This window comes from Vitreoscilla massiliensis (genome assembly GCF_001457815.1).
Classification (GTDB): domain Bacteria; phylum Pseudomonadota; class Gammaproteobacteria; order Burkholderiales; family Neisseriaceae; genus Vitreoscilla; species Vitreoscilla massiliensis.
This window is the reverse complement of record NZ_LN898218.1, coordinates 170,736-286,078: the sequence shown is the minus strand read 5'-3', so window position 1 is coordinate 286,078 and position 115,343 is coordinate 170,736. Positions and strand designations below refer to the sequence as shown.

The 115,343-nt window shown below is 45.8% G+C and carries 111 protein-coding genes, 1 tRNA gene and 3 pseudogenes (2 of these 115 cut by a window edge); 71 read left to right on the top strand and 44 right to left on the bottom strand.

The genetic code is table 11. The annotated features are described in order from the left end of the window. Window positions 1-854: the 5' portion of a 50S ribosomal protein L3 N(5)-glutamine methyltransferase gene (gene prmB, locus BN3003_RS05430; protein ID WP_058355659.1), read on the bottom strand. It extends 49 nt beyond the left edge of the window; 854 of the gene's 903 nt are visible here — the first part of the coding sequence; the start codon lies at window positions 852-854; its stop codon lies off the left edge, out of view. Between the two features lie 452 nt (window positions 855-1,306). Between prmB and recG the strand changes: the two genes are divergently transcribed. Next, window positions 1,307-3,337: an ATP-dependent DNA helicase RecG gene (gene recG / locus BN3003_RS05425; protein ID WP_058355638.1), complete on the top strand. Its 2,031-nt coding sequence runs from the start codon at window positions 1,307-1,309 to the stop codon at window positions 3,335-3,337. Window positions 3,338-3,383: 46 nt separating this feature from the next. Here the strand turns inward: recG and BN3003_RS05420 are convergent, their stop codons facing one another. After that, entirely contained in the window at window positions 3,384-3,593 is a 210-nt protein-coding gene (locus BN3003_RS05420) for a hypothetical protein (protein WP_058355637.1), read from the bottom strand. Window positions 3,594-3,875: 282 nt separating this feature from the next. On the opposite strand from BN3003_RS05420, the gene rarD reads away from it, so the two are divergent. Continuing rightward, on the top strand, window positions 3,876-4,802 hold the full coding sequence (rarD, locus tag BN3003_RS05415; RefSeq protein ID WP_058355636.1) for an EamA family transporter RarD: 927 nt from the start codon (window positions 3,876-3,878) through the stop codon (window positions 4,800-4,802). Between the two features lie 277 nt (window positions 4,803-5,079). Here the strand turns inward: rarD and BN3003_RS05410 are convergent, their stop codons facing one another. The 23 genes from BN3003_RS05410 to BN3003_RS05305 form a co-directional block, all read right to left on the bottom strand. Then, window positions 5,080-5,478: a hypothetical protein gene (locus BN3003_RS05410; RefSeq protein ID WP_058355635.1), complete on the bottom strand. Its 399-nt coding sequence runs from the start codon at window positions 5,476-5,478 to the stop codon at window positions 5,080-5,082. Continuing rightward, entirely contained in the window at window positions 5,460-5,867 is a 408-nt protein-coding gene (locus BN3003_RS05405; protein ID WP_058355634.1) for a hypothetical protein, read from the bottom strand. The genes BN3003_RS05410 and BN3003_RS05405 overlap by 19 nt, the downstream gene beginning before the upstream one ends. 41 nt (window positions 5,868-5,908) lie before the next feature. Then, window positions 5,909-6,874 (bottom strand): SPFH domain-containing protein, encoded by a 966-nt coding sequence (locus BN3003_RS05400; protein ID WP_058355633.1) that lies wholly within the window; start codon window positions 6,872-6,874, stop codon window positions 5,909-5,911. After that, entirely contained in the window at window positions 6,871-7,311 is a 441-nt protein-coding gene (locus BN3003_RS05395; RefSeq protein WP_058355632.1) for an NfeD family protein, read from the bottom strand. The genes BN3003_RS05400 and BN3003_RS05395 overlap by 4 nt, the downstream gene beginning before the upstream one ends. 350 nt (window positions 7,312-7,661) lie before the next feature. Continuing rightward, on the bottom strand, window positions 7,662-8,618 hold the full coding sequence (locus tag BN3003_RS05390) for an IS110 family transposase (RefSeq protein WP_058355631.1): 957 nt from the start codon (window positions 8,616-8,618) through the stop codon (window positions 7,662-7,664). Window positions 8,619-9,093: 475 nt separating this feature from the next. After that, the gene (locus BN3003_RS05380) at window positions 9,094-10,263 is read right to left on the bottom strand and encodes a zonular occludens toxin domain-containing protein (protein WP_058355629.1); all 1,170 of its coding nucleotides are present in this window, start codon (window positions 10,261-10,263) and stop codon (window positions 9,094-9,096) included. Beyond that, the gene (locus BN3003_RS05375) at window positions 10,260-10,553 is read right to left on the bottom strand and encodes a DUF2523 family protein (RefSeq protein WP_058355628.1); all 294 of its coding nucleotides are present in this window, start codon (window positions 10,551-10,553) and stop codon (window positions 10,260-10,262) included. Before BN3003_RS05375 ends, BN3003_RS05380 begins: the two co-directional genes overlap by 4 nt. Further along, window positions 10,553-12,094: an IgG-binding virulence factor TspB family protein gene (locus tag BN3003_RS05370; protein ID WP_058355627.1), complete on the bottom strand. Its 1,542-nt coding sequence runs from the start codon at window positions 12,092-12,094 to the stop codon at window positions 10,553-10,555. Before BN3003_RS05370 ends, BN3003_RS05375 begins: the two co-directional genes overlap by 1 nt. A 111-nt stretch (window positions 12,095-12,205) precedes the next feature. Further along, window positions 12,206-12,481, bottom strand: a complete 276-nt coding sequence (locus tag BN3003_RS05365; RefSeq protein WP_058355626.1) for a TrbC/VirB2 family protein — start codon at window positions 12,479-12,481, stop codon at window positions 12,206-12,208. 15 nt (window positions 12,482-12,496) lie between these two features. Then, a complete protein-coding gene (locus BN3003_RS05360; protein WP_058355625.1) occupies window positions 12,497-12,697 on the bottom strand; it encodes a major capsid protein in 201 nt (66 codons plus the stop codon). 48 nt (window positions 12,698-12,745) lie between these two features. Then, on the bottom strand, window positions 12,746-12,925 hold the full coding sequence (locus tag BN3003_RS05355) for a hypothetical protein (protein ID WP_058355624.1): 180 nt from the start codon (window positions 12,923-12,925) through the stop codon (window positions 12,746-12,748). Next, window positions 12,922-13,269 (bottom strand): hypothetical protein, encoded by a 348-nt coding sequence (locus BN3003_RS05350; RefSeq protein ID WP_147645353.1) that lies wholly within the window; start codon window positions 13,267-13,269, stop codon window positions 12,922-12,924. Before BN3003_RS05350 ends, BN3003_RS05355 begins: the two co-directional genes overlap by 4 nt. Window positions 13,270-13,280: 11 nt before the next feature. Then, window positions 13,281-14,288: a rolling circle replication-associated protein gene (locus tag BN3003_RS05345; RefSeq protein ID WP_147645351.1), complete on the bottom strand. Its 1,008-nt coding sequence runs from the start codon at window positions 14,286-14,288 to the stop codon at window positions 13,281-13,283. After that, a complete protein-coding gene (locus BN3003_RS05340; protein ID WP_058355621.1) occupies window positions 14,281-14,589 on the bottom strand; it encodes a hypothetical protein in 309 nt (102 codons plus the stop codon). Before BN3003_RS05340 ends, BN3003_RS05345 begins: the two co-directional genes overlap by 8 nt. Beyond that, the gene (locus BN3003_RS18790; protein WP_159061404.1) at window positions 14,586-14,753 is read right to left on the bottom strand and encodes a hypothetical protein; all 168 of its coding nucleotides are present in this window, start codon (window positions 14,751-14,753) and stop codon (window positions 14,586-14,588) included. Before BN3003_RS18790 ends, BN3003_RS05340 begins: the two co-directional genes overlap by 4 nt. Then, entirely contained in the window at window positions 14,750-14,935 is a 186-nt protein-coding gene (locus BN3003_RS18785; protein ID WP_147645349.1) for a hypothetical protein, read from the bottom strand. The genes BN3003_RS18790 and BN3003_RS18785 overlap by 4 nt, the downstream gene beginning before the upstream one ends. A 376-nt stretch (window positions 14,936-15,311) precedes the next feature. Continuing rightward, window positions 15,312-16,253 (bottom strand): MetQ/NlpA family ABC transporter substrate-binding protein, encoded by a 942-nt coding sequence (locus BN3003_RS05335; protein WP_058355620.1) that lies wholly within the window; start codon window positions 16,251-16,253, stop codon window positions 15,312-15,314. 129 nt (window positions 16,254-16,382) lie between these two features. Then, a complete protein-coding gene (locus tag BN3003_RS05330) occupies window positions 16,383-17,309 on the bottom strand; it encodes a MetQ/NlpA family ABC transporter substrate-binding protein (RefSeq protein ID WP_058355619.1) in 927 nt (308 codons plus the stop codon). Between the two features lie 23 nt (window positions 17,310-17,332). Continuing rightward, window positions 17,333-18,004 (bottom strand): methionine ABC transporter permease, encoded by a 672-nt coding sequence (locus BN3003_RS05325; RefSeq protein ID WP_058355618.1) that lies wholly within the window; start codon window positions 18,002-18,004, stop codon window positions 17,333-17,335. A gap of 1 nt (window position 18,005) precedes the next feature. Continuing rightward, window positions 18,006-18,743: a methionine ABC transporter ATP-binding protein gene (locus BN3003_RS05320; RefSeq protein ID WP_058355617.1), complete on the bottom strand. Its 738-nt coding sequence runs from the start codon at window positions 18,741-18,743 to the stop codon at window positions 18,006-18,008. A gap of 244 nt (window positions 18,744-18,987) precedes the next feature. Beyond that, entirely contained in the window at window positions 18,988-19,749 is a 762-nt protein-coding gene (locus BN3003_RS05315; protein ID WP_058355616.1) for an endonuclease/exonuclease/phosphatase family protein, read from the bottom strand. After that, entirely contained in the window at window positions 19,746-20,204 is a 459-nt protein-coding gene (gene nudB, locus BN3003_RS05310) for a dihydroneopterin triphosphate diphosphatase (RefSeq protein WP_058355615.1), read from the bottom strand. The genes BN3003_RS05315 and nudB overlap by 4 nt, the downstream gene beginning before the upstream one ends. Beyond that, a complete protein-coding gene (locus BN3003_RS05305; protein ID WP_058355614.1) occupies window positions 20,201-21,715 on the bottom strand; it encodes a mechanosensitive ion channel family protein in 1,515 nt (504 codons plus the stop codon). Before BN3003_RS05305 ends, nudB begins: the two co-directional genes overlap by 4 nt. Window positions 21,716-21,998: 283 nt before the next feature. Between BN3003_RS05305 and rpsF the strand changes: the two genes are divergently transcribed. From rpsF to BN3003_RS05255, 10 genes are all read left to right on the top strand, one after another. Next, window positions 21,999-22,382, top strand: coding sequence for a 30S ribosomal protein S6 (rpsF, locus tag BN3003_RS05300; RefSeq protein ID WP_058355613.1), 384 nt, complete (start codon window positions 21,999-22,001; stop codon window positions 22,380-22,382). Further along, complete coding sequence (gene priB, locus BN3003_RS05295; RefSeq protein ID WP_058355612.1) at window positions 22,383-22,694, top strand: primosomal replication protein N; 312 nt, start codon at window positions 22,383-22,385, stop codon at window positions 22,692-22,694. Further along, complete coding sequence (rpsR, locus tag BN3003_RS05290) at window positions 22,684-22,914, top strand: 30S ribosomal protein S18 (RefSeq protein ID WP_058355611.1); 231 nt, start codon at window positions 22,684-22,686, stop codon at window positions 22,912-22,914. The genes priB and rpsR overlap by 11 nt, the downstream gene beginning before the upstream one ends. Before the next feature lie 14 nt (window positions 22,915-22,928). Then, window positions 22,929-23,381, top strand: coding sequence for a 50S ribosomal protein L9 (gene rplI / locus BN3003_RS05285; RefSeq protein WP_058355610.1), 453 nt, complete (start codon window positions 22,929-22,931; stop codon window positions 23,379-23,381). 109 nt (window positions 23,382-23,490) lie between these two features. Further along, a complete protein-coding gene (gene mltB, locus BN3003_RS05280; RefSeq protein WP_058355609.1) occupies window positions 23,491-24,558 on the top strand; it encodes a lytic murein transglycosylase B in 1,068 nt (355 codons plus the stop codon). A gap of 3 nt (window positions 24,559-24,561) precedes the next feature. Further along, complete coding sequence (gene dnaX, locus BN3003_RS05275; RefSeq protein ID WP_058355608.1) at window positions 24,562-26,547, top strand: DNA polymerase III subunit gamma/tau; 1,986 nt, start codon at window positions 24,562-24,564, stop codon at window positions 26,545-26,547. A 17-nt stretch (window positions 26,548-26,564) separates the two neighbouring features. Then, the gene (locus tag BN3003_RS05270) at window positions 26,565-26,906 is read left to right on the top strand and encodes a YbaB/EbfC family nucleoid-associated protein (protein ID WP_058355607.1); all 342 of its coding nucleotides are present in this window, start codon (window positions 26,565-26,567) and stop codon (window positions 26,904-26,906) included. Continuing rightward, window positions 26,906-27,517 carry a recombination mediator RecR gene (gene recR / locus BN3003_RS05265; RefSeq protein ID WP_058355606.1) on the top strand — a complete coding sequence of 204 codons (612 nt, stop codon included), beginning with the start codon at window positions 26,906-26,908 and terminating at the stop codon, window positions 27,515-27,517. The genes BN3003_RS05270 and recR overlap by 1 nt, the downstream gene beginning before the upstream one ends. Beyond that, on the top strand, window positions 27,518-27,718 hold the full coding sequence (locus BN3003_RS05260; protein ID WP_058355605.1) for a DUF2788 domain-containing protein: 201 nt from the start codon (window positions 27,518-27,520) through the stop codon (window positions 27,716-27,718). A gap of 89 nt (window positions 27,719-27,807) precedes the next feature. Then, a tRNA-Ser gene (locus BN3003_RS05255) sits at window positions 27,808-27,900 on the top strand. A gap of 175 nt (window positions 27,901-28,075) precedes the next feature. Here BN3003_RS05255 and BN3003_RS05250 read toward each other — a convergent pair. Next, window positions 28,076-28,435, bottom strand: coding sequence for a helix-turn-helix domain-containing protein (locus tag BN3003_RS05250; RefSeq protein WP_058355604.1), 360 nt, complete (start codon window positions 28,433-28,435; stop codon window positions 28,076-28,078). A gap of 113 nt (window positions 28,436-28,548) precedes the next feature. Between BN3003_RS05250 and BN3003_RS05245 the strand changes: the two genes are divergently transcribed. The 4 genes from BN3003_RS05245 (at window position 28,549) to BN3003_RS05230 (ending at window position 30,716) form a co-directional block, all read left to right on the top strand. Further along, window positions 28,549-28,860, top strand: coding sequence for a hypothetical protein (locus tag BN3003_RS05245; RefSeq protein WP_058355603.1), 312 nt, complete (start codon window positions 28,549-28,551; stop codon window positions 28,858-28,860). Between the two features lie 35 nt (window positions 28,861-28,895). Next, window positions 28,896-29,405 (top strand): TM2 domain-containing protein, encoded by a 510-nt coding sequence (locus BN3003_RS05240; protein ID WP_058355602.1) that lies wholly within the window; start codon window positions 28,896-28,898, stop codon window positions 29,403-29,405. Between the two features lie 78 nt (window positions 29,406-29,483). Next, a complete protein-coding gene (locus BN3003_RS05235; protein WP_058355601.1) occupies window positions 29,484-30,023 on the top strand; it encodes a hypothetical protein in 540 nt (179 codons plus the stop codon). Between the two features lie 15 nt (window positions 30,024-30,038). Beyond that, entirely contained in the window at window positions 30,039-30,716 is a 678-nt protein-coding gene (locus tag BN3003_RS05230) for a hypothetical protein (RefSeq protein ID WP_058355600.1), read from the top strand. Between the two features lie 145 nt (window positions 30,717-30,861). Here BN3003_RS05230 and BN3003_RS05225 read toward each other — a convergent pair whose 3' ends face one another. The 6 genes from BN3003_RS05225 to BN3003_RS05200 form a co-directional block, all read right to left on the bottom strand. After that, window positions 30,862-31,296, bottom strand: a complete 435-nt coding sequence (locus tag BN3003_RS05225; protein WP_058355599.1) for a DUF1281 family ferredoxin-like fold protein — start codon at window positions 31,294-31,296, stop codon at window positions 30,862-30,864. After that, on the bottom strand, window positions 31,293-32,186 hold the full coding sequence (locus tag BN3003_RS05220; RefSeq protein WP_058355598.1) for a recombination directionality factor: 894 nt from the start codon (window positions 32,184-32,186) through the stop codon (window positions 31,293-31,295). The genes BN3003_RS05225 and BN3003_RS05220 overlap by 4 nt, the downstream gene beginning before the upstream one ends. A 159-nt stretch (window positions 32,187-32,345) precedes the next feature. Continuing rightward, window positions 32,346-33,356, bottom strand: a complete 1,011-nt coding sequence (locus BN3003_RS05215; protein ID WP_058355597.1) for a YqaJ viral recombinase family nuclease — start codon at window positions 33,354-33,356, stop codon at window positions 32,346-32,348. 98 nt (window positions 33,357-33,454) lie between these two features. Further along, window positions 33,455-34,468 carry a DUF932 domain-containing protein gene (locus tag BN3003_RS05210; RefSeq protein ID WP_058355596.1) on the bottom strand — a complete coding sequence of 338 codons (1,014 nt, stop codon included), beginning with the start codon at window positions 34,466-34,468 and terminating at the stop codon, window positions 33,455-33,457. A gap of 88 nt (window positions 34,469-34,556) precedes the next feature. Beyond that, window positions 34,557-34,925, bottom strand: a complete 369-nt coding sequence (locus BN3003_RS05205; protein WP_058355595.1) for a hypothetical protein — start codon at window positions 34,923-34,925, stop codon at window positions 34,557-34,559. 232 nt (window positions 34,926-35,157) lie between these two features. Next, window positions 35,158-37,452 carry a hypothetical protein gene (locus BN3003_RS05200; protein WP_058355594.1) on the bottom strand — a complete coding sequence of 765 codons (2,295 nt, stop codon included), beginning with the start codon at window positions 37,450-37,452 and terminating at the stop codon, window positions 35,158-35,160. 594 nt (window positions 37,453-38,046) lie between these two features. Here BN3003_RS05200 and BN3003_RS05190 point away from each other — a divergent pair. Then, the gene (locus tag BN3003_RS05190; protein ID WP_082625560.1) at window positions 38,047-38,538 is read left to right on the top strand and encodes a DUF3987 domain-containing protein; all 492 of its coding nucleotides are present in this window, start codon (window positions 38,047-38,049) and stop codon (window positions 38,536-38,538) included. Here the strand turns inward: BN3003_RS05190 and BN3003_RS19295 are convergent. After that, window positions 38,511-38,729, bottom strand: coding sequence for an integrase core domain-containing protein (locus BN3003_RS19295; RefSeq protein ID WP_159061402.1), 219 nt, complete (start codon window positions 38,727-38,729; stop codon window positions 38,511-38,513). The two genes, BN3003_RS05190 and BN3003_RS19295, sit on opposite strands and share 28 nt — an antisense overlap. 48 nt (window positions 38,730-38,777) lie before the next feature. Between BN3003_RS19295 and BN3003_RS18620 the strand changes: the two genes are divergently transcribed. Then, a complete protein-coding gene (locus tag BN3003_RS18620) occupies window positions 38,778-39,182 on the top strand; it encodes a serine acetyltransferase (RefSeq protein ID WP_199822553.1) in 405 nt (134 codons plus the stop codon). Window positions 39,183-39,227: 45 nt separating this feature from the next. On the opposite strand, the pseudogene BN3003_RS05180 reads toward BN3003_RS18620, so the two are convergent. The 3 genes and pseudogenes from BN3003_RS05180 to BN3003_RS05165 form a co-directional block, all read right to left on the bottom strand. Next, a pseudogene (locus tag BN3003_RS05180) lies at window positions 39,228-40,369 on the bottom strand (IS3 family transposase). Window positions 40,370-40,428: 59 nt separating this feature from the next. Continuing rightward, the gene (locus BN3003_RS05170) at window positions 40,429-40,713 is read right to left on the bottom strand and encodes an Arm DNA-binding domain-containing protein (RefSeq protein WP_058355589.1); all 285 of its coding nucleotides are present in this window, start codon (window positions 40,711-40,713) and stop codon (window positions 40,429-40,431) included. A gap of 358 nt (window positions 40,714-41,071) precedes the next feature. Beyond that, window positions 41,072-41,770: a hypothetical protein gene (locus BN3003_RS05165; RefSeq protein ID WP_058355588.1), complete on the bottom strand. Its 699-nt coding sequence runs from the start codon at window positions 41,768-41,770 to the stop codon at window positions 41,072-41,074. 166 nt (window positions 41,771-41,936) lie between these two features. Here BN3003_RS05165 and BN3003_RS05160 point away from each other — a divergent pair, with 166 nt between their 5' ends. From BN3003_RS05160 to BN3003_RS05105, 12 genes are all read left to right on the top strand, one after another. Beyond that, the gene (locus tag BN3003_RS05160) at window positions 41,937-43,376 is read left to right on the top strand and encodes a hypothetical protein (protein WP_147645347.1); all 1,440 of its coding nucleotides are present in this window, start codon (window positions 41,937-41,939) and stop codon (window positions 43,374-43,376) included. Continuing rightward, window positions 43,339-44,544 (top strand): hypothetical protein, encoded by a 1,206-nt coding sequence (locus tag BN3003_RS05155; protein ID WP_058355586.1) that lies wholly within the window; start codon window positions 43,339-43,341, stop codon window positions 44,542-44,544. The genes BN3003_RS05160 and BN3003_RS05155 overlap by 38 nt, the downstream gene beginning before the upstream one ends. A 102-nt stretch (window positions 44,545-44,646) precedes the next feature. Next, entirely contained in the window at window positions 44,647-44,892 is a 246-nt protein-coding gene (locus BN3003_RS18345; protein ID WP_082625556.1) for a helix-turn-helix transcriptional regulator, read from the top strand. 465 nt (window positions 44,893-45,357) lie between these two features. Continuing rightward, on the top strand, window positions 45,358-45,978 hold the full coding sequence (locus BN3003_RS05150) for a YagK/YfjJ domain-containing protein (RefSeq protein WP_058355585.1): 621 nt from the start codon (window positions 45,358-45,360) through the stop codon (window positions 45,976-45,978). A gap of 119 nt (window positions 45,979-46,097) precedes the next feature. Next, complete coding sequence (locus BN3003_RS18780) at window positions 46,098-46,241, top strand: hypothetical protein (protein WP_159061400.1); 144 nt, start codon at window positions 46,098-46,100, stop codon at window positions 46,239-46,241. 278 nt (window positions 46,242-46,519) lie between these two features. Next, window positions 46,520-47,185, top strand: a complete 666-nt coding sequence (locus BN3003_RS05140) for a hypothetical protein (RefSeq protein ID WP_147645345.1) — start codon at window positions 46,520-46,522, stop codon at window positions 47,183-47,185. Window positions 47,186-47,255: 70 nt separating this feature from the next. After that, on the top strand, window positions 47,256-47,435 hold the full coding sequence (locus BN3003_RS05135; protein WP_058355582.1) for a hypothetical protein: 180 nt from the start codon (window positions 47,256-47,258) through the stop codon (window positions 47,433-47,435). Window positions 47,436-47,489: 54 nt separating this feature from the next. Beyond that, window positions 47,490-47,768, top strand: coding sequence for an IS3 family transposase (locus BN3003_RS05130; RefSeq protein WP_058355568.1), 279 nt, complete (start codon window positions 47,490-47,492; stop codon window positions 47,766-47,768). 59 nt (window positions 47,769-47,827) lie between these two features. After that, entirely contained in the window at window positions 47,828-48,184 is a 357-nt protein-coding gene (locus BN3003_RS05125) for an IS3 family transposase (RefSeq protein WP_058355569.1), read from the top strand. Window positions 48,185-48,206: 22 nt separating this feature from the next. Further along, window positions 48,207-49,345, top strand: a protein-coding gene (locus BN3003_RS05115; RefSeq protein ID WP_407701090.1) for an IS3 family transposase whose coding sequence is annotated in 2 segments (ribosomal slippage) — window positions 48,207-48,444 and window positions 48,444-49,345 — 1,140 coding nt in all. Because the reading frame shifts where the segments join, the coding sequence is not laid out codon by codon here. 10 nt (window positions 49,346-49,355) lie between these two features. Next, window positions 49,356-49,817 carry a hypothetical protein gene (locus tag BN3003_RS05110; protein ID WP_147645343.1) on the top strand — a complete coding sequence of 154 codons (462 nt, stop codon included), beginning with the start codon at window positions 49,356-49,358 and terminating at the stop codon, window positions 49,815-49,817. Beyond that, window positions 49,798-50,253, top strand: a complete 456-nt coding sequence (locus BN3003_RS05105; protein ID WP_058355580.1) for a hypothetical protein — start codon at window positions 49,798-49,800, stop codon at window positions 50,251-50,253. The genes BN3003_RS05110 and BN3003_RS05105 overlap by 20 nt, the downstream gene beginning before the upstream one ends. Before the next feature lie 31 nt (window positions 50,254-50,284). Here BN3003_RS05105 and BN3003_RS05100 read toward each other — a convergent pair whose 3' ends face one another. Next, on the bottom strand, window positions 50,285-50,494 hold the full coding sequence (locus tag BN3003_RS05100; protein WP_058355579.1) for a helix-turn-helix domain-containing protein: 210 nt from the start codon (window positions 50,492-50,494) through the stop codon (window positions 50,285-50,287). Window positions 50,495-50,616: 122 nt separating this feature from the next. On the opposite strand from BN3003_RS05100, the gene BN3003_RS18970 reads away from it, so the two are divergent. The 8 genes and pseudogenes from BN3003_RS18970 to BN3003_RS19070 all read left to right on the top strand — a co-directional run. After that, window positions 50,617-51,078, top strand: a complete 462-nt coding sequence (locus BN3003_RS18970) for a hypothetical protein (RefSeq protein WP_187119850.1) — start codon at window positions 50,617-50,619, stop codon at window positions 51,076-51,078. Window positions 51,079-51,182: 104 nt separating this feature from the next. Continuing rightward, on the top strand, window positions 51,183-51,377 hold the full coding sequence (gene mads1, locus BN3003_RS05090) for a methylation-associated defense system helix-turn-helix domain-containing protein MAD1 (RefSeq protein WP_058355578.1): 195 nt from the start codon (window positions 51,183-51,185) through the stop codon (window positions 51,375-51,377). A gap of 2 nt (window positions 51,378-51,379) precedes the next feature. After that, window positions 51,380-54,061 carry a hypothetical protein gene (locus tag BN3003_RS05085; RefSeq protein ID WP_058355577.1) on the top strand — a complete coding sequence of 894 codons (2,682 nt, stop codon included), beginning with the start codon at window positions 51,380-51,382 and terminating at the stop codon, window positions 54,059-54,061. Window positions 54,062-54,078: 17 nt separating this feature from the next. Continuing rightward, window positions 54,079-55,077, top strand: a complete 999-nt coding sequence (locus tag BN3003_RS05080) for a hypothetical protein (RefSeq protein WP_058355576.1) — start codon at window positions 54,079-54,081, stop codon at window positions 55,075-55,077. A gap of 39 nt (window positions 55,078-55,116) precedes the next feature. After that, window positions 55,117-58,383 carry an SAM-dependent methyltransferase gene (locus tag BN3003_RS05075; RefSeq protein ID WP_058355575.1) on the top strand — a complete coding sequence of 1,089 codons (3,267 nt, stop codon included), beginning with the start codon at window positions 55,117-55,119 and terminating at the stop codon, window positions 58,381-58,383. After that, window positions 58,380-58,886, top strand: coding sequence for a hypothetical protein (locus BN3003_RS05070; RefSeq protein WP_058355574.1), 507 nt, complete (start codon window positions 58,380-58,382; stop codon window positions 58,884-58,886). Before BN3003_RS05075 ends, BN3003_RS05070 begins: the two co-directional genes overlap by 4 nt. Before the next feature lie 11 nt (window positions 58,887-58,897). Beyond that, the gene (locus BN3003_RS05065; protein ID WP_058355657.1) at window positions 58,898-61,621 is read left to right on the top strand and encodes a DEAD/DEAH box helicase; all 2,724 of its coding nucleotides are present in this window, start codon (window positions 58,898-58,900) and stop codon (window positions 61,619-61,621) included. Between the two features lie 163 nt (window positions 61,622-61,784). Continuing rightward, window positions 61,785-63,383: pseudogene (locus tag BN3003_RS19070) on the top strand (HsdM family class I SAM-dependent methyltransferase); the annotation flags it as partial. Window positions 63,384-63,520: 137 nt separating this feature from the next. Here the strand turns inward: BN3003_RS19070 and BN3003_RS05055 are convergent. Further along, a pseudogene (locus BN3003_RS05055) lies at window positions 63,521-64,581 on the bottom strand (IS5 family transposase); the annotation flags it as partial. A gap of 63 nt (window positions 64,582-64,644) precedes the next feature. Beyond that, entirely contained in the window at window positions 64,645-65,145 is a 501-nt protein-coding gene (locus tag BN3003_RS05050) for an NAD(P)/FAD-dependent oxidoreductase (protein ID WP_058355572.1), read from the bottom strand. A 240-nt stretch (window positions 65,146-65,385) separates the two neighbouring features. On the opposite strand from BN3003_RS05050, the gene BN3003_RS05045 reads away from it, so the two are divergent. The 15 genes from BN3003_RS05045 to BN3003_RS04970 all read left to right on the top strand — a co-directional run bounded on the left by BN3003_RS05045 (window position 65,386) and on the right by BN3003_RS04970 (window position 91,683). Beyond that, entirely contained in the window at window positions 65,386-65,754 is a 369-nt protein-coding gene (locus tag BN3003_RS05045) for a hypothetical protein (protein ID WP_058355571.1), read from the top strand. Between the two features lie 78 nt (window positions 65,755-65,832). After that, window positions 65,833-66,756 carry a DUF932 domain-containing protein gene (locus tag BN3003_RS05040; RefSeq protein ID WP_058355570.1) on the top strand — a complete coding sequence of 308 codons (924 nt, stop codon included), beginning with the start codon at window positions 65,833-65,835 and terminating at the stop codon, window positions 66,754-66,756. A 62-nt stretch (window positions 66,757-66,818) separates the two neighbouring features. Then, window positions 66,819-67,097 (top strand): IS3 family transposase, encoded by a 279-nt coding sequence (locus tag BN3003_RS05035; RefSeq protein WP_058355568.1) that lies wholly within the window; start codon window positions 66,819-66,821, stop codon window positions 67,095-67,097. A gap of 59 nt (window positions 67,098-67,156) precedes the next feature. Next, entirely contained in the window at window positions 67,157-67,513 is a 357-nt protein-coding gene (locus tag BN3003_RS05030) for an IS3 family transposase (protein WP_058355569.1), read from the top strand. A gap of 22 nt (window positions 67,514-67,535) precedes the next feature. Further along, window positions 67,536-68,674 (top strand): IS3 family transposase gene (locus BN3003_RS05020; RefSeq protein WP_407701090.1). Its coding sequence is split into 2 segments (ribosomal slippage): window positions 67,536-67,773 and window positions 67,773-68,674, totalling 1,140 coding nucleotides; the frame shifts between segments, so codons are not numbered across the junction. Window positions 68,675-68,878: 204 nt separating this feature from the next. Further along, a complete protein-coding gene (locus tag BN3003_RS05015; protein WP_082625554.1) occupies window positions 68,879-69,949 on the top strand; it encodes a YqaJ viral recombinase family nuclease in 1,071 nt (356 codons plus the stop codon). Between the two features lie 217 nt (window positions 69,950-70,166). Beyond that, the gene (locus BN3003_RS05010; RefSeq protein ID WP_058355565.1) at window positions 70,167-70,640 is read left to right on the top strand and encodes an antirestriction protein; all 474 of its coding nucleotides are present in this window, start codon (window positions 70,167-70,169) and stop codon (window positions 70,638-70,640) included. Between the two features lie 139 nt (window positions 70,641-70,779). Then, on the top strand, window positions 70,780-71,667 hold the full coding sequence (locus tag BN3003_RS05005; protein WP_058355564.1) for a recombination directionality factor: 888 nt from the start codon (window positions 70,780-70,782) through the stop codon (window positions 71,665-71,667). After that, window positions 71,664-72,098, top strand: coding sequence for a DUF1281 family ferredoxin-like fold protein (locus BN3003_RS05000; protein WP_058355563.1), 435 nt, complete (start codon window positions 71,664-71,666; stop codon window positions 72,096-72,098). Before BN3003_RS05005 ends, BN3003_RS05000 begins: the two co-directional genes overlap by 4 nt. Window positions 72,099-72,658: 560 nt before the next feature. After that, complete coding sequence (locus tag BN3003_RS04995; protein ID WP_159061398.1) at window positions 72,659-76,030, top strand: autotransporter outer membrane beta-barrel domain-containing protein; 3,372 nt, start codon at window positions 72,659-72,661, stop codon at window positions 76,028-76,030. 147 nt (window positions 76,031-76,177) lie between these two features. Further along, window positions 76,178-84,898 (top strand): autotransporter outer membrane beta-barrel domain-containing protein, encoded by an 8,721-nt coding sequence (locus tag BN3003_RS04990; protein WP_058355561.1) that lies wholly within the window; start codon window positions 76,178-76,180, stop codon window positions 84,896-84,898. 230 nt (window positions 84,899-85,128) lie between these two features. Beyond that, complete coding sequence (locus BN3003_RS04985) at window positions 85,129-86,268, top strand: LuxE/PaaK family acyltransferase (protein WP_058355560.1); 1,140 nt, start codon at window positions 85,129-85,131, stop codon at window positions 86,266-86,268. A gap of 46 nt (window positions 86,269-86,314) precedes the next feature. After that, a complete protein-coding gene (locus BN3003_RS04980) occupies window positions 86,315-88,846 on the top strand; it encodes an acyl-CoA reductase (RefSeq protein WP_058355559.1) in 2,532 nt (843 codons plus the stop codon). A 10-nt stretch (window positions 88,847-88,856) separates the two neighbouring features. Next, window positions 88,857-90,146: a phenylacetate--CoA ligase family protein gene (locus BN3003_RS04975; RefSeq protein ID WP_147645339.1), complete on the top strand. Its 1,290-nt coding sequence runs from the start codon at window positions 88,857-88,859 to the stop codon at window positions 90,144-90,146. A 10-nt stretch (window positions 90,147-90,156) separates the two neighbouring features. Beyond that, window positions 90,157-91,683 (top strand): GNAT family N-acetyltransferase, encoded by a 1,527-nt coding sequence (locus tag BN3003_RS04970; protein ID WP_058355557.1) that lies wholly within the window; start codon window positions 90,157-90,159, stop codon window positions 91,681-91,683. 7 nt (window positions 91,684-91,690) lie between these two features. Here the strand turns inward: BN3003_RS04970 and BN3003_RS04965 are convergent, their stop codons facing one another. The 4 genes from BN3003_RS04965 to BN3003_RS04950 form a co-directional block, all read right to left on the bottom strand. Next, window positions 91,691-92,044, bottom strand: coding sequence for an STAS domain-containing protein (locus BN3003_RS04965; RefSeq protein WP_058355556.1), 354 nt, complete (start codon window positions 92,042-92,044; stop codon window positions 91,691-91,693). Beyond that, window positions 92,041-94,296: a SpoIIE family protein phosphatase gene (locus BN3003_RS04960; RefSeq protein ID WP_159061396.1), complete on the bottom strand. Its 2,256-nt coding sequence runs from the start codon at window positions 94,294-94,296 to the stop codon at window positions 92,041-92,043. The genes BN3003_RS04965 and BN3003_RS04960 overlap by 4 nt, the downstream gene beginning before the upstream one ends. Before the next feature lie 619 nt (window positions 94,297-94,915). Next, window positions 94,916-96,124: a tyrosine-type recombinase/integrase gene (locus BN3003_RS04955; RefSeq protein ID WP_058355554.1), complete on the bottom strand. Its 1,209-nt coding sequence runs from the start codon at window positions 96,122-96,124 to the stop codon at window positions 94,916-94,918. A 690-nt stretch (window positions 96,125-96,814) separates the two neighbouring features. Then, window positions 96,815-97,594 (bottom strand): IclR family transcriptional regulator, encoded by a 780-nt coding sequence (locus BN3003_RS04950; RefSeq protein ID WP_199822552.1) that lies wholly within the window; start codon window positions 97,592-97,594, stop codon window positions 96,815-96,817. 175 nt (window positions 97,595-97,769) lie between these two features. Between BN3003_RS04950 and BN3003_RS04945 the strand changes: the two genes are divergently transcribed. From BN3003_RS04945 to BN3003_RS04880, 14 genes are all read left to right on the top strand, one after another. After that, window positions 97,770-98,162 (top strand): non-heme iron oxygenase ferredoxin subunit, encoded by a 393-nt coding sequence (locus BN3003_RS04945; RefSeq protein ID WP_234333026.1) that lies wholly within the window; start codon window positions 97,770-97,772, stop codon window positions 98,160-98,162. A gap of 38 nt (window positions 98,163-98,200) precedes the next feature. Next, entirely contained in the window at window positions 98,201-98,500 is a 300-nt protein-coding gene (locus BN3003_RS04940; protein WP_058355552.1) for a recombinase-like helix-turn-helix domain-containing protein, read from the top strand. Between the two features lie 31 nt (window positions 98,501-98,531). Next, window positions 98,532-99,617 (top strand): aromatic ring-hydroxylating dioxygenase subunit alpha, encoded by a 1,086-nt coding sequence (locus BN3003_RS04935; RefSeq protein ID WP_058355551.1) that lies wholly within the window; start codon window positions 98,532-98,534, stop codon window positions 99,615-99,617. Beyond that, the gene (locus BN3003_RS04930) at window positions 99,610-100,374 is read left to right on the top strand and encodes an SDR family oxidoreductase (protein ID WP_058355550.1); all 765 of its coding nucleotides are present in this window, start codon (window positions 99,610-99,612) and stop codon (window positions 100,372-100,374) included. Before BN3003_RS04935 ends, BN3003_RS04930 begins: the two co-directional genes overlap by 8 nt. Window positions 100,375-100,383: 9 nt before the next feature. Then, window positions 100,384-101,334: a VOC family protein gene (locus BN3003_RS04925; RefSeq protein ID WP_058355549.1), complete on the top strand. Its 951-nt coding sequence runs from the start codon at window positions 100,384-100,386 to the stop codon at window positions 101,332-101,334. Further along, complete coding sequence (locus BN3003_RS04920; RefSeq protein ID WP_058355548.1) at window positions 101,327-102,541, top strand: NAD(P)/FAD-dependent oxidoreductase; 1,215 nt, start codon at window positions 101,327-101,329, stop codon at window positions 102,539-102,541. The genes BN3003_RS04925 and BN3003_RS04920 overlap by 8 nt, the downstream gene beginning before the upstream one ends. A gap of 49 nt (window positions 102,542-102,590) precedes the next feature. Then, window positions 102,591-103,835 (top strand): MFS transporter, encoded by a 1,245-nt coding sequence (locus tag BN3003_RS04915; protein WP_058355547.1) that lies wholly within the window; start codon window positions 102,591-102,593, stop codon window positions 103,833-103,835. 21 nt (window positions 103,836-103,856) lie between these two features. Continuing rightward, a complete protein-coding gene (locus BN3003_RS04910; protein WP_058355546.1) occupies window positions 103,857-104,414 on the top strand; it encodes a cupin domain-containing protein in 558 nt (185 codons plus the stop codon). A gap of 9 nt (window positions 104,415-104,423) precedes the next feature. After that, window positions 104,424-105,251: an alpha/beta fold hydrolase gene (locus BN3003_RS04905; RefSeq protein WP_058355545.1), complete on the top strand. Its 828-nt coding sequence runs from the start codon at window positions 104,424-104,426 to the stop codon at window positions 105,249-105,251. An 11-nt stretch (window positions 105,252-105,262) separates the two neighbouring features. After that, window positions 105,263-106,057: an SDR family oxidoreductase gene (locus tag BN3003_RS04900; RefSeq protein ID WP_058355544.1), complete on the top strand. Its 795-nt coding sequence runs from the start codon at window positions 105,263-105,265 to the stop codon at window positions 106,055-106,057. Between the two features lie 9 nt (window positions 106,058-106,066). Further along, window positions 106,067-106,858: an aspartate dehydrogenase gene (locus BN3003_RS04895; protein WP_058355543.1), complete on the top strand. Its 792-nt coding sequence runs from the start codon at window positions 106,067-106,069 to the stop codon at window positions 106,856-106,858. Window positions 106,859-106,877: 19 nt separating this feature from the next. Continuing rightward, on the top strand, window positions 106,878-108,344 hold the full coding sequence (locus BN3003_RS04890; protein ID WP_058355542.1) for an aldehyde dehydrogenase: 1,467 nt from the start codon (window positions 106,878-106,880) through the stop codon (window positions 108,342-108,344). A 44-nt stretch (window positions 108,345-108,388) separates the two neighbouring features. Beyond that, a complete protein-coding gene (locus tag BN3003_RS04885) occupies window positions 108,389-110,029 on the top strand; it encodes a thiamine pyrophosphate-binding protein (protein ID WP_058355541.1) in 1,641 nt (546 codons plus the stop codon). 121 nt (window positions 110,030-110,150) lie between these two features. Continuing rightward, entirely contained in the window at window positions 110,151-111,257 is a 1,107-nt protein-coding gene (locus BN3003_RS04880) for a porin (RefSeq protein ID WP_082625551.1), read from the top strand. A gap of 350 nt (window positions 111,258-111,607) precedes the next feature. Here the strand turns inward: BN3003_RS04880 and BN3003_RS04875 are convergent, their stop codons facing one another. After that, window positions 111,608-112,510 (bottom strand): LysR family transcriptional regulator, encoded by a 903-nt coding sequence (locus BN3003_RS04875; RefSeq protein ID WP_159061395.1) that lies wholly within the window; start codon window positions 112,508-112,510, stop codon window positions 111,608-111,610. Window positions 112,511-112,654: 144 nt separating this feature from the next. Between BN3003_RS04875 and BN3003_RS04870 the strand changes: the two genes are divergently transcribed. The 4 genes in view from BN3003_RS04870 to BN3003_RS04855 are tightly spaced (at most 51 nt apart) and all read left to right on the top strand, a layout consistent with a single transcriptional unit that may run on beyond the window. After that, entirely contained in the window at window positions 112,655-113,425 is a 771-nt protein-coding gene (locus BN3003_RS04870; protein ID WP_058355538.1) for a 5-oxoprolinase subunit PxpA, read from the top strand. A gap of 9 nt (window positions 113,426-113,434) precedes the next feature. Next, window positions 113,435-113,677, top strand: coding sequence for an acetyl-CoA carboxylase (locus BN3003_RS04865; protein WP_058355537.1), 243 nt, complete (start codon window positions 113,435-113,437; stop codon window positions 113,675-113,677). 10 nt (window positions 113,678-113,687) lie between these two features. Further along, window positions 113,688-115,058, top strand: a complete 1,371-nt coding sequence (locus BN3003_RS04860) for an acetyl-CoA carboxylase biotin carboxylase subunit (protein ID WP_407701089.1) — start codon at window positions 113,688-113,690, stop codon at window positions 115,056-115,058. A gap of 51 nt (window positions 115,059-115,109) precedes the next feature. Next, a protein-coding gene (locus BN3003_RS04855) for a 5-oxoprolinase subunit B family protein (RefSeq protein WP_058305609.1) crosses the window boundary here: on the top strand, window positions 115,110-115,343 show its 5' end (the start). It continues 636 nt past the right edge of the window; only the first 234 of its 870 coding nucleotides appear in the window; its start codon is at window positions 115,110-115,112; the stop codon falls past the right edge of the window.

Below are 115,343 nucleotides of genomic sequence, written 5' to 3'. Positions count from 1 at the left end.
CCGTCGCCGCCGCTGGTTTCCATCCACATGAATGGCAATTCTGGATATGCCGCTTCCAAAACATCACGGTTGTGGCCGATTTCTACCAATAACACGCCGCGCGGATTGAGGTATTTGGCGGCCTGTAACAAGATGTCTCGAGTGGCATCAAGGCCATCATTGCCAGAGCCCAAAGCCATTTCAGGTTCGTGCAAATATTCTTCTGGCAAAGCTTCCACACTTTCGGCATCGACGTACGGTGGATTGGAAATGATCAAGTCGTAAGTTTGTTCTATGCCTTCAAACAAATCGGTATGGATGAGTTGTATGCGCTCGTCCAAACCATAACGCTCGACATTGATGGCGGCCACTTCCAACGCATCCAAGCTCAAATCGACGGCATCGATTTGTGCGGCAGGATAGTGGTGCGCCATTTGTATGGCCAAACAGCCGCTGCCAGTGCACAAATCCAAGGCGTTGTTCACCAGTTCAGGGAATTCTATCCACGGCGTTAAAGGCTCGCCGAGCAATTCATAGATGAACGAGCGTGGAATCAACACACGTTCGTCGACGTAAAAATCAAATTCGCCTTGGAAGGCTTCATTGGTGAGATAGGCCAAGGGTTTGCGGGTGTCTATGCGTTCGTGCACCAAGGCCAAGATGGCATCGATTTCTTCTGGCAACAATTTTGCGTCGTAAAACGTGTCCAAAGTGTCCATGGGCAATTGCAAACAATGCAAAACCAAATAAGCAGCTTCGTCAAAAGCATTGTCATTGCCATGGCCGTAAAATAATTCGGCGGCGTTAAACTGGCTGACGGTATAGCGGAAAACATCGCGGAGGGTGGTTAAATGCTGGGCAGCAGAGGTGTACATGGCGTGCCAATTCAAAACGGTAAAAATGGCAGACATTATAGCTTAAGCGGCCTGTAAGTAGGTATTTAGAGTGTTTGTATGGTTTGGTTTCAATTGAAATGATATCCATAGCGGATTTTATGCAATTTTTGGCATTTTTTTTTGAGTTATCGCAATAGATATGACATTAAAATAATGTATACTCATTTGCATAAAAATTGAATATCAATCGCATCGCACAGATGCTTGGTTTGCGGGGCTTACGCTGGCAGCCACTTAAGGGAAGCAAAAAGCGTCTTAGCAATAAGGCGCTTTTTTATGTCTGCGAGTTTACAGGCCGCTGTGTTCTCATGCCGCTCAAACTGGCATCCTTATCCCCATCATCATATAATTGACGTTCATTTCACAGTCGCCGCGTCAGCGCCAACACATGCATATCTTCAATCTTCATTTGTCCAAAGGTGTCGCCCAGTATGAATTTAATTGATTTGGGTGTGACCGACAAAGTGCAAGCCAAATTGGCAAAATTGCACATCCACAATCTTTGGGATGCGGTCTTACACCTGCCGCTGCGCTATGAAGACGAAACCCACATCACCATGATAGACGATGCCCAGTTAGGTGTGCCTGTGCAAGTGGAAGGTGAGGTATTGTTACAAGAAGTGCAATTCAAACCGCGCAAACAATTGGTGGTGAAACTGCAAGACGATGCCGGCAGTGTGTTGATGTTGCGCTTTATCCATTTTTACCCCAGCCAACAGCAGCAATTGAGCAAGGGCAAGCGCGTGCGCGCCGTTGGTGAAATCAAGCAAGGCTATTATGGCGATGAGATGATACATCCGAAAATCCGTGCCGCCGATAACCATGCTCTGTCCGAAACACTGACACCGGTTTATCCCACTGTCAGTGGAGTGACCCAACCGATGTTGCGCAAAATCATCCATGCGGCTTTAAGCAAAGCCGATTTGAGCGATACTCTGCCTGATTCATTGTTGCAATCGCTGCGCTTGCCCAGTTTTGCCGACAGCGTGCGCTTATTGCATGACCCAACGCCAGAATACACACCGCAACAATTGCACGATGGTCAATTACCTGCGTGGCAACGCTTGAAATTCGATGAGTTGCTGGCGCAACAATTGTCGATGAAATTGGCTTACGACCAGCGCCGCAGTGGCAGCGCGCCGAAATTGCAAGGCGATGGTGCTTGGTGCGCACGCTTATTGGCCGCGCTGCCATTTCAATTAACGGCGGCACAGCAAAAAGTGCTGGCCGAAATCAAACACGATATGTTGCAAACCTATCCGATGCACCGTTTGTTACAAGGTGATGTGGGCAGTGGCAAAACCATTGTATCTGCTTTGGCGGCATTGAATGCCATCGAAGCTGGAGCACAAGTGGCGGTGATGGCACCAACCGAAATCTTGGCCGAACAGCATTTTCAAAAATTCACTCAGTGGCTAGAGCCCATGGGCATAGAAGTGGCGTGGCTCGCGGGCAGCACGCGCAAAAAAGCCAAAGATGCTGCCAAAGCCGGTTTGGCCGATGGCAGCATCCGCATTGCCGTCGGCACACATGCCTTGTTCCAAGACGATGTGGTGTTTGCCGATTTGGGCTTGGTCATCGTCGATGAGCAACACCGTTTTGGCGTTGGCCAGCGTTTGGCTTTGAAAAACAAAGGCCGCGAAGTGCACCAATTGATGATGTCGGCCACACCGATACCGCGCACCTTGGCCATGAGTTTTTTTGCCGATTTGGATGTGTCGGTGATAGAAGAATTGCCACCGAACCGCACTCCCATCAAAACCAAGTTAATCCATTCCGGCAGACGCGACGACATCGAGGCGTTTGTGCGTCATACCGTGCAACAAGGTCAGCAAGTGTATTGGGTGTGTCCGTTGATTGAGGAAAGTGAAACCTTGCAATTGCAAACGGCGGTGGACACGCATCTGCAGTTACAGGCCGCCTTTCCTGAGTATTCAGTCGGTTTGGTGCATGGGCGTTTGAAGGCGGCCGAAAAGGCCAGCGAAATGCAAAAATTCATCCACAATGAGCACCACATATTGGTGGCAACCACTGTGATCGAGGTGGGCGTAGATGTGCCCAATGCCAGTTTGATGGTGATAGAACACGCCGAGCGCATGGGTTTGGCACAGCTGCACCAATTGCGGGGTCGGGTGGGGCGCGGTCAAGCGGCCAGTGTGTGTGTGTTGATGTTTACCGAGCCTTTGAGCGAATTGGCCAAGGCGCGTTTGAAAGTGATATACGAACACACCGATGGTTTTGAAATTGCCAGACAAGACTTGAATATCCGTGGACCAGGTGAATTTTTGGGCGCCAAACAAAGCGGCATACCCTTATTGCGTTTTGCCAATTTGGAAGAAGACGTGCATTTGCTTGAGCAAGCACGAGATGTGGCACAGTGGTTGATAGCGGAAAACAGTGCGGTGGTGGATGTGCATTTACAGCGTTGGTTGGGCAGCCGAGAAGCCTATTTGGGGGTATAAGCGCTCGGCATTTGTGACAATAGGGAAATGATGAAAAAGCGAGGAATCACGCCGCCGCAGCAGCAGTATCGGGCAAAGTCGTTACGGCCATCATGAAAGCATTCAAAAACAACACGCGTTCTTCGGCTTCCAAAGCCATGATCAATTCCAAGCAGTGTTTTTTATTGTGTTCGGATAAGCGCGCAATCAGTTGAGCAATTTTCTCATGCAAGCTGATTTCTTGTTGCTTTCCTTTAATCAGTTGTAATGTGCTCATGATGGCTTCCTCGAAAATGTGTTGGTTTTTCTAGAGTGATGCAAGCTCTATGCCAATAAAATAAAGTAAACAGTTAAATTGTTGTCTTAGAGTGTAAAACCCACATGTCATTAATGCTGTTGTGTCAGTGTCTGTAATCGAGTTGGATTTCTAAATACTCAAACTGAGGTAAAAAATTAACATTGTGCGTTGCAAAATGCAGAATTTACCAGTAATCAAAGACTTGGGCCAAGTGAGTAAGATATAATCGAACTTTTCATTTTTCCGCTTGGGTTGGGTGTCATGCTGGTGTCGCGCCGTGGTATCGCAGCAGTTTTGTTGTCGAATGTGTTATTTGGTGTGCTGTATTTGTACAGCCATTTTATGCAGCCCATGGTGGGCAGCGATGTGTTTGCGTGGCGCATGGTGGCCATGTTGGTGGCGCTCAGTGCCATGATGAGCATGGGCGGCGGCTGGGCGGCTTTGCGCGAATTTGTAGGGCGCATCAACCAACAACCATGGCAATGGCTGTTATTTATCGGTTCAACCTTGGTGGTGGCTGGCAATTTTTGGGTGTTTATGTGGGCGCCGGTCAATGGCTATGGCATCGATGTGGCGGTAGGCTATTTTTTGCTGCCATTGACCACTTTGCTGATGGGCATGGTGGTGTTTGGTGAACGCTTGAACAAATGGCAAAAATGGGCGGTGGCGTTTGCCAGCGTTGGCGTGATGCACGAAATGTGGGCGGCGGAATCGCTGTCATGGATTACCTTGTTCTGCTGTTTGTCGTACCCGTTTTATTTTGGCATACGCCGCCATTTGCAAGTGCCGGCTTTGGTAGGCTTGTGGTTGGACTTGCTGTTGATTGCGCCATTTGCCTTGGCTTATTTATTGTTGTTCTCGGACAGCTTGGCTATGGTGGCGTCGCAATGGCAATTCACGCCGCTGATCATCAGTTTGGGCGTGTTCAGCGCCTTGGCCATGTTCTGGGTGATGTACGGTGCGCGCACTTTGCCGCTGACTTTGTTCAGCATGTTGACGTATGGCGAACCGATTTTGCTGTTTATTGTGGCCATCGTGTTTTTGGATGCGCCATTGACAGCCAGCGCGATGATTACCTATGGTTTGGTGTGGATAGGTTTGATGTTGATGATGTGGGACGGCTTTTTGCAAATGCGCCAACAGCATGAAGACAAAAGCGCCACCGAAGTGGAAAGCACGGTTTCATAAGACTTAAGCGGCCTGTAAGGTATCGGTTGCATGAGCTGTGATACAAAACCTGTTACTTGGCGTAACAGGTTTTTGTGCATTGAAGCGGCCTGTAGATGGTAATGGCCATGTTGGTGCGGCGATGCGCAATGTGGCAATGATGGCTGAGCATGAATGGTGTATTGCAAACCATCACCGTGGCGTGTTTTCTAAGCCATCAATAGGGGTTTACAGGCCGCTTTGTATGAAGCAGGGCAAAGCCATGCTTGCGTTGCGACACGATAAGCGGCCTGTAAGATTAGGCTTGTGGATGCGGGTGTTGGTGGCGGTTCATCAGTTTGGCTGCCAAGATCCACAGCGTTACCGACAACACCGCCATGCTGCCCATGCTGCCACCCGGCCACGGCATGTGGGTGTGCAACAGCCAAAACAACAGCGCATAACCTGACCACACCAAACCCACGCTGCGCAGCGTAATCCAACGGTTGTTGTTCATGCCGCAAAAACTGCTGCCAAACCAAAACAAATGCCACAATTCGCTGTCGATTTGCCAAGCGCTGGGCAAGGTTTTGGCCAACAATAAGGCAATCATGGTAGCGACGGCCGAGGCCAAAACTGGCACGATTTGGCGCTGGTGAATGGCGTAATACGTGCCAAGACACACGCACAGGCCGAGAATTATTGCCACTGTAAACATGTGTGTACCCCCAATAAGATGACGCAGGCAATAAATGCTTGCATGCCCAAACGGCCGCCCAAGCCAGTGAGCAAACGGTTGCTGGCCAAATACACCACGCTGGCTAAAATACAGGCCGCGATGCTCAAGCCCCAGCCGCTGATGAATGCGTCTAGCGAGATAAACACGCCGACATACACCGCGTCCAGCAGTAAAAAACGGCTGATGTGAATTTTGTTCAGGTATTTGGCAGGAATGGCCGCCCACAATAAGGCGCTGAATACCGCTGCCATCACCCCATGTAAGGGCGTGTAAGCGGCCAGTAAGCGCACAGTAGAAAACGACAGGCAAATCAAAACAGCGAGCAATAAAAACTGCCGCAGCGGCAGTTGGTAGTGGTAAATCTTCATGATGTGATGCGGGCTTCCTAAGAAGCCCTGTTGTACTTATATTATGGTTTCAGGACGCCTTGATTGGCTTTATTGCCTTGCACGATGTGCATACCGGCGCTGACAAGAGAGCCGATGTCGGCCACGTTGGCAGGCATGATCAAGGTATTGCTTTCTTTGGCCAGTTTACCAAATTGTTCCACATACTGTTCGGCAACTTTCAAATTCACCGCTTCCATGCCACCGGGTTGGCGCACCGCACCGGCAATCAAATTGATGGATTCGGCCGTGGCCTTGGCCACCAATAACAAGGCTTGCGCCTCACCTTCAGCGCGGTTGATTTGCGCCACTTTTTCACCATTGGACTCGTTCACCGCCGCTTGGGCATCGCCCTCAGATTTTTTGATTTCGGCTTGGCGCTGACCATCGGCCAAGTTGATTTGCTCGATTTTGCGGCCTTCCGATTCGGCAATGCGCGCGCGTTTTTCACGTTCGGCAGTGATTTGCTGCTGCATAGAGCGCAAGATTTCTTGTGGTGGCACCAAGTCTTTGATTTCGTAACGCAATACTTTCACGCCCCATGACACCGCCGCTTCGTCCAAAGCCGCTACCACGGTGCGGTTGATGTCGTCCCGCTCTTCAAACGTCTTGTCCAATTCCATGCGACCGATGACCGAGCGCAAAGTGGTTTGCGCCAATTGGGTAATCGCCAAAATGTAATTGCTGCTGCCATAAGACGCCAATTGCGGGTCGGTCACTTGAAAATACAACACGCCATCGACGGTAAGTTGGGTATTGTCACGGGTGATACACACTTGGCTGGGCACATCCAAAGGGATTTCTTTGAGCGAGTGGCGGTAGGCGAGTTTGTCCATCACCGGCACCAAAAAACGCAAACCGGGTTCCAACACATTGTGAAACTGACCCCAACGTTCCACCACATAGGCTTCTTGTTGTGGCACCACTTTAAAGCTTTTTAGGCCTAGGAAAATGATGCCGACGGCGAGTATGGTCAGAAAATAAGTCATGCGCTCTCCTCAGATGTGGGTATGAATAAAGTGGAACGGATGTGCAAAACATTGCCTTGGCGGCCGCTGATGTAAGCGGTTTGACCGATGGCGATGTCGTCGCTGTCTTGTAATTGAGCTTGCCAAACCGCGCCACGGTAATGCACTTGGTAAACATTGTCATGTAAGTGTTGCTCGACTTTGACCACTTGATTCAAGTCCAAAGGCTGGTTCACTTGAACATTGGCGCGTGAGCGGCGTTTTTGGTAGCGGCGCGCCATGAAGATGCCACCGAAACACAACACGCCCAATAAGGCCAAGTTGAATTCCATGCCGGTGCCAAACAGCCATTCGGTCAGGCCGACGGTGGCTAGCGCGGTGGCGATGACCAATAAATAGAATGTGCCGACAAACATTTCCAGAACCACCAGTATGACTGCAGCAATTAACCAGTACACAGCTATCCTTTCCTATGTGACGACATCGTGGGCTCATTGTCGCATAAAATGCGTTATCTGTATGGATAACTTACAGTATTGGGAGTGGTCAATATGGTGAAGTGGTCAATATGGTGAATGAATACAAAAGATACTGTATTGATAAAGTCAACATTATTATTAAAATTCGTTGGTTTTTGTAGTCAATATTGCAGAAATTGTTAGGTTTCTATGCCTACGGCGTGTCTCACTTGCGACGCCGCAAGGGCAGGCAGTTGAAAAGCCAACTACCTACCCTTGGGCTGAGTGTTTTTTGATTGGTAAAGTGTCAAGGGTGAAATGCACGGCTTTGCCGCCCTTGACACTTAATTTCACGATTGTTGGTTTAGGATGGTTTTTGGGTCAAACTGATTACCTGTTTTCAGAACTGTGAAGCAGTAAACCAAGAGCTTGCGCATCATTGCACAAATAATCTGCTTGTTGGTCTTTCCCTTGTCTTTCAGACGTCTGATAAACGGTTGGTAAACGGCCATACGGAACGCTACAACGGCTGGCATGTACAGTGCTGAACGTATGTACTTGTCGCCCATCTTTGAGATTGCCAAATGCCTTGTTGATTTATTGCCTGATTGTTTGATGATGGGATTGAGGCCGACATACTTTGTGGCTTGTTTGGCGGTTTTGAATTGCTTGTCTGCAAACAGTGTGAGTATGTGCGGTATTGTGCCGTCGCTGATGGCTGTGATGGATTTTAGAAGCTTTGCCTGTTGATTCAAATCACCATCAGACTTGATGCGTGACTGGATGACTTTCTCTATGACTTTGATTTCTGCTTTGGTGTTTTTAATACTGGTTTCAATGTAGGGCTTTACTGAATGATGTGCGACTAGGGAACGATTGGTATGAGATGTGAGCAAGTCTTTCAAACCATCCAAGTAGCGTGTAAGGGCTTTTAATTCTCTCTCAGATGGTGAGGCCGGTTTATACAAATCTGGTTGATTTCTTTGGCAGTAGATCGCAATGCTTTTTGCGTCTTGTTTGTCTGTTTTGACGTTTTGTAATTCACTGGTAACGAATGCTTTAATGCGTAGAGGATTGACTACAGAAATCTTGTGGCCAGTATCGTGCAGATAGTCGGCGATGGCTTCACTGTATGACCCAGTGGCCTCACAACAGGCGTAAACCTTGTTTGCTGTATGTTTTTCTAACCAGTTTGTCAGCTTGATGAAACCGTCTTGATTGTTTTCGAATGTACGGTGCAGGTATTTTGTATCGTGCATTAAACAACAATCAATCTTTGCCTTGGCAATGTCTAAACCTAAATACATGAGACTCCCCTTATATGCAAGCTAGCTTACTATCATTGCCGCTTTTGATACTGTTCAGATTTTTTAGACAATAGAAAGCCCCAGTTACCAATCTTTTGTGCAAACTCTAGGTTTAGCGGCTAGTGCGGTATATCTGGGGCTGGTACTGCTTAACTTAATAAAAACCGTTTCTATCGAAACGCCTTGTTAAGAACCAAAATGATTCCAAACAACAATAGACAACCTACAATATAACCCTCAAAGAAAAAGAAAGTTACCGATATTGTAAGCAATACAAGAATATCAATAATCAACTCACCCCTACTAACACCAGTAAAAATAGTATTAAATTTAAACGGTAATATCGAAATAGATATCAAATAAATTGCAATAATTCCAACAAAAATATTTATAAAATTACTAACGTAACCAGTTTTTATAATAATAAAAACTAAAAACAACAACCAAATAAGACTTTTGAAAATAGTTTTAAGCATCACTGAGCATCAAGTTTTACAGATGGCCTCATTGTGTCTTTTGTAGTGCTGTCAGTCAATGACAGTACATTGGCATTGTTTTGTTGCTGCGCTTGTTGCTGGCCTTGCTGTATTGGCGGTGTTGGGTCGCGGTACGGGTCAAACGGTAAACCTTCCTTTGCCCACTTCTTACAGAACACATCGGAAACATTTACGACCGTACCTTGTTGGCTGTAAGCAGTGCATTTGCCTTTGCTTATCATGACCCCTTTAACCTGCTCGAATGTCTTGGGCTGGCGTATGCCGTCGTAGAGTGGTTTAGATTCAGGTTTCTCAGGAATCGTGGGTACGAAGTCGGTAGGCTTTAAAGATTGTCCAGCTTGAGGGGTATCATTATTTGCACCACTCGATGTTGTGGCCATGTTTGGTTGGGTAGCATTTGGTAATACGTCGCTTGCCATTTGCACATCGAGTTCTGTTTGTGGTGCTACGCTAATCGCTTGTTCAGGTTCATTTTTGCCTGAGAAGCGGTAAATAATGAATGCGATGGATATGATGCAACCGAGCAGAACGTAAACCATTGGACTAATACGCCGTTTGTGCTTGACGTGAACAGAAGAGCTTTTGTAATAATCAAATGCCTTTTTAGGCGGCCTGTAGAGGCGTGAGGTGGCATCTTTAAGCACCATAGGACTAAAGCTTGTCATGCACTCATTCCATTCATACAAGCGTGTAGTGGCCTGTTTACGGGCTAAGTGTATGTGTCTTGAAACCAAGTTTCTAACGTAGCTGTCGATGTTGGCAGGATGCTGAGTCATGATAATGAGTGTATGGCCTTGATGGCGTAATTCTGTCAGTTTGGCGATGTAATCAGGTGCAGGGCGTGAGCTGGGGCGGACGGGGTAAACGTAGTGACACTCATCGACAATAATCAATGAGCCGACTGGGAACAGATTTTCTAATGTGTCGCTGCGCATATGTTCATGTGTGACTGAACAAACACCCAGTTTTACTTCATCAATGCCATCAATGTGTGCAGTGTAAATTGGACGTTTAATCCAATCTAAAATCGTCTTGCCGTCAGTGTCATAAACTGGCATTTCTGCCAGTTTATCTTCATTATCAATAATCATTTGAATGACTTTTGATGTCTTGCCTGTTCCCATATTGCCGGTCATCAGGATAATCATACGCCGTACCCTGTGACACCAAAGAAGATTTTTTTACCGACTGTCAGGGCGATTTTGAACGCAATAGCTCCGAAAATGATGGACAGTGCCTCGCCCAATCCTGCAATCATGGTGATGCTGTAAATGGTGGGTGACATGCTGTTTATTTGGGTCAGAATGATGGATTTAAAATTGTTGAGCATATAGGCACTGATACCGCCAGTGACAAATGCTATGCCAAAAGCGGTTATCAGTTTGGTTACAAGGAATCGGGCAACGAGGGCAAGCACGGCGGCTAAAACGGCTGGCATTAGTCTTTACTCCTTATGATGATGAACAGGCCTGTAATGGTGGCCATAATCAAAATAATGGGTCTTAGAAAGGCGGCAATTTCGCAATGCTTGTCATAGCTGTACATGATTGTGCCGTGACTGGTAACAATGCTTGTTGGTGCTGGACAAGCTGCGGTAGCTGGCAAAAAATTGTCTTTGCTGAATTCGGTAGGTAGGTTTATTTCAGGTATTTTGATTTTATCGAAGATGGATTCGGCCTCTTCTCCCGTACCCGTTTCAATGCATGACATGGCCTTGGGATTGGCTTTGCAGAAGTCAATCATATCGTTCAGGTCTGTGAACTCAGGAACTGTAACAGGTGGCACAACTACTTGCGGCTTGGTGCCTGTTTGCTCGTTGGGCTTAGCTACTGGAGCAGTATCTGTGTTGGTCAAGTCGGGACGTGGGATGGATGTCACTTGGGTTGGGTTAAGTGTGCCACTTTGTCCAAGTGTTGGGCTGTACTCCCAAGAATCATTTGTGGCCGAGTTAACACCAATACCAGAGCTTGAACCACCGATGATGACTTGATCTTGCTGTGATGTGCCCGTGATGGGATTGGTGTAAGGAGGGCCAATTACATTTACTGGTGAACCAACAACGCCCCCAGTAAGCTGAACGTCTTTGATGTTCTTTCCCTGAGTCGGCTCATTGATGCACTCACTTGGGAATTTTGCACACACTTCATCGAAATATTTTAATAAATCACGGTCTTCCATCAATCTTTCTTCAGTTAATGGTTTACTCATCGTTGCCCATGAAAAAGAATAACCATCGTAACCAGTCTGCGGTGCAGGTCTTTTGTAATAGCAATTGACATTAACATTGACATTGCAATATTCAAGCGTTGAGCCATTAGGATTAACTGGCTTTAATTTTGACTGAACAACGGCAATGAGTTTTTCATGACTGACATATTCATCACGGGTTGCATAAATCGTATTTGTGGTCACAACTTGTTGAGTAGCAGGATTGACAACTTTTGAGACGTACATGTATTCGACTGTTTGTTTAAATCCCTCAGATGTACAGGATATTCCTTCTATCAATAAGCCATCACAAAAAAACTTGCCAACACCATATACAACAGCCGAGCCTGTAGTCCACGATTTAAACTTATTCCAAGCAACAGTACGCCCGATAAAACCACCCACACTTGGTGCCAAACGAGCCAACCAAAACCATGTGTGTTGGTATTGGCCTCTGTTTTGGTAATTGAATGGTTGCTTGATGTAATTCGCGTACATGATGCCATCAGACTTTTTGTTTGCTACAACTTGCTCTAACCAATCATCAGATGTGTACTTGGTTTTCAAATCCATGTTGACTTTGATTTCTGCGCTGAATCCTGTGGTTTTGTCATACGTCCAAGAGCGGTTATCAAATGCGTAAGGGTCGATGTTAAAGTACAAATTACCCTGTTCAGCGTAGACATAGTTGCCGCCGCCAAAGCCAAGGTAATTGATTGCGTGTGAGAATGTCGGAACCATCAGAATGATGACAATGAGGATGCGGTACATATCAACGCCCCATTGTGAGGATGGCTGCGGCGATGATTAAACAGGCTAAGATGCCAAGGATGGTGTAAATAGACACGCCTGACTCCACTGGAAATAATGCGATGTATTTGCTCATAATCCACGTCTCATAATGGCGACGCACAAAATGCCGACTGTTAATGCGATGAAGCCCCAACCGATTTCGACACCGTCTTGGAACTGCTGGAGCGGACTGCATGCTGGGAATGAATCAACGATTTGTGAGCCGTTTAAATGCCATTGGCCGTTAAGCTTTTCAGGTTGAACAAGTTGATTGTTCTGATTGATGACGGGGGCAACAGAGCTGTATTTATAGTCCTGAGCTTCTTGTAATGTGTCAAAGCACTGAAATCCGACTTGATAGCCCATGTTGCCCCCGTTTACTTAGAATGACTTGCGCATGTATTTAACAACCACAATCGCCAGCAAACCCAAGAACATTGCCCATGCGACGGTTGCACCATCAACACCCATTTCGTCAATCTTGTCTGTTACACCTGCTGGAATTGCAGCGTGGGCAGCAACTGCCATTGAGAACAAAGACGCGCCAGCGCCATACTTCACTACTTGGTTAATGCGTTTCATAATGAAACTCCTTATTTAGTGTGGTCAGGAAAGCGTGACCACTTCGCTTTAAAACTCGTCATCATCGAAATTCAGACTGAACTCTTCTTGCGGCTCTAATTCCCAACCATCGTCGCCAAGGTGTTCGATGTCGCCATCGGGATTCATGCGGTAATCTGAATTTCGGTACTCGTTGCCGTCATCGTCGATTTCACCGCTCATATCGTCGATGTCCCAATACCCTGTCATTTGGTGACTTTCATTGGCATGGCGATATGTTTCATGTGATAAATGCTGACATTTGCACCTTTATTAGTTGCGTAAGCAGTTACAGAGACTGGCAAGCGAACCAAGTCGCCAATGGAAAAGTTTTCATCAACAAACTTACATGTTTCTTCGCTGACTTGAATTGAGGTTTGGCCATCATCATTTCGCGGTAAGCCAACACACTCTTCAAGACGCATAAAAAACATGTATTTCTTTTCTTCTTTGCCATATTCATGACGGTAGAAGCCTGCGAAAACGCCAGTTGCTACGAGCGGATGGCCGCCAGTGCCTGCTGATTTTTGTTTGGGTTCATAAACTTGGCTCATTTCGATACCTTTCATATTTCTTGTGATAAAACGATGTCGCGGCACTTGTAACCCCAAGAGCTGCCGACCATGAAACACATCATTTCGCTGTAGTTGTCAGCGTTTAATGTGATTGTGTTGACCATGCCAAATGCTTGTTGCACGCGGTTCCATTGGTCTTGGTTCGTTTCTATGTAAGCTTGGAGCTTCTTGCGCCACAGTGTTGAGCCGTAGCTGAAGAAGGAGAAATTGCTGTTGGCCACTTTCCAGCTATGGCCTGAATCTTGGGAGCATTGAACAAGTCGCACGCCTTTATCTTCTGCAATGCGTGACTGAACGTGTTTGCTGATGTATTTGCCGACGTACTTGGCAAGACGTGCGGAGCATGTACGGATGGGAAGCAATTCGTGACGGCCAAAACCGTATTTGGTCATCGATGAACGCAGCATCTTCCAAATGGCTTTTAAGGCTTTGTTTGCGGACTTGTAACGGCCGTAACGTGGCAATTTTTTGTTGTAAAACTGTTTGAAATCAAAGCCTGTAAGTATGTCTACTTTGCAATCTAAAATCAGATGGTAGTGAATACGGCCGTTTTCTTGGCGTTCGTAACAGCGGATGTAATCACCGAAATATTTGTGTAAGCAGTATTTGTAGAATGATTTGAAGCGTTTTTGAGCTTCTTTTGGACACTGGATGTCATCGGCAAAAGTCAGGGTCAGAAAGCCAATGTTATTAATCGGGTAATAATTGCAAAACGCTTCTACATTCATCTCTAAAGCAGCAGTGGATTTCTTGCCTTGAGAGGACAATTCAAACTTCTCAGATTCAACAATTGCACCTTCGGCGCAGTTGTTACTATTTTGACAAGGAACGTCCAAAACCTTGCGGTTTTGAACGTCTCCAGCAGCAGAATTGCGTGAATTTTGAACGCACACAGAACACAAAGCCGCTTCGGTCAACATGAATTTGAACGTGAAAACGCCACAGCCTTTGCACTGGTGCTGTAACTTGAGCGGAACACCATGCATAAACTTAGCCATGATGTGCCTCACTGGATGCAGAAGCAGGGGCGGACTCGTCAGCTCGTCCATCCCCTTGCTTCTGTTCTGTTGTATTAGATTGTTTTATGCGGCGTTTACGCTTTGGACGTGAATCAAAATCAATAAGAAATCTTGAGATTAGGAGGAACAAATAACAGGCAAGCATGAACATAACGCCCAAACCCAAGCCATCGGTGAAACCCTTAACATAAGCAGAACTTACATCGGGCGAGACATTGGCAATAATTTCTTGGCAAAGTTGTAAAACTTCAGGCTGTGCAGTGATTTTAGAAGCCATCATGGAAGCTCCTTCATAATGCCACCACCAATAGGAGCTAAAGCCCACTCATAAACTATTGCAAGAAAGTGGAATACGTATTGAATTGCAATAATTCCAAAGAACAAAAGCGCAAAGAACAAAACGATTTGGATGATGCAAACAATCAAATCCTTGGAAGTCATCATTGCACCTCATAAACTGGGATATTCAAATCAGAAGTAAGCTTTGAAGCCGTAGAACGTGCTAAAAACAAAGTTGAAGCATGACAAATACTGCTTTGACGGATATCAGATAGGCAGATGCGAACATCCCACCAGCCATGACGTAAAGTCTTAATCACAACGCAAGGATATTCGCGATTAATCATGCCGCTGCCCCTACTCGAATCAAGGGCAAATTATTCCAGTGAGCAAAGAGGATGCAGCGAAATAAGAAATTGTATTGGCGGACTGGGGAGCGCTTACCACCATCGACAAGCGTCACAATGTATTTGCAGCTTGGAGTGCGTGAAACCTCAAAATATGCGGTTTCAATATCAAACTCTGGTAATGGTCTTTGCATGTAAAACGCCCCTATGAATGAAATCACAGGGGCGTTTTCGCTTATGGATGCAGGTTTTTTAGCAGAATTTCAGCTAACACCTAAGATACTGTTCAAACTAATGATTTTGTCATGCCCGAGTGATGGGCAAAATATAAGCGGCCTGTAAGAGTTTACAGGCCGCTTGTTGTTAGCAAAAGGAATTATTTGCTGGCAGACGCTGCTGACGCTGCAGCAGGGGCAGAAGCAGCGGCGCTGCTGCCTGAGGCGCCATTGGCAGGGATGTTCCATTCGGCTGGGTATTTATAGCCTTTGAAACGGTCCAATGCGTATTTTTTGAATTCGTCAGATTTGTAGGCGTTAATCACGTCTTGCGCCCATTTGCTTTTCATGTCGGCCGTGCGTAAAGCGCCCCAGTTCACATAAGCGTAGCTTGGCTCTTGGTACAAGGCTTCGGTCAATTTCATGCCGCTGGAAATGGCGTAATTGCCGTTAACAATGGCGAAATCCACGTCTTGGCGTGAACGTGGCAAATTGGCTGCTTCCATCTCGACGATTTTGATGTTTTTCGGGTTTTCCGCGATGTCGGCTTTAGACGCTTTCAATGGGTCTACGCCGTCTTTCAATTTAATCCAGCCCAATTCGTTCAACATCACCAAGGCACGGGCAAAGTTAGACGGGTCGTTCGGTGCAGACACGGTAGAGCCGGCTTTAACGGCATCCAAAGCAGTGGCTTTACCTGGGTAGAGGCCCAATGGTGCGGTTGGTACTTGGAAGGCTTCGGTCAAATCCAATTTGTGTTCGGCTTTGAAGCTGTCCAAATACGGTTTGTGTTGGAACACATTGACATCAATCGCGCCTTCGGCCAAGGCTTGGTTAGGAGTGACATAGTCGGAGAACTCGGTCAAGGTCACTTGATAGCCTTGTTTTTCCAAAATCGGTTTGATGGATTCTTTCACCATGTCGCCAAAGTCGCCGGCAGTGGTGCCGATTTTGATTTCTTTTTTCTCAGCATCCACGCTCACGGCGCTGGCGCCAGATGCAGCAGAAGCTGCGGCAGGGGCGGCTTTTTCACCACCACAAGCGGCCAAGGCCAAAGTGATGAAGGCGGCAGACAAAGTCCAAGTGGTTTTTAAAGCTAACATTGACATCTCCTAAAGCCGTGACGGTAACGCGGCAGTGTGTTGTTGGGGTAGGTAATGCGGGTCATGCGGTTGGTGATACTTGTTACGGATAAAAATGCGGCCTGTAAATGTTTACAGGCCGCTTAATGCTTATTTGCTGGCTGAAGCCGCAGATGCTGCTGGAGCAGAAGCGGTGGCAGTGCCATTGGCTTCTACTTTCCAATCCACTGGGTATTTGTAGCCAGGGTATTTTTGCAAGGCGTATTTTTTGAACTCATCAGAGTTGTACGCTGCTACTACGTCTTGCGCCCATTTGCTCTTCACGTCAGGAGTGCGGAATGCGCCCCAGTTCACATAAGCATAGCTAGGCTCTTGGTACAAAGAGTCGGTCAATTTCATGCCAGAAGTTAACACGTAATTGCCGTTAATCACGGCAAAGTCTACGTCTTCGCGTGCGCGTGGCAAGTTGGCCGCTTCTACCTCAACAATTTTGATGTTTTTGGTGTTTTCAGCGATGTCTTGTTTCGATGCTTTGAGTGGATCGATGCCGTCTTTCAACTTGATCCAGCCCAATTCGTTCAACATCACCAAGGCACGAGCGAAGTTAGAAGGGTCGTTAGGCGCGGCCACGCTGGCGCCATCTTTGATGTCTGCCAAGGCTTTTAATTTGCCGGCGTAAATGCCCAAAGGTGCGGTAGGCACTTGGAAGCCCACGCTCAAATCCAATTTGTTTTCGGCCACAAAACTGTCAAAATAAGGTTTGTGTTGGAACACGTTCACGTCTACCGCACCCTCAGCCAAGGCTTTGTTAGGGGTAACGTAGTCGTTAAACTCGGTCAAAGTCACGGTGTAACCTTGTTTTTCCAAAATCGGTTTGATGGAGTCTTTGACCATGTCGCCAAAGTCACCGGCAGTGGTGCCGATTTTGATTTCTTTTTTCTCAGCATCCACACTCACGGCGCTGGCGCTAGAGGCTGCAGAGGCTGCAGCAGGTGCGGCTTTTTCACCACCACAAGCGGCCAAACCCAAGGCAATCATGGCGGCGGTTAAACTCCAAGACGTTTTCAATCCCAACATATTTCTCTCCTAATAAGCCATATTTAGCGTTTGTTTAAAGCTTTAGACAATTTGTTACCGGTGGTTTGAATCACAATCACGATGGCGGTGAGCAAAATCAATACCGCATACATCACTTCTGGCATGTAGCGTTGGTGACCATAGCGTATGCCCAAGTCGCCAATACCGCCGCCACCGATTAAGCCTGCGGCAGCACTTTCGCCCAATACCGCAATCACCAACATGGTGATGGATAACACCAAACCAGAACGGGTTTCGTTTAACAATACCTTGGTGATGATTTGGCGCGGTGGTGTGCCCATCGCTTCTGCCGCTTCAATCACACCGCGCGGTACTTCGTTTAAGTTTTGCTCCATCAAGCGGGCAAAATAGAAAATCGCTGCCAAGCTCAAGGCCACCGACGCGGCCAAGGGGCCAAACGAGGTGCCGACGATGGCACGGGTGACTGGCATCAAGGCTATCATCAAAATCACAAACGGAAACGCGCGCATGAAACTGATGATCCAGTTCAATACCGCATTCAGGCCGCGGTTTTGAAACAATTGCTTGTCACCGCTCAAATACAACCAAATGCCCAAAGCGCCACCGAAGATGATGCCGACAGTTGAGGCCACACCAACCATGATGGCGGTGTCTTGTATGGCTTGGATAAATTCATCTTTCAGCGCCCAAACGCTGTCCCAACCTTCATTCATATCAATCCTCCCGCACCAATTCTTGCCCCACCACCGATTGTGGGTGCAATTGTTTGTTTTCCACTTTCACCACTTCCACCAAATGACCGTTGTCGAGCAAGGCCACGCGGTTGCAAATGCGGCGGATGACACTCATTTCATGGGTAACAATGACGATGGTGACGTTAAAGCGTTCGTTGATGTCGCGCAGACATTGCAACACGCTGCGGGTGGTAATCGGGTCTAGGGCGCTGGTTGGTTCGTCGGCCAAAATCACATTCGGACGCGGTGCCAAGGCGCGAGCGATGCCGACGCGTTGTTTTTGGCCACCAGATAATTGCGATGGGTATTTGTCGGCGTGTTCGGTTAAGCCGACAATGGCCAAACATTCGGCCACGCGTGTTTGGATGTCGGCCTTGTTCCAGCCGGCGATTTCCAATGGGTAGGCGACGTTATCGGCGATGTTGCGGTTGGCCAATAAGTTGAATTGCTGAAAAATCATGCCGATGTTTTGGCGCGCTTGGCGCAAAGCGCCGGCGTTCAAAGCGGTGAGCTCTTGGCCATCGACGGCCACGCTGCCTTGGTCTGGGCGCTCAAGCAAATTGATTAAGCGCAAAAGGGTCGATTTACCTGCACCTGAATAACCCATCAAACCAAAGATTTCACCTTGTTCAATCGTTAACGACAAAGGATGTACGGCATCGAACCAAGATTTATCACGGCGTTGGAACCGTTTGCTTACTTGGTCTAAAACTATCATGTTGACTCCAAAAATATAGCCCGTTGTGCGGACAACGGGCTAAAGCATTGAATTTGCGACGCAAATTCGGCCGCTTTAGCTGTTTTTACGCCCGCAAGCTGAATTCAAATCGGCGTTTTTATAAATTGAGGACGTTATTAAACAACGTGATGGTGGGGTGCGTCAATTATCAATTGGTTCTAAGCCAGACAAACTTGGTTATATGTTTCGGTGTAAATGAACACACAAGCGGCCTGTAAATGCCTCAATGGCTGAAATCGGGTTTCAAGACCGCACTCATCGGCAAATGATCGGACAAATCGCTCCACGGCTGGCCGTGGTGCACCACCGCTTTGACCACTTGCAAATGGCGCACATACAAACGGTCTAGGCTGAGCACGGGCAGTTTGGCGGGGAAGGTCTTGGGCAAACGGCCATAATGGCTGACATACGCTTCTTTCAAACCTAAGCCTTCGGCGATGCTGTGGTCGGAGTTGTACAGCCAATCGTTGAAGTCGCCGCCCAAAATCAGCGGCCAGGTGGGGTCTATGGTATTGCACACATAATCGTGTATCGCTTGGTATTGCTTGCTGCGGTCGTGTTCGCGCAAATTCAAGTGGGCACACAAAATCACCAAAGGCTTGGTCCAATTGGGCGGATACACTTCGCAATGCAACACGCCACGGTGTTCCATGCGGTTGACGGTAATGTTGACATTGTGTTTCGGGTCGAGTGGGAAACGGCTGAGCACGGCATTGCCGTGGTGGCGGCTGGGGTGAATGGCATTTTTGCCATAACTGCTGTTTAAGGTAAGGAATTCGCCAAAAAACTCGTGTTGCGATTGGTCAGGGAAGTCGTTGAACTGGACTGTGCGTTTCAGGTGTTGGCCTTGCACCTCTTGCAACATCAAGATGTCCGGCGACAGGTGTTTCAAGGCTTCGGCAATGCCGTTGACCTTAACGCGGCGGTTCAGCGGCGACATGCCTTTGTGGATGTTGTAAGTGGTGACGGTAAAAGTATCACTCATGATGCGGCCTGTAAGATTAATTGTGCGATGGCATTGCGATTGGACGGCGAGTAGGCCAGTGTCAATGCGGTGTCGGCATCTACCCAGCGGTAAGCGCTGTGCTCGGCGGGTGCGATGGTGATGGGGCTGTCCAAGGCCACATCGACGGAGAACACATGCTCGGTATTGCGGCGGGTGCCGGGTGGGTAACGATGCCAATACTCCGGATAGATGTCGTAATCATAATGCAATTGCCAATCGTGGACTTGTTCTTTAGCAAGACACAAGCCAGTTTCCTCACACAATTCGCGTATGGCCGTGTCTAGCGGCAGCTCGTCCGCTTCCAAGCTGCCGGTGACCGATTGCCAAAAATCAGCATTGTCGATTCTTTGCAACATCAAAAACCGCTGGCATTGGTGGTGTATCACCACCAACACGCTTACAGGTCGCTTATACGGTTTGCTGGGCGTGTTCATGATGGGGTGCCGTCGGTATTGGCTTCAGGTTGCGACTGTGCCGTGCTGGGTTCATTGGAAGTAGCGGCTTCTTTGGAAGTGGGGATGTGCACCTTCGGTGGTGTGGCTGCTGGCTGTTCACTGTTCAAAATGCGGATTTCCCGTTGTGGGTAAGGGAATTCAATGCCAGCTTCGTTAAATTGTTGCCAGATGTCGAGCATGATGTTGGAGTTGAGCAGCGAAAAACCGTTTTCTGGGTCTTTAACCCAAAAGCCCACATTCAAATTGATGCCGGAGTCGGCAAAACCTGCCAAAGTGGCCGAGGCCTCGCCGTGTACGCGTTCTTGTTTTTCCGTTGCCGCCTTCATGATGGCCAAGGCTTGGGTCAAATCGGTTTTGTACGCCACTTGGATGGGAATGGTACGCCACAAAGCCTTGCCGCTGTACGATTCATTAATCACCATATTGGCGATGAAGTTTTCATTCGGCACCAAGGCCTCAGCGCCGTTGGCGTCTTTGACCACGGTGTAGCGGGTGGTGATTTTGGTGACATAGCCATTGAAATTGTTGACGTTGACACGGTCGCCAACGCGCACTGAGCGGTCGAACAAGACGATAAACCCCGACACATAATTACTGGCGACTTTCTGTAAGCCAAAACCCAAACCAACACCCAACGCACCACCAAACACCGACAATACGGTCAGGTCTATGCCGACCATGGGCAAGGCGATGAGGAAAGACAAGACGATGAACAAGGTCTTGGTGATATTGGACAAGGCGATGCGCAAACTCATGTCCATGCGCGTGAAGCCCATCAAGCGGCCTTCGATGACTTTGGCCAACCACATCGCAACCATCATGATGATGATGACCCACACCACGCCATTGAAGATGTCAAACAGACTTAAGCTGTCTTTGGCAAAGCTGAGTTTTACCGATTTGGCCCAGTCGATGATCCAATCGGTGGCACCGGTAATCCACATCAGAAACACCACCCAAATGGTGGAGGAGAGGATGATTTCGGTTTTGTGGTTGAAAATTTTGGCTGGCAAGGTGTAATACAGCACCGCGCACACGGCGCGTATCATCACCATCCATGCCGAGGCCACGATTAACAGGCCAAACCACAGTGTTTTCAGGCCGAAGTATTGCATGCCTTTGATGATGAGAAACGAGGTCAGTGCCAGCATTAATGGCCACGCCAAGCGCGTGAGCAAATGTTTGAAGAAATTAATCTTGATGATGCCTTGACCGGCTTGCTCCATTTTTTGGATGTGGCGTTTGCGCGCATTGTCGAGCAGAAAATAGCCGCCCACCATCAAGGCCAAGGCGAATAAAAATTCCACCCAGCCGGCGGTGGAGTTCAAACTGCGTTCTATCAAATGGCTGGTCCATTCGCGGCGGGCGATGGAATCGGTGAACAAGTCAAACACGCCCCATTCGCGGATTTCTTTGGATATCGCGCCAATTTGGTCGGGGAGTTTGTCGATTTGGTGTTGTAAGGTGTCTTCTTGTTTGCCTGCGGCCATGCGTACTTACCTAATGTGATGAGGGTCGTGGTGGTGTGTGCCCACCATGTCGATGGCGTATTGTAGCTGAGTCAATTGCGAGAGATGTTTTTTTTATCTGCCTTTACAGTTGTAAAGGTATGCTGTGTGGGCGTTACAGGCCGCATCTGTTGTTGCAAGCGCACAAAATAATGCCATTACGGCTTGTGGCTTTGGTGAACACAGACTATAATGCTCGGCTTTACTAACCTTGCCCGCTGCTGACACGCATGGAAGCGGGATTGAATAGCCACAAGGAGTTAACATGCGTCATTATGAAATCGTGTTTATCGTTCATCCAGATCAAAGCGAACAAGTACCTGCGATGGTTGAGCGTTACAAAAACATGGTGACTGAAGCCAACGGCATCATTCACCGTTTAGAAGATTGGGGCCGTCGTCAATTGGCTTACCCAATCGACAAAATCCACAAAGCTCATTACGTTTTGATGAACATCGAAGCTGAACCTGCTGTTGTAGAAGAAATCGAAACTGCGTTCCGTTTCAATGATGCGGTATTGCGTCACTTGACCATCAAAACCAAACACGCTGTGACTGAATCATCTCCTATGATGAAAGAAGAAAAAGCGAAAAATTTGTTGGACACTTCAGCTAAGACCGAAGAATCTTCTGAGTCTACTGAAGCGTAAGTGTTCAATCAACTGACGCTCAGTGCCGATGTTGGTGAGCTTTCTGTATTGCGCTATACCCCAGCTGGGGTGCCGATATTAACGATGACTTTATTGCATCAATCGGAGCAAACAGAATTGGGTGTGCTGCGGCAAGTCGCTTGCGAGATAGACGCCAAAATCACCGGAGACATGGCACTGCAATGGCAAAATTCTGCTGGTAAACGCGTTGAGGTTAAGGGTTTTTTAGCCAAACGCAGCTTAAAAAGCAACCGCTTGATTTTGCACATACAACATATTGAAATGAAAAAGGTTAACGACAATGGCTCGTAATACATTTAAACGCAAAAAATTCTGCCGCTTTTCGGCTGAAGGCATCAAAGAAGTAGATTACAAATCAGTGGACATCTTGAAAGATTTCATCGCTGAAAACGGTAAAATCATTCCAGCTCGCATCACTGGTACCAAAACCCATTACCAACGTCAATTGTCAACTGCTGTGAAACGTGCGCGTTTCTTGGCTTTGTTGCCATACACTGACCAACATAAATAAGAGAGGACATCAACATGCAAATCATTCTTCTTGAAAAAGTTGGCAACTTGGGTGGCTTGGGTGACGTGGTTACCGTTAAAAACGGTTACGCTCGTAACTTCTTAATCCCTACTGGTAAAGCTCGTCGCGCCAATGCAGCTAACTTGGCTGAATTTGAAGCACGTCGCGCTGAATTGGAAGCAAAACAAGCTGAAATCTTGGCAACTGCACAAGCTGCTCAAGCCAAAATCGACGGTCAAGAGTTCACTGTTGAACAAAAAGCCGGTGTTGATGGCCGCTTGTTCGGTTCAGTAACCAATGCAGACATCGCTGAAGTGATTACTGCTGCAGGTACTGAAGTGGCTCGTTCAACCGTACGTTTGCCTAACGGTCCTTTGAAAGCCGTTGGTGAGTACGAAGTTGAAATCGCATTGCATCACGATGCAGTAGCAACTGTTAAAATCATCGTTGCTGGTTTGGCTGCGTAATTTTAGTGTTGTGAATTCAAGGCTGCCTGATTATTCAGGCAGCCTTGTTGTTTGTTAGGCGGTCAGATTTTGGTACACTGTCAGCCTAGAATACTTTGGGGTCAGTCTGATGAAAAAAATCGCTATCTTAATCTCACTCATGGCTTTAGCGGCCTGTACGCCAAAAGCAGTGGAACAAACCAGTACCGGTGCCACTGTCAAACCGGTGAAAGACCACCAGCCTGAGATTTACTCCAATGTGACTTACCCAGAAGGCACTTCATTTTTAAGCCGTCCTGATGTGCAGCGTTACATCGACCGCAAAGTGGCCACGGGTCAATTTTCTCGTGCTGAGATGGAGGCATTTTTTGCCAATGTGCAAAACAAACCCAACATCATCGGCATCATGGACAAACCAGGCACTTCGCGTCCTTGGTATGAATTCCGTAAAAACAATGTCGCCGGCAGCCGCATCACGGGTGGGGTGAAGTTCTGGAACGACAATGAATATGCTGTTACCCAAGCCAGCCGCATCTATGGTGTGCCACCGGAAATCTTGGTGGCCATCGTTGGCATAGAAACCAATTACGCCAGCAATATGGGCTCGTTCCGTACTGCCGATGCCTTGGTGACCTTGGCGTTTAACTATCCGCGTCGCGCCGAATTCTTCCGCAAAGAATTGGATGAATTCATGTTGATGGCACACGAAGAGCGCCAAGACATGTTCACTTTCAAAGGCAGTTACGCCGGCGCGATGGGCATGCCGCAATTCATGCCATCAAGCTACCGCAAATGGGCAGTGGACGCCAATCACGATGGTCATCGCAATATTTGGAGCGACCCGAATGACGTGATGGCATCGGTGGCCAATTACATGAAACAACATGGTTGGCAAACCGGCGGTAAAGTGTCGATTCCAGTCAAATTCCAAATGACCGAAGCGATACAAGCGAAATTGGACGAAGACACGCAGCTCACGCACACCGTCGGTGATTTCAAACGCTTGGGCGTGCAAGTGTCGGATGGTTCGGTGGCCGATTCTGAAAAAGCGTTTTTATACCGTTTGGAAACCGCACCGGGTCAATACGATTACTATCTTGGCCTGAACAATTTCTACACCATTTGGCAATACAACCACAGCCGTTTGTATGTGTCGGCAGTGAAGGAAATTGCTGAAAACGTGGCACGGAGTCGTTAATCGGTGGCTTATCAAGTTTTAGCGCGCAAATGGCGCCCCAAACATTTTGCCGATTTGGTTGGGCAAGAACATGTGGTGGGCGCTTTGCGCAATGCCTTGGCACAAGGCCGTTTGCACCATGCTTATTTATTGACCGGCACCCGTGGTGTCGGCAAGACCACCATCGCGCGCATCTTGGCCAAAAGCCTCAATTGTGAGCATCCCGACCAAGGTGAGCCGTGTGGCGTGTGCGCGCAATGCGTGCAAATCGATACAGGCCGGCATGTGGATGTGGTGGAAATCGACGCCGCTTCCAATACTGGCATCGATAACATCCGTGAGGTATTGGAAAACGCCCAATACGCGCCCAGCATGGGGCGTTACAAAGTCTACATCATCGACGAAGTGCACATGCTGTCGAAATCGGCCTTCAATGCCATGCTCAAAACGCTGGAAGAGCCGCCTGAACATGTGAAATTCATCTTGGCCACCACCGACCCGCAAAAAGTCCCTGTGACCGTGCTCAGCCGTTGCTTGCAGTTTGTGCTGCGCAATATGACGCCGCAGCAAGTGTTGGGGCATTTGCAATACGTGTTGGGACAAGAACACATCGCGTTTGAAACCGTGGGTTTGGATTTGCTTGCTCGCGCCGCCAATGGCTCTATGCGCGATGCCTTGAGTTTGCTCGACCAAGCTATCGCCTTGGGCAGTGGCCAAGTGCAAGAGGCGACCGTCAGACAAATGCTCGGTGCGGTAGACCGCCAGTTTGTGTACCGCTTATTGGAAACGCTGGCAGCCGGCGATGCGCAAGCTTTGATGCAACAAGTGCGTCAAATCTTGGCCGAAGGCGCAGGTTTCGGGCAGGTATTGCAAGAGCTGGCCTTGGTATTGCAACAATTGGCCTTGGTGCAAATGTTGCCCAGTGCGGCGGATGAATTGGCAGACGCACACACCTTGCAAGCATTGGCGCAGCGCTTGAGTGCGGAGCAAATTCAGTTGTTCTATCAGTGCGCCATTCATGGCAAAAACGATTTGCCGCTGGCACCAGACGAGCAAGCCGGCGTGATGATGACGATGCTGCGCATGTTGGCCTTGCGTCCATTGGGCGTGGCTGAGGTCAGTGCCAATCAGCAAGTGGTGTTGCCAGAATCTGTGCATGTTTCTGTGTCAGAGCAGAGTTCGATGCCAGCAGCCCCACAAGTCGCACCTACACCAAACAGTGACAACGCAAGTATTCAAGCAGTCGAAACGGCTGAAATGCGGCCTGTAAACACGCAAGTTGTTGCAGAAGCAAGCTTACAGGCCGCTGTAGAAACGCCAGCACAAGTTGATAGGGCAGCGACTGCTGCTAGTGCGGTTGTCGAAACCAGTGCTGATGAGCCGCCAGAATACGACGAACACGATTTGCCGCCGTGGGATGACAGTTTGGCGCATTATCCAGCTGACGTGGCACACGACATGGATGTGTTTGAGCCTGAAACGGCCATCGCCGATGTGGCAGCGCATGAGGTTATCGCCGCGCCAGTGGTAGATGCAAGCGAGTCTGAAGCAAAAAAGCCTGAAACAGTTGAAACGACTGAAGCTGCGGTCGATGTGCCGGCTTTGGCTTTAAATGCCGACAATTGGCCGCATATTGTTCAACACATCGCACCGCAATTGAGTGCTGCGCGCATGTTGGCTCAACACGCGGCGTTTGCCGGTTTTGATGCAGTCAGTGGTGAATTGCATTTGGAAATCACCCACGAAGGCAAAGTCATTGAAGACCGACATTATTTGAACAAATTGTCGGATACCTTGAGCGCGTATACAGGCCGGCCTGTACATGTAACGGTGCAAGATTGGCAAGGCGAAATGGAAACGCCACACGCACAAGCCGTGCGCCATGAAGAAGAGCGCCGTGAGCAAGGCTTACAGATATTGCAACAAGACGAGGTTGCACAACAATTAACCAGTTTGTTCGAGGGCACATGGGTGCCTGAGAGCGTCCATTTAAAATCGCCGTCAGCGTGATGGCATAAGGAGTTTATATGTTTGGTAAAGCAGGTATTGCAGGCTTGATGAAGCAAGCGCAACAAATGCAAGAGAAAATGAAACAAGCGCAAGCGGAATTGGGCAATGTGGAAGTAGAAGGCGAAGCCGGCGCGGGTTTGGTGAAAGTCACCATGACGTGCCATTACGGCGTGAAACGCATCAACATCGACCCATCATTGCTCGCCGATGCGGCTGACGACAAAGAAATGTTGGAAGACTTGATTGCCGCCGCGGTCAACGATGCCGTACGCAAAGCCGAAGCCACTACCCAAGAAAGCATGTCTAAATATACCCAAGGCATGAACTTGCCAGCAGGTATGGGCGACTTCTTTAAGTAATGGCCAAAGAGGACGCTTTTACACGCCTGATTGAGGCGTTGAAAGTGCTGCCTAATGTTGGACCCAAAACCGCGCAGCGCATGGCGTACCAATTGTTGCAAAACAATCGGGACGGTGCGCTGTTGTTGCAACAGGCTTTGGCAGACGCATTGGCAGCCGTGAGGCATTGTCGCTTGTGCAATACTTTGTGTGAAAGCGAGGTGTGCGCGCTGTGTGCCGACAGTGATCGCCGTGACGATGTGTTGATGATTGTGCACCATCCGGTCGATGTGAGCAGTATGGAAGCCGCGCATTGCCATGATGGGCGTTATTTCGTGTTGATGGGCTACGTCAATCCGACTCAAGGCATGGACTTGAACCAAATCGCCATCCGCCAATTGGTCGAGCGTTTGCAAACCAGCCACATCACCGAAATCATCATCGCCACCAATTTCACCGCCGAAGGCGATGCTACGGCTTATGTCATACACCAATTGCTCAAAGATTTGCCGTATAAGGTCACGCGTTTGGCGCGTGGCATGCCTTTGGGCGGCGAATTGGAATACGTCGATGCCGGCACACTGGCGCAAGCCGTGTATGAGCGTCGACAAGTCGAAGACAAAGGGGTTTAAATGGATGAGGCAACGTTTGCCACTTGGTCGTTGCGGATTTGTTTGAGTGGCTTGATCTTGTTTTTGGTGTTCATTGTGTATGATTTGGGCAAAAAGTCACAAGCAGGCAAGTGGGGCATGTTTGTGTTGTTTTTGGTTTTGGGTTTGGGCGTTTTAGGATTCCTTGGAAAGGAAATTTTAATTGGCTTTCTTATTAAGTAGTTATATAAAATTCCACAAAAACCATGACATTTACTTAATATATTGCTTGACGGGCAGGTGAGTACATATTATTATGCACTCCTCTCAACGGAGAATTGGCCGAGCGGCTGAAGGCACACCCCTGCTAAGGGTGCATACGGGCAAAACCTGTATCGAGGGTTCGAATCCCTCATTCTCCGCCATATGAAAGAATAACCCCTTGTTAATTCAAGGGGTTATTTGTTTTGTGGTTCGGGTGAGTACCTATTGAAGTACCTAATGAAAAATGGCTCATTATGTCTGTATGGTGTTCGTTGGGCTATTAATAGGATATCTCTCTTTTTTAGTCAATATCCAAATAAGTCTTTCCGTCATTAATCATGCTTTAGATTTGAGTCGATTAATCACTTTCTCCAATATCTCCATGATGAATATCCGATCTTCATCTTTTAGGTCTGATAACAAAGCCTGTATAGCTGCAGCTTGATCTTCCACTCTGTTACTGCTTTGAGTGAGCAAATCAGCTGCTTCACAATCAAATATGTCTGCCAGCTCAACCAACCGTTCAACTGTCGGCATCACGATGCCTCGCTCCATCCGTGACACCGCTTCATAACCAATATTCAATCGCTCTGCCACTTCGCTTTGGGTCAGGTTGCTTAGCTGCCTGTACTTTGCGATGGTAATACCAACCTGTTTGGCCAGATTGGTATTTTTATCTGTATCAGATTTGCTCATCTTGTGCTCCACATCAATAGACTTTAATGGTCGCCCATCAACCCATTGACATGAAGAACCCTTTAGGTTGTAATTCAACTTTTATAGTCTTATATCGACTTTAAAGGGGAGTAATGAAGCTGTTTCTTAAATACCTGCCAATTGGCTTAAGTTTATTGGGGTTGTCTGCTTGTATGGGTGATGGCTTACCTAAATGTGGTTCAGATGAAGCTGAAGAGCTCATCACTGAAATCATCAATGAACGACGTTACCAGCTAGGTAACTTTGTTGAACTGCGCTCAGTTGAAGAAGTGGGCCATAACAAAAGTGCTGAACTGAGGACGTGCTCGGCTGAGTTAATAACCACCAAAAGCTCTGAATCAATTTACTACAGCATCAAATGGGTCAATCAAAATAAAGAAGAATTTTGGTTGGAAATCAATTAAGCAATTTTTAGCTGGTTAATTAAAAAGGGATAAACATGCAAGGGCAAGTTTTGGATTACTCCATTCAAACCAATGAAGGGATCATTACCACCAAAGATGGGCAACGCTACCGCTTTGAAGGTAAGGAGTGGAAAGAAGCCACTGTACCCAGCCGAGGTATGGATGTGGATTTTGATGTGAATGAAAACAGCTGTGCTGTTGGTGTGTACCGAGCACTCAAGTCGTCTTCAAACTCTTTGAGTTTTGGTGCAAGTTCATCCTCTGGCCCCAAAGGAAAAAACAAAATCATTGCTGGTTTGTTGGCGTTGTTCTTAGGTGGCTATGGCATCCACAAGTTTTACTTGGGTCTGACCGTATCTGGATTGGTGTATCTGTTTTGTAATTTGATTTTTATCGGCTTAGCCGTAATGACAGAGGAGCCACTGTTCTTCTTGCCCATTTTCATCATCAGTATTTTTGCTTTGATAGACACTGTGATTTATTTGACACGCTCCGATGAAGACTTCCAACGCATTTATGTGGAAGAAAAAAAGCAGTGGTTCTGATTCAAATTCAATAAGGACAAGCTCTTGGCTGGAGTGACAGCAAGGGCTTTATTTCTGTTTACTTCATAAGGAAGAAAAATGTCAGATAACAAATCCAGCAATGTGTTGTTGATGGCAGTGACACTGGGAATTTTGGCGGGGATTGTGTTCTTGGCTTGGTTTCTATTTTCACCAGCCCTCAAAAATACGGTTAATGAAAAACCAATGCAATCTGTTGCCACTGGTTCAGCACCAATAGCAGCGGCTGCCAGTCAAGTCACCAACGACAACCTCTTAAAAGCTGACGTTAATGACAATACAACGCCTGCTTCTGTGCCAGCTGTAGAACCCAAGCCCATACCCGTAGCTGATAAGCCGCATAAGCCTGGGCCTACCAAGCAATTCATCGCCAAGGTGAAAACAGAAGCTTATTTAGAATCTGAAAGTGTTTTTCTGACGACGAACCAAGGTGAAATGCAATTATTTGCCTTTGGTATGGATGATGCCTCCAGTACGGCAGTGGCAAGAGCCAAGCCAGGGCAATGTTTGCGTTTTACTTTACAAGAAGCCGTCACCGTACCTAAAAAACACTTGGTTTTTGAATCGGGTTTCAGTGTCAAAAAAGTGGCTTGCCCATAACCCCATGGAGTTGAAATGACTAAGGGACAAAACAATTATTTAATCAGCCTGATTGTGATCGCTGTGATGGTGATCATAGGCATGTTGGGCGGGTATTTTTACATCCAAAAACACCATTCATCTTGGCTTGTAAGAGAAGAAGCCAATGTTGCGACAGCATCGACACCAGCCGCTGAAACTGCGCCACTGGCTGCCTCAAACACAAGCGACAATATCAATGCCAGTGAAACCATCAATCATGCACCAGCAAGCACCACAGAGCCTATTGCCCAAACCACTGTGCAAAAAACCACTTTCCCACTCAAGCCCAATCCTACTGCAGTCTTGGTTGGCATGTGCCGTATGGATATGTGTCCTTATGCCAAAGTGACGGATTTACAGGCATTGGGCAATACCAACGATTCCACAACGGTAAGGGCCAAGATTTTGTCAGGGACAAGCGAACACCCTGGTGGTGACTATCCTGTGGGCATACCCAATAATATTGCTTGGGACAATTCTAGCGATGATGCCATCGTAGTGTGTTCATTTAAGAATCCCACCGTCACTTGGCATGATCAAACGACGGTACTTAATTTCAATGAGGTGGCTTCGGCATGGGAAATGGATGCCAATGTGTATTTTGCGGTATGCCACAATTTTTATGATGGCTATGCTGAAGGAGCGACGAAGTTTTATTACTTCAATTCATAACTTCAAAAAACAATTTCCCGTGAACAGAGTGCAATCATACTGCCTCAATTCTCAAACTCGCGCAGCTGCAGCATAAATTCAGTACGACTTTGAGATTTTTGATCTGTTTATCACAAAAAAAGCTACCATAATCGGTAGCTTTTATTTATTCACACATCTGCTCATGCCGATAATACTGGTTATTTTGCTGCCAAGCCAAACCCCAAAGGCAGGCTTTCGCATTATGGTACTGGTACACACATACCACCTCTGGCCACCGCGCCATCAAGGCTTGGTAGATTTTTACAGGTGGTGACCATATTGTGCTGAAGTTAAGTTGCAATGAGGTTTCGGTTTCCTCCTTATGGATTAATACCCCATTACTGGCCGTACTCCAGTTATGGATGCGCCAACGCTTGAGTTGCTGTACAAACACATGGTTGCGTTTGGCCTGTTGCAGGGTTTTGGGTGGTGGTAACAGCAGACTGAAATCCAGTACAGGCTTGGCTGAGGTAGGTTCAAGCAACAACGACTGTTTGATTGCAGTGATGCTCTCAGCATTGCCCATCAGCAATAACACATTGTGGCATTGGTGGTTCATGGTGCCGCCTCCTGTATTTTGGGCAATAACTTTTGTTTGAGACTGGAGGTGGATTGCACTTCGATGCCAGACGGTGTTTCTTGATTCGTAGCTGGGTAAAACTCCTCTACCACTTCCAAGCCTTCATCTTCGGTGTCTTCAAACTCGCCATTGGCAAAGCCCAGTTTGGCCGCATGGTCTAAGGCTTGTTGGTCAAAGCCAGCTTGTTGTCGGTTGAGATTGGTTTCCGTGGCCATGGCAATGGACTGAGCCAAACTGTGTTCAGGCCGTGTGGTGATGTCTACATAGAAAATGGCTTGCCGAAAGGATTGGGTGGTAGATTTACCGCGGATGCGCAGTGCCAACGGTAAACTGGCCAATTGGTTGTTGGATACGGCACTGAAGTAATGCAAACGACTGAGTAAGGTACGAATGCTGTTATAACCTGTGGTGCGAAACACAAACGTACCCAATTCGTCTTCATCACCAATTAATACATTCAAACGACCATACGGTTTGCAATAACCTGCTTGGCCATACTCACAAGCCATGGGGCTGGGACAAGCCAACGATTCCACCCCTTTGGCTGTCATGCGCTTACAGGTTTCTCCATTGCCCACGCACACAGGCCGACCTGTTTTGTGGTCAAACATGGAATACTGAGCACGGAAATTCAAATCAGGGTCATTGAACAACAAGCGGATGGGAATGATGCGCAGCTTGCTGCTGTCTTCTCCTTGTCGCAATTCTGTGTCCAACGGGTGTCTCACCCACTGGCCTTTGCTTTGTACTTGGGTGGTGATGGTGAATTCATCGTCTTTCTCGGGCATGCGCTTGCCGTTCTTTTCAACCACTTTGCCGATGGAGATGCGTCCCAATACAGGTGGGGTAATGGCGAGTCCTTTGATCATGATGGTTTCCTTTGTATAAAAACAAACAGCACCCACCCGCTCATGTGTATGGATTGTGTGTGGTGCTGTCTTAAGTTGTTGGATGGTAAGTTGAGAGGATTTAAAAACAGGAGGATTAGTGAGCCTTAAAGAAACAAGCTCAATATCTTGTGTTTTGGATTAAGCCAACACCGTAAAGCGTCTGCTGCCTGCTCTAGTGGTGAAGTATGGAGCCACCAAATCAGGATGCTCTTGGCTGAGGGCTTTGCTGTCCAACACCTTGGCATCGGCGGTTTTCTTCCATGCAACCGAGCCATTGCGAAACTGGGCATGGCTGTGTTCGGCCATGGTTTGTTGGATGCGTTGCTTTAACAGGCTTTCTTTGGCTTTGTAATCGTCTAAATGTGTGCGTACTGCTACCAATTCATCAAACACCGCATTCATGTCGGCATCGTAAGTCAAATCCAGAATGTGACCATTGTCGTGTTGGAACAAGGCTTGTAAGGCCTGTGCAGCTGAATCACTGCCATCGGCTGCGGGTGGAATATTGTTTTCTACATGCCACCAGAACTGTGCCTCCAATTCTATCAGCTGGGAAATCAAGGCTTCGTCTCGATACACCCGATGTATCTGCAAGTCTTGCCCTGCAATCAGTACCGCCACATCGGCAGCCTGTTTACCTGTGACTGCCAATTGGTGCATCACCTGTACCAACACATATTCAGGCACACCATCTTTCCATGCCTTGGCACCATAAGCCCCTGCGGTTTTGCATTCCAAGATTTGCACATCGGGCTGGCCTATGACCTCACGGTCGAGATTGGCCAACATAAAAGGATGCTCGGGATGCTGTAGGATGGCATTGACCTTACGCACCTTATTGCCTGTGCGTTTACTGTAATGGGTGGCAACGATGGGTTCCAATACCGTGCCCCAATAAGTGGGGTGGGTATCATCGCTGGGATCTATTGGATTCAAACTCTGTTCAGGTCGGGTTTTTTCTATCCACAAGGCCAAACGGGATTGATATGGGTTTAAACCCAATGCGGTGGCAGCATCAGAACTGCCCAAACCTGAGCGTCGGGCTGCCAGCCAGTCATCACGACTCAAGTCTTTGGTCTTAACCAAACGCAGTGGTGATTTGGCTTTGGCGATGTGATGGGTATTGTTACGGGTTTTCGGGAGGTTCATCTTCATTCCTTTCAGACATAAAAAATCCTCCAGTGGCAAAGCCACCAGAGGAAAAAGTCATTCAACACAGAGAAGTAATGCAGGATTAAAGCGATGGACTAAGCCACCAATTGCAAGGCTTGTTCTAGAGCTTTTTGTTTCATTTGTGCGCCATTGCCAAACCAAGCAGAATCGAGGCGGTTTTCAGAAGAACGGGCTTGGCGTTCATGGTCCACAAACTCAGTCACGGCACAGAGCAAACCCCAAGCTGTGTCTTTGGCTGCGGTCAATTCGGCACCTCGGCCTTGGCCGTTATACATGGCCTGTAACTTCTTATAAGCACGCTCATTGGGGATGATGCTGTCTGCTTGGGTATGCACCAACTTCAAATGGGATTTGCGGCCTTGGGCAGGAACCACATCTGTTGGATTACTGCTTAATAAGGATTCAAAGTAACGGTTGGCTTCTTTGACATTGACCTTGCGTTCTGACAAAACTTTCATCTCGTACATGAACTGTTCCCACTGTGATACTGCAATGCCTAAACGTTGTTTGACCGCATCGGCATCGAAGTTAGAACGGTGAGACACTTTAACCGCTTGCTCAGACCCATTCACTGCAACAGATAAAGTGTTGTTACACACCACACGCACCGTGGTAGGCATTGCCACCGTTGCCAAACTGCCGTCACAAGAAGTGGCCAATAACACATAGCCATTGATTACATCTGTGCCTTTTAATACCGTGGTCTTACCTGTGCGAGCCAATGCCCAGAACTTACGACCGCCTTTGAGCACACCTGCGGTTTCCAATTCAAAACCCGCATACTCAGTCAGGTCGCGGTAAAACTCCAATACCTCCATGGGCTGTACCACTTGGTAGCGGTTAGAAACCACCGACAAAGCCGTGTTGGTATCGCTTCGGTACAAGACTTTCTGTTCTTCAAACGAACCAAACATCGAAGCATTGTGAATGTTATCAATGGAAAAATGGACTGGAGATTCTTTGATCTGCCAGTCCATGCCTGCTGCTTGTGCCCATACTTCTATTGGTTGCTTACTGGGCAATTGCTCACCCAAGCCATGCCAAGGGGTTTGGCCTGTGTAGGCCATGGTTTCTACTAAATGTGCCATGTGATCGCTCCAAGCAACAACAGCTTAGGCCAGGCCTAAGCTGTTGTTATCAGTAAATGTGAAAATGAGAAATGAATTTGTAATACCGTTAAGGCATAGAAATAGGATTAAGGTTAATTTCAGATGGCTCATCACCAGAAAACGAATGCCCACAGTCTTGGCACTCAAGGTTTTTAAGCACATGCGCATCCACAACCTTACCCAGTTGTGAACCTGCAATGCCACCTGTTGCTCCATAGAAAAGAGCGCCGAAAAGTGCACCAGCTACCGTGCCAGCGGCAATACCTACTGGGCCAGCAATCATTCCAATTTTACTGCCGATATTGGCTCCTGCCAAAGCAGCAGTAGCACCGCTGATGGCACCACCCGCAGTACCGATAATGCCACCGTAGGTTTTAGCGGTGTCTTTGGTAATGATGTGCGCAGAATTACATTTGGGACAAATAGGGTTTTGCATAGACATACCTTTCAAAGTAAAAGAAATAGCCTACATTTACAGTAGGCCTATGGATTCACTTTGATGGTATGGATTTGAAATAATTTATAATCAGTAAAATAATAGCGGAGAATTTTAGATTTAAGTTAATACCTGTGTTTAACAATAATGCATACCAAAATTTCTCGTAACCAAATATACTCTAATAATTTCGTACAGTACTAAAATATATTTATAGATTAATTAAAAAATCTTAGCTTTTCAAAAGCTTGGTAAGAATGAAGTTTTTAATATAATGTGCTTTATGGTCAGGATAAAGAAGGGCAAAAATATATTCAGTATCTTTAACACCATCTAAAAACAGATTAAGGAAAAGTATAAAATGTTTTTCTGATTCTTTTAAAATATCTAAAATGTTGAACTTAGTAATAATCATTTTCCTTTTAATCAAATACTTAGTGGAGATGTCTACATTTTTATTCCACATAAGATTCAAAACCTCATTGCTTTCTTGACTTTTTGCGTTGATTACTGCGTATATAAATTTCTTTAAAGGCTTAAAAATAGGCTCATAAGGGTTATTAATTACTTGAGGAAACCTATTTCTGCATACACAAAAATAATTAAAATGCTGAATCACACTTAGCAAATAATGGTTAATGAACGGCTCTGATTTACTATTCATATTACTTGGCACAGTCATTTCATACCATGGATTTGCAAAAGTTTCTGTAGTCATTGGGTTCAGCCAAATTGCAAATTTTTTCAAAGCAGGAAAATTTGGTTTTTCTCCATAAGCTTTTAAGCCTAAGTAGAAGGATAGAATATATTCGATATATACGCCTTCTGAGTGCAATCTGTTATCGATTAATTTATTAAAACTCTTTCCTATAGAAATTTTAGCGTTAGTAATATCTTGCACTGATAAATAATTTAAGCAGTTAATAAATTCATTAACTGAATCATAAAAAGCATGATGCTTAAAAAACGGTAAAGTATTCTTTAGTATTGAGCAAATATTTTCTGTTGGGAAATTATACCAATTAATTTGCGCTACAGTTATTAACTTGAAATCAATGAATTCATTCTTTTTTAATTGATACGTACTGTCAGACGCATTCATTGAATTGTCAAAATTTATATTAAAATTAGCATCTTGAAGCATTTCTTGAGTATAGTCTTTAATAGTTAGCTGTGGTTGACAATTGTTTAATATGCAATTTACAGCAACAAGATTATAAAATTTTTTATTTAACAAAAATGACTGTTTTGTATGCTTGGTTGCTTCAATTAAAAGTAGTAAATCTTTACTTCGTAAAAATAATTTTTGTTCTAATATATTTGGATTTATTTTTTCAAATTCCTCCTTATTTAAATCATTTTTACTTTGTTCCCTGCAATAAAAGTCGCCCTTAAAAAGAAATGTGAAATGATGGCTTAATAGTTTACTAATTTTAGAAGTAAATTCTTTTTCATGATTTGCACTTCGCTCGACTAATGAATTTGCCATAACATCTGAAATATAATATGCAGAATTTGAAAATTTGATTAATTCTTGAAATTCATTAATATTGAATGATGATTTTAAGAGATATTTTTTTATTCGTTCTAATATACTAAAACAGCTAAATATTCCTGCACATTTATTCAGTTCTGCTATTAGTTCCTCATCATTGCTATTTAACTCTGTTAGAAGAAATTTTAAATCTCTTCTAAATGTACTTGGCAATGTAAGCTTATTTGAAGATAGCTTATCGAGTGATTGGGATACAAAATTTTGATAAATGCTAAGAGGTAATTTTTGTTTTAATATTCTTTTAATTGAGTTTCTACACATAACCATAAAGTTATAATCATTTTTATGACTATCACTTATAGCTTGTTTTAAATATCTTAATGGGGATGCTTCAGGCAGGTATTGCTCTATACTTTTATTATCAGAAAATGGATTGAATTTAATTGATAGATCTATTTCATCAAGGATAAATTGGCTTTCTAGATGTTTATTTTTAATATTTACAGCTGCTTTATTGAATTCATCAATATCATCGAATAAAACTTTTGGTTGAGCATAAATGGCGAAAATCTTGGGATTAAAAATCAGTAAAGCCTGCGGTATATAGATTTCTTTAATAATAGACTTCTTAAAGTTTCTTTCATGTTGTTCTGAATATATATAAATCTGACGTCTAAATAGAAATACCAATTCAAGAAAATAGCGTACGCTATAGTCAAAATACTCTTCTAGTATTACTCGTTGTACTTGATCTACACAATAATTGCTACTGTCAATATCTGGACTACTCTTGTTTTTTTCTTGAGGTAGTAGAATTGATTGCCCACAAAGTATTTGCCCTAATCTAAATGTTAATGTTTCATCTTTCTTATATTCTTTACCTTCCGAACCCAATAATACAGCCTTGATAGAGTCAATTGAATTTGACTCCAGAATTCTTTTTTCTTTATGGCTAAAAACATTTGTTCCAACTCCGAGTACATCACAAAAAAAGTTAATAACGCTAGATTCGGAGAAAAAATGTTTATTCATATTCTTAGTCTTATAAATTATTTAAGCAAAAAATGAAGTCGTTTTTCAAAAATTAGTGGAGGCGTGAAACTCATCAATTAACTAATATTTAGCTTATGTTTAGTTATGCCTACTACAGCATAAAACGAACATGCTTATTTATTATTTAAAGGCAAAAAACAATGAAAAGTAATCAACTTCAACCTATTAACCTTCGTGTATCTAACAGTAAGCTCACCATTAGACGAAAAAATCTTCCTGAGATATTAGATATCTCATCCTCAACTCTAGACGGAATATTGAATCCTAATTCTCCATACTTTGTTGAAGATTTTCCAAAGCCGATCCGATTGGGAAAGCGAACTATTGTCTGGTATTTAGATGACCTTCGGGCATATTTTCAGCGAATGAGTAATCTTGCTGTGGCTGATTGAGGGCAACAATCAAACTAAAGACAAACTAATATTTTAGACCTCCTATATTGATCAGGCCTGCTAGCTTTGAATCAATTAAGAAGTATGTTCTTAACGCTCGAATGCTGCCCTAATAGATTTTAGCATGGCTTATTCTTGAAGCCACAGCATTCGAGGGTTTCTTTTACTAAGAAAGTCTTATATGAGTAACATGATAAATTTTAATAGTTTCTCTACAGATTTACGCGAACTTGTCTTCGCGGTAGAGCGACAAATACCTGCAGCATACCCTATCATCGTATCTGGCATCATGACCAGTATGGCAACTGCAATGCAAGATCTCATTCAGGTACGAATGCCCAATGGGGTAGTTAATCCAGTCTCATTGGCAATAGGTGTAATTGGCGAATCAGGAGACCGAAAAACATCTGTACTTAATCTGCTATTAAAGCCAATCATTGCTTTTGATACAATTTCCGAGCAAGAGTTTAATAATCAACTTTCTGATTACGAAATTGACTCGAATATTTTTAAGATTAAAGAAAAAGCCATTCAAAGTGAAATAATTAAGTCGATTAAACAAGGGAATGAAAATTATAAGCTCCTTGAGGACCAACTGAAGCAGTTGCAAAAGCTTACACCTAAAATTCCTTTATTATGTAGTGGTCAAGCCGCGCAGGACACTTTTATCTGAGAATTTTCATACTCCAATGGGCTCATTCCATTGTTGGCTGTATGTGGCCGTTTAAAATTGTAATAATGAATAAATTGCGTGATTTCTTGTTTGACTACACTTTCATTCATGCTCGTGGTATGGCCTAAACCTTCATATTTCAAACTGCCAAAGAATCGCTCTACTACCGCATTATCGTAGCAACATCCCATATCAGACNCCGCCATTTTCCGGAACGGCGCTTTTATTTTTGGTGGCGTTTGGCCAGTTTCTGGTACCACTGTGGCAACGAGCGTGCACGCAAACGCGCATTGCGCATCAATGAGAAACTGCGGGCGCGTTATGGCTTGGACATCAAATTGGGCGCTCGCATCGGTGCGGGTTTGCGGGTGAGCCATTATGTGGGCATCGTGATTTCACAGCGCAGCGTCATCGGTGAAAATTTGCACATCAAGCAAAACGTCACCATAGGCGTAAAAAACTTGCAGCAACAAGGGGGGGTGTATATTGGTGACAATGTGGACATCGGTGCCAACAGCTGCATCATCGGCGATGACATTCACATTGGTAACAATGTCACCATCGGTGCCATGACTTTCATCAATAAAGACATTCCCGATAATTGTAAGGTGTATAACAAACGCGAAACCACCATCAGCCTATGAAAAATCCCATCAATTACCGCTCTTTAATCAAGCAGGTTGTAGTGGTCAAGCCGCGCAGGACACTTTTATCTGAGAATTTTCATACTCCAATGGGCTCATTCCATTGTTGGCTGTATGTGGCCGTTTAAAATTGTAATAATGAATAAATTGCGTGATTTCTTGTTTGACTACACTTTCATTCATGCTCGTGGTATGGCCTAAACCTTCATATTTCAAACTGCCAAAGAATCGCTCTACTACCGCATTATCGTAGCAACATCCCATATCAGACATACTCAAACGCATCTTTAATTGACTGGCTTTCTTAGCGAAGGCTCGACTGGTGTACTGTGAACCTCGGTCGCTGTGAAATACACAGCCATACTGCGGTTGGCGTAAGACATGTGCCTGTTGTAACGCTTGAATCACCAAGTCAGCTTTCATGCGTTCAGCCATACTCCAACCCACAATGCGGCGAGAGAACAAGTCCATCACCACAGCCAGGTAGCGCCAACCTTGGCTGGTTTTGATGTAAGTAATGTCGCCGGCCCAAACTTCATTGGCAAACAACGGTTGGAAGTTTTGATTCAATAAGTTGAATTGAACTTGGTGCCTCTCATTGCGTTTGGTTGTCACCTTAAATGCTTGACGCTGCTGACATACCAAACCCAACTTTCTCATCACACTGCGAACTTTGTACCTTCCGACTTGGAATCCAATTTGTTGTAATAACGCTTTAATTGTGCGAGAACCTATACGTTGTTTGTGTTGGTTAAACAGAGCTCTGATTTGGATTTGTAAACCAACTTCAACCAGATTTGTCCGTTTAGGTTCCAAGGCATAGTAGGCTGAAACACTTACTTTCATTACTATACACAGAGCCTTAAATGGATAATGGCGTGGATTTCTTCGAATTAAATTTTATCTTAATTCTCGTGCTTCGCAAAGTAAGCGCTGGCCTTTTTTAATATTTCTTGCTCCATTCGAAGCTGTTTTATTTCTTTGCGCAATCGCAATAATTCGGCCTTCTCATCATCATTCAATATTGGCTGTTCAGTCAGTTTGGCTTTCCATTTATAGAGCAAAGCTGGAGTGATACCGACTGCTCTAGCAGCATCAGCCACTGAATAACCTTGTTTCAACACCAAATCAACCGTTTCTTGTTTGAATTCATCTGAATGACGGCGTGGGCTCTTTTTTGCCATGATTTTGACCTTTCAAAGGGAATTAATATTCTCTCAGAAATGTGTCCTGTTGTATTAGACCACTACAGGTCTTGGCCAATGGAGACATATGAAAGCAAACGCTTTGCTTCATCTTCGGCCTCTGAAAGTCCCATGGCAGGGTAATCTCCAATTTTCATTTTCACACGTTGGGACTTATTAGTGGGATTATAAAAACGGATATACCAAGAGCCAACACCTTTGGTATTTTTACTGGGGATAATAAGGAGCCCCGAAACAGCTGCATGTGTCAGAGCATCTGATCCTGCTTGTAGATTGCGTAGTTTGGCATCGGTTAGACGCGTACCAGAGCGAGTATTGTTAGCCATGTACACTGCCATATAAATGTAATTTCTATATAGTATCAAATTATTTTGCGAGTACCTAGCGAGTACCTAATTAATTGTGTTTAGTTGTGTTTGTTAACTTTTGGTTAGGATATTAGGTTTATTTTTATGAATAAAATCATATACCTTAAAGCCTTCTTGGGTTTAGTTGTGTGTATTAAGAAGTATAGTTATAAATTCTCATTCTCCGCCATATGAAAGAATAACCCCTTGTTAAATCAAGGGGTTATTTGTTTTTTGGCAAGTCAGTATGCCATTCGGTATGCCATTTGGAGTTAGTTGTTATTAGATTGCTTTGGATATTGTTGGGACATAGTATATTTCTTCCAATACAAATGATTTAATAACCAAGTTTAAATAACGCTTGAATCTCTCTAACATCATCTTCACTGAAGTCTATTGATTCATTGTCTTCTACTTCTCGATATATCTGGATTAAGTCAGTTTCCCATTTGATTATGTCACTTTCATTCATACCTGCAGGTAAGCTGGTATGTTGGTTGATTACCAATAGGGATAGAGGTATGCGATTTTTGTACTCACACAGTATCTTAATGAGCTTTAGAGGTCCTTCTACTTGTCGGTGATGTGTAAGACCACACTCAGCTGATTGCATCAGTACCTTGGGTGTAATAAGAGCTTTTTGCTGTGCGGTATTTTCTAAAATTCTGATTAGTTTTTTTAATTGCTCGTGTAAAGAAGTATCCATATTTAATGTTTGCTGTTGTGCTCTATAGTTTTCAAGCATTGATTCGGCATTTTGTATGTTAATTTTCTCAGTAATATCCAATTTTAGCTTACGGCCTAGTCCTGTTATTTCTATATTAATAAGTAAGTAGTTATTATTTTCTCGTTCATGCAGACCGATACCCATTTGTTCCAAGTGATTCTTCAACTCAAGTAAATGATGAAAAGTCAGATATTTTTCATCACATACCTTCAATAAATCCTTGAGAGAAATATGGGCTTTGGATTGTTTCTTCTCATACATTTCTAGCGTAATTTTCAAAGCAAGATGGTACAACTTGATGGGAGCCATATTTGAAAACCTCCTATTATATTTTTGTTTTTTAATATATTTTTATAGTATAGTATTTAATTATATTGACGGTTAATAAAAATTATATAACGTCAAAGCATTTAATTCATTTTGTCTATTTAAACAGCTAAAACAGCATTTTCTGACTATATATTGCGAATATAATATGGATAATTTTTTACACTCATGTCGTAATAACAAACTATCTAAGTTGAATGATTTTTATCATGAATATTTTTATCTTTACATGCAATCTGGACTCAATAAAATTTTTGAAGAGTCCAATTTAATCGGTTCAAATACATTAAAAGATAGACAGGTGATTTTAGAAAAACTTCGCTTACGAAATAGGGGATTAAACTTTTACTGCATGTTAGCAATAACAATTTTTCATCAGTGGGCTTTGATGAGAATATGGCTGCGTGTTGATTTTGAAGAAAAGCGCAGGCTTGGCTTCATAAACAAGATAGAGAATGATTTAAAGCTTAATAATATTGATAGTAATGATGATACATCTGTCAAAGAATACCTTTATGCTAATAGTGTATCCTTTGTTGAGTACAAAGAAAAAAAAGCCCAGCATTTTGAGAAGGATTTTATTGATCAAGAAGGCTACTTACCACCACCGTTTACGGCAGAGCTTGTCAATCTAACAAATGGATTCAATATGTCATGGGATGAGCTAATGATATTTTTATCCGATACTTTTTTAGATCATAAGTGGAGCCCTGTTTTTGACATATTAAATCAACTAAACCATGAATATTCTATTCTTTTAAAACGGCTTACTCAGTACTATAAACAAAGCGCAAAACAAGAAGATGAAGATGAGTCAAATCTAAATACCGAGGTAAATTACCAACTCTCTCAACAAAACCAAGAGTACCGAATAATTAATAAAGCTATTGCGCGGTATGGGAAAAGACTATTGAAGCAATCTTCAACAGAGACTTATTTTCAACGAGTAAATAGTTTGCATATTCAAAAATTGAATAAAATAAGCCAAATTTCAGAGTATGTTGAGTCCTCTGCGGCTTTGATTTTGCAAACAACAGGTAGGGCATATGTGTCTTCGGTGACATTGTGGTTTCAATGTAAAGAACTCTGTAGGCAGAAAATCATTGTTAAAAATCTGGTTGACGATTTCTTTAAAATTCTTAAAAAAGCATATAAAAATCATAAGCTATATTATGTAAGACAAATTTTTTATGACGCAATAATGGGTTTACAAATAACCATATTGTTTATCTCTGAGTTTGATATGAGTACTCAAGTTGATGAAGTTATTGATAGTCAAGATGAGCCTAAAACAATTTCTTTGAATAGTAATGTTATGGCTGATTTATGGCGAGAGTTTTGTGAGCTCTTACCATATTCAGACAAAACTATATTGACCCAAAGCCATCAGTTCAACTTTAACCAATTCAAAAACTGTTATGAGCTGTGTTCCTACAAATTCAGTCTTTTAAATTTAAATTTAAAAGACTATTGTTTATTTGCTTTTGGGAAAGCAGGCTTTCTGGATATTGATTTGCCATTAATCAAGCCTTTCTCTAAGGGGAAAATTCATGCTAAAAGAGCTACCAAAGCAAGCTACTATAGTTAGAGCTGCTCAATTATTGTTTGAACAAGATACAAAGAAATTAGAGTTATTTAAACTTGGGTGGCAACTGAACAAAACTTTAAAACCCAAAGTACGGCAGCATTTTGTAAGGATAAAAAAATCAAGCTCAGATAGGGAAAAGAATTTGGAGCTAATTGTTCCCATACATATTTATAACAATATCCTATTTATTTTCTTTGCTAACACGCCTTTTGAAGGTTCTGTTGGATTTTTATCTAACTTATTGAATGAAATAAATATAGTAGAAAGTAATTGTACTGAAATAAATAAGGTTGTTTTATTTTCGCCTTATGCAAAAGTAGCCAGTCTTCTATTGCAAATTCCGGATATTGAGTTTTATAGCCTCAGATTTGAGAACACAGTTCCACAAGATCTAGTTATATCAGCAAAGATAATTGCAGCTGAAGATACGGAGGCAAATCTTAATTTGGATGTCGCCAAGTTAAATGGCTGGATTGGTGGGGCATATGAATACATGAGCTCTCCTTATGTGAATGCTCAGATAGCTAAATATGAGCGTAAATACACCGACCGTACAAATCAGATTTACAAGCAACTCAATAGTGCCAATAAAAATATGCTTTACAGTGTGGAGAGCTTGAGCTTTCTGTGTTCGGAATTTGTTAATTGTGCTGAAGAACTCGTGGATGCTGTGAGCAAAGCATCAACATGTATTAATAAAGTGATTTTAGATCTCAAAAATAAATTTCGGGCCCATTTAGGTGGAAAAGCTACTAAGAAATTTTTTTACGCATGGAATTTTGGCTTTGAATATATTCCAAGCTCTAAAGGCAATAGAGTGAAGCTGTACTGGGATATTTATTTTCTCCATGATGCTAGTCAGGCAAACCCATCTTTAAAATTGAATAAGCAGATTGCTTATGACCTTCTATCAGGCAGTCAAGACTATAATCTTGGAGGTTTTATGCAGGCAGTTGTAGGTCCATTAATTCAAGGCTGGGAGGCCAGTCTTTACAAACTAGGATTGACTTTTACGTATCTTCCAAATCGTATACCAAGACAATATGTAAGTAATATGAAAAGCTTAGAGCAGCTTTTGCCATTTTTAGTGGGAGATACTGTACATTTGATTAAAACGAAAGACCCCATTGTTAACAAGCTTAAGTTTTTTTCTTGCGGACATTTATAAGGATTTTTTTGTTACTTACTACCTTTTGTATGAAGTGAATCAGCATCTCGGCAAAACCAGCGAATTCACTTCCGTTTATTAATAATCAACGGAGTTCATACAATGGCTATCGAATTACGCATTTTACGCATCAAAGAAGTTGCAACCAAACTAGCAATTGGCAAATCTACTATTTATGATTGGATCAATCCTAAATCACCACGTTATGACCCAAGCTTTCCAAAGCCCATCAAACTTGGCGGTAACTCGATTGGATGGTTTTCTACAATGATTGATGAATGGTTAACCAATAAATATCTAGAACAGCATCCTGAATCACTTGATGATGTATTGCAACAATCGGCTTAGATAAGCCTACTCTTCTGAACTCCAATAATTGGCCCTTAGTTCTTACAGTATTCACTGTGAACTGAGGGCATTTTTATTGGTACATTAAAACCTAACTGTGTAGTTGAAAAAAAACTGTGTCATGCTTTGTACACAGGGGATTGAAACCAATGCATTTCCTTGTAATTAAATGGTATTCTAATAAAGTTGAATATGGGTTATTAATATTATCTTTTATATATTAATAGACAGTTCAAGTAGCAAATCAGCTATCCGTGATAATCAAGACAATAATGTAATGATATCTCTAGATGATTGAATATCAATGAACTTAATCTTCCTTTAGTATAAACATCAGATTGTTGTGAACCACTATTAAAATCATTTGATTAATAGGCAAGGTATCACATTAACTGTCTACTATTGAAAACTACCAAGCATTAACACAGTTGATCAGCTATACAGTCCTCTGCAAGGACTTATGAAATGGACCAAACATTATTGCCTGAGCGTCTTTATGGCTACAATCAAAACAATCTTGATATGATTGACAAACGTATTGATGAATTGCTTCAAAAATATGCAAAGATATTGGTTGTGAGAGTGGATTTCTATATTCGTGAAGAATATACCTTAGACATCACTGATCGATTCATGATTGAAGCTTGGCAACGGCTTCGAAATAATATGCGCTTTAACCAACTCTTTGCTCATTGCATTACTTCCATGGCTAAGTTGGAATATACCCCTGCTAGAGGATGGCATTTTCATACAGCATTCATTTTCAATGGACATCATCACCAAAGTGAATATGGCTTAGGCAAAGCCATTCAAGCATATTGGGAGAACACATTAGCTGGAATGGTAGGTCATGCGCACTTAAGCAGTGGGCAAGACTACCCTATCAACGGTACAGGAATGGTACATTACAGCGATGCAAAGAAGATTCTCAATGTGAAGTACGCTTTGGCTTACTTGGCTAAAATTGATTTTTACCAGCTCAATAAGATATTTACAGATGCCACTGGTAAAAACATCCGTACATTTTTTATTTCTCAAGAAAAGCCTAAGCAAGGTTTAAGAGGCAGGCCAAGAACAATCCTTTAGTTTTATTTCAGGAGACTGTACATAGCCACCCTTGTTATAGATGGCCGCGTAAGCGGTCATTATCTTTGTAAAACACACAGATAACATAAATATCTTTCCCATGATCCTTACGTGACATTGTGCGCCTCACCACCGCCTTGGTGTTTACCGAAGACGATGCAGCCTTGAGCAAAGACGGCATCATCCGTACCATTTACGACCCAACCGCAGGCAAACGTTACATACCAAGTTTTAATCGCACACCATACATGCTTCAATGGTGACAAATTAGGCCGCTCCATGCTCAGAAGTGATTCTTCTCTGAACGGCATTGAGTCGTCGAAGGGGGAAATCAATGGCAAGCCTTGAGCAAATCAACTACCAGCCACATCGAGCAGAAATATCGGACGGCTCGTTACAGTGGGCTCCACTAAAAAGAAAACCGATCAAAAATCTTCCCCAAATAGTCTGGGAAGATAATTCAACCTGGGCAGAAGCTAATCTTTAGGCCCTGGATCAGGCAACATCATCAAAACGGGATCTGAAAACTGTTCGATCCAATATGTCTCACCTGCTTGCCTACGCAAAATGGCTAGAAGCAGAGTCAATCCAATGGTGGCATTTCCCAGAGCGAGAAAGTGAGCGTTGCCTTGTTCGCTTTCGTGGAGCACTTGTTGCCGCCAGAAATAATGGTGAGCTTGCTCCAAGCACTGCATCGCAGAGGATGGCAGCAGTCATCCGTTTCTATAAATGGACACAATCGCGTCGATTAATTTCACCAGAATGGCCAATGTGGGAGCAGCGATTTGTTGGAATCAAATTAACCAATCCGTTTGGTCTCGAACATACCATGCGAGTTGCCAGTACAGACCTTGCCATTCCCAATCGAAAGGTTGCTGGGGCCATACAGCTTGAGGATGGCCTTCTCCCAGTAACTGTCTCAGCAATGAAAGAAATTCTCGCACTTGCAGATCGCAGTGCAACCGAAGAGCTTTCGTTAATGCTACGCATTGGTTTCTTTACGGGTTTGCGCATTGGCTCAATTACCGATCTGAAGGTTAAAACTCTTCTCAACGCAACACTGGTTCCAAAAGTCGGCTGGAAACGTTTAGCTGTCGGCCCTGGTGCTAGGCCAACGGTCGAGATTAAAGGCAGCAAGAGAGAATCCCTATTTAGAATTATCAAAGGAAGATGTCGAGAACCCAGTTCTTCAATCTCTTCAGCATGAACCATGGAGCCCCAAAGCACCCAAATCTCAATCAACCAAAAAGTACAAAAAGATTCGGTCATACGGCGACATGGCCAAAAATATGTGGCCAAAACTCTTTGATGGTAAAGAGCTGACGATTACCGAAGCTGATCTGGAAATGGCCAACAGAATGACATTTGGCCTTGATCCAGAGAAGTTTGCCGTAGGCAAAGTCTGGCCTCTTGCCTGGCATCAATTACGACGCACCGGTGCTGTTGTAGTGGTCTAATACAACAGGACACATTTCTGAGAGAATATTAATTCCCTTTGAAAGGTCAAAATCATGGCAAAAAAGAGCCCACGCCGTCATTCAGATGAATTCAAACAAGAAACGGTTGATTTGGTGTTGAAACAAGGTTATTCAGTGGCTGATGCTGCTAGAGCAGTCGGTATCACTCCAGCTTTGCTCTATAAATGGAAAGCCAAACTGACTGAACAGCCAATATTGAATGATGATGAGAAGGCCGAATTATTGCGATTGCGCAAAGAAATAAAACAGCTTCGAATGGAGCAAGAAATATTAAAAAAGGCCAGCGCTTACTTTGCGAAGCACGTGAAGTAAGATACAATTTTATTCAACAAAATCAACGCCATTACCCAATTAAGACTCTGTGCAAAGTAATGAAAGTAAGTGTTTCAGCCTACTATGCCTTGGAACCTAAACGGACAAATCTGGTTGAAGTTGGTTTACAAATCCAAATCAGAGCTCTGTTTAACCAACACAAACAACGTATAGGTTCTCGCACAATTAAAGCGTTATTACAACAAATTGGATTCCAAGTCGGAAGGTACAAAGTTCGCAGTGTGATGAGAAAGTTGGGTTTGGTATGTCAGCAGCGTCAAGCATTTAAGGTGACAACCAAACGCAATGAGAGGCACCAAGTTCAATTCAACTTATTGAATCAAAACTTCCAACCGTTGTTTGCCAATGANTGTAGTGGTCTAATACAACAGGACACATTTCTGAGAGAATATTAATTCCCTTTGAAAGGTCAAAATCATGGCAAAAAAGAGCCCACGCCGTCATTCAGATGAATTCAAACAAGAAACGGTTGATTTGGTGTTGAAACAAGGTTATTCAGTGGCTGATGCTGCTAGAGCAGTCGGTATCACTCCAGCTTTGCTCTATAAATGGAAAGCCAAACTGACTGAACAGCCAATATTGAATGATGATGAGAAGGCCGAATTATTGCGATTGCGCAAAGAAATAAAACAGCTTCGAATGGAGCAAGAAATATTAAAAAAGGCCAGCGCTTACTTTGCGAAGCACGTGAAGTAAGATACAATTTTATTCAACAAAATCAACGCCATTACCCAATTAAGACTCTGTGCAAAGTAATGAAAGTAAGTGTTTCAGCCTACTATGCCTTGGAACCTAAACGGACAAATCTGGTTGAAGTTGGTTTACAAATCCAAATCAGAGCTCTGTTTAACCAACACAAACAACGTATAGGTTCTCGCACAATTAAAGCGTTATTACAACAAATTGGATTCCAAGTCGGAAGGTACAAAGTTCGCAGTGTGATGAGAAAGTTGGGTTTGGTATGTCAGCAGCGTCAAGCATTTAAGGTGACAACCAAACGCAATGAGAGGCACCAAGTTCAATTCAACTTATTGAATCAAAACTTCCAACCGTTGTTTGCCAATGAAGTTTGGGCCGGCGACATTACTTACATCAAAACCAGCCAAGGTTGGCGCTACCTGGCTGTGGTGATGGACTTGTTCTCTCGCCGCATTGTGGGTTGGAGTATGGCTGAACGCATGAAAGCTGACTTGGTGATTCAAGCGTTACAACAGGCACATGTCTTACGCCAACCGCAGTATGGCTGTGTATTTCACAGCGACCGAGGTTCACAGTACACCAGTCGAGCCTTCGCTAAGAAAGCCAGTCAATTAAAGATGCGTTTGAGTATGTCTGATATGGGATGTTGCTACGATAATGCGGTAGTAGAGCGATTCTTTGGCAGTTTGAAATATGAAGGTTTAGGCCATACCACGAGCATGAATGAAAGTGTAGTCAAACAAGAAATCACGCAATTTATTCATTATTACAATTTTAAACGGCCACATACAGCCAACAATGGAATGAGCCCATTGGAGTATGAAAATTCTCAGATAAAAGTGTCCTGCGCGGCTTGACCACTACACATTGAATGATGAAGCTCGTGCCTATTACTTGCGTGAGATGTATCAATCAATGGTGCGGGAGTTTAAAGAGCTCCAATCTGATCAGTATGTTTCTCCACATGGCGAGAAGCGCAAACAGCAGATCCTCTCTGAAATATCGGAGAAAGACCATGAGCAGTTGCTCAAGGCCGCAAAAGCAGGACGGATCAGTTACCGGCAAACATTCCTTGGTGGTTGCGCTAATTCAGGCCCGCCTTGCCCTCTTGGAGGGATCAGCAATATCAGTTCCTGCATGGGATTTGGAGGTAACACACCGTGCGCATCGGCATTGTTGGATAAATCCAAACTACCCATGATCAAACAGCTTAAAAATGTTATTGCCATTCAGATCTTTGACGCAGCGCCGGACTCCCCTTTGTATGAGTCATTACAAGCGCAATTAGAATCCGCAGAGCGAGCAATCCATGTCATCGAAAGCAATTGAACCAAGAAAAGTCAGCAAGGCCGAACTGAAATTCAGGGAGGCTTTCGAACGCCTCAAGGTGGGCAAGCCAGATATTCTGCCGAAAGGGACGCCACTCAGTCAGAACAATGTTGCCAAAGAGGCAGGGGTAGATCCTTCCGCCCTTCGCAGAGCACGGTTCCCTGAGCTGGTTGCGGATATTCAAGCCTGGATAGAAAGCCATAGGGATGAAGCACCGCAAAAATCACCCAGACAAATGATGCTTGCGCAAAGATCGAGGAACCGGGATCTACAGGAAAAGGTTAAGGCGTTGGAAGAGCAGCGAGATAAAGCCCTGGGGCAGCTGCTGGATGCTCAATCCCGGATACTGGAACTGACACTTGAGAACCAGCGACTACAAGCTCAGCTACCGGCCAGTAACGTTCACTTCATTTCGAATTCGAAGAAGCCCTCGTGAACAGCTGGCACAGGGCGTAGGCCTAAATCCGCTAAGAAATGAGATTTATGACCGGAACCTTCAAGGCGTCAGCGATTTGATGGATCTTCGTCAGGGTGATGTTCTGGTCGCCACGCTCGATATGTCCCATATAGCTCCGGTCTATCCCTGCAAGATCCGCTAGCGCCTCCTGCGAGAGACCTTTTTCCTTCCGTATCTGGCGTACCTTCTCGCCAAAAGCGATCAGTCTTGGATCTTTCATATTTGCTCTGCCCAAAAGACAGAACTATCACCAAGCACTGGATATATCACCACGGGATATATCGCTCATTTTTGCTGTTCTGCGGTAGTCTTAACCCAATCGACCGGGCTATGGACAAGCATATGTGGAACGACAAGAAGCAAAAATACTCGGAGGCCATACGAAATCACCCCGGAGTAAGCTGCAAAAAACTAAGCAAATACAAATATCTACTGCAATTCAAAGGGCGGCGATGGTACTTGTGGCCCCGATCTGGGCGATACCAGCACCAGACCCAGGATGGTGGCGTCTCAGAGGTGTTTATGGGGGAGCTGTCAGACTTCTATCACCGATACCTGACTGGTGAGCTTCAATTCCCGGAGAACTTCGGAAAAACCTGGAGCAAGATAGACGAAGAGGTTCTTTACGACATGATCGACTATGCCTGCACTGTTCGGCAGATAGCCGTTGAACTGAAACGGCACCCGGTGAGCGTCATTAACAAGCTGGCGAAGTACCTGGACGATGACAGTATCCAGAATCGTATTACTCAAGATTTTTACGATGTCCCTGTCCGGGAGCTGGTTCATTGGGGCTTGCTGTGAGCAAATCATGACTTGACATTTAGTGATATTGTTGTTCAGAATGTAACATTCTTGTACTATTCCGACAAGCTGACAAAACACTGTACTAACTGCGGACAACAAACATGAGTGAGCAAATAATGACCGTCAAGGATGTCGCGTCGTACCTCAAGCTCAACGAGCGTACTGTCTATCGCATGGCCACAGCAGCAAAGATCCCAGCGTTCAAAGTGGGCACCTCGTGGCGTTTTAAGAAAGAAGAGATAGATACCTGGATAGCGCAGCAACACAACCAAATATCAAGTAATAAAGAGAGCTAACCATGCTAGGACTGAAGTTACGTGAGGAGTTTTCTGGTCGTCGTATCAAAGGAACGATGATCGAAATGCATAACCGGAATGGCACTGGTGCGCTCGATAAGTCTGCAAGTGAATTTCTGAAGATCACTTACCCTTCAATCGACATGCTCAGGACTGTGGAAGCTGTACAAGCTGGCCGGGCTGAGCCTGTTGTAATTATCGGTGCGCGCGGCCAAGGTAAATCACACCTTATGGCCGCACTGTCACATATGCATCAGGATAAAGATGCAACAGTAAACTGGTTGAATGACTGGTCGGCCCGACTGAAGAATCCTGACATTGCAGGTCTCAAATTACAGTATGGCATGCATGTCATTACCGAAAGCTTGCACCTGCAACGCTATAAGCATGTATGGGATGTTCTGTTCGACCAGCATCCGCATGGCAATATCATTAAAGCCAAGTGGGAAGTGCACGGCACGGAAGTGCCTGGTTATGACCTGATTCTGGAAATGGCAGAGAATAAGCCATTCATTCTTATTCTGGATGAATTTCAGACATGGTTTGAAGGCTTAACAAACTCCAACCAGTATAAGCGTAAGACATGGGCGTTTAACTTCATTCAAATCCTCTCGGAAATATCTGAAAAGCACCCAGAACTACTGACACTTGTCGTATCTGTGCGCGAAGGTAATTCCGACGCAGCGCAGCAGTTGTTCCGCGTAAACCCCGTACGGATTGATTTCAAAGGGCCAGAAGCCAAACGAGACAGACAGCGCTTGTTGCTCTATCGGATCTTCGAAAACCGGATGAACATTCCAGAGTCTGATATTGCTTCACTGATCAAAACTCATGTGGATGAATTCCTGCGTTTGAGTCATATCTCAGGCTCCGAGCATGAAAAACATAGACAGCAATTTATCGAGACCTGGCCTTACTCGCCAAGACTCCTGCAATTGCTGGACGATCAGGTGCTGATCGCAACCGAAACGCAAGAGACACGCGATCTCTTGCGTATTCTGGTGGATGTTTTTAAGGAGTCTGGTGACGACACAGCCATACTTACACCTGCCAACTTCAGCTTAACCAGTGAGAAATCAGGCGTTACCTCACTACTGGATTCGGTAGCGAGTCAGCTGCATCGGGATTTACGTGAGAATGCACTGCGCAACCTCGAAGCTGTTAAAAACGGTGTACCTGCTGCTCAGGTGCCACATCTTGAGCCCATTCTTTCCGCTCTCTGGCTTCGTTCCCTGTCACTGGAGAATCATGCCGGTGCAGAGCCGTCAGAGTTGCAGCTGGATATTACCGAGCGCAAAGCGATTGATGACAACCTGTTTGCCGCTGAGCTTGCAGTCATCGAGGACAACAGCTTCAACATTCACCGCCAAGCCAACCGCTTGGTCTTCAAGAACGAGGTGAATCCGCAGGCCAAGCTGTTAGCTCATGCTAAAAACGACAAGCTCTTTCAAAAGGATGAGGATGTAGAACACCTCGCCAAAGAGATTCGTTACGCCTTGGTTGGGGATGGCAATCAGTCGAATATTTATCGAACCATCGTATTGAAGAAGCAATGGCGCACTGTGCCATGGGCGGATATTGAAGAAAAAGACCATCCTCAGCATTGGGATAACCGGATTCCAGTGATTGTTATGCCCAAGGCATCGCTGGACAACAAAGAGCTGGGAGAATGGCTGAAGACACATGTTGCCAAGGCAAGAAACACTGTGCGCTTCCTGCTGCCACGTGTGGGTACTGGCGACATTTTCTACGATAAGTCTTTGCTGGTATTAGCCCGTGCGGTTTATCTCGCTAGCGATTGGAAAAACTCCGAGCGTGAGTACGCTCAATTGCATCTGAAGTACCAGAAGGAGCTGCGTGAGCAGTTGCAATCTCGCTTTGATCGTTTTGCAGTCTTGGTCGTGTGGAATTTCGCAGACCCATCTCAATGCGAGTTTGAGATTTCACAGCATGGCGCAGAAGGGTTACAGATCCTTGAAAAACTGGATGAGAAAATCCGCAGCGAGCTTTTCATTCCAGAAGAATTCGACACCATGCTGCTTGATGCCGCGACCAATAGCCGTAGCGTGGCCGACCTCATCGAACAGCTGAAAGAACCAGCCCCAAAAGGTGCAGAAAGCATTCCCTGGTTGGGTGAAACAGCGGTTAAAGAGCGCATTGGCCGAGCCTGTGCAGAAGGCAAGATTGCCATCAACGCCAAAGGCAGTCTGTACGAGAAAAAGCCGTCAGAAACCACGGAAGATGCTTGGTTGCGAGTACGTGGGAAGCTGGGTAGCGGTAAAGATCTGGAAGATACAACACTGCACCTGCCCGGAGGCTCTGTTGGCTCAGGCGGGTCTGTCCCTGTTCAGCCTGTTCCAGGCGTGCCAGAAGAATTCACCACCGGTGGTGTTAAAGAGCCAACCGCAGGCTCAGGCAATGGCGGCTCAGCATCCAGTACGACACCAACGCCGGGATCGCTATTCGGTGGCTCCAGTGGCGGCTTCGTTGCTCATCACAGCGCCCAGAATACATCCACATTGAGCTTGCTCGGTAAGCTTGAACAATGGGGCATTAACAAAGGCAGTAAGGTGAAGGACGTAAAATTGTCTACCTTGCAGCTCACTGGCGCACAGTTAGAGCATCTGCTAAAAAATTTACCAGATGGTGTTACTTACTCTCTGGATTTGGATAAAGAACAATAATCGACGAGCGAAAGCATATGGATAAGTCACTGATCGCTGATATACACAGACTGCCCGCACAGGAAGCGTGGCCGAAAATTTTTTCGGCCCTCTGGCCCCTGTTTGCAGAACCGATCAGGCAGGATCTGGCGGATGCAAAAACAACCGAGCGGGATAGAGCCATCAAACCCTTGGATGACGTGTTGGCAGGCAGTGCCTGGGATCTGTGGGCATCGTTCGAAAGTGCTTCGCCAAAAACGGCAGATGCTCTGAAAGCATTCTGGCAACGCCAGACAACACCAAAAGCCATCCTGATTCTGGATGCATTGTCGCTCCGCGAAGCGCCCTGGATTCTCGAAAGTGCGCAGCAGCGGGGCTACACCGTTCACAGCGCCGGTGCGACCGCCTCTGAGCTACCCGGTGATACCACTCCGTTTGCTCGGGCCATGGGGTTTGGGCAGCGCACCAGATTGCAAAACAACCAGGGGAATAGTGCTGCTTTCCCTGAAGCCTTCACTGAGTCCACCGACTTGCCATGGGTGGATTGCGCATCTCTGATCAAGGCTGACCCGAATATTATTTTCTGGCATCACTGGCCTGATGAACGCATGCATCACCTGGCAGAACAGGGGGCCGGTTATCGGGTGTTGGCGAAAGAAGCCGCAGCCGTATTAACCGGCGATGAATTCTGGGCCTTCATCGACAAACTGGCCACGGGCCGTCGTCTGGTTATTACTGCCGACCATGGGTATTCAAACCCCGCGTTGTTTCCTGACGTTTACCCGGAAGACCAAAAAGCCTATTTGAAAGGGCAATTTAAGTCAGGGCGTAATAACGAAGTGAAAGACGCAAAAACCGAACAGCATTGGGTACCGCCATTATCTCAGGTACTGACAACACAGCATGGCAACTGGAACATTGTGCTGGGCCGAAAAAAATGGCGCTCACAAGGCGGCTACCCAAGCTTGGCCCATGGTGGGCTGAGCCTGTTAGAAGTGGCTGTACCCTTTATTGAATTGTCGAAACTGAATAATTAATGGTCAGCATTCTGTGCTGCCCTTTGGATAAGTATTTTTATGGCATCTAACAAAACGAAAGCAGAACTAACAGAAGAATTGGTGGCAGAAGCCGTTAGTGCCGGTAAAAAAGCACAACTGGAATCGGTCGATTTTTCTGACCCCAATCGCCCCTTAACCTGCCTTGAAGTTGATTTTCCGATTCTGCCAATCAACCAGATCGCGCAGATAGAAGGTAATGCGGGCAAGCCAATCTACCAGATGAGTAAGTGGTGGGCACGTCGCCGCTCCAGCGTGTTCCGCTCTATGTTGATTGCGGCTGCCACCAAAGCACCTGATGAGCCTTCTGAAGCGGCGAAGCTGGTTTGGGACAACTACTACGCCAATCACCAGGACAACCAAGCCTTCAGGAAATTGAAAGTGGCTGACATTTTCATGGGGGGCGGTACCACATTGGTAGAAGGTGCGCGGCTCGGCATGCAGATGACAGGCAACGATCTCAACCCGGTTGCCTGGCTGGTTGTAAAAAACGAACTGGCTGATGTCGATCTGGATGAAGTGAACAAACTGTTTGATCACATCGAACGGGAAGTAAAACCCCAGATCATGCCGTTTTACGCTTGCGAAGGCCCTGACGGCGAAAAAGGAAAATGGACACAGTGTTCTACTGGCAAAGTTATGGGCGATGATTTTGATCCGCTGGCTCTGACACCTGAAGAACGCAAAGACTACGTATACGAAGGCCCGGAGGTTATTTACACCTTCTGGGCTAAGCATGGCCCCTGTGCTGCTCCCGGATGTGGTCACCGCACTCCATTGATGTCATCACCTGTGGTATCAGTCAAATCACTTTCAGTCAGTGCGTGGTTAGATTTTGAATGCCCAAATTGCAGTCATAGTTTTGACGTCGAATTGAAATCTGCCCGAATGGCTCCTGAAGCAAAACTTATTGTTTCAGAGACCGAAAAACCTTTTTCGATTATCGGAAAAAATGGAGAGTTTAGCTGTCCGCATTGTGAGCATCTAATCATAGATCCTGTGGTTGTTAAAAAAGGAGAGTCGACACTTTTACCCAAAATTTTGAGGAAGACAAAGAAGATCAATCTTACTTTGCTGGTATCACCTGCTTGGTTAAAGGGAAGCGGTTCTTGTGATATGAATGGTCGTTTGGGTGGAACAAATCTATCAAACCCAGAGAGCAACTCTCGATGGTTTGATAAGCGGCTCGAAACTATAGAATTGATAGAGGTACGCGGCAGTTTAGGCAACCACGTTGTAGATCCTCAAACAGGAAAAATATTCTCTACTAAAGAGGCAACGATACCAAAGAAATCAACATTCACCTGCCAAGAGGAAACTTGTGGTAAACAACAAGATGTGTTGACGGCTATGAGCGCTTCGGGTGAATCCGGTGCCATCGCCCCTTTTGCTGAACATTGCTTGTCTCCTCAGTACAAAGACGTTAGCGGCGTATATGGCGGACGTTTTTTTCGAGCTCCTACCCAAAAGTCTATTGATAAATTGAAGAAGGCTTTTAACGAGTGGGAAACGCGTAAGGATTCAGATCTTAAAGATTGCTGGCCAAGGACAGAGCTTGCATTTGGGTTGAAGACAACTAAACAGAGTATTGCTGAACATGGTTTCCCAACATATGCGGATATGTTTAATTCTAGGCAGCTATTGGTTCTCGCTACTTTTGTGAAAGAAATAAAGTTACTTAGAGGGAAAGGATATTCGGAAGCGTCGATAGACTTATTAATAGGTGTTTTTCAATCATATTCTCGAAACCAGAATATGTTCTGCTTCTGGAATCCACAGCGAGATACTCCTGAGCCTTTGTTTAGTAATAACAACTATCACCCTAAGTACGTATCGATAGAAAATAACGTTTTCTCTGATTTGGGACGAGGGAACTGGGCGTCTTGTGCGGCTAATACATTAAAGGGCCTGGAATGGACGAAAAATCCTTGGGAGACAGTAGTTAATTCTGCCCTTGTTCAAATTGATAATAAATTCAAAAAAATTGTAACTGGAGCAGGATCTAAGGTACCTACTTTCGATCCAGTTATTCCGCAAAATCGTATCACTTGTGGTTCTTCAACAGAGTTGACTCATATCGAATCTGGTTCGTTGGATCTGGTTATCACAGACCCTCCATTTGGGAATAATATTCAGTATGCTGAATTAGCCGATTTTTTCTATGTTTGGATGCAGCTCTTTTATCAGGAGTCAAACCCAGTTTTTTCTGTTAGACACACTCCGAAGACGCTTGAGGTTGTTACAAATCCTGCGAGAAACCCTCAAGAGCCTGAAGCTTTTTTCCAGAAGCTGCTAGGAGAGTGCTGGAAAGAAGCAGCCAGAACATTAAAGCCTGGAGGAATATTAGCCTTTACTTTTCATCATAGTCAGGATGCACCTTGGATATCAGTCCTAAATAGTTTGTTTGAGGCTGGTTTTTATCTTGAAGCAACTTATCCAATACGGAGTGATGAAACTAAGGGTGAAGGCGGGAAGCCAGGTACTTTTGGTTCTCAGTTAATTGAATACGATATCATCCATGTTTGCCGAAAGAGACTAATAGAGCCTGAGAAAGTAAGTTGGGCGCGACTAAGACGCAAGATATTGGCCGATGTAAGACAGCTACAGAATATTCTTGAGCACCATCAAAATGAAGGTCTTCCTGAAGCTGATGTTCAGGTGATAAAGCGTGGTAAAGCACTTGAGTATTTCTCGAAGCATTACGGAAAGGTTTATGTCGAGAATGGACGTGATTTTTCAGTGAAGGAAGCCTTGGTAGGCATTAATCAACTGTTGGAAGATCAGGGTGAGACAGAAGGGTTGTCCACTCCAGTTGTTTGCGAACCTTTCACTCGCCAATTTTTGAGAATATTTGGCGGTAAACATGAGGTTCCCCGTGATCACATGCAAAAGATCCTCAAAGGGACAGGCATTAGCCCTGGCGACTTTATCGATCGTGGCTGGGCAGAAGAAAGAAAGAAAATTTTTTACTGGGGATCTCCAGTAGAAATTGCACAAGATAGATTAACAAGTAGGCGAAATATTAGCCGCGACTTCGATCAGGCTATGTTGCTTGTAGGTGCCTGTTACCCGGAAAGCGGTATCAACACCAAGAAAATTCTGGATGAAGACTTCAAACCTCACCCGGCATTAGGTCATCTGTTGGATTGGCTTGTACACAATGGCGCAGACAGCACTATGCGTACCGCAACTATTACGGCTCGCCAGCTATATACACGCTGGGAGGCGGAGCACCAGTCTGTGGTGCAACAGCAGATCTCGTTGTTTGATATGGAAGGTGAAGTATGAGTGGTGTGCTGACCGACGACAAATGGAAGCGACGCGGTATCTCAGTGCTCTGGTGTGGCAAAACACTGGCTGAATTAAATGCTGCAAGTCAGGTGATCAGTCTGCGTCAGTTCATCGGCTATTACGAAGCGGGCTGGCCGGACGACATGCCGCTGTTAAATGACGATGGCTTATACGTGGCAGGGTTAGACGTAGCCGTAGATGCTTTATCTCCAGAAGATGCTCTGGAATGGCTGGAGTCAGAGATTTACGAAATGATCTACGACTTCCAGAACCATGCTGATGCGGCGTTGATTTTCTGGATGCCAGATCAGGGCCGCTGGAAAGAAGATCTGACCACCAGTACCTACCACTGGTGTTTGGCCGGTAAATACGATGCCCAGATGTTTCCGTTAGGGCAATGCATCTGGAACGGTGCACAAAAAGATGTGCGCCGGATTGAATCCACCTCTGGTGGAAAAACGAACGAATGGCTGGGTTTATACCTGGAGCGGATCAGCTAATAGGGGTAGCCATGAATTTTCAACCCGGTGAACGCGTCAGCCATTATGAATTTGGCCAGGGTGTTGTTATCTCGGCTGCGGGTGGCTACGCCCGTGTATTCTTTCCCCAGGGTGAGCGACAAGTACCCGTCAGCACCCTGGTGGCGGCACTTAGCCATAATGAGCGCGTGGTGGCCAGTATTGGCAGCCATACCGATAGCGACACGAAAGCATGGCTCTCCTGGAAAGCGCATGAATTACCCCTTCAGGATTCAGCTAGCTCGCTGACTTCAGCCAAGATTGATTTGCTACCCCATCAGGTAGTGCTGACTCATAGGGTTGCCTGCGCGAGCCCGCGTCGTTTTCTGATTGCCGATGAAGTGGGTTTGGGGAAAACCATTGAAACCGCATTAGTGCTGCGGGAATTGGCCAGTCGTGGCGAACTGAACCGGGCTTTGATGGTTGTTCCGGCGGGTCTGGTTAACAACTGGCACCGCGAGCTGAATGAAGTTTTCAATTTGAATTTTGAAGTGTTCGGCCGCGAAGGTGACGTCAGCGACCGGCGCAGTAATGCGTTTGCGAAGCATAATCTGCTGATTGCCAGTATCGACACCTTAAAGCGCCCTGCAAGAATCAAGAAAATACTCGAAGCACCTCGTTGGGATTTGATTGTTTTTGATGAAGCGCATCACTGCACTGCCTATAAGCAAGGTGGTAAAGCCCGGAAAACTCAAAATTACAAACTGGCAGAAGCCTTACGTGACCACAGTAGAGATATGATTCTGCTGTCGGCCACACCACATCAGGGCGATCATTTCCGTTTCTGGAAGCTGATTGATTTGCTTGATCCCACATTGTTTTCCAGTGAAACCGAGATGGTGGAAGAACGTCATCGCCTGAATCCAATCATCTTCCGCCGCACCAAAGCCGATGCCTGTAAAGCCGATGGCTCCACGCTATTTGCCAGACGCTGGGTGCATACCGAAGCCTTTTCGATGTCAGACCAGGAGCGCGATTTCTATAATTCCTTGAATGAATACCTGCGCGACGGTTTTGCTCTGGCGAAGAAGCAAGGCGGCAAAGGAACGGCGCTGGGCTTTGTCATGACGATCTTCCAAAAGATTGCTGCATCGAGCTTTGCTGCTGTGCATCGCACCTTGAGACGAAGACTGTTGGCCCTGACTGTCCATGAGGGCTTGATGCACGATGAAAACCTCGACATTGACGCCAGAGACTTTGCTTTTAATGAGGCGAAAGAACAGATTCGCGTCGAGTTCGATTTAGGCAATGATCGCCTTTCTGACCTTGAGATCGACCGCATACTGAATGACATCAAGCGTCGCCTCCTTAAAAAGATCAACGAAGAACAATTGGCCGCAGCATCCGATACCTTTACCGATGAGCTGGAAACAGCCGCCGCTGAAGATGCGGCCATGGATGCTGTGGCATACGCCCTGCCGGAAGAGCGATTGCGCATTAAAGAACTACTGGGACTATTCCCTTCAGCCCGAGAAACCAAAGTAGATAAACTCATTGGGGCTTTGGGCGTGCTATGGCAGCAAAATCCAGAGGAGCGGATTGTGATATTTGCCACCTATCTGGGTACGGTGGAAATGCTCGGAGAGCAGATTGAAAAGGCGTATCCAGGCCAAGGCGTGGTTGTGCTTAAAGGTGGCGATCACGGAAGTAAGCTCGCGGCAGAACGGCGCTTCAAACAGGCCAATGGCCCTCGCGTAATGATCTGTACGGCAGCCGGTCGAGAAGGTATCAACCTGCAACATGCTCGGGTGCTGTTTAACTTTGACCTGCCGTGGAATCCAATGGATATGGAACAGCGCATTGGCCGCATTCACCGCTATGGACAGCGAGATACTGCGCAGGTTTATAACCTTGTGCTGGGTGACACCATTGAAGGTCGCATTTTCCTGCTGCTGGATGAAAAACTGGAGGAAATTGCCAAGGCGCTCGGCAAAGTGGATGAGAAGGGCCAGGTAGAAGAAGACCTTCGATCACAGATCCTTGGCCAATTATCGGAGCAGGTGAACTATCAGCAACTTTATTCGCAGGCACTGCAAGACCCAGAGCTTAAACGCACCCGGCTGGAGCTTGAAGCGGCTATGGATAACGCCCGTCATGCTAAGGATGCGGTATTTGAACTATTCCAGGATCTGGACGGCTTCAGTTTGGATGACTACGCACCACTATCAGATACCGAGGAATCCATAGACGACCTGATCCGGTTTATGCAGAAAGCCTTGCCATACGAAGGCGAAGCCATTGAGATTCGCGGACAAAAGCAATTTGCCCTTGTAAAAGATGGCCTCGAACAAATGCTGTTTACCACGGATCGGGAAGAAGCGACCAATTCAGAAAAATTGCATTTGATTGGTTTGGATCATCCCGTGATTGCAGAGCAGCTTGATAAATACCGCAATCTGGATCCTGAATACCTTGGTTTCTATTCCAGTGAGCTGAATGCTGGTGAAACCGTTTCTGTATGGGAAGTAAGGGCTGCCAACGAAAAAGGACACAATGTTCACTCCATCATGAAACTTGCTGTCGATGGCGATGGTAACCGGCTACCTCATTTAGAAAAGCAAATAGACGTCGTGTTTAAAGCTAAGGGAAAGAACAGCGCTCACGAAGTAGATTTGCATAAAATTGAAGCCGTCTTGGAGCGGGAACTTCATCACCGGAATATCGTGAAGCCTGAGCAGTCGTACTCAGCCAAGCTGATCGGTTTAGCGTGTGGTTGATTTGATAAAATTCGTTTCGGAACAACTGGTGACAAATTTTAGCTTTGGTCACCAGTTAAGATGCTAACCTAGGGACAAATCGGTAATCGCCTACAATGCAGAGAAATCCTGGCCTAAAGCAAATGTCACCAGTAGTGAATGTTACGGGTGATGTGGCACAGGTGGCTTCTTGTCTTCAGGCATGGAATACATGCACGAAATGAATCCCAATGCGCTGATGCGCGTGTTTGGGCAAGAATTGAACCCAAAGTCATACGCCATTTGTAAAGGCGACATGCTCATCAAAGGCCAAGACGTCAGCCTCATCAAGCTGGGCAATACCTTGTCCAATGACCAATTGGCAGCAGATCGCTTTGACTACATGCTGTCCAACCCGCCATTTGGGGTGGATTGGAAAAAAATCGAAGGTGAGATTAAAGACGAGTACGAACAAAAAGGCTTTGCAGGCCGTTTTGGCCCAGGCTTGCCGCGTGTGTCCGATGGTTCATTGCTGTTCTTGATGCACCTCATCAGCAAAATGCGTGACCCCAAAGCACACGGCAATGGTAGTCGCATCGGTATCATTCTCAATGGCTCACCTTTGTTCACAGGCAGCGCAGGCAGTGGCGAAAGTGAAATCCGTCGTTACATCTTGGAATTCGACTTATTAGAAGCCATCATTGCTTTGCCAACCGACATGTTCTACAACACAGGCATTGCCACCTATGTGTGGGTTTTGTCCAATACCAAACGCGATGAACGCAAAGGCAAAGTGCATTTAATCAATGCCGCCAATCTTAGCAGCAAGATGCGCAAATCGCTGGGCTCTAAGCGCAATGAATTGAGCGAAACCGACATTGCCACCATTGTGAAAAACTTTGGCGACTTTATAGCCACTGAAGACATGGTTGAGGACAAAGCCTTTAGCAGCAAGATTTTTGATAGTCATCAATTTGGCTACCGCCGTGTCACCATCGAGCGGCCTTTGCGTTTGTCGGCACAAATCAGCGATGCCGCCATAGCCGCCTTACACTTCGCCCCCAAGCCATTTAGCGCAGCCATGCAAGCCATACAAACCCAGCTGGGCTTGGTGGTGGACGCAAACTTGGTAAACAGCTTGAAAGACAACACCGCCGAAATTCGGGCGCTGTTGAAAGCCGAAAGTGCAGAGCTGAAAGAAAAAGACATCAAAGTCTTATTGGATGCAGGCATCTGGCTCAAACAACAGCAATTGGCGCAGGTGGCTAAGCAGTTACAGGCCGTATTGGGCTGTGAACAACACGATGACTTCAATGCCTTTGAAACCGAACTCAATGCCGCCATGAAACGCTTGAACATCAAACTGGATGCGAAAGAGAAAAAACAACTGCTCGATGCCATCACATGGAAAAATCCAGAGGCTGAACCAGTGATTAGCAAAGCCGTTAAAGGCAGTGCCAATCCTTTGTATGGGCAGTTTGCCTACCAAGGCAAAGTGGTCGAGTTTGCCCAAGACGGTGATTTGCGCGATGCCGAAAACATTGCCTTAAACCCAGCCATCAGCACCACTGAATTAATCGAGAGCTACTTCAAAGCCGAAGTCCAACCCCACGTGCCCGATGCATGGATCAATGCCGACAAGCGCGATGCCCAAGATGGTGAAATTGGCATCGTCGGTTATGAGATTCCGTTTAACCGCCATTTCTATGTGTATGAACCACCACGCGATTTAGCAGAAATTGATGCAGATTTGGATGCGGTTAGCCGTGAAATCATGCAGCTTTTGCAGGAGGTACATTCTTAATGGTGAAGTATCAAACCTATTCAGATCAGGCTATAACTAATAACAGTTGGATTAAATCAATTCCAAAAGAGTGGAAGATAGTACCTTTAAAATATTTAGTCGACGCTGAATAACTCATTTCAAACGCGATGGCTGGCTTACATATTGATGTACCCAGCTTTTTTGCTGTCCCCAAAGCACAAATTCAATGCCCAAATCAAGACCAAAAAATACCTTAGGTGACGCAGTAGCAGGCGGATATTGTGGCCGGCACCGCACAATATCGCATGAACAGCATCGCCCAGTTGGCCTTTAAGCCAGTTGCGACTGAGTTTGCCATCAGACTTCATGTGTCCAATGGTTGGTTCTATGGCACTACGGCGTTTGATCTTGGCTTTCAGGCCGCGGGTGATGCCCCGCCTCTGACCTGAACGCAGTATCCTGACCCCTTCTACTATGGCACCTTTGTAGCCTTTGTCCACCACCACTGTGTCTATGGGTATCTGACTGAGTCGCTGCGATTGCGCTAAGGCTGGAGCCAAGGTGTGGCCATCGTATGGGTTGCCTGGCATGGCACAAGCCCCTAACACAAAGCCCTCTTTCAAAGTGGTGGTCAGAGAAACTTTGACTCCAAACTCATACGGATTGTGGGTCTTACCTTTGCTGATGCATTCCACTTCTGGTGCATGCAGGGCGTACAGCTTATTTTTGTCTTGACGTTGTTGGGTGAGGATGCGTTGAGTCAGTGCCAAAAGACCATCCAAATGTTGGCGGGCTGGTCCTGTCAGGGCTTCTTTTTGCCGGTCTAGCTCGCGCCATATGCGACCAACACGTGAACGCAGTGTGCGCAATGCTTTGTTCATGCGTTTGAATTGCTTGGCATGGGCATAACGGCCTACTTGTACTGCCAATCTGGGTGCTTCTCGGTTGTAGTTCTGACGCAATTTCAGGCCGCATCGATTTGCAGCTTTCACCAAATATTGACGGCTGCGTTCGAGCAAACGCGAATCTGTGGGATAAGCCACTGCTTTGGGCATCACTGTGGTATCGGCAATGACGGTCTTCATGCTGCTATTTCGCACCGCACCTGTGCGCTTTCCAGCAGCAATGGTTGCTGCCAATAAGGATTCAATGCCCTCCACACCCAATCTTTTGCGCCAACGGGTGAGACTGGAAGGGTCTATCGGGGTTCGGTTTGAAAATAGGTTTCACCAGTAAACTTGCAAATTCTGGTGGCTAATATGGCAACAAAGCCCTTGCTAGGACTGGTTTAGAGAATTGTTCAGGGTCGACTAATTCTCTCAAAATCAAATTTGCATTTTTTAAGCACAACTTCAAAAGCATCTAAACCACGAAGATTCGATGTTTCATTGGCAACCATGTATTTGCCTGCATGGTGCCATAAACAATCAATATTGAATTGTTGACGGAATGTATTGAGACGATTAATTGAAAAATTATTGAGATGATAAAGCTGTAGATCATCTTCAATATTATTGTCATTTGCATCAAGATTGTGTGGTAAATCAATGATAAATCCAGCATTTCTACCAGATGTACCTTGTCCAACTTCTAAAGCCTCAATGACAGCAATGGTTTTATTAGGGTAAAGCTCTTTTAACCTATGGGCTGTAGATAAACCCGTGTAGCCGGCGCCGATAATAGCGATATCTGCATATTGAATCCCTTTTAGGGCTTTACCAATTTTAATACCATAATTAGGTGAGCTTAAGTACCAGCCTAAATCACCATCAATTTTTGGTAGTTGTTTGATTGATTTCATTACCTCTCCTTTGAGTGGCAATGTAAACAATCGTGAAGATAATGACTATCGAATTATTTTCATTACAGGTATGAGTGTTTGGAATATCAAATCCTCAGCGATTTTAACTCAAAACAAAATTTATTTTATCTTCCATAAGTAGATTTTAGATTTAATAAATTTTCAAATCCATACCATCAAAGTGAATCCATTGGCCTGCCTTCACGGCAGGCTTTTTCTTTTCCTTTGAAAGGTATGTCTATGCAAAACCCTATTTGCCCCAAATGCAATTCTGCGCACATCGTCACCAAAGACACTGCTAAAACCTATGGCGGCATTATCGGTACGGCCGGTGGTGCCATCAGTGGTGCCACTGCTGCACTGGCAGGTGCCAATATTGGCAGCAAAATCGGTATGGTCGCGGGACCAGTTGGTATTGCCGCTGGTACGGTGGCTGGTGCACTTTTTGGTGCGCTTTTTTACGGTGCGACGGGTGGCATTGCAGGCTCCCAATTGGGTAAGGTAGTGGATGAACACGTTCTTAAAAACCTCGAATGCCAAGACTGTGGCCACGTGTTTTTCAGCAAAGAGCCCAGTGACATCAATATCAACACCATCTCCATGCCTTAAGCGGCAATGAAACCTCTTTCACTTATTCAACCATGACTTAGGCTTAGCCTAGGTCATGCAGCATTAAGGAGCACTAAAATGGCACATTTAGTAGAAACCATGGCCTACACAGGCCTAACCCCTTGGCATGGATTGGGCGAGGTCTTGCCTCCAAAGCAACCGATAGAAGTGTGGGCCAAAGCTGCCGGTATGGATTGGCAAATCAAAGAGTCACCTGTGCACTTTGCCATAGATGCCCCCAGTCATGTATCAATGTTTGGCTCATCACCAGAACAAAAAGTCTTGTACCGCAGTGACACCAATTCCGCTTTATCAGTGGTCTCGAACCGCTACCAAGTAGTACAGCCGATGGAGGTATTGGAGTTTTACCGGGATTTGACTGAACAAGCGGGCTTTGAATTGGAAACCGCTGGCGTGCTCAAAGGTGGGCGTAAGTTTTGGGCATTGGCTCGCACAGGTAAATCCACGGTATTGAAAGGCAATGATTTGGTCAATGGCTATGTGTTGTTGGCCACTTCTTGTGATGGCAGTCTCGCCACCGTGGCCATGCCCACCACGGTGCGGGTGGTTTGTAACAACACTTTGTCGATTGCGGTGAATGGTGCTGAACAAGCGGTCAAAGTGTCACACCGTTCTAACTTTGATGCCGACGAAGTCAAGCAGCGTTTGGGCATAGCCGTATCGCAATGGGATCAGTTTATGTACGAGATGAAGGTTTTATCTGAGCGTAAGGTCAATGTCAAAGAGGCCAATCGCTATTTTGAAACCTTGCTGTCCAGTAATCAAGCAGATGCAGCGCCTGTCATTGGGAGCAAATCACATTTGAAACTGCTCAATGCTCAGGCCGAAAGTGTGATGCCGAATGAGCGGGCCTATAAGAAGTTACAGGCCATGTACGGCGGCCAAGGTCGTGGGGCAGAATTGACCGCAGCCAAAGACACTGCTTGGGGTTTGCTCTGTGCTGTGACCGAGTTTGTTGACCATGAGCGTCAAGCCCTGTAGTGGTCTAATACAACAGGACACATTTCTGAGAGAATATTAATTCCCTTTGAAAGGTCAAAATCATGGCAAAAAAGAGCCCACGCCGTCATTCAGATGAATTCAAACAAGAAACGGTTGATTTGGTGTTGAAACAAGGTTATTCAGTGGCTGATGCTGCTAGAGCAGTCGGTATCACTCCAGCTTTGCTCTATAAATGGAAAGCCAAACTGACTGAACAGCCAATATTGAATGATGATGAGAAGGCCGAATTATTGCGATTGCGCAAAGAAATAAAACAGCTTCGAATGGAGCAAGAAATATTAAAAAAGGCCAGCGCTTACTTTGCGAAGCACGTGAAGTAAGATACAATTTTATTCAACAAAATCAACGCCATTACCCAATTAAGACTCTGTGCAAAGTAATGAAAGTAAGTGTTTCAGCCTACTATGCCTTGGAACCTAAACGGACAAATCTGGTTGAAGTTGGTTTACAAATCCAAATCAGAGCTCTGTTTAACCAACACAAACAACGTATAGGTTCTCGCACAATTAAAGCGTTATTACAACAAATTGGATTCCAAGTCGGAAGGTACAAAGTTCGCAGTGTGATGAGAAAGTTGGGTTTGGTATGTCAGCAGCGTCAAGCATTTAAGGTGACAACCAAACGCAATGAGAGGCACCAAGTTCAATTCAACTTATTGAATCAAAACTTCCAACCGTTGTTTGCCAATGANTGTAGTGGTCTAATACAACAGGACACATTTCTGAGAGAATATTAATTCCCTTTGAAAGGTCAAAATCATGGCAAAAAAGAGCCCACGCCGTCATTCAGATGAATTCAAACAAGAAACGGTTGATTTGGTGTTGAAACAAGGTTATTCAGTGGCTGATGCTGCTAGAGCAGTCGGTATCACTCCAGCTTTGCTCTATAAATGGAAAGCCAAACTGACTGAACAGCCAATATTGAATGATGATGAGAAGGCCGAATTATTGCGATTGCGCAAAGAAATAAAACAGCTTCGAATGGAGCAAGAAATATTAAAAAAGGCCAGCGCTTACTTTGCGAAGCACGTGAAGTAAGATACAATTTTATTCAACAAAATCAACGCCATTACCCAATTAAGACTCTGTGCAAAGTAATGAAAGTAAGTGTTTCAGCCTACTATGCCTTGGAACCTAAACGGACAAATCTGGTTGAAGTTGGTTTACAAATCCAAATCAGAGCTCTGTTTAACCAACACAAACAACGTATAGGTTCTCGCACAATTAAAGCGTTATTACAACAAATTGGATTCCAAGTCGGAAGGTACAAAGTTCGCAGTGTGATGAGAAAGTTGGGTTTGGTATGTCAGCAGCGTCAAGCATTTAAGGTGACAACCAAACGCAATGAGAGGCACCAAGTTCAATTCAACTTATTGAATCAAAACTTCCAACCGTTGTTTGCCAATGAAGTTTGGGCCGGCGACATTACTTACATCAAAACCAGCCAAGGTTGGCGCTACCTGGCTGTGGTGATGGACTTGTTCTCTCGCCGCATTGTGGGTTGGAGTATGGCTGAACGCATGAAAGCTGACTTGGTGATTCAAGCGTTACAACAGGCACATGTCTTACGCCAACCGCAGTATGGCTGTGTATTTCACAGCGACCGAGGTTCACAGTACACCAGTCGAGCCTTCGCTAAGAAAGCCAGTCAATTAAAGATGCGTTTGAGTATGTCTGATATGGGATGTTGCTACGATAATGCGGTAGTAGAGCGATTCTTTGGCAGTTTGAAATATGAAGGTTTAGGCCATACCACGAGCATGAATGAAAGTGTAGTCAAACAAGAAATCACGCAATTTATTCATTATTACAATTTTAAACGGCCACATACAGCCAACAATGGAATGAGCCCATTGGAGTATGAAAATTCTCAGATAAAAGTGTCCTGCGCGGCTTGACCACTACACCCGTTCAAATGAAAACCGTTTGGATTCGGCTTGGTTTGGCAATGGCGGTCAAATGAAACAAAAAGCCTTGGAACAAGCCTTGCAATTGGTGGCTTAATCCGTTTCTATAAAATTGCATTACTTCCCTGTGTTGAATGACTTGCTCCCCTGATGGCTGTGGCCATTGGGGGATTTTTTATGTCTGAAAGGAATGTCATGAACCTACCCATCCCTGTGGTGAATACTGTTTCAACCTCAGACCCTGAGCTTGTTTCTCCTGATACAGCACACGCGGTCTGTAAATCCTCACATAAACCTAAGTCCCAATCCGCTTTGCGACTGGTCAAAACCAAAGACTTGAGCCGTGACGAATGGCTACAGGCCAGACGTTCAGGCTTGGGCAGTTCTGATGCGGCCACTGCATTGGGCTTAAACCCTTATCAATCTCGTTTGGCTCTATGGATAGAGAAGACACGGCCTGAGCAGAGTTTGAATCAAATAGACCCAAGCGATGATACCCATCCCACTTATTGGGGCACGGTATTGGAACCCATCGTCGCCACCCATTACAGCAAACGCACCGGCAATAAGGTTCGCCGCGTCAATGCCATCCTGCAACATCCAGAGCATCCGTTTATGTTGGCCAACCTAGACCGTGAGGTAATCGGTCAAGCCGATGTACAGATACTCGAATGCAAAACCGCAGGAGCTTACGGTGCCAAGACTTGGAAAGACGGTGTGCCTGAGTATGTGCTGGTACAGGTGATGCACCAATTGGCAGTAACGGGCAAGCAAGCTGCCGATGTGGCGGTGTTGATCACTGGGCAGGATTTGCAAATCCACCGTGTGCATCGAGATGAGGAGCTGATTGCCAAGTTGATTGAGTTGGAAGCACAGTTTTGGTGGCATGTGGAAAACAACATTCCTCCACCCGCCGATGGCAGCGATTCAGCTGCGCAAGCTTTGCAAACCTTGTTCCAACAAGACAATGGCCACATTCTTGATTTAACCTTTGATGCCGACATGAATGCGGTATTTGAAGAATTGGTCAAAGTGCGTGCAAACTTGGACGAATACAAGACCAAAGAAAGCCTGCTCAAACAACGCATACAGCAAACCATGGCAGAACACAGCCATGTGCAATTCCGTAACGGCTCCATATCGTGGAAGAAAACTGCCGATGCTCAAATCTTAGACAGCAAACGCCTAATCCAAGAGCATCCAGAATGGGTAGCCCCATATTTCACCACCCGTGCAGGCAGCAGACGGTTTACGGTATTGGCTTAGCCACAATCACAATATCTGGTGCTTTGTAAGATCAATATGATTGCAAGGCACTTCATGCTGTAGTGCCTGTATTCCATGGCCAAACACTTTACTTCAATATTTAACGCTATCGACCTATCTGCATCTTTACCATTTCCCAATCCCTAGCCACAGACACAGACAGCCACCATAAGGTGGCTGTCTGTTTGTGCAAGTATGTCACCCATAAGGAAAAACCATGACCCAACCAAATAAGCCAGTGCAAACCGACATCAGTGTCTCTACCCACAACGATGGCATCACACCCATCGATAAATTTGAATGTCCCATGCACCAACGCATGGGTTTCTTGCCTCAATACTTGGGCCGTGCCCACGTTCAGTTTCAAAGCCATGTTTACGTCTTTGCCCACCAACTGATTAAGGGCTATGACGGTGGTGGTTGGGAATTTTACCACCTCTCCAACGGCGGCTTTCTCATGGAATGGGGCACCAGCAATAACATTACCATCCACAGCCCCAATGGCAGCCGTGCCGAAGTGGACACCGAAACCGCATCCACCATTCTCAATCTGATGGTTTTGTCAGAATTATCGTTCTCCCTATTGGTTGATGCCGACACCTCAGACAAAGTGGTGCATTGTTTTCATGCCTTGCGTGAGTTTGCGCTCAATCACCCAAACAGCGCCACCATTTTGAAACTGATTGATTAAGTAAACCTACACGCAAACGCATGGACATGGCTTGAATAGCCTAACTTACCTGAGCATTTCCCAGAACATCAACCCCGACAGCCTCACTTAACAGTGAGGCTGTTTGCTGTGGGATTTATTTTATATAAAGGAGCCTATTATGATCAAAGGACTCGCCATCACCCCACCCGTATTGGGGCGCATCTCCATCGGCAAAGTCATCGAGAAAAACGGCAAACGTCTGCCTGAAAAAGACGATGAATTCACCCTGACCACCCAAGTGCAAAACAAAGGCCAGTGGATTAAACACCCATTGGATGAAGAATTGCGCCAAGGTGATGCCGGTAACAAACTTCGCATCATTCCGATACGCCTGTTGTTCAATGACCCAGACCTGAACTTCCGCGCCAATTATTCCATGTTCGACCACAAAACAGGCCGACCTGTCTGTGTGGGCAATGGCGAAACCTGCAAGCGCATGACTGCCCAAGGCATGGCCACCTTGCCATGTCCCAGTCCGATGGCGTGTGAATATGGACAAGCCGGTTATTGCAAAGCCTATGGCCGCTTGAATGTGGTCATAGGCGATGAGGACGAGTTGGGCACATTTGTGTTTCGCACCACTGGCTATAACAGCATCCGCACCTTGCTCAGTCGCTTGCATTACTTCAGTGCTGTATCCAACAATCAATTGGCCAGTTTGCCGCTGGCATTGAGGATACGCGGCAAATCCACCACGCAATCGTTTAGACAGGCCATCTTTTATGTCGATATCACCACACGGCCTGAACACAGCCTTGCCCAAGCCATAACGATAGCCACAGAAACCAACCTCAATCGACAACAAACGGGTTTTGACCAACTGGCCTTAGACCATGCAGCCAAACTGGGCTTTGCCAATGGCGAGTTTGAGGATACCGAAGACGAAGGTTTAGAAGTGGTGGAAGAATTTTATCCTGCCACTGAAGAAACCGATGGCATTGCTGTACAGGCCACTAGCAGTCTGAAGCAGAAATTACAGGCCAAGAATACAGGAGTGGCGTCATGAGGCACCATTGTCACAACACCTTATTATTGATAGGCAAGTCTGAATCGGTGATGGCAGCCAAACAGGCATTACTGTTAGAGCCTGATTTCACCAAACCAGTATTGGATTTCAGTTTGTTGTTACCACCGCCAGCCTCTTTGCAACAAGCCAAACGCAATAAGGCATTTATACAAGAGCTGAAACGCTGGCGTACTCAAAATTGGAGTACCCAGAGTAATGGTGTACTCACCAATATAAAGGAGGACAAACAATCTTTGCAAGTACAGTTTACAACCATATGGTCACCGCCTATCAAAGTGTATCAAGCACTGGCTGCGCAGTGGCCAAACTTAGGCTGCGTGTATCTTTATCACAATTCCAAAGCCTTCCTGTGGGGCATGGCATGGTATCAAGATGGTCTATGGACAGCACATGAAACCATGTATGCTTAGACAGTAAAAAAGCAACCAAAACATCGGTCGCTTTTTTTTGTTACCTAACATCAAAATGGCAAGATGTCACTTTATCAGCACTCTTTATTAATCATTTTTGTGACGGAGCCATCACTGAACACTTTGGTGATTTTATAACTATGGCCTAAGCCAAACCTCAGTAAGTTGTTTCTAATGTACACGTTTGAGTTTGTTGTAGTAATGGTGCACATGGCTGCCTCAACTCTTTTGGCTCCTATTCTATTTTGATAATACTCAATCAGTGAGCAGCTCTCAGAGGATTTATTGTTGTTACTCTCATAATCTCCACACGGAATTTTCAATATTTTAGAGTAATTTCAAATGCATATACTCAAAACTGTGTATATGCATTTGGTATTATTTGTGGTATTAATTTCAATATAATAAATGTTTTTAAGAATAAGAGTTTGTTTGCTATGGAATTTTGGTGCAAGGGAAACTATATAAAGGGAGTCTCAATGGAACTGAAGCAACTGGCAGCATTATTGATTGCAATATCTGCATTGCCTAACACTACTCATGCAATAGAAACACATATCTTGTCTAATTCTGATGGCCGAGAGGTATTTAAAGTCAAATTTTATCAGCCTGAGGATGGTGATTTTTATCCATATGGTGAAGATGGCGATACCCAAGATGACGATAGTCAGGATGGACCTAGCCCGCGCAGTTTGACGGTACTGGAAAAAGAGAAGCTGTTACAAGCGGTACAATATTGGGCAGACATTATTCAGCCTGCGACAAATGGGCAAGCCGCAGTATTGAATATCGGTACTCACAAAATTAAGGGTAATGCTATGGCATATTCTTACCCAATCGATTCAGCATCCTCGAAGTGGCTGTATGAGCCCAGTGTTTTAGCAGCATTGCAGGGAAACCCTGATAGCTTGTCACACAAGCATGCAGGTGCAGATGGTTATTTTTTCATGGGGGAGGCGGATTGGGATACCGAGGAATATGTACCTTCATTGCTGCCACGCACAGGAAAATGGGATACCTATGCGGTTGCTTTACATGAGACAGCTCACACCTTGGGCATTAGTACCACTGCCCACATCAATAAAAAAACCATGAATATGGATACTGGCTATCCAAATTATCAAATTTATCTTGGTCAGCTGCAAGCTCTTGATGACAACGATGAGCCCATATGGGCCATGAATCAATACACTTCGCATTTGTACGACGACAATGATAAACAAGCAAAAGAGGGGCAAATCATCATTTGCAATGGCTGTATTTATGATGCGGAAGATGTCGTCGATGGTTTTGATTTGCGTAAAGACCAAGGTTATTTTAAAGGGCAGTATGTCAGTGAGGTTTTGCAAGGAGCAATGCCAGGCGTACCTGTGAAAATAGGTGTTTTTGATGCTCCACCAGAAACAGGGTTTGTTGATGATAATTTGATGAGCCATTCGGAATTGAAAAACAGCTTGATGAGCCATCAAAGATATCGAAATTACACCACATTGATGGAAGCGGAGTTAGCACTGTTACAAGACTTGGGTTATGACATAGACAGACGCAATTTTTATGGCTATTCCATTTATGGCAATGGGCTAAGCATTAATAATGAACATGGATTTTTCAAACGTAATGCTGCAGGCACTGCGTATGAGCAAGGGCAATACAATAGCAGTATTTTGGGTTTGGGTTTGCATGTTTATGGCAGCAATAATCGGATTATCCAGCAAGCAGATCTATTGACAGTGGGCGCTGGTGCTGCAGGTATTAGGGTGGATGGGGAAAATAATATCCTCACCATTGCTCCGAATACCAAGATTCATGCCAATGGCCTGAATGGCCGAGGGGTGATGTTTGCATATGGTAAAAACCACCAACTGATACAACAGGGTGAGGTTGAGGCTTTGGGGGAGCAAGGCATCGCTTTGAGTGTGGATTTTGGCCACAATGCTTTGGGTGATGCTAAAGAATATCGTGGTTCTTGGATACGAACTCGTGTTGATGAACAAGGCAATACTGTTAATGCATCAAAACTTTTACCTGAATTACAAGGTTCTTTACTGAAGCAAGTGGACATCAGTGGAAGGTTGGCTGGTAAAGCTGCAGCGATTTACATCTCCCCCAATGCCTTGGTAGACCACATCAATGTTTTGGCTGGTGCCAGCATCCAAGGTGACATAGTTTCTGAATACAATCAAAAAGATGAGCAAAATAACACCCGTACCACCACTGTGCATTTCGGTTTGGACAGCGATGCCAATGGCCAAGCCCTGAGCACGGGAAATAAGCAATTTCAATTTGTTTACAATGGCAATATTAAGGGTACCAATAATCTGATTTTGGCAACCGAAGGCGGAATCACTTCTTTGAATGGTCAGCAACAGGTGATTGCGCTGACTGTGGCCCAAGACAGTGTGCTCGGTGGGAATGGTACTTATGTGTTGACGCCAAGCCAGCACGGGAAATTTAGCAATAATGGGACGCTTGCCCCCGGAAATTCCATAGGTAAAATCAGCATTGATGGTGATTTTAGCCAGAGCCCAACAGGAACATTGTTGATGGAAGTGGACGATCAAGGTCAACACGATGTCTTGAGTGTCACCGGTGCAGTGAATGCATCTGGACAATTGTCATTGCAACCATTAGCAGGTTGGTATGGAGCAGAGTGGCGGGTGAACAGCACTGACATGTTGCAGTTTACCCATGCCAATACCGGCCAATTATTACTCAATAACACTGTGTTTTCACCCAGTTTGCAGTTACAGGCGGCTGCTACGGGGGCACAGCAATGGCAATTCAGCATCAAACGGGCAGATGATGCCTACAGCCGCTATGCCATAGACAATAACAGTCGCAATGTGGGGATGGCTTTGAGCAATATCGCTTCCTCTCCTTCCGCACCCATGAAAAAGTTGCTGAGCACTTTGGATTTCTCAGCCGCTAATGGTGCCGACATTCAAACCGCTTTGCCACAATTGTCACCGCAAAGTTACAGCATGTTGCTTAGTCATGGCTTAAAACAAGAACAACGCTATTCCGAAGCATTGTTGGGCACATCAATGCGCTCTTTGCAAATGTCACCAGACTGGGACGAGCAGCGGATTTTTGTCTTGCCGCTCGCTTTCGATACCAGCTTCAACCAGCGAGACAATCAATTGGCCTATGACAGCTCAGGCTCTGGGATGTTATTGGGCGCAGAAACCGATGTTCAAGACCGTGCTTGGAACATGGGTGTGCATGCGGCTTTAAGTAAGTCGGACCTAGATGGCAAATCATTCAATGTGGCCGGTAAGGCGCAATCTTATGGCTTGGGCGTACACGCTCGTTATGCACCGCTTGAAAATCAAGGCATGTGGGTAAATGGCTTGTTGCGACTCAGTTATCACCAAGATGAATTAAAACGCAATGTGCATTTTGCAGATTATGGCACGCAACACACTGGGAAACGCTCTGGTTGGAATGGTGTTGCTGCGGCACGCGGTGGTTATCAGTTTGCGCTAAATGAACACATGGGAATAGGTCCAATGCTTATGCTGGATTACGCCCATCTGCAGCGCTCCGCCGAAACTGAAAATGGTCAGCAAGACACGAGGCTACAAGTCGATGCAGTCCATGCCAATTCACTGCAGGCCGGATTAGGTGTTGCGGCCAATTGGGAGCAAACCTACTCCGAGCATCATCGTCTACAAGCCCAAGCTGCACTCAATTGGAAACATGAGTTGCTGGATGGCGATGTCACCCAAGTGGCCCGTTTTGAGGCTGCCCCAACGGTGTCATTTGCCAGCAGCAATCGCATCGGCAATCGCAATGCACTCAATTTACAGGCCGCTGTTCAATACCAAGTCAATTCACAATTTGAACTCGGCGCCAGACTTTCTCAAGATTGGTATGGCAGTGGTGGTCGGGATTTAGCAGGCGCCGTGTCGGCAGTGTGGCATTTTAAATAAGCAGTAACAGGCTTCATGGTGCGGGTATGTCACTTTACTGAGTTGAAATGCTAACAAGCAGCAGCTGATTGATGGAATCACGCGACCACAGTGCACACACAAGCGTGCATTGCTCAGCAAATATTGTGTAAATGAAAAGAGAAAATTATGAACCATATTGATGCGGAACCCAACTTAAACACGTCTGTGAACGTTATTTTTCGACCCAAACCTGTGGTGGTGTTGCTGTCTTTGGCATTTGGTACGGCATTGTACTCATCAGAAACACAAGCGGCTGAGAATTTGGCTGGTTCGTACACACAACAAGTCAGTGTTGTGGCGAAGGGCAGTGATGCTCCTGCCCCCAATACAACTGCTTACAGTATCAGCAAAGTCAATGGAGGAAACGGTCAAGATGCATCGGTTCAAGTGGTGGCAGACACGACCATCAATACATTGTTCCGTGCGACTGATTCTGGATTGGTGGTGAACAGCAGCGGAGGTAATGGCAGTCATCATGAAGGTAATGGTGTGCGCAATGGCGAACTCAGAGGGGGTAAAGGGGGAAATGGTGGAGCGATTCAGTTGCAATTGTCTAACGGTGCTCTGCTCATCCAAACCCGAGGTCAGGGGCTGAGTTTGGACAGCCATGGTGGAAATGCAGGCAATAACAGTAATAAGGAGCACCCTGCTACGGCAGGCGTTGGTGGGGCGGTGGCAGTTCAAGCACAGGGACAAGAGGTGCAAATCGCCACCACCGGGGTTGGTAAACATGCCATTGGGGTGAACAGCAGTGGCGGTAATGGGGCGAGGGGGCTTTTTGATAATGGCAATGCGTTTTGGACAACGATGAGTCCTTCAACCGATGGTGCTAATGCGGGTGAGGTGGTCGTGAATTTAAACGGACACACGGAATTAAACACATCAGCCGATGGCAGCAATGCATTGAATCTACAAAGCCGTGCAGGAAATGGCGGGGAGGTCGGTAATGGTGTCAACGTAGGTTATGGTGGTAAAGGGGGTAAAGGAGGTAATGGTGGTCAACAAACCGTACTCATAGGCAGCAATAAAGCGGCGACCAGTTTGATTAAGACTTCAGGAAATGAAGCAACGGCTATTGTGATGCAATCGGTGGGGGGGAATGGCGGTAGCGTGAATTCGGGTAGCAGTATTAGCAACACAAAAGAGCCAGGCAATGCTGGGCACGGTGGGAATTTGGCACTGAATTTGGAACACACCCAAATTTTGACTTCTGGCGACAACAGCAGTGCGGTGTTGATGCAGAGTGTAGGTGGGTATGGCGGATCTCCTGTGACTGGAAGTAAAACGCCAGGCAATGGCGGAGCTGCGGGACGAATTACCGTGAGTGTGTCTGAGAGTTCAGCCATATCGACTTCAGGCCAGCAAAGCGATGGTGTGCATTTGGAGTCGTTAGGCGGCAGTGGCAGCCGTGGACCCAATGGTTTTTTTATGGCTGGGAAGGGTGGAAAAGGAGGGGCTGGACAAGACATCACTGTGAATAATCAAGGCAGCATCACCACTAAGGGGAAGCAATCCAGCGCAATCTATGCTCTCAGTGCGGGCGGGGCAGCTGGTGATGGCGGCAGCTCTACTGGTGTGATTGTGTCTTTGGGTGGGCGTGGTGGTGAGTCAGGTAATGGAGGGAAGGTCAGCATCACCAATACAGGCCGCTTAAATACCAGCGGCGATGAATCACACGTTATATTGGCCCAAAGCATCGGTGGTAGCCATGGCCGATTGAATACTAACAACAATTACGAATTGGGCAGTGGAGGCCAATTGGACGGTAATGATTCCAATGCCGCTTCAGTTGAAATCAACAATACTGGTTTGGTAAGCGCTCAAGGCAATGCGGTCGGGATTATGGCGCAAAGCATAGGCGGCGGCGGCGGCAATGGTGGTGGGGCATTTGGTTTTGTGTCCTTGGGTGGTGGCGCTGGCAGCAGTGGCAATGCTGGACAAGTTAAAGTAGATAACAGTGGCACCATTGTGACCTCAGGTCAAGTTGCCTCGTCGGCTTTGGTTTTGCAGAGCATAGGTGGCGGTGGCGGTTATGGTGGTAAGGCTTCGGGCGCAGCCTCTGGTATCCCTATGGTGACGATTGGTGGTAAGGGTGGCAACGGTGGCAATGCCAATGAAATCACATTAAATCAATCTGGGACGATAGCCACCTCTGGTTATTCCTCTCCCAGCATCATTGCACAAAGCATCGGTGGTGGTGGTGGCATGGGTGGTGCCAGTTTCGCGGTAGGCGCGTATCAACCACTGGCTTTGTCGATAGGCGGTAGCGGCGGCAAAGGCGGTAGTGGTGGCCAAATTAATGTGACATTAGATGCACAATCGTCGGTGCTGACTACGGGAGATGCTTCGGCGGCAGTGTTGCTACAAAGCATCGGTGGTGGTGGTGGCAATGGTGGTGATGCTTATTCGGTGCAAGGTGCCAGTTTGGCCCCCGTAACCATAGGAGGTCAGGCGGGAGTTGGAGGCAAGGGGGGAGCGGTAAACATCAGGAATCAAGGTACTGTGTTGACCAAAGGCGATGACAGCTTTGGCATTGTGGCGCAGAGCATAGGCGGTGGTGGTGGCCAAGGCGGGTTTTCTAGCAATATGGCGGTAACAGGTTTTCCTGTAAGCACAGATGGACAGTCTTTGAGCTTACAAACTGCGATAGGTGGTAAAGGCGGTAATGGCAATGTGGGTGGTGAAGTGACTTTTAACAATACAGGTGACTTACTCACCCAAGGTCAAAGCTCGGTGGCGGTGTTGTTGCAGAGCATAGGCGGTGGTGGCGGTAATGGTGGCAGCACCAGCACCAAAATGTTGGCCATACCTCGAGGTAAAAATATTGAAATGCACATTGCAGTGGGCGGTGATGGCGGCAGTGGTAACAAAGGTGGCAATGTGGTGCTAAACAACCAAGGCAGTATCCGCACTTTTGGCCAGCTTGCGACGGCAGTGATGATACAGAGCATAGGCGGCGGCGGTGGCAATGGCGGTGCCGGTTCTGCCAACAGCTACCGTTATGATGGTGCGACCAGCGGTGATAAAGTAAACCGTGAGGTGTTTAAACTGGCGGCAACAGTGGGTGGAAAAGGAGGAAAAGGCAGCGATGGCGGTGCAGTCACCTTAAACAATGCTGCTACTGGGCAGATTGAAACGGCGGGCAACATGGCTGCGGCTGTGGTTGCGCAAAGCATAGGCGGTGGCGGCGGTAATGGCGGCTTGTCACATTCAGATGCGGTAGCGGTAGACCGTGCTGTGGAATTGAAAATAGGCGGTAATGGCGGTGATGGTGGTGTGGGTGGCACGGTGACGGTTAACAATGCCGGCAGCATCAATACATCGGGAGTTGGTTCAGTCGGGGTGTTGACGCAAAGCATAGGTGGAGGTGGTGGGCGTGGCGGTGTTGCAGGCGGCGCCGGCAGTGAGTCTGAAGATGCCATCAAAAAAATGAACAAAGATTTGGTGGATTTGACAGAAAAAGTCAAAAAGAAAACCAATGAAGGCAAGTCTGAGGTACAAAAAATCATTGATGGCTTGGTGGACAAAGAAGAGGAAAGCACTGAGAAAAAGGATGAGAAAAAAGACGACAGTAAAAGCAAAGACACCAAATTTGTTACCAATGTCAACATAGGAGGCAGCGGTGGCAATGGTGGCAATGGTGGCCAAATTGTGATGGTAAATACAGGCCGCATCGCTACCATGGGTAATTTAAGTGCCGGGATATTGGCTCAGAGCATCGGTGGTGGTGGTGGCGATGGTGCGGATACACAAGTCATAAATTCAGCTGCCAAATCCAAACATTATGATTTGGTGGTTGGTGCTTCTGGTGGTAAAGGCAATAAAGGTGGCAATGTCAGTTTAAATAACAGTGGCTACATCAGCGTGGCTGGTATCGGTGCCGATGCCATTACATTGCAAAGCATAGGCGGCGGCGGTGGAAGAGCTGGCAGCAGCAGTGCACAAGGCAATACTGCTGAAGAGCAATACAGTTTGGTATTGGGTGGCAATGGGGGCAGTGGTGGTGATGCGGGCAATGTTGCTCTGACTAACCAAAAAACGGGCAGTATTGAAGTGGCTACAGGTGGGGGACATGCACTGCTGGTACAAAGCATAGGTGGTGGTGGTGGTGAAGCGAATTTGACCAGCAATAAAGCTTCGAGCACGAAGAAAGACCAAGAGAAAAATTTGGTCGATGGCGATACCAATGAAGGTAAAAAAAGTATCAAATTGGCTTTGGGTGGACGTGGAGGAGCGGGTGGCCATGGTGGTGCCATTACGATTAATAATGCTGGAAATATTGACAGTGCCGCTGATGTCAGCACTGCCATCTTGGCGCAAAGCATAGGTGGTGGCGGGGGGGTGGGTGGTGCTGCACAAACAGAAAACAACACCAAAGCGGAAGTGAATTTGAGTGTGGCCATCGGTGGTAGCGGCGGAAAAGGAAGCAACGGTGGTAAGGTCAGTCTGAATAATACTGGCAGTATACAAACCACACAGAAGCAAACCACAGCCATTGTCTTGCAAAGCATAGGCGGTGGCGGTGGTTATGCGGGTTTGGCACAGACAGATGGCAATGTGAAGGCAAAAACACTGCAATTGAGTTTGGGTGGTAACGGTGGTGAAGGTGGTAAAGGTGGCGTGGTTGAGTTAACCAACAATGGCAATATTTTTGCTGGTGGTAGTGCCATTTTGGCACAAAGCATAGGCGGTGGTGGCGGCTATGCCGCAGGAGCTGACAGTGTGATTAATGCTGCGAAGGAAGATGATGACAAGGAAAAGAGCAACAAATCCGATCAAAAAGAAGCGGATAAATCACCCATTCAAACACGCAGCATCAGCTTAATCATGGGTGGTACAGGTGGTAATGGGGGTGATGCTGGACAGGTCAGTGTTACCAATACAGGCCGCATTGAAGCAAGTGCAGATTTGATGGCAGCCATAGTGGCTCAAAGCATCAGTGGTGGCGGTGGTAGCGGTGGTGCGGCCATTAATGATAACCAAGCTGAAGTGGATTCAAGTTGGAATTTGGCTTTAGGTGGCAATGCGGGCAATGGTAAAACTGGCGGTGTTGTAACAGTGAACAATCAGGGCAATATCATTACAACAGGTTTGCACAGTGGCGCTATCATTGCTCAGAGCATAGGTGGTGGCGGTGGCACAGGCGGTTTGGTCAATCAAGATGTGCTCTCTGCCAAACAAAAAGCATGGTCACTCAGTGTGGGTGCACAAAATGGCAGCAGCGGTCATGGTGGCAAAGTCAGCGTGATAAACAGTGGTAATTTGGCAGTGAAAAGTGGCATCGCCATCTTGGGTCAAAGCATAGGCGGAGGTGGAGGTTTGGCCAGTTTGGCTCAAACTGGGCTGACTGCAGAAGAAATGGCTGCAAAAGTGGAGGTGACTGAAGGCAAAATTGAGGTGTCTTTGGGCGCAAGAAAAGGCAAAGAAGGCAAAGGTGGTGAGGTCAATTTAAGTGCCACAGGCAACATCAATACCGAGGACAGTCAGAGTTTAGGTGTGCTGGGACAATCAATAGGTGGTGGCGGTGGGCACCTGTATGTGCAACAAGCACAAAACTTCACATCGGATGCCAATGCCTACCATGTTGGCAGTCAAAATGGCAAAGGCAGTGCTGGCAAAGTCTATTTCACCCATTCCAATAATGGCATCGCTTATATCACAACTGCTGGGGCAGGTTCAGTAGGAGTGTTGCTGCAAAGCTTGGGCGGCGGCGGTGGAAGTTTATTGGTCAAACAAACCGATGCACGCAATCAGTTGGGCTCAGTCATCGTGGGTGGTGTGGGCACCGAGTCTGGTCATGGCACGGAGGTGACGCTGGGTAGTACTGCCAATTCTCACATTACCACCACAGGCAACAATGCTGTGGGTGTGTTGGCACAAAGCATCGGTGGTGGTGGTGGCTATGTGGATTTTCTGAGTGGCCAAACCCAGACTTTGGCAGGAATTAAAGCCAAGGTGCAATTGGGAGGAAATCAGGTAGTCGGCAATGGTGGGCAGGTTGATGCCCACATGTCTGGCAGCATTGTGACGCAGGGTAAAAACAGTCATGGTTTGCTGGTGCAAAGCATCGGTGGTGGGGGCGGTTATGTGGTGACCGATGCAGCTGCGAACCAAGTGAGCACCCATTTGGGTGGCATCAATGGCAGTAGAGGCAATGCTGGACAAGTGAAAATCGATAATCAGGGTGACATCATTACCAGTGGCGACGGCAGTTATGGCATTTTGGCGCAAAGTATTGGTGGTGGTGGTGGTATCGCTGCTGACACTTCGGTGCTGGTGTTGCAAAAAGTGACCAAAAACATTGCTACAACGAATGGCTTGAATGTACAAACAGAAGGCAATGGTGGCAATGTGCAAATTAACCATGTGGGCAGTATTGTGGTTAAAGGTCAAAATGCACATGCCATTGTGGCGCAATCGATAGCCAATGGTGGCGGCATCGCTCAGCAAGGTATAGGCAATGTGTTGGGAAGCAAGAAAAAAAGCCAAGCTGGCAATATTGATATCAATATCGGTAACAACAGCAAAGTTGCCGCTTTGGGTAAGAATGGCATCGGTATTTTTGCACAACTGGCAGCCAGCGACAGTGTCAATGGCAACAATATGGGCCATATTAAAATCAATTTGCAAAATACAGATTTACAGGCCGAAGATACCGGCATAGACATGCTCGGTGGCAATGCAAGTAATGCAGTCAACCTTAAAGCCAGTCACATACAGGCCGGTCAATTTGGCATAGTTCAAGAAGGGGTGGTGAAAAAACAGCAGGTCAACATTGCTCAGTCCAGTTCAGTACTGGGTGGCAATACTGCAATTAAATTGGCAGCTGTAGATGAGGCTCAAGTGTCAGTCGACTCCAGCCTTGTCAAAGGTGGGAAGATAGGCCTAAGTTTGTCTGCCAAAAAAGCTGCGGTCACCCTTAAAAATGCCAATGTCAGCGCTGCTGACACTGCCATTGAGTTGAATGCCCAAGATGAACACAAACTGCAGTTAACTCAATCGTATATGACAGACAGTGCGACGGCCATCAAGCTGATGGGTAGTGGCAAAGTCAATATCGAGATACAAGGTGGACAAGTTGGGAAAATGGGGCGAGTCTTGTTGCAGCAAAGTAACTCCGATAAAGCCATGTCGATTTCCAATAATCATGGATGGTTAGCGGGCAATATAGCCGCAACAGGTAAAGTGTCTGTTACTAATAAAGACGCCAATTCCACCATTGAAATGGGTAATAACTGGAATTTAAACGGTGGCAAACTTGAGAACAAAGGACAGCTGTATATAGCAGGAAAAGGTTCTATTGGCACAACTTATTTAAATGGGGAGTTACAACAAAATGGGTCTGGTAAGTTATTCTTAGATGCTGATTTTGCTAATAACCGTCATGACCAATTGGTCTTGACTAACACGAATGTGGGGGCAGATTTACATGAAACTAAAATCATCATCGATGCTATTTCATACAAGCCAGGAGCCAGTGCCACCATCATTAGTACCAGTGGTAACAAACAGGTTCGTTTCAACAAGTCAGACAAAAATAAAGATAAAAGTTACAAATTTCAGATAATTGCAGGTGAAAATGATTTGTTTAAATATGATTTCAAACGTGAATATACCCAAAATTTAATTGTTACACCCAAAGCTAATTTTACGAACAGTACTTGGTATAAGCAAGGTTTGAATCAAGACCAGCGCAATGTGGCCAATTATTTACAAAATGATTGGAACCGTGATGAACAAGTTGCTCTGAAAAAAGAAGCAGCAGCTTCGACTTTGCTTCGCAGTGTTGCCTTGCAAACTGCCAGTGACAGCAATGGTGCAACAAATGCAGATGAGTTGGGCGATTTATATGGTCAAATGGATAATTTAACCAGTGCCACAGAGTATTCACGACTATTAAGCAATTTGGCTTCCGATGTACAAAGTTCACCTGCGGCGATGATGCCCATGCACAACAGACAATTCATCAACAAAATGTTCACTTGCCAAGCTATGGATGGCAGCAATGTCATGAGTGAAGATGCTTGTGTATGGATGGACAGCCGCTACAACCGTACCAGATTTAACAGCACATTTGAAGACTTTGGCTATAAATTGAAATCCAGCAGCGTGCAATTTGGCGGCGAGTATGAGTTTAAACCGCAATGGTGGTTAGGAGGCTCCTTGGGTTATGAGGACATCGTTGCTAACAGTCAGGAAGTTGCTGTTGAAACCGATGGTAGCAGTGTGTCAGGTGGCATCTTTTTGAAACACATACAAGAACCATGGCAATGGGCAGCTGCCTACAGCTTTAATCGCGGTGCTTATGAAACCAATCGCTGGGTACAATTGCCAGTGACTACGGTATTGGCTAAGAGTGAATGGAACAGTTGGTTACACGCTTTAAGCTTTAGGGGGGCATATACCCATTCTTGGGAGCATGGATATCTGCGCCCTAGCGTGGATGCGATTTTAATGTACCAAAAAAATCCGGCTTACAAGGAGTATGGTGCGGGTAGTTATAATTTAGAAGTTGGGAAGGAAAGTCGCTTGACCCTGATGTTGAGTCCACAAGTTGAACTGGCTCAATCATTCAGAAATGGTGTCTATACCTGGATGCCTTATGCCAGCGTGGGGATGAATTGGATGTCTGATGACAATTGGCATACACAAATGCGCATCCAAGGTGCTCATTCCGATGATTGGATACACGTGAACACCGACATGCCTCAAGTCACGGCTGATGCCAAATTGGGTCTGGATGTTATGCGCAGAAATGGATTGGGTGTGAAATTGGAATATAGCGGGCAATGGGGGCAGCGCTATCAAAGCCATACAGGCCGCATCCGTTTAGCCTATCAATTTTAATAATTTAAGAGATGTAAGCCTCAATGTCAGATTGAGGCTTACTGAATCTACCATTCAATCTAAACATTTTCATAAGTATATTTTTGCATCAGACAATTTAGCTTGTAAGGAGAAAAGTGGCATAAGAGCTTTATTTACTGTATGCGAAGGTATAGACGGTATAGATGATTTGGGTTGATGCTTCGCAGCTTGGTGTTGCTATGCAATGTTAGATTTTTTCAGAGGAGAGTATGTTGGATTCTAAACAAATGATACCCCCAAGCGTGGCCGAATTTTGTGCCATCAATACTCCATACCAAGCATTAGAAGACAGGGTTTTTATTGAGGCCATGCGCGATCTCACCCGCTGGCATCAGCAACACTGCGCTTGGTATGCGGCTTATTTGCAAATGCACCAAATTGATGTGGAGGCAATACAGTCTCTGTCAGATTTGGAAAATTTGCCTTGTGTGCATGCCAATTTCTTGAAGGCTCATGAGATTAAATCCATTGCTGATGAAGAGGTGGTATTGCATTTGACTTCATCAGGTACAACAGGACAAAAATCTCAGGTGTTTTTTGATGAGTTCACTATTTCTCATGCTCGACGCATGGCACACGATGCCTTGAGCGCACGTGGTTTTTTCAGTTTAGAACCCGCCAATTATGTGGTAAACGCTTTTGAACCGTATTCTGGATTTAAGGTAGGAACTTCTAATACCAATCAATATTTGATGGGTTTTGCGCCAGTGGCTCAGCAATTTTGGACTTTGCGTCTGCTGGCAGAAGGCAAACATGAGTACGATGCTTTCGGCACCTTACAAGCATTGCAAGACTATGCGGCCTGTAAAGAGCCTACGCGCATCATAGGTTTCCCTGCTTTTTTGCATTTTGCCTTGGAACGCATGGCACAGTTGGAAATGTCTCCTTTGAAGTTACCTGCTAACAGTTGGGTGGTGTTTGGTGGTGGCTGGAAAGGCCATGCTGATCGTGCCATTTCAAAAGAACAGTTGCTGGCCAATATTGAATATTGGTTGGGCATATCTGCCAGCCATGTGATTGAGACTTTTGGGTCTGTCGAACACTCCATCCCCTATGTGGGCTGTAGTGAACAACATTTGCATGTGCCCGTTTGGTCGAAAGTTGTCATACGTGATGTGCAAAACATGCGACCTATAAGTATGGGAAACACAGGCTTTTTATCATTTTTATCGCCTTACATTACCTCTGCGCCTGTACATAGCGTGGTGATGGGGGATTTGGCACGCTTGCATCCTGAAAACAGCTGTGGGTGCGGGAATCCTACTGCGTGGTTTGAGATTTTGGGCCGTGCGGGCACTTCCAGTAACAAAAGCTGTGCTGCAGCTGCCGCTGAAGTTTTACCACGCTAAATATAACAAAATCTACATAAGTATTCAGGAATCGAGGAGCTCATAAATGGAACAATATACCCATCCACATTATTGGTTTGGCCAATGGATTGACGATGCTCAATTGTCCAAGGAATTATTACAGCGTAGCTTAGCACCACGTTTTAACCAAATTTTAAGCCTTGCCTTCCCATTTCAAGATTTGTTGCAAACCTGTCAGGCTTTGGCAGATGATTTGTTCCAACAACAAAAGAGTTTTACCGTATTACATGGGTATTTATGCACACAAATGGCAACTGCAGAAGCGCAAGCAATTCTGGTGCAATTGATTGCCATGCTGCAAAAAGAAACACTACAAGACAAACTTTTAAGTGAGTTGGGAACGACACAACCACATGTGTTGGAACGGCGTTATCCCGAGCGTCAATTTGAAACATGGGCACCATTGGGGTGTTTGGTGCATGTGATGCCTGCCAATGTATTTGCAGTGGCAGCGATGGGTTTGTTAGAAGGCTTGTTGAGTAACAACATCAACATGGTTAAGGTAAGTGCCAGAGATAGCCAGTTTGCGGCCTTGTTTGCACAGGAATTGGTTTCTCATGACCGCAGCGACCGTTTACACGATTATATTGCCGTGTTGCGCTTATCTTCCAAACAAAACGATTTATTGCAGTCTTTGTTTGACCAAGCCGATGTGATTTCTGCATGGGGGGGAGAAGCTGCTATTTCCGCAATCAGAAAAATGGCACCAGACAGTGTGCGTATAGTTGCATGGGGCCACAAAGTGTCTTTTGCTTATCTCAGTCACAGCATGTTACAAAATCAAGAGGCTATTGAGGGTTTTGCCAAAGACATGTGTGTTTTAGATCAACAGGCGTGTTCAAGTCCTCAAACCTTATTTGTCGAAGGTAATGAACAAGAGGTACTGCAAGTAGCGCAGGCGTTAAACACTGCTTTGACGCGGATTGCGCCCACCATACCTGCAGAAGATCCCGACGATGCAGCTTGGGCAGAAATAGCGACAGTGATAAATGTGGCTACAGCTGAGCAGGCTTTAGGTTTGTGCCATGTCATACAAGAACCTCATCGAGCTTGGAGGTTAATCGTTGATTATAGGCCGGGTTTGAAACCATCACCGCTGTATCGCACTTTATGGATCAAACCGATACAAGCAGAGCAGGTTACATCGGTATTAAGACCGATGCGAGCATGGTTGCAAACGTGTGGCTTGGCCGCCAATTTTAATGAAACCAAGGTGTTAGTTCGGAAGTTATTTGCAGCTGGTGTCAGTCGTATTACCCGTCCTGGTGAAATGCTCAATAGCTACAATGGTTCGCCTCATGATGGACTATATGCACTACAACAATTTATGCGCCGCATTACCTTGGATGCCAGTGAAGAATTTGCTCAGTTAGGCAGCTTTGCTCAATTAGAAAACGGTGCTGCTGATAAAATGCTTTCTAAGTCCAAAATCATGACCAAAGCCGATTTTCTCCAGTTGATGCACAGTCAACAACATACATATGGTTTGGTGGTCAGAAGTGGTGGCTCCAGTGGTCAAACCGCATATTCGCATTTCTTATGGAAAGACTATGCTAAACAAATGAAAGAAACTGCTCATGGTTTGTTGGCAGCAGGTTTGAACCCTAAAACAGATGTGGTTATGAATGCGTTTGCCGCAGGTTATATGTATGGTAGTTTTATCAGTTTCTGGACCATACTGGAAACCTTGCAAATCAGACAATTACCAATGGCAATGGTGGACGATTATCAATTGTTGGTCGATGAAATCATCCAACAACAGGCAACAGTATTAATTGGAATGACCCCCCATTTATTGGGATTATTCAATGCTCAGGGACAGCGCATCAAAGACTATGGCGGTCTGAAGAAAGTGTATTTTGGAGGGGAAGGGTTGAGTCGCAGTCAACGGCACTATATTCAACAATGTGGTGTGGACATATTACGCTCAGTGACTTATGGCTCAAATGACGCGGGACCAATAGGCTATCAGTGCGAGTACTGTGAGGGGGGTGTTCATCACCTGTTTTCCGCGCTACAACGTTTAGAGATTGTGGATTTGGAACAAGATGTGCCCGTCGAACAGGGTGAAATTGGTCGTTTGATTTTGACCTCTCAAGCACGTACTTCACCAAACTTAGAACGTTATGAAATCGGTGATACTGGGCGTTGGATTGACACAGCTTGTGCTTGTGGCCGCAGTGACCCTTTATTTGAATTGGTGGGGCGCATGGGGGATGTGTTTAAAGCGGGCACCCCACAATTGAATTATGCACAATTTGTACAGATTTTCAGTGACCAAGCTAATTATTCTGGTCGCCTACAAATCCATTTGCATGCGGATGGGCAATTTAATGTGATTGAAGTGTGGATGGATGACAGTTTGGGCATGACTGAGGATGCGGCTGCCGCCTTGTTACTGAATCAGTATCCTGAGTTATCGATGGTGCAGAAATTGGGTTTGCCTGTCAAAGTTCAGATACGCATACAAGTGGAAGCCGATTTTGTCAAAATCAAAGCCAGTGGCAAAATCAAACATGTGTTTGATCACCGCCAAACTGCTGTCATTGAACAATGAGGTGAAGCACATGTACACCTCCACTCAAACCACCAAATTGCACCATTTACTCAGCTATGTGCGTGAGCATTCACCTTTTTATCGGCAGTTGTATGCGGATATTGCTGATGGCAATCGGTGTTTACAAGACCATCCACTTTTGCCTGCGGCAGCATTTTGGCAAGCTAATGGCATTGAACAAAATCAAGTGATGACACAAGCACTGGCTGATGGCATCACCTTCAAAAGCGGCGGCAGTACTGGTAACCCCAAATATTCGGTTTTTACCAATCAAGAATGGCATGAATTTACCATGGCATTTGGACAAGGTATGCGCCGAGCAGGTTTACAGGTCGGTGAACGCATCGGTAATTTATTCTACGCTGGGCGCTTGTATGCATCGTTTTTATTCATAGGTAAAAGCATAGAACAAGCAGGTGTGGGCATGTGTTACCCAATCGCGGGGGGAGACATAGAGGAGATAATGCACATCTGGCAACAATTTAAAATCAGCACCTTGGCAGGTGTTCCCACCACTTTGATGAGCATGTTGGGACAAATGACAGATGAAACCCGCCAACAATTGAATCTGCAGCGGTTTTTGTATGGGGGTGAACCGATGTTTCCAGACCAAATTGCCCTGTTAAAAGCCTATTTCCCACAGTGTCAGGTACAGTCTGTTGGCATTGCTGGCGTGGATTATGGGGAGTTGGGTTGGGATGCGTCACGTGAAGCGGGCATTGGCGTACACCACTGCTTTGATGACAGCACCATTTTGGAAATTGTCGATGAAGCTGGTAATAACATCAATGAAGTAGGGGTGGCAGGGATATTGGTCATCACTAATTTACACCGAAAACTCATGCCGATTATTCGCTATCCTGTTGGAGATATGGGGCAGTGGGTGGATGCACCTGGCACTGCTTATCGGCGTTTTCAGGTGTTGGGGCGCAGTGACAGCGGTGCCCGCATAGGCCCGATGACGTTGTATGTCGATGACGTGGCACAGTTGGTCAGCCACATTAATCGCGATGCGACCCTACCTGAAATCAGTAATTTTCAAATCTTGGTACAACACTTTGAACACAAAGACCGCTGCTGTTTGCGTTTTGCAACAGCTTTGCCTCAAGACATGTCTCCTCAAGTATACAGACATATTACTGACATTTTGTACCAGCAGCGACCGATGTTTCTGGAATTGCTCAAGGCAGATTTGATACATACCCCTGCCATAGAGTGGGTAAGCAGTGCCGATTTGAGCATCAATCCTCGCACAGGCAAGCTTTTGCGGGTGATAGACCAACGTTTGCAATCCACATAAGGGCGGCCATATGCATGTGCATCAAGTCAAGACCGGCATGTTATGGACACAATTGCGGGTGCCGGTGCAACAAGCTTCCATTGCTTTAGTGCAGCAAACCCTGCGCAGTTTTGCCACAACGTGGTCATTTTCATCTGCGCGTTTGGATTTAATGGAATTGGCCATAGAGGAGAGTTTCAATACCATATTGCAATTGATACATGGCGACATAAATTTGGGTGGTGGCTGGGCGGCGGCAGGTGAGTTTGAGATACACATATGCATTCAAAACCAAACTTTGCAGGTGCGCATTACCGACGATGATTTACCTTATGATTTTGCAATGTTACCGCAATTCACACCATCGAATTTGGGACAGGCCGATGCAGATATCCGAGGCTTATCAGTGTTTTTACTGCAAAATATCGTTGATAAAGTGCGGGTATTACCACCGTCTGTGCATGGCCAAAGTTTGGAATTGGAATGGCAATTGCCTGAAGCCGATGCGACCATGACCAGTGTGACGGCCACAGAGCAAAGCCATGGTTGGCAACGCGAAGACATAAGCTTGCGAGGCTTACAGGCCGCTGATGGTATTTATGTGGCGCGATTGATGCACCAAAACTATGGCTATACTTATGTCAATTCTGATTTGTACATTGCTGAAAAAATTGGCCAACGCAGTGTCGATGGGCGTTTGTATTCTCATGTGGCAGTGACACCTGATGAGGAATTGGTAGGGCATTGCGCCATCATGAAAACCAGTGCCGATGCCGATTTATTGGAGTTGGGTGCGGCTGTGGTTGCCCCGCCATACCAAGGATTGGGCATATTTAACCGTTTGTGGGCCTCGCTGGAACAGCAGCTGCCTCAGCGTTCTGAAAAAGCTGTATGTGTGCATGCGGTCAGTACCCATCCATACACACAGAAAATAGTTTTACAACATGCTTATGTGATGTGTGCATTAATGTTGGCTTACACGCCTGTATCTATGCAATTGAAAAGCGTACACACTCTGCAAGATGCACAGCGTGGCTCAGTATTTTATTGTTGTAAATTGCTACAGCCAGTCGCCCCAATGGCTGTGTATTTGCCGGAATCAGAGTCCAAACAGCTCATGGCTGTTGCGCAGCAATTGGGCTTGCCATTGCTGAATCAAGCGGATGCTGATTGGGTTGCCAACTCAGCGCATACTGAGCTGCATTACCATGTTGAAGCCAGTTTGAACATTGCCTATTTGTCTGTGGGACATTGGTGCGGCGATAGCCTAGCCGAGATACACAGTGTGTTGAGACAGTTGTGCCGCGCGCATATTGATGCTGTGTATGCATTGCTGGATTTGAGTCAGGCCGATGCCCGCTTGTTTTACCAAGATTTAACAGCGCTTGGCTTTATCAGCGGGGGCTTGATGCCTTATTCACCTTATCCAGCTACCTTGATGTTGCAATACGTGAACAATCAATTTTTGCAGGAAGCTACTGTCTTTGCCGTAGGAGAAGCTGCTGAGCAAATCAAGCACCTGGTTTTTGCTGCCTACCATCAGCGTGAGGGCTTGTAAATCCAGTTTAAGAAGCCGCTGGCGGGAGTTGGCTTAAGGCGGCTTCACGAGTGGCATGAACTGTCAGCAAGTTTAAAAAACCGCTGATATGCAAAACCTGCGCCACAGATTCTTGTAAGCCACACATGCTGATGGCACAGTTTTGCTGTTTGGCTTGCTTTAAAGCCAACAAAATCATCCGCAATCCAGCGCTGGCGATGTAATCCAGTGCGCTTAAATCCAGTATTGTGTGTGGTGGTAATGCCTGCAATAAGGACTGAAAATTCTGATCCAATGCCATACTGGCTTGGGTATCTAAGCGGCCTGTAAATTCGAGTATCCAGTAATGGGGGTGTTGTATCGGGTTCAGGGCAAAAGTCATGTGTTTGTCCTCGTGTGGGTTGAAAAATGTACGCTGAATAAGGTGGTATTGTGACCATCATGGCTGTGGTAATCCCATTCATCTGCCAGTTGCAATAACAATTGCAAACCCAAACCCCCCAATTCTTTGTCGAGAATATCTGCAGCTAAATCGGTTTTAGGCCGAATGGCAAAGGGATTAAAGGGAGTGGAATTGTCTCGTATGCAGCATCGAATGGCGGTGTTGTAAACACTGATGGTTATGGACAGTACACAGTCAGCAGGGTGGTGACCATGCCGAACAAGATTGCTGAGGATTTCTTCTAAACAAACACAAACAGCATAAATGGTATGACTTTGTGTGGGCAGCAAGACCTGGAGGTGGTCGCTGATGGCGAGATTCAAGGCATCAATGTCACTGAAAGTGGGTGTAATTTGCCAGCGTTGTTGCTGTAAACATGTTTGAGGCTGCGCCTTGACTTTCAACACCAAGGCCGTGATGTCATCATGGGCTTGTGCTGATTCTACAAAAAGACTGACATCGTTTTTTAAGGCCTGAAAAATGTCTTGTGCATGTAGGTGTTTTTTGGCTATGCCTAACAATGCATGCAAACGTTGCTCGCCGTACTCTTGTTGAGATGGGGAGAGGGCTTCAGTCACGCCATCGCTGTATAACACCACACAGTCATGCGGCTGTAATGCTACGCTGTGAGAACGATAACTGACGTCCTCCCATGCTCCAAGTGGTAGCTGTGGCGGGCTGTCTAACGCTTGCAGCTGGTGTTGATGTGACAGCCATAAAGCACTGGGATGGCCGGCATTGGCATAATGTAAGGTCAGGGTGTGCGGGTCGAAAACCGCATAAAAGACTGTGACAAACAGATTGAGCGGATTGCGTTGGCACAGCCACTTATTGGCAAGATTCAAGACCTGATGTGGCTCTGTGTGTTTGGTTGCCGCTTGCTTAATGAGGGTACTGGAAATGGCCATAAAAAATGCCGCAGCTATACCTTTGCCGGCCACATCCGCAACCAATAAAGCATGATGTCCATTTTCCAATTCAAAGCAGTCGTAAAAATCCCCACCCATTTCTTGAGCAGGATGCATGGCCGCAAAAACCTCAAATTGAAGAGCATGCACAAATTGCTGTGGCAAAAAAGCTTGTTGCATGTCGTACGCCAATTGTAACTCTTGGTTAAGCCGTTGCTGGTTTTGTGCCAGTAATTGATTGGATGAGGACAGTTCAGCGGTGCGTTCGGCAATCAAAGACTCTAATATCTCTGCACGTTGGTGAATGTCGGTCACCATCTGATTGTACACCGCTATGAATTTGCCCATTTCATCTTGACGTGCGGCCTGTAAACCCAGTGGTCCATCCAATTCTGGCGTGCGGTAATGGCCTTGCTGTACTTGTTGTGATTTGTTGATGAGCAGCTGTATGGGCTGGGTTAAACGCCGGCTGATGAACCATGTGGCTCCCGTGCTGCTGAGTAAGCACAAGAGCAAAATGATGCCATTGTTCCATAGCAACTGCTTAATTGGTTGCATCACCAAGTCATCCGCTTTGCTTAAAACGATAATTAAATCAGAATGGATAACGGAGGCTTGGGCTTGGATAGGCGAGTTACGATGAAGTGCATGGTGGTTATCAACGGAGTTCAGATTTACGGCCGCAATGCTAACAAGGGTGGTGCCATTGGCGTGTTGCAATTTCACTGCATAATCTGGATGGTTAAGCGCTTCTTGCTGCAGGATTTGGAACATCACTGTGGCATCAACTTCTACCAACATCATTCCCAAATAATTTTGTTTGGCCGACAGTATGGGCGCAGTGAAATACAGGCTTTGCTGCTGCAATAACAAGGTTTCTGTACGGGCTGACAGGATTTTTTTCAACTCTGACAGGTTGGTTGGCTTGAGCGTCACTGGCGCAGTTAATGAAGACAATTGTACCACCGCTTGCTCAGACACGATGGATACTTGCCGTGCATGGGGTATGGATTGATGCAATTTTTGCAAATCATGTAAGGCTTGTTGTGCGGCAGCAGCATCTGTGCGATGTGCGGCAGTGCGGTTTTGCGCATAGGCGACAACATCGGCATCTGCTGCAATGGCGCGAGTCAATATTTGGTATTGTCTGGCAACGGCTTGCAGTTGTAAAGTCAAACCATTGGCATCATTTTGGAGCGCCGCTTGTTGGTCGTGCCGGATTTGTTCTATGTCGTGTTTGACACTGAGATAGCCAAAAATACCCATAGGCAATAAAGTAGCCAAGATAAAGACCACGGTTACGCGTAAAGAAAGGGGTATTTTATGCAGCATTTTTGAGACAAAAGAGCCTGTTGCCCTCACCCTAGTTGAGTGTATACACAATGGACTTCATTATAGCGTAAAGTATTTTAAGTATAGGTTTTAAATGCAAATTTCATATTTAAATGTATGTTATTGACCAAATATAAACTAAATAGCATGTTCAGTGATTGAAACAATCTAAATTTTGCTAATCGCTGTGGAGTTGACGACACTAAACTGGGTAGGTTGGTTTAACAATCGACGTTTATTGGGTTTGATAGACTACGTGACACCAGCGGAATTTTGAAATAACATATTTATCACCAACTTGCATACTCAACCAAAAGGGCATGAATCAAGATAAACTTCTTTCGAGATACTCGGGGCTGATCAGTACTGATTTAGTGACACTCTTGATTAATCATTTTTGTGACGGAGCCACCACTGAGCACATCAATGATTTTGCAACTGTTACCTGAGCAAGCAACGGCATAATTTACCGATTCTTTGGAGCCTGTACGCTATTTTGTGTAAGTGACCTTCGTTACAGATGGCCGCACAAGCGGTCATCAAAGTATGTTGTAGGCCAACTAAATATTGATTATTTGCCTAACACCCAGTCAGCCCACGCCTGCATCATCGGGCGTCGTTGCTCTAATAAATCGGTACGGTGATATGCAGCCTCAACTCGGTTGGAGATGCTGTGCGCTAGTGCCCGTTCGGCTAAGTCACGAGGGTATTGGTGTTCGCTACACCAGTCTCTAAAACTGGACCTGAAGCCATGTGCAGTTGCAATGCGATTAGGTGTGTCACTGGGAGCATGATGTTTTCGTAAAAATGATGTTAACACCATATCACATAACTCTGCTTTTTTTCGTGGGGAAGGGAATACTAAATTTGTATCAATTCCTTGTAAACCTTGAAGTATTTCGATAGCTTGTGTAGATAAGGGGACTCGGTGAGGCAGCTTCATTTTCATGCGTTCTGCTGGTATCACCCAAACTCTGGCTTCGAAATCAACCTCACTCCATCTCATACCTCTGGCTTCACCAGAGCGACATGCGGTTAAAATCAGAAATAGTAAAATTGCACGTGTAATATCATATTGATTGGTAGTGTGAACTGATCGCTGAATAAAATCAGGAATTTGACGCCAAGGCATGGCTGGTTGGTTTTGAATTCTGGTGGTTTTATTAGGTTGAGTAGGTAGCAGTTTATCTACTACATCTACAGGATTACCTTGGCAGTAACCATGTGCCCATCCCCAAGCCATAATGGCATGTATCCTTTGTTTAACACGACCAGCGGTTTCTGCTTTATCAAGCCATATGGGTTTTAATACATTGGCAATATGAGCTGGTTCAATTTGATTAAGTTGTCTATTACCTAACATTGGAAAAGCATACTGAGTCAATGTATTTATCCATTGCTGGCCATGTTTGATATTTTTCCAGCTAGGTAGTAAGTCAGCATGTAAAGTAATAGCAGCCTCTTGAAATGTAGGAATGTCTTTAGCAAATTGAGCTTGCGCATCATTTTTTGCTTTTTCATCTAAAGGATCCTGACCATTTTGTAATTGGATACGAAACTCCATACCCAATTTACCGACTTCTGCAATGCCTATTTGGGGATAGCTACCTAATCCGGCATTACGACGCTTACCAGTGGTTGGACTAACATATCGAAGTACCCATTTCCCATGGCCTTTGGTTTTTGTGGGTAGTAATGACAAACCAACCACTCCACCATGAGGAAGAGCAGTAGATTCCGGTTTGATATTGCGAGCTTTAATATCAGTTAATACTGCCATTTCACACTTTCATTAGTATGCAAATCGGTATGCCATCCAGTATGCCATTTTTTATTGGATTTAAATAGATGCGATTAGATGAGGTTGTATGATTATTTATTTAACTATTTGATATTTATATAATAAATTTAATTTAATTATAGGTTATTGGTTGGCGTTGGAAGTATTATAGGAGGACTCATTCTCCGCCATATAAACAAATAAGCCCCTGTGAAAACAGGGGCTTATTTGCTTTTGATGTTCTATAGATAACAATTTGAGTATCTGATTTATGGGTGTAGTTGGTCATATTAAACATCAAACTGTTGATTGGTGATGTATTTTGTTTTTCGCAGTGTAAAAAATAAACAGCGATGAAGACATGAACATACATGAAATGAGTCATGTATGTTCATGATGTGTTTTGGGGGATTGCTTTCCTAAGCATATCATCATGCTTGGCAGCTCCTATGTTAAGTATTATCTATCTCATTTTGAGTAAGTCAGTCAATTTCACCAACTTACTCTAAACGTAACATGTAAGCGGCCTGTATTTTGGATTTTCCAAAATAAGCCTAAATATAAGATAAACATGGAGAATTATGTATGTGTATAAATATTCTTTTTCAGTCATGATTTTGGTAAGTCTATCTCGCTGCTTTCGTTGGTATTGGAAATGACACACAGTGTTTTGACCAACTGAGGGGTACTTTAATAAAAATAATCTGATATTTGATTGGCTGCCTCGATAACACATGGCACGATTTTTGTAATAAATTCTTCTTTTTCAAACATATTTAATGGGCAGCTAACGGATAAAGCAGCAATGGGTTTATGGGTGCGCCTATTGATAATGGGTACGGCGCAAGCGGCCATATCCGACCTGAATTTACCCCAACTGATTAGATATTCTTGTTCTCTGACAAATGCAATGCGTGTCAAAAGTTCTTCAATATTTGTAGGTGTGATAGAAGAGTAGGCTTGCCACTCTTGGAAATTGTGAAAAAGCGCCCTTATTTCATTTTCATCCAAAGCACTTAGCAAAATTTGCCCAATGACAGTGGCGTAAGCTGGCCACCGAGCTCCAGTTTGTATGTTAGATGTAAATGTACCGAGAGCTTGTTCGTTGCTGACATAGACCAGATCGCGATGATTCAAAACGGCCAAGTGGGTTGCCAAAGTCGTTTTGTCGCGTAACTGTTGCATGATGGGCTGAGACACTTCTGGCAAACTCATGTGAGACAGCGTTAAATATCCTAATTGCATGACTTTTGAGTCTAGAGTGTAGCTCTTCTGAGCTCCTTTTTTCAGGTAACCTGCATATTCTAATGTCTGTACCAGCCGGAATGCACTAGAACGATTGATGTCTAGGGATTCAGCAATCTCTGTGAGGGTCAATGCTTTTTTGGAATCACTGTACAACTCCAAAATTGCCAATCCTCTTAGCAGTCCGGGAACTAAATACTTCTCTGTTTCTTGATCAGTAGTCATTTGTTTTCCAACCATTTTAATAGTGCTTAATAATACAGTAACAAACTCAAAATAAATGATGAATGGTGTTAAATATATTTCAAAAAATAGTGAATAACATCCATTTCAGCATCAAATTCTTGACATACACAAATTGAATCTCGCGAAACAAATTTCCAAAAAATGATTGACATCCATGAATGGGCATTATAAATTCACTGCAATCATTTTATACATAAAACAAAGTTTTGTATATAAAACTTTGCAGGGAGGTTGGATTATGGGGTGGATTGCTGTTTGTCAAATTGATGATGTGCAGGAAGATGAACCTAAAGCGGTGGATGTTGGTGAAACCAAAATTGGTATTTTCAAAATTGAAAACCAAATCTATGCAATTGAAAACGTGTGTCCACACGCTTATGCGTTGCTCAGCGAAGGCTTTGTAGAAGGAGAAACAGTGGAGTGCCCATTGCATGAGGCTGTTTTTAATGTCACCACTGGCGCACTGGAAAGTGGTCCAGGTTGTCGAGATTTGTGTACTTATCCGGTGAAAGTAGACGGTGCAAGTATTTTGATTCAAGCCCAATAGGTACAAAACAAAACTCAAAAAATACAAGGAGAAAATAGATGGTGGAATACAACGAAAAATTGATGCAATGGATTAATTGCAAACCCAGCACAGAAGCAGGTGTTGGCAATATTCAAACGCCAGGGGTGGTTGAGCACTTGGTTTGGCAAAACCGTTACCGAGAGCCATCAGAATACGAACAATCTCTGATAGACCATTTAATCCATGCTTTTGCAGACGGTGCTGTGGAATTAGATGCCGTAGTGACGTCTTTGAACACGCAAGGTTTGTTGAATGAAGGAGGTGAAAAGTGGACAAGCGAAAACTTCACTTTTGAAATGGCACGTTTAGGTTATTGAATCAATAACAATCAATGATTGGAGTAACGGTATGGAACAGACTGTTGAACAGTATTTGGAATTTGGCTTGCGCAATTTATGGTATCCCGTTTTGGCCAGTTGGGAAGTATCCAGCCGACCTGTAGGCATTACTCGATTGGGTGAAAATATAGCGGTATGGCGTGATGAAAATGGTGCAGTGCATGCGATTGAAGATCGCTGTCCACACCGCGGGGCGCGCTTGTCACTGGGTTGGAATTTAGGTAACCGTTTGGCTTGTTGGTATCACGGTGTGGAAGTGCGCTTTGATGGTGTGGTTGAAGATGTGCCTGCGGTGTCCAGTTGTCCGATGACTGGTGTGAAGTGTGTGAAGTCTTACCATGTACAAGAAAAACATGGCGCCATTTTTATTTGGTTTGGCGTTGATGACGCTGAAGAACCTAAGCCATTGAGTCTTCCTGAACAAATGGGCAATGATGAGTGGAGCAGTTTTTTATGTATGGCTGATTGGAAAGTCAATTACCAATACGCAGTGGACAATGTGATGGATCCCATGCACGGATCGTATTTGCACAGCGCTTCTCACTCCATGTCTGAAGGGGACAAATCGGCTGAGATGCAGCATCGCGCTACAGAACACGGCTTCATCTTTGAGAAGGTTGGGCAGTCAGGTGTGAATTTTGACTGGGTGGAATACGGTGAAACGGGTAGCCCATGGTTGCGTTTGTCCATTCCTTATAAAAAGCAATTCGGTCCTGGTGGTGTGTTCTGGATTGTGGGTTTTGCCACGCCTATTGATGAAAACAATACCCGAGTATTTTTTTGGCGCTGTCGCCAAGTGCAAGGCTGGCAACGAGATGTATGGCGTTTCTTATACCGCAATCATTTAGAAAAACTGCATTGGGATGTCTTGGAACAAGACCGATTGGTGTTAGAGAACATGGCACCGAATGCACGTCAGCATGAATTTTTGTACCAACACGATGTGGGTTTGTCACGTTTGCGTCGTATGTACAAAAAAGAGGCGCAAAAGCAATTGCAGCAATGGCAGGAAGTGAAAACACGCCAACAAGGCGAAGATTTGGTCAGTGCCAATGTCAATGCAGCTCAGCAGGATAAGGTTGGGAATCATGGTTAAACATGATTTGTTGGCCAATAAAAAAATCATCATCACTGGTGCTGCCCGTGGCTTGGGGCGAGATTTCGCCAGCGCAATTGGCTTAGCAGGTGCCACGGTATTGTTGGCCGACATATTGACGGATTTGGTGCAAAAAACGGCTGAAGATTTGCGTGTTCAAGGGATAGATGCTCAGGCAGTTCCCTTGGACTTGGCGCAGCAGGCTTCGATTCAAGGCGTGGCTCAATGGGCACAAACTCATTGGGGACGCGTTGATGGCTTGGTTAACTGTGCAGCCTTGGCAACGGGTGTGGGCGGCAAAGACATGATGGATTATGACCCTGATTTGTGGGATAGGGTCATGAACATCAATGTAAAAGGCACGTGGTTGATGACACAGGCTTTGGTGCCTTTGTTGAAGCGGTCTGCCGCGGGCAAAGTGGTGAACATTGCTTCCGACACCGCATTGTGGGGGGCGCCCAAGTTAATGGCCTATGTGGCCAGCAAAGGCGCCCTCATTGCCATGAGCCGATCCATGGCACGGGAATTGGGAACAGACAATATTTGTGTCAACACCATTGCACCAGGTTTGACCTTGTGTGAAGCCACGGAGTATGTGCCCCAAGACCGGCATGATTTGTATGTTACAGGCCGCTCAATTCAACGAGAACAAAACCCTGACGATGTCAGTGGCACGGCTGTGTACTTATTGTCTGATTTGGCCTCTTTTGTAACCGGACAATTGATTCCTGTTAATGGCGGTTTTGTTTTTAATTGAGGAAAAACCATGATTAATGGCATTAAGGTATTGAAATTTGGCGTGGAAGACGTGGCCAAGACAGTGCAATATTTGCAAGATTTTGGCTTGAGTGAAGTCAAAAATGCGTTGAGCAATGCCCATTGTTTTCGCACGCAAAATGGTGCAGAAGTGCAGGTGTATGCCGTCAAGGATGAACGCTTACCCGCCGCATTTGAAGCAGGTTCAACCCTGCGGGAAGTGACTTGGGCGGTCAACCGTGATGCAGATTTAGAAGTATTGGCCTTAACCTTACAAGACGCGCCATCGTTTCAGCGTAAGGCAGACAGCATCGTTTGCCAAGATCCCAATGGTCTGTTTTTGCGTTTTGAAGTCGCGACTTTGGCCTACAAGGCTGAAGCTGTTGCAGAGGGCATTAACCAATACGGACAAATCAACCGCATCAATGCACCCAGCCCTGTCTACGCTCAAGCTGAGCCTATGGCCATTGGGCATGTGGTGTTCTTTACCCCAGATCTGGAAACAACGCAGGCATTTTATGAAAACAAATTGGGTTTTCATCTTTCAGATGCCTACAAGCAACGTGGTGCCTTCTTGCGTTGCTCATCGGAAGGCTGGCACCACAGTCTGTTTTTATTGAAATTACCGCATAAGCCTGATGCAGGTCTGAACCATGTGGCTTTTGTGGTGCGCGACATTCATGAGGTGATAGGTGGCGGCTTGAACATGAATCGCTTGAAATGGGATTCGTTTATTGGCCCCGGTCGTCATCCGATTTCCTCAGCCTATTTTTGGTACGTGCATTCGCCTTTGGGTGGGGCTTTTGAATACTACACCAATGACGATTACCTGACGGCGCAATGGCAACCTCGCTTTTACGATTACTCATTGGAGTTGTTCACTGAGTGGGCCATAGACGGTGGCTTAGACCATGCAACCCGTCGCCAAGCTGTGCATGTAAAGGATGGCTGCCATGAATAATATTGTCATCATTGGTGCAGGACAAGCCGCTGCTTGGGCTGCCCACACATTGCGCCAACAAGGATTTACAGGCCGCTTGAGCATCGTGTCGAATGAGGAAAGGGTTTTCTACGAGCGTCCTCCTTTATCCAAACAGGTGTTGGCAGGTGACATGGCTGCCGCTGCTTTGCAAATCTTCAATGATGAGGCAATAGCGGCCATGAACATTGATTGGCACAAGCCTGTAAGCGCTGAACGCATAGACCGCAATCATCATCTGGTGATTTTGGATGATGGCACGACCTTACCTTACGACAAATTATTAATCGCTACCGGTTCACGCGCACGTTTGCCTCATCCTCATTGGGGGGAAATCAATGGTGTGTACACGATGCGCAATGTCGATGATTGCCATCAATTGCGCGACCAATTGGAACACATTGAAGAATTGGTGTTAATCGGCGGCGGTTGGATCGGTTTGGAAATTGCCGCCACTGCTCGCAAGAGTGGGGTCAAAGTCACGGTTTTGGAGTTGGGCAGCCGTTTGTGTGCACGCAGTGTCAGCGCAGAAGTGTCTGAATTGATTTTCAGACACCATCAAAATGCCGGCGTGGACGTGGTGGTGGCTTGTGGGCAAGTGGAGTTGTTACAGGCCGCCAATGGTCAGGTTTTGATTCAACGCGATGGGCAAGATTGGAAAACCGTTGATGCAGTTGTCGTGGGTGCCGGTGCGCACATTTGCAAAGAATTGGCAGTGGATGCAGGTTTGGATACCCAAGATGGCATTGTGGTTGATGCATTTGGCCAAAGCTCCGATCCCGACATTTACGCCGCCGGCGATGTTGCCATACATCCAGAGCTGGGTTTTTGCATCCAATCTTGGGCCAATGCACAAAACCAAGCCATCGTCGCTGCCAAAGCCATGTTGGGTGAAACCGAGCCATATGCCGATATCCCGTGGCTGTGGTCGGATCAATATGATTTGAACATTCAAATTTTGGGTACGCCTATTGGACATGAGAAGTGTGCGTTGGTGGAGCGCCAAACCGGTGACAAACAACACAGCTTTTTGTATTTGAATGAGCAGAATCAATTGCATTATTTGGTGGCAGTCAATGATGCCAAATTGGTGAAAATGGCCAAACGGTGGATGAAAGCGGGCACAAGCTTGCAAGCCAGTGATTTGGCTAACCCCGATTTCAATGTCTTGAGTATCAAAGCAAATTAAACAATTCATATCAAAATAAAACAATACAAATAGAGAAGAGAAACAACACATGAACATACCACTTAATAGGGGGCCCAATTCTGCGGCACCACCAGACAGTTTCATCAAACATTGGATGCCTGCCTTCGTGCTGATGGTGTGTGTGGTCTTGGCATTTTTTGACAAAATCAGCATCGCGGTTTTGTTTGCAGACCCACACTTTCAATCCGCCATGGGCATTGTTGAGAGTAAGGCCAAACTGGGTTGGCTGATGACCAGCTTCTTATTGGCGTATGGCTTTTCTTGCATGTTCCTGAGTTTTTTGGGTGATTTGATCAATCCTAAAAAATTGATTTTTTGGAGTGTGGCTTCATGGGGCGTGTTGATGCTGATTATGGGCTTTACCACTTCCTACAGTGGCATGCTGGTGATGCGTGTTTTACTCGGTATTGCCGAAGGCCCACTGTTTGCCTTGTGCTACAGCATTGTTAAACAACGCTACAGCGACCGTGAACAAGCCCGTGCTTCCACCATGTTCTTATTGGGCACACCCATCGGCGCCACCTTGGGTTTCCCGATTACGGCGCATGTGTTGGCCAGCCATGATTGGCACACCACTTTTTTCGTCATGGCTGCCTTAACTGTGGTGGTGTTGTTATTGGTGTATTTCGGCTTAAAAGACGTGCAATTGGCCAAAGTCGATGGCAGCCAAAAAATCAGTAAAGCGCAACATCGCCTCAATTTGAGCGTGCTGTTTGGTAACCGTGCTTTTTGGATGGTGTGCATCTTCAATATTGCCATGATGGGTTATTTGTGGGGTTTGAACAGTTGGATTCCGATTTATTTGATGGAAGCCAAAGGCTTTAACCTTAAAGAGTTTGGCAATTTGTCCATGATTCCATTCATTGCCATGTTGGTGGGCGAGATCTTCGGTGCTTATTACTCAGACAAAATCGGCAAATTGCGTTCACCACAGGTATTTATCGGTTTGTTTTTGGCAGGTGTGGGCATGTATGCCTTGGTTTTGGCACATGGAATCACCCAAGTGATCTTGGCGATGTCGTTCAGCTCGATGTTGTGGGGATTTGCGGCCTCAGCGATTTTTGCCTTATTGGCTCGCGTCAGCACCAAAGAAGTGGCCTCAACTGCGGGTGGAATTTTCAATGGTTTGGGTAATTTTGCCAGTGCATTGGCGCCCGTCATCATTGGTTACATAGTACAAGCCAGTAAGAATTTCAATGATGGTGTGACTTTTTTGGCCATATTGGCAGTGGTGGGATCATTGACTTTGATTCCTTTGTTGAAAAAACATTAATGAAATGAAAGAGGTAAACAGATGACTGATACAGTAAATCAAGCCAAACAAGCACAATCGTTCCCAGGTTGGGAACGTGCTCAAGGTGAAACATTGGAACAATGGTTAACCCCACGCATTGCCCGTTTTGCAAGCCGACGTTATGACTATGAGGCTTTGAAATTTCAGGCCGACTTTGATCCCAAATACCGCCGTGCGCAAATGCGCTACATGGGAACAGGTGCGACGGGTGTGGGCACCGACAACAATACCGTTGCTGCTGAACATTTCACGTTTTCAACCATGGTGTTGCCACCTCAGTGTGAGGGCCCGTTGCACGTGCATGATGATGTGGAAGAGGTGTTTTTCATGCTGCGCGGATCCATTGAGTTGTTTATGGAATTGGATGGCGAGAAATTCAGCACCCAGTTGTTTGAGCGCGATTTGATTTCCATTCCGCCTGGCATTTATCGAGGGCTGTTCAACCCTGGGCAAGAAGAGGCTTTGATGTGTGTGATGTTGGGCACGCCCAAGCCGCAAATTCCAACCTATCCAGATGACCATCCTTTATCAAAAATTGAACGCCCTAGTAAAAAATAAGGACAGAACATGACCCAAACCATGGCAGCACTACACACCGTAACCCTGCCTGATGGAGCGACACAGGCGTACCGTGACAGTCAAGGTCACGGTATGACCATCGTTTTGTTACATGGCATCAGCTCGGGAGCGGCATCGTGGCAGCAGCAATTTGCTGGTTTGGGTCAACACCACCGTTTGATTGCTTGGGATGCACCGGGCTATGGCTTAAGCGATGGTTTGGATACCGTACAACCGAATGCTGTGGATTTTGCTCAGCGTTTACACGCCTTGGTAGAGGTTTTGCAGCTGGAGTCATTTGTACTGGTAGGACATTCTCTCGGGGCATTGATTGCCAGTGCTTATGCCAGTTTACAGGCCGCTCGTTTAACGGGTTTGCTCTTGGCCAATGTGGCTCAAGGTTATGGGCATTGTGATGCGGACACGCGCCAGCAAGTGTTTTTGAAGCGCCCAAGTTTGCTGCAGAAATTGGGCAATGCCGGCATGGCAGCCGAGCGAGGCCCTGCTTTGGTATGGCGCAAAAGCCCTGAGCAAATCGCATTGATTACTGAAGTCATGCAAGGATTGACCTTAAACGGCTTTAGCAATGCTTCTTATTTGCTGGCCCATGACAGCATCTTGAATTACTTGCCAGTAAGCGGCTTGAATACCCACATAGTTTACGCCGAACAAGATGACATCACGCCCAAATCAGACATGTTGGCATTGGCTCAGAAAATAGCCTTACCCGCATCCCATTTGCACGGCATTCATGAAGCAGGGCACTTGAGTTATTTGGATCAAGCAGAGGCATTCAACCAAGTGTTGAAACAGCTGTTACACAACAATAAAGAATAAAGAGGCACATCATGAGTTTTTTGGTTGAAGACAAAGTCGCCGTGGTGACAGGAGGCTCTTCAGGTATTGGTTTGGAGACGGTGAAGTTGCTGCTGCAACAAGGTGCCAAAGTGGCATGGTGCGGTCGGGATGAAACCCGTTTGCAAGCATCATGGCAGAAGCTGGCTTCGCAATTTGCACCTGAAGACATGATGGTGCATGGCTGTGATGTTTTGAATAAGGAGTCTGTTCAGGGTTTTGCAGACAGTGTCATGGCGCGTTTTGGCCAAGTAGACATGCTGATTAATAACGCAGGCCAAGGCAAGGTGTCGACATTTGCAGAAACCACAGATCAAGAATGGATGGATGAAGTGCAGTTAAAGTATTTCAGTGTCATCCATCCGGTCAAGGCATTTTTGGACGCGTTAAAACAATCCCAGCACGCAGCCATAGTCAACGTGAACTCCTTGTTGGCACTGAAGCCTGAGGCACACATGATCGCCACCTCTGCCGCACGGGCTGCATTGCTGAATTTGACCAAATCTTTGGCACAAAACTTTGCCCAAGAGGGCATTCGGGTCAATTCCATTTTGATAGGCATGGTTGAGTCCGGTCAATGGCGCCGCCGTTTCGAGCAGCGCTCTGATTTGAGCTTGGACTGGGACGCATGGGTAGCCAAAATTGCCGCTGAACGGGGGATTCCGTTGGGTCGCTTGGGCAAACCTGAGGAGGCTGCACGGGCGTTGGTATTCTTGGCTTCGCCCTTGTCTTCATACACTACCGGCTCGACTGTGGATGTGTCGGGTGGTTTCAGTAAGCACATTTAGGAAGTCTCAATGAAACACATCATGATGATCGGTTTTGGAGCCATGGCACAAGTGGTGTGGCAAAACCTACCCGAAGGATTGGAACTGAGTTGGGTGGTTGTACCTGAACACAGCATCACCAAAGTAAGAAAGCAATTGCCAGAGCAAGTGCAAGTCATGGCCAGTATAGCGGCCTGTAAACAAGTGCCTGACTTGGTGATAGAAGTGGCTGGGCAGGCGGCGGTGAGAGAACACGCAGAAGCTGTTCTGGCCAAAGGTTGGGATTTGGCTTTGATTTCGGTCGGAGCTTTGGCAGACGAAGACTTGAGTCTGCGCTTGCAACAAGTGGCCAAGCAGCACGACAGCCATTTGATTGCTTTAGCGGGAGCCATAGCAGGCATGGATGGATTAGCTGCAGCGCGCGAGTTGGGTTTGCATGCCGTCACGTATCAAGGACGAAAAAGTCCCCAAAGCTGGCAGGGCAGCCATGCTGAAAATTTGCTAGATTTACAGAGTTTACAGGCCGCTCAAGTCTTTTTTCAAGGCAGTGCCCGTGAGGCGGCGATGTTGTTTCCTGCCAATGCCAATGTGGCTGCCACAGTGGCCTTAGCAGGCTTGGGGATGGATGACACGCAAGTGGAATTGATTGCCGACCCAGCGGTAAGTCGCAACCAACACACCATCACCGCCACTGGCGAATTTGGAGAGATGCGCATTGAGCTGATGGGAGTGCCACTGCCTGCCAATCCCAAAACATCGACTTTGGCCGCTTTGAGCGTATTAAGACAATGCCGTCAACTGGTACAAAGCATTCAAATATAAACAGAAACAGAGGACTGATATGGCAAAAGATTTGTATTTGGCCGGCGAATGGCGACAAGGTCGTGGGCCAGTGGCACAAAGTATTTTTCCCGCAGACGGCACTGTGAATGCCGAATTCAGCACCGCCAGCGTGGACGATGTGAATGAGGCCATAGAACAAGCCGATTTGGCATGGCGCAGCAGTGCTTGGTGCGAAAGCTTGCCGCACCAGCGCGCTCAAGTTTTGTACAAAGTCGCAGACATCATTACCGAGCGTGCCGAGGCATTGTCTCAATTGCAGACCCGTGACAATGGCAAGCCCCATGCTGAAACCATGGCTTTGGTCATGAGTGCTGCCGCCACTGCCCGTTATGTGGCGGCCGCTTGTGAAACCATGGATGGGGAACTAACCAGTCAGCGCGCTGCGGATTTCATGACGATGAGTGTGTATGAACCCGTGGGCGTGGTGGCAGCCATTACCCCTTGGAATTCACCGATTGCTTCTGAAGTGCAAAAACTGGCGCCTGCATTGGCTGGTGGCAATGCGGTGATTTTGAAACCGGCGCAGGAAACCTCGCTGATTGCATTGGAATTGGCACGTATTTTTGAAGAAGCGGGCTTGCCTAAGGGCTTGCTAAGTGTGTTGCCTGGATCGGGTTCTGTGGTCGGGGATGCGATTGTGAATCACCCGTTGGTGCGCAAGATTTCATTTACAGGGGGCACCACTACCGGCCGTCGTTTGGCGCACATTGCCGCAGAGCGTTTGATTACCACCTCTTTGGAATTGGGGGGCAAGTCGCCGACCATCGTTTTGGCCGATGCCGATTTGGATTTGGCAGTGAAAGGTGTGGTTTACGGTATTTTCAGTTCTGCTGGGCAAGCTTGTATTGCGGGTTCACGTTTGTTTGTGGCAGAGGAAATTTACCAAGAATTCATGGATAAATTGGTTGCAGCCACTAAGGGATTGCGCATTGGTCACCCTGAAAAACCCGGTATGCATTTGGGTTCATTGATTAATGAAAAACACTTGAACAGTGTCGATGGTTATGTGCAATTGGCCAAGTCTGAAGGCGGTACGGTGGTGTGCGGTGGTGAACGCATGGTGGAGGGTGAACATGCCCAAGGTTGTTTCTATTTGCCTACCATCATTACCGGATTGAATAACACGGCACGTGTGTGCCAAGAAGAAATCTTTGGGCCGGTATTGGTGGTGATGCCATTTGCCGATGAAGCTGCTTTGTTAGCTGAAGCCAATGACAGTATCTATGGCTTGGCAGCAGGAATCTGGACAGAAAATTATCGCAAAGCAATGCAATTGGCTCGGGCACTGGAAGTGGGCACGGTTTGGATCAATACCTACAAAAAATTCTCGATTTCAACGCCTTTTGGCGGCTTTAAAGAAAGTGGTATTGGTCGTGAAAAAGGGCGCTTGGGCATCTTGTCATACATGCAGCAAAAAAGCATTTACTTGGGCCTGAATGAAACACCCAATACTTGGTGTGATTGATGCACACCTTTGCAAAAAATGAAAAGCTTAGAGGAAAACTCAATATGTCAGAAAAAGTCAACGTGGGCGAGGCGATTGCCCGAGTATTGGAAGCCCATCAAGTCGACAGTGTCTATGGTGTGATTTCCATACACAATTTGCCCATAGCCGATGCGATTGGGCGCAGAAACCAAACGCGTTTTGTGTGTGCGCGCGGTGAGGCTGGCAGCGTGACCATGGCCGATGCACATGCCCGTTTTAAAGGCTTGGGTGTGGCCATCACCAGTACGGGTGCCGGTGCTGGTAATGCCATAGGTTCTTTGATTGAGGCTTGTAATGCAGCCAGTCCTGTATTGCACCTTACCGGTCAAGTTGAGCGCGAGTATTTGGACCGCGATGCCAGTTTTATTCATGAGGCCAAAGACCAACTGACTTTTTTGCGTGCTGCAAGCAAGGCGGCATTTCGCATTACCAGTCCAGACAATGCTGTGGGCATTGTGCGCGAAGCCATACGCATTGCCACCACTGTTCCCATGGGGCCGGTGAGCATAGAAATTCCGATTGATGTACAGGCCAGTGAAATTGACTTGCCCGCCCAGTTAGGTCCAGTTAAGGCCATGGATTTGCCTGCAGCCGATGCTGCCGATGTGGCCTTGTTGATCGAAGCGGTCAAAAAAGCCAAACGCCCTGTGTTTTGGATAGGCGGCGGTTGTTTGGGAGCGGTGGACGAAGTCAAAGCCTTGGCCGATTTGGGCATACCTGTGTTGTCTTCGACCCATGCTCGCGGGGTGTTGCCAGACCATCATCCGCGCAGTTTGGGGGCATTTCACAACTCCACCAAAGTAGAGGAGTTGCTTAAAAACGCTGACTTGGCTGTGGTGGTGGGCTCGCGTTTGCGCAGCAATGAAACCAAAACCTACAGCGTGGTCTTCCCTGAAAACCTGATTCAAATTGACGCTTATCCGGTGGCACAGCAACGCAATTATCGGGTTAGCCAATTCATTTGCGGGGATGCCAAGCAAGTATTGCAACAGTTGTTACAAGGGTTACAGGCCGCTTCTAAAGTCGATGCAAGCTACGATGCTGAAATCAAAGTCGCCAAACAAGCTGCCATTGATGCCTTAAGTACGCAGTTAGGTCCTTATGCGGAAATTTGCCAAGCATTGCGTGAGGCTTTGCCTGAAAACGGTATTTTCGTGCGCGACATTACCATGTCAGGCAGCACATGGGGCAGTCGCTTATTTCCTGTACAAAAACCCTTACAAAACATCCATTCTTTGGCTGGTGCAATTGGCTTAGGGTTGGCACATGGCATTGGTAGCGCTGTCGCCAATCCTGATAAAAAAGTGGTTGCTTTGGTAGGCGATGGCGGCCTGATGTTGGGCATAGGCGAAATTGCCACCATGGTGCAAGAGCAGACCAATATGGTGTTGTTGGTGATGAATGACGGTGGTTATGGCGTGATGCGTGGCATACAAAACAATTATTTTGGTGGCCGTCAGTATTTCAATGAATTGCATACACCAAGTTACAAGGATTTGGGTACATCTATGGGCTGTGCCTCTTGGTTGGCGACTTCGGTGGATGAATTTAAAAACGCAATCCAAGCAGCAATCGCTCATCAAGGTCCAAGTGTGGTTGAGGTAGACATGAATGCCATCGGGCCATTGAATTTTGCGGGGCCACCACAGAAAAAATTGTATTGATTTTAGGGTACACACAATGGTTATCCGTGCGCGGGCATGGGTAACCATTAGTATAAAGCGGCCTGTAAGAGCGTGAAGCAGTGTTTGTCAAAATAACAAATCATCTATAAAGAGCAAATGAATGAGGAGAATAAAAGTGTTGAAACAAATGACTTTTTTGTCTTTGATGGGCTGTAGCGGTGTGGCGATGGCCGATGTGGTGTTGTATGGACACATCAAGGGCGGTATTGGCTATACCAGTGGCAGCGGTGATGGGAGCATCACCCAAATGGAAGATTACAAATCGCGCATTGGTTTTCGGGGCAATGAAGACTTGGGCAATGGCTTACAAGCCATTTGGCAAGTTGAACAGTTTACGCCCATTTCAGGTGCCGAATCTTCTAGAGGTTGGAATAATCGGGATACTTTTATTGGTTTGAAAGGCGATTTTGGTACTGTCCGCGCTGGCTATATCAGTGATGGCATGATGGACACTGCCGATCAAAAATTGATTGTTGATCCATGGGAGTGGAATTTGAATGCCAATAACCCTAAAGGTGTGGCCAATTTTACCCGTGTAGACAAACGCTTACAGGGTATTCGTTATGATTCCCCGCAAATGGGTGGTTTCAAATTCAATGTGACCCATCAATTGGCCGATAACGCCGCTCAAAGTGATTTTGAAACCGCCAGCACCGTCAACCAAGCGACTGTTTTGGCCGCGACCTATGAACATGCAGGTTATTTTGCCAAAGGTGCTTATGGTTTGTACAAACACCAAAATGAAGACAGCAATCAACATTTAAATGATGCACAAGTTGCAAGAGTCATGGGGGGATACCGTGCCAAAAATATGTTGGCAGTGCTGGCATACCAATACACTGAGGGTTTTAAAGGTTTATGGGCCACACCTGCAAGTGTAGGCAATCATGCCCAAATCGGCAAAACAGACGTCAAAACGCATGAAGTCTTGGGAAATTTTGCCTACACCATGGGTGCATTTACGCCAAGGGTAAGCTATGTGTATGGTTTTGATGAACGTCATGCAGGCATAGGGAAAGTCGATAACACCCATTACAATCAAGTGATTGTGGGGGCAGATTATGCCTTGTCGAAGCGTACTACTGTTTTGGCCAGTGCCGGTTGGAAAAATGCCCCTTACGCCTATGCGGTGAATGCAGCAGGGAAAAAAACAGGCTTAGACAATGATGTGTATTCTGTAGGCTTGGGCTTAAGGCATATGTTTTAAAACAAGTGGATAGCGGATTGATTGAACGAACGTGCTTAGAAATTGCATCATCAAATCGGCTAGAACAGACGAGGGTGATGCAATCTCAGTGTTACTGCGGTGCTAACAATCAACAGTGTCGATGTGCTTATGGCATTGAACTTTTCGATATCCGTCAACCAAAGAAGCAACCGATATTTCGGTTGCTTCTTTGCGATTTATCATGCTAGATGGCTGTGTGCCGAGCCCGTTGCCTTTGTTGATACAAGCTTCTCGCCATCAATGACGAGACAGCAAGTCAGTCTTGCAAGATGCAATTAAGTTTTTGAGTTACGGCCGATATGTTGCTTGCTGTTTCAAACGTCATGGCATCAATGTTCCAATTTTCTTAAAAAATAATCTGAAAACAGTTTTTGTAAACGGTTTGGCTTTTTGCCTGCTTTCCACGCCACGCCCAAATCCATGGTGGGCACGGGAGTGGTCAATTTGATGCGGTTGATGCGTTTTCCTTCCAGTGACCAAGGGCGGTATACCGCATTGGACAAGATACAAATGCCGCTGCCATTGGCGACCATGCTGCGCACGGCTTCTACTGAGCTGGTTTCCACAAAAATATTGGGGCTGGCACCATACATCTGCCAGTGTTTTTGCGTGGTCAAATGGGCCTCATCCACGTTCAGCATGATGTAAGGCTCATTGACAATGTCTTGATAATCCACTTGCTCTTTGGTCAAAAGCGGGTGATTGGATGAGACCCACAAGGTTCGAGATGATTCTAAGAACGTTTTTACCTGTAATTCTGGGTGGTTCACATTAGAGCTGAGTAAGACCGAAATGTCTAATTTTTCATCAAGCAGCTGTTGTTCTATCTGAGTCCTTGCCATCTCAAATATCTTAAATTTGACATTGGGATACATGTTTTGCAGGTGTTGCAAATGGGCTGGTAAGTAATATCCCAATACGGTATAGCTGGCGCCGATTTTAAGCTCACCGCTAATGTCATTACTGGTGTTGTGTAGATGTTGTGAGCGTTCCAAAGTGCTCAACATGTCGTAACAATTGCCCAAAAATTGCTTGCCTGCTTCGGTCAAGATCATGCGTTTAGACGCTCGCACAAACAATTGCAGATTCAATTTGCTTTCTAAGTCTTTGATGGAGATGGTGATGGCGGATTGGGTAATGTTAAGTTCTTGTGCTGCCATGGAAATCTGTCCCAGTTCGGCCGTGCATACAAAATAGCGAATTTGCCTAAATGAAATGTCAGGAATGCGCAATTCTCTCTCCAAGTGATTGAAAATGATTTATAAAATAGCAATATATAAAAATATTTTATACATAAGTATAAATAAATAAAAGTTTTTATTTATATTTATTTCAGCTACCATGAATTTCCCTTGATTTATTAGAAATCAAAATATATGTCTAAACAATTCATAGATTTGAACTCGGATATGGGTGAAGGATTCGGCCCATGGAAGGCGGGTGATGGCACGGATGATGAAATCATTCAATTGATTTCCTCGGCCAACATCGCAACGGGATTTCATGCTGGAGACCCCAACATCATGGCCAAGACAGTGCAATTGGCCAAAGAGCATTCTGTAGGCATAGGTGCACATCCAGGCTACCGTGATTTAGTGGGCTTTGGTCGGCGCACCATCAATGCCAGTCATCAAGAGTTAATCAACGACATCGTCTATCAAATGGGTTCATTGTCCTTATTTGCAAAATACCAAGACCTGCCCATACAACATGTCAAACCTCACGGTGCTTTGTACATGACTTTGGCCAGTGATTTGGAGTTTTCAAAACAGTTTGTGGAAGTGGTTCAGAAACTTGACCCCAATTTGCTGATTTTTTGCATGGATGTTTCTGCAACCTACAAAGCAGCGCAAGCATTGGGCATGAAGGCGGTTCGGGAGTTTTATGGTGACCGTCACTACGATGATTCGGGCAGTATTGTGTTCACCCGTCAACAAAAAGCCTTAGAGCCGCAAGCGGTGGCAGAAAAAGTATTGGAAGCGTGTGTGAATGGGCGAGTGAAAACCGTGCAAGGTAATTGGATTCCCATTGAATTTGATTCCGTGTGTATTCACAGCGATACTCCCCGCGCTTTGGAGCTTATTCGTGCAACGAAAATCTCGTTGGAACAAGAAAACATAACAATTGCAAATCAATTTGCATCATAAGGAGCAGTCATGTCTACAGTAGAAATATACAGCCCATTACCAGGTACTTTTTACAGCAAAGCAGCACCAGACCAGCCAGATTTCGTGCAAGTGGGGGATAGCGTGAGTGTGGGACAGGTCATCGGTTTGATTGAGGTGATGAAGCAATACAATGAATTGACCTCTGAAGTGGCTGGTAAGGTGGTGGCTCTTGAGATTCAAAATGGCGATGAAGTGGATGCGGGGCAAGTGGTTGCCGTGATTGAGGCTTAAGAGGAGGGGTGTGATGAAACGATTATTGATTGCCAATCGTGGTGAAATTGCAGTGCGCATTATCCGTGCTGCCAAAGAATTGGGTATGACCACGATATTGGCACACAGCAGCGCCGACAAGAGCAGTTTGGCGGCCATGTTGGCAGATGAATGTGTGGAAATTGGGCCTGCAGCTGCGGCCAAGAGCTATTTGAATGTCCCAGTTATTTTACAGGCCGCATTGGATGTGCGTGCGGATGCGATACATCCAGGCTATGGTTTTTTGGCTGAAAACGCTCACTTTGCGCGGCAAGTACAGGCTGCAGGCATGATTTTTGTGGGACCTGATGCCGATACCATAGACATGATGGGTGACAAAGCTCAGGCCAGAGCCACTGCGATTGCTGCTGGTGTGCCAGTCGTACCCGGCAGTGAAGGCGTGTTAACCGACATGGCTACTGCCTTATTGGCCGCGCAAGAAGTTGGTTTCCCATTGATGATTAAAGCTTCTGCCGGTGGCGGTGGCAAAGGCATACGCATCGTGGAAGATCCCGAGGATTTTGCTAAAGAATTTGAAGCTGCGCAGCGTGAAGGTTTGGGTGCGTTTGGTGACAATGCCATGTACCTGGAACGTTTCATTTCTCAAGCCAGACACATCGAAGTTCAGGTATTGGGTGATGGTGAGTCGGTGGTGCATTTGTTTGACCGCGAATGCTCGTTGCAACGACGTCGTCAAAAAATTTTGGAAGAAGCTCCATCACCGGCTTTAGATGATGCCACCCGCAGCAAAATCTGCGAGTCTGCCGTCGCCTTGGCGCAAAGTGTGAATTATAAAGGCGCGGGTACCATGGAATACCTGTTTGATGACAGAAGCGGTGAGTTTTTCTTTATTGAAATGAACACACGCATTCAAGTGGAACACCCGATTACCGAAATGATTACCGGTGTGGATTTGATTCGTGAGATGTTGCTGATTGCCTTTGGTGACCAGCTGAAACTCAAACAAGAAGATATACACATCAAAGGCGCGGCGATTGAATGCCGTATCAATGCAGAAGACCCTGCAAACAATTTCCAGCCCAATATCGGCACCATCCAAAAATTGACTTGGGCCACAGGTCCTGGTGTGCGCATTGATTCCATGCTGTATGAAGGTTATGGCGTGTCGCCATTTTACGATTCCATGTTGGCCAAAGTCATTGTTTGGGATAACACCCGTGCTGATGCGCTCAAACGCATGAAGCGGGTGTTGGCAGAGTGTGAAATTGAGGGTCTGAAAACCACATTGCCGTTGCACCAAATGCTGGTTGATGATGCCGACGTACATGCTTCGCAGTTTCACACCAATTGGTTGGAGCATTGGCTACATCACCAATATTCAGCCAGCCCATCCTCACTGTAAATACCCCCCATCAATTCGCACAACCATGTTTGCATTTCGGAGGAGAAAATAATGTCTTTACGCTATACCTTTGGTGGGGACGAATTCATCTTTGTTGAAATCAGCGAAGCCATGTCATTGCAGTCGTTCTTTACCAGCATGGCCATTACCAAACGCTTACAAGAAGAAGCCGTTGCGGGGGTGATAGAAATCTGTCCTGCCAACGCATCTTACCAAATCAGGTTCAATCCTGATGTCATTCATCCCGATGCCATGCTCGCAAAATTGCAGCAGTTGGAGCAGGAG

Bases quoted from the DNA above. Each gene is read 5' to 3' on its own strand.
- BN3003_RS04915 (WP_058355547.1), top strand. From the start codon at position 102,591: ATGAACATACCACTTAATAGGGGGCCCAATTCTGCGGCACCACCAGAC.
- BN3003_RS05325 (WP_058355618.1), bottom strand. From the start codon at position 18,004: ATGAATGAAGGTTGGGACAGCGTTTGGGCGCTGAAAGATGAATTTATC.
- BN3003_RS05270 (WP_058355607.1), top strand. From the start codon at position 26,565: ATGTTTGGTAAAGCAGGTATTGCAGGCTTGATGAAGCAAGCGCAACAA.
- BN3003_RS04880 (WP_082625551.1), top strand. From the start codon at position 110,151: ATGAGGAGAATAAAAGTGTTGAAACAAATGACTTTTTTGTCTTTGATG.
- BN3003_RS05340 (WP_058355621.1), bottom strand. From the start codon at position 14,589: ATGATGGCTTCTAAAATCACTGCACAGCCTGAAGTTTTACAACTTTGC.
- mltB (WP_058355609.1), top strand. From the start codon at position 23,491: ATGAAAAAAATCGCTATCTTAATCTCACTCATGGCTTTAGCGGCCTGT.
- BN3003_RS05150 (WP_058355585.1), top strand. From the start codon at position 45,358: ATGGACCAAACATTATTGCCTGAGCGTCTTTATGGCTACAATCAAAAC.
- BN3003_RS05240 (WP_058355602.1), top strand. From the start codon at position 28,896: ATGCAAGGGCAAGTTTTGGATTACTCCATTCAAACCAATGAAGGGATC.
- BN3003_RS04945 (WP_234333026.1), top strand. From the start codon at position 97,770: ATGAATGGGCATTATAAATTCACTGCAATCATTTTATACATAAAACAA.
- BN3003_RS05155 (WP_058355586.1), top strand. From the start codon at position 43,339: ATGCTAAAAGAGCTACCAAAGCAAGCTACTATAGTTAGAGCTGCTCAA.
- BN3003_RS05245 (WP_058355603.1), top strand. From the start codon at position 28,549: ATGAAGCTGTTTCTTAAATACCTGCCAATTGGCTTAAGTTTATTGGGG.
- BN3003_RS05035 (WP_058355568.1), top strand. From the start codon at position 66,819: ATGGCAAAAAAGAGCCCACGCCGTCATTCAGATGAATTCAAACAAGAA.
- BN3003_RS05220 (WP_058355598.1), bottom strand. From the start codon at position 32,186: ATGATCAAAGGACTCGCCATTACCCCACCTGTATTGGGACGCATCTCC.
- BN3003_RS18790 (WP_159061404.1), bottom strand. From the start codon at position 14,753: ATGATGACTTCCAAGGATTTGATTGTTTGCATCATCCAAATCGTTTTG.
- BN3003_RS05015 (WP_082625554.1), top strand. From the start codon at position 68,879: ATGAACCTACCCATCCCTGTGGTGAATACTGTTTCAACCTCAGACCCT.
- BN3003_RS04965 (WP_058355556.1), bottom strand. From the start codon at position 92,044: ATGACTTTTGCCCTGAACCCGATACAACACCCCCATTACTGGATACTC.
- BN3003_RS05400 (WP_058355633.1), bottom strand. From the start codon at position 6,874: ATGACTTATTTTCTGACCATACTCGCCGTCGGCATCATTTTCCTAGGC.
- BN3003_RS05085 (WP_058355577.1), top strand. From the start codon at position 51,380: ATGCTAGGACTGAAGTTACGTGAGGAGTTTTCTGGTCGTCGTATCAAA.
- BN3003_RS04930 (WP_058355550.1), top strand. From the start codon at position 99,610: ATGGTTAAACATGATTTGTTGGCCAATAAAAAAATCATCATCACTGGT.
- BN3003_RS05225 (WP_058355599.1), bottom strand. From the start codon at position 31,296: ATGAACCACCAATGCCACAATGTGTTATTGCTGATGGGCAATGCTGAG.
- BN3003_RS04865 (WP_058355537.1), top strand. From the start codon at position 113,435: ATGTCTACAGTAGAAATATACAGCCCATTACCAGGTACTTTTTACAGC.
- rarD (WP_058355636.1), top strand. From the start codon at position 3,876: ATGCTGGTGTCGCGCCGTGGTATCGCAGCAGTTTTGTTGTCGAATGTG.
- BN3003_RS04980 (WP_058355559.1), top strand. From the start codon at position 86,315: ATGGAACAATATACCCATCCACATTATTGGTTTGGCCAATGGATTGAC.
- BN3003_RS05080 (WP_058355576.1), top strand. From the start codon at position 54,079: ATGGATAAGTCACTGATCGCTGATATACACAGACTGCCCGCACAGGAA.
- BN3003_RS04900 (WP_058355544.1), top strand. From the start codon at position 105,263: ATGAGTTTTTTGGTTGAAGACAAAGTCGCCGTGGTGACAGGAGGCTCT.
- BN3003_RS05420 (WP_058355637.1), bottom strand. From the start codon at position 3,593: ATGAGCACATTACAACTGATTAAAGGAAAGCAACAAGAAATCAGCTTG.
- BN3003_RS05005 (WP_058355564.1), top strand. From the start codon at position 70,780: ATGATCAAAGGACTCGCCATCACCCCACCCGTATTGGGGCGCATCTCC.
- BN3003_RS05040 (WP_058355570.1), top strand. From the start codon at position 65,833: ATGGCACATTTAGTAGAAACCATGGCCTACACAGGCCTAACCCCTTGG.
- BN3003_RS18345 (WP_082625556.1), top strand. From the start codon at position 44,647: ATGGCTATCGAATTACGCATTTTACGCATCAAAGAAGTTGCAACCAAA.
- BN3003_RS05140 (WP_147645345.1), top strand. From the start codon at position 46,520: ATGTCTCACCTGCTTGCCTACGCAAAATGGCTAGAAGCAGAGTCAATC.
- BN3003_RS04910 (WP_058355546.1), top strand. From the start codon at position 103,857: ATGACTGATACAGTAAATCAAGCCAAACAAGCACAATCGTTCCCAGGT.
- mads1 (WP_058355578.1), top strand. From the start codon at position 51,183: ATGAGTGAGCAAATAATGACCGTCAAGGATGTCGCGTCGTACCTCAAG.
- BN3003_RS05315 (WP_058355616.1), bottom strand. From the start codon at position 19,749: ATGAGTGATACTTTTACCGTCACCACTTACAACATCCACAAAGGCATG.
- BN3003_RS05210 (WP_058355596.1), bottom strand. From the start codon at position 34,468: ATGGCACATTTAGTAGAAACCATGGCCTACACAGGCCAAACCCCTTGG.
- BN3003_RS05070 (WP_058355574.1), top strand. From the start codon at position 58,380: ATGAGTGGTGTGCTGACCGACGACAAATGGAAGCGACGCGGTATCTCA.
- BN3003_RS05380 (WP_058355629.1), bottom strand. From the start codon at position 10,263: ATGATTATCCTGATGACCGGCAATATGGGAACAGGCAAGACATCAAAA.
- nudB (WP_058355615.1), bottom strand. From the start codon at position 20,204: ATGAACACGCCCAGCAAACCGTATAAGCGACCTGTAAGCGTGTTGGTG.
- BN3003_RS04950 (WP_199822552.1), bottom strand. From the start codon at position 97,594: ATGACTACTGATCAAGAAACAGAGAAGTATTTAGTTCCCGGACTGCTA.
- BN3003_RS05190 (WP_082625560.1), top strand. From the start codon at position 38,047: ATGAGTAACATGATAAATTTTAATAGTTTCTCTACAGATTTACGCGAA.
- BN3003_RS05050 (WP_058355572.1), bottom strand. From the start codon at position 65,145: ATGAAATCAATCAAACAACTACCAAAAATTGATGGTGATTTAGGCTGG.
- BN3003_RS05350 (WP_147645353.1), bottom strand. From the start codon at position 13,269: ATGAGCCAAGTTTATGAACCCAAACAAAAATCAGCAGGCACTGGCGGC.
- BN3003_RS04975 (WP_147645339.1), top strand. From the start codon at position 88,857: ATGTACACCTCCACTCAAACCACCAAATTGCACCATTTACTCAGCTAT.
- rpsF (WP_058355613.1), top strand. From the start codon at position 21,999: ATGCGTCATTATGAAATCGTGTTTATCGTTCATCCAGATCAAAGCGAA.
- BN3003_RS05205 (WP_058355595.1), bottom strand. From the start codon at position 34,925: ATGCAAAACCCTATTTGTCCCAAATGTAATTCTGCGCACATCATTACC.
- BN3003_RS05235 (WP_058355601.1), top strand. From the start codon at position 29,484: ATGTCAGATAACAAATCCAGCAATGTGTTGTTGATGGCAGTGACACTG.
- BN3003_RS05075 (WP_058355575.1), top strand. From the start codon at position 55,117: ATGGCATCTAACAAAACGAAAGCAGAACTAACAGAAGAATTGGTGGCA.
- BN3003_RS05100 (WP_058355579.1), bottom strand. From the start codon at position 50,494: ATGAAAGATCCAAGACTGATCGCTTTTGGCGAGAAGGTACGCCAGATA.
- BN3003_RS04940 (WP_058355552.1), top strand. From the start codon at position 98,201: ATGGTGGAATACAACGAAAAATTGATGCAATGGATTAATTGCAAACCC.
- BN3003_RS05355 (WP_058355624.1), bottom strand. From the start codon at position 12,925: ATGACAGGGTATTGGGACATCGACGATATGAGCGGTGAAATCGACGAT.
- BN3003_RS04935 (WP_058355551.1), top strand. From the start codon at position 98,532: ATGGAACAGACTGTTGAACAGTATTTGGAATTTGGCTTGCGCAATTTA.
- BN3003_RS05360 (WP_058355625.1), bottom strand. From the start codon at position 12,697: ATGAAACGCATTAACCAAGTAGTGAAGTATGGCGCTGGCGCGTCTTTG.
- BN3003_RS05105 (WP_058355580.1), top strand. From the start codon at position 49,798: ATGTCATCGAAAGCAATTGAACCAAGAAAAGTCAGCAAGGCCGAACTG.
- BN3003_RS04870 (WP_058355538.1), top strand. From the start codon at position 112,655: ATGTCTAAACAATTCATAGATTTGAACTCGGATATGGGTGAAGGATTC.
- BN3003_RS05250 (WP_058355604.1), bottom strand. From the start codon at position 28,435: ATGAGCAAATCTGATACAGATAAAAATACCAATCTGGCCAAACAGGTT.
- BN3003_RS04895 (WP_058355543.1), top strand. From the start codon at position 106,067: ATGAAACACATCATGATGATCGGTTTTGGAGCCATGGCACAAGTGGTG.
- BN3003_RS04970 (WP_058355557.1), top strand. From the start codon at position 90,157: ATGCATGTGCATCAAGTCAAGACCGGCATGTTATGGACACAATTGCGG.
- BN3003_RS05370 (WP_058355627.1), bottom strand. From the start codon at position 12,094: ATGTACCGCATCCTCATTGTCATCATTCTGATGGTTCCGACATTCTCA.
- BN3003_RS05405 (WP_058355634.1), bottom strand. From the start codon at position 5,867: ATGAAGATTTACCACTACCAACTGCCGCTGCGGCAGTTTTTATTGCTC.
- BN3003_RS04905 (WP_058355545.1), top strand. From the start codon at position 104,424: ATGACCCAAACCATGGCAGCACTACACACCGTAACCCTGCCTGATGGA.
- BN3003_RS05170 (WP_058355589.1), bottom strand. From the start codon at position 40,713: ATGGCTAACAATACTCGCTCTGGTACGCGTCTAACCGATGCCAAACTA.
- BN3003_RS05320 (WP_058355617.1), bottom strand. From the start codon at position 18,743: ATGATAGTTTTAGACCAAGTAAGCAAACGGTTCCAACGCCGTGATAAA.
- BN3003_RS05010 (WP_058355565.1), top strand. From the start codon at position 70,167: ATGACCCAACCAAATAAGCCAGTGCAAACCGACATCAGTGTCTCTACC.
- BN3003_RS05200 (WP_058355594.1), bottom strand. From the start codon at position 37,452: ATGAATAAACATTTTTTCTCCGAATCTAGCGTTATTAACTTTTTTTGT.
- recR (WP_058355606.1), top strand. From the start codon at position 26,906: ATGGCCAAAGAGGACGCTTTTACACGCCTGATTGAGGCGTTGAAAGTG.
- BN3003_RS05330 (WP_058355619.1), bottom strand. From the start codon at position 17,309: ATGTTGGGATTGAAAACGTCTTGGAGTTTAACCGCCGCCATGATTGCC.
- BN3003_RS05390 (WP_058355631.1), bottom strand. From the start codon at position 8,618: ATGTATTTAGGTTTAGACATTGCCAAGGCAAAGATTGATTGTTGTTTA.
- BN3003_RS05165 (WP_058355588.1), bottom strand. From the start codon at position 41,770: ATGGCTCCCATCAAGTTGTACCATCTTGCTTTGAAAATTACGCTAGAA.
- BN3003_RS05335 (WP_058355620.1), bottom strand. From the start codon at position 16,253: ATGTTAGCTTTAAAAACCACTTGGACTTTGTCTGCCGCCTTCATCACT.
- BN3003_RS05130 (WP_058355568.1), top strand. From the start codon at position 47,490: ATGGCAAAAAAGAGCCCACGCCGTCATTCAGATGAATTCAAACAAGAA.
- rpsR (WP_058355611.1), top strand. From the start codon at position 22,684: ATGGCTCGTAATACATTTAAACGCAAAAAATTCTGCCGCTTTTCGGCT.
- rplI (WP_058355610.1), top strand. From the start codon at position 22,929: ATGCAAATCATTCTTCTTGAAAAAGTTGGCAACTTGGGTGGCTTGGGT.
- BN3003_RS04985 (WP_058355560.1), top strand. From the start codon at position 85,129: ATGTTGGATTCTAAACAAATGATACCCCCAAGCGTGGCCGAATTTTGT.
- BN3003_RS04885 (WP_058355541.1), top strand. From the start codon at position 108,389: ATGTCAGAAAAAGTCAACGTGGGCGAGGCGATTGCCCGAGTATTGGAA.
- BN3003_RS19295 (WP_159061402.1), bottom strand. From the start codon at position 38,729: ATGGGATGTTGCTACGATAATGCGGTAGTAGAGCGATTCTTTGGCAGT.
- BN3003_RS05375 (WP_058355628.1), bottom strand. From the start codon at position 10,553: ATGCCAGCCGTTTTAGCCGCCGTGCTTGCCCTCGTTGCCCGATTCCTT.
- BN3003_RS04920 (WP_058355548.1), top strand. From the start codon at position 101,327: ATGAATAATATTGTCATCATTGGTGCAGGACAAGCCGCTGCTTGGGCT.
- BN3003_RS04955 (WP_058355554.1), bottom strand. From the start codon at position 96,124: ATGGCAGTATTAACTGATATTAAAGCTCGCAATATCAAACCGGAATCT.
- BN3003_RS05260 (WP_058355605.1), top strand. From the start codon at position 27,518: ATGGATGAGGCAACGTTTGCCACTTGGTCGTTGCGGATTTGTTTGAGT.
- BN3003_RS05065 (WP_058355657.1), top strand. From the start codon at position 58,898: ATGAATTTTCAACCCGGTGAACGCGTCAGCCATTATGAATTTGGCCAG.
- BN3003_RS05215 (WP_058355597.1), bottom strand. From the start codon at position 33,356: ATGAACCTCCCGAAAACCCGTAACAATACCCATCACATCGCCAAAGCC.
- BN3003_RS05365 (WP_058355626.1), bottom strand. From the start codon at position 12,481: ATGGGCTATCAAGTCGGATTTCAGTGCTTTGACACATTACAAGAAGCT.
- BN3003_RS05000 (WP_058355563.1), top strand. From the start codon at position 71,664: ATGAGGCACCATTGTCACAACACCTTATTATTGATAGGCAAGTCTGAA.
- BN3003_RS05305 (WP_058355614.1), bottom strand. From the start codon at position 21,715: ATGGCCGCAGGCAAACAAGAAGACACCTTACAACACCAAATCGACAAA.
- BN3003_RS18785 (WP_147645349.1), bottom strand. From the start codon at position 14,935: ATGATTAATCGCGAATATCCTTGCGTTGTGATTAAGACTTTACGTCAT.
- BN3003_RS05345 (WP_147645351.1), bottom strand. From the start codon at position 14,288: ATGGCTAAGTTTATGCATGGTGTTCCGCTCAAGTTACAGCACCAGTGC.
- BN3003_RS05160 (WP_147645347.1), top strand. From the start codon at position 41,937: ATGGATAATTTTTTACACTCATGTCGTAATAACAAACTATCTAAGTTG.
- BN3003_RS05410 (WP_058355635.1), bottom strand. From the start codon at position 5,478: ATGTTTACAGTGGCAATAATTCTCGGCCTGTGCGTGTGTCTTGGCACG.
- BN3003_RS05045 (WP_058355571.1), top strand. From the start codon at position 65,386: ATGCAAAACCCTATTTGCCCCAAATGCAATTCTGCGCACATCGTCACC.
- BN3003_RS05135 (WP_058355582.1), top strand. From the start codon at position 47,256: ATGGCCAAAAATATGTGGCCAAAACTCTTTGATGGTAAAGAGCTGACG.
- recG (WP_058355638.1), top strand. From the start codon at position 1,307: ATGAATTTAATTGATTTGGGTGTGACCGACAAAGTGCAAGCCAAATTG.
- BN3003_RS05230 (WP_058355600.1), top strand. From the start codon at position 30,039: ATGACTAAGGGACAAAACAATTATTTAATCAGCCTGATTGTGATCGCT.
- BN3003_RS04990 (WP_058355561.1), top strand. From the start codon at position 76,178: ATGAACCATATTGATGCGGAACCCAACTTAAACACGTCTGTGAACGTT.
- BN3003_RS04925 (WP_058355549.1), top strand. From the start codon at position 100,384: ATGATTAATGGCATTAAGGTATTGAAATTTGGCGTGGAAGACGTGGCC.
- BN3003_RS18970 (WP_187119850.1), top strand. From the start codon at position 50,617: ATGTGGAACGACAAGAAGCAAAAATACTCGGAGGCCATACGAAATCAC.
- BN3003_RS04890 (WP_058355542.1), top strand. From the start codon at position 106,878: ATGGCAAAAGATTTGTATTTGGCCGGCGAATGGCGACAAGGTCGTGGG.